Here is a 111,542-nt window from a genome sequence, read left to right on the forward strand (position 1 = left end):
CAGGTGCGACGTGACCATCACGGCTGCACCCGCATCAAGCGCGGCGCGGATCGCGGGAACCGAAGCGCGCACGCGCGTGTCTTCAGTGATGTTGCCGGCGTCATCCTGCGGCACGTTCAAATCGGCGCGAATAAAGACGCGCTTGCCCTGCAAAGCGCCTCCGTCGATCAGGTCTTGCAAGCGGGTGAAGTTAAAAACGGCCATGTCAGCTTCGATCCGTTGATGAATGAAAGAACGTTATTCTACCTTAGACGTTGTCATGCAAAACATGAAAAACGTGCTACGAGACACCCCCTATAGATGATTGCCGAGCCCAAAACCGTTAGAATCCTGACTTCGCACTATTTTTACTGACGGAGAAGTCAATGAACGAGAAGACCATCCCTGTGGTGGAACTGCAAGCCAAGGACCTGCCGGCCTATTGCCCGAACCCGGCGATGCCGCTGTGGTCGTCCCACCCGCGCGTCTTCCTGGATTTCGATCACGACGGCCACGCCAAGTGCCCGTACTGCGGCACCCAGTACAAACTGGCGCCGGGCGTCGGGCTGGGCCACCACTGATCGGTTGAGGTGCCTATGGCAGCCGCCAGCGCCGCGTGCCGCGACATCGTCGAGTACAAAGCGCCTCTGTGGCTGCCCGGCGGGCACCTGCAAACGATCTACCCGGCGACCTGCATCGCCAAGCCGCCGGTCGCGTTCCGGCGCGAGCGCTGGGACACGCCCTGCGGCTTCGATTTCATCGACGTCGATTTCGCCGATGCCGGCGTCCCTGCGTCCGTTTCCACATCCGAGGCGGCGCCGTTCGTGCTGCTGTTCCACGGCCTGGAAGGCTCGTCCGACAGCCATTACGCGCGTTCGCTGATGGCGGCGGTCCACGCGCGCGGCTGGCATGGCGCGATCCCGCACTTTCGCGGCTGTTCGGGCGAAGCGAACCGGGCGCCACGCTTCTATCATTCCGGCGACTCGGAAGAGCTCGACTGGATCATCCGCCGCTTGCGCACCAGATACACGGGTCCGTTCTACGTGGCCGGCGTGTCGCTGGGCGGCAATGCCTTGCTGCGCTGGCTCGGCGAGCAGCAGCACGGCGCGGACATCGTCGACGCCGCCGTGGCGGTTTCGGCCCCGCTCGACCTGGCGGCCAGCGGCGCCGCGCTGTCGAGCGGCCTCAACCGCGTCTATACGCGCATGTTCCTGCAGACGCTCAAACCCAAGGCGCTGGCCAAGCTGGAGCATTTTCCCGGCCTGTTCGACCGCGCCCGCCTGCTGGCGGCCAAGGATTTGTACGCCTTCGATAACGTCGTCACGGCGCCGCTGCATGGTTTCCGCGACACCGACGACTACTGGCACCGCGCCAGCGCCAAGCACGTCCTGAACGACATCACCGTACCGACGCTGGTGCTCAACGCGCGCAACGATCCCTTCCTGCCGGGGCGGCATCTGCCATCCAGCGCCGCGCCCGCCGTCACGCTCGAGTACCCGGCCAGCGGCGGCCACGTCGGCTTTCCGACCGCCCCCTTCCCGGGGCGCATCGACTGGCTGGCGCAGCGCATCCTGCATTTTTTCGATACCGCGGCGGGCAAGGCCCCGGACCCTGTGCCGACCTGCGCGCCGGTCGCGACGCAGGTATGCCAAGCTTGATGCTAGTTAATGGGGCCTCGAAAACCGTCGCGAGCGGCAGCAATGTTGGTCGAGACGCGCAGCTGTACGAGAAGTACAGCGAGCATCGCAGGCCGACAGTGCAACGCGCAGTAGGTTTTCGAGGTTCCGAATGGACGATATCGTTAAACAGGCAATGACCAAATGGCCGAACGTGCCGCACTGCTACGGCTGGCTGGCGCTCGATGCGCGCGGCGTCTGGCGCATGCGCGACGAGGCGGCCCAGCAGGCCGACGCGCCCGGCGACAAGCTGAACAACACGGCGCTGGTCGGCTTCATCAACCGCAACTACCTGGCGGACGAGCGCGGCTGCTGGTATTTCCAGAACGGGCCGCAGCGGGTATTCATGAACCTGGAAGCCACGCCCTTCATCGCGCGCACCGACCCGGCCCAGGGCTTGGTGCTGCACACCGGCGAAGCGCTCGGCAGCCTGGAACAGGCGTGGCTGCTCGACAGCGGCGCCCTGCTCGTGCGCGCGGGCGCGCGTGTGGCCCAGCTGGACGATCGCGACGTCGCCCAGCTGCTGCGCTTCATCGAACTGGATGACCAGCCGGTCAGGGACGAGGCCTTGATGGCCTGGCTCGGCGGCGGCGCCGGCCGCCTGGTGCTGCGCTGGCAAGAGCACGCGATCGAGATCGAGCGCCTGGTCGCGGATGAGGCGCCGCGGCGCTTCGGCTTCGTGCGCCGGCCGGATCGCCTGGCGCAGCCTCAGGCTGGGCAGTAAGGGCTTATTGCCCGCGCCATGGATCGAAGGGCTGGCCCGGCAGGCGGTGGTTGAAGCTGCCGGTCGGATCGAAGTCCTGGTCGAGCGAGCGCCGTTTGGAAGACCCCGTCGCGCCCGGCGCCGCCGCTCCATCGGACGGTCCCGAGCCGCCGCTGGCCTCGACCTTGAAACGCGTACCGCCGCCGTTGGCGAAGTCATCGCCGCGTTCCTTCTTCTCTTTCTTTTCGTCCTTCTGGCGCTGCTGCAGCTCGCGCTCGCGCGCATCGATGACGGCCTGGTCGTAGAACGACACGTCCTTGGCCTTGCGCGCCAGGTTCAGCTGATCCACCGCGGCCGGCAACGCACCGCTCAGCACATAGGATTCGGCCAGCGCCATGTGCTGCAAGGCGATCTTGCCCTGCGCGGAATAAGTCTTGGCCAATTGATCGTAGAGCTTGGGCTCGGCGCGGTACTGCTGCACCTGGTCGCGCAGGAACTGGGCGGCCTGGTCCAGCTTGCCGTCGGCGATCAGCGCGGTCGCGTACTGGCGCGCGGCCATCCGCGACAGCGGGAATTTCTGGCGGGTCTGCTCCGCTTCCGCGACCGCCTGGTGTACGACGTCAGGCGGCTGGCCGGGCGCCAGCTTGATTTCGATGTCGAGGCTGGCGAACATCGCGCTGCCGTCCGAGCCCGGACGCTCGGTCGAGAACACGCCGGGTTTCGGATGCGTCGACGCCCTCGCCTTGTCCAGCCAGCTCTGCGCCGCCTTCAGGTCGCCCTGCTTGAGCGCCAGGAACGACATGCCGTACATCGCGGCGGTCTGCTGCTGGGTGTTCTGGTCGTTCAATTGCGTCTTGAACGCGGCCCGGGTTTCCTCGAGGGCGGCCTGGCTGGTGTCCTGCAGCACGCGTGCGCGTGCGCGCACGAGCTGGAAGTCGATGCTGTCGGTGTGGATCCTGGTCGGCTTGGGCGCCTCGCGGATGCGCGCCTGGATATCGGCGATGCGCTCGCCGGTCAGCGGGTGGCTGGACAGCCAGGCCGGCGCTTCGCCGTAGATGCGCGTCGAGCTCTGCAGGCGCTTGAAGAAGGACACCATGCCGGAGGTGTCGAAGCCGGCGTTGCGCATGGTCTGGAAGCCGACGCGGTCGGCCTCGCGTTCGGCGTCGCGGCTGAAGTTCAGCTGGCGCTGGACGGCCAGGCCCTGCCCGCCCATCATCACGCCCATCGCCGCATCGGCGCCGCCGCCGGCCTTGCCGACCAGCGCCGCCAGGATCAGCGCCGCCAGCGGCAGCAGCGCATCCTGCTTCTGCTGGCCGATCATGCGCGCGATGTGGCGCTGCTGCACGTGGCCGATCTCGTGCGACAGCACCGAGGCCAGTTCGGACTCGTTCTGCGCCGCGATCAGCAGCGCCGAGTGCACCGCGACAAAGCCGCCGGGCAGCGCGAACGCATTGATCATCGGGTCGCGCACGGCGAAGAAGAAGAATTCGACGTTGTCTTCGCCGCGTGCACCCGGGGCATACTGGACCAGCGTGTCGCCGAAATTGTTCAGGTACTCGAGGATGGCCTCGTCGTCGAGGTAGTCATGATCGCGCCGGATGTCGTTCATGATTTCCTCGCCCAGCTTGCGCTCGAGCACGGGCGACAGGTCGGCGCGCGCCGAATCGCCGAGCGTCGGCAGGTTGCCGGTGTCGGAAAAGGTGTGCGGCACCGGGGTGGTCGGCGTGGCCAGGGCGACACCGGTCGCGAGGACGAGGCAGGCCGCCGTGCTCAGGCGGCGCCAGCGCGGCGACCTCGTTGGCGAGGACATGGGCGATTGCATGGGCGACTTGGCTGAAATCGGGTCTGGTTTCACGATGCTATGATACCCCCTTCCTTGGCCCGGCTGCTGCCGGGCCGATACTTTGTTACCTTCGCCCTACAAGAAAAACCCGAGAATAACCGATGAGCACGCCGACCGATCCGACCTCCGCTTCTCCACTCACCCATTTCGACGCCGGCGGCCAGGCGCACATGGTCGACGTCGGCGCCAAGAACGAGACGCACCGCGTCGCCGTTGCCGCCGGGACCATCCGCATGCAGCCGGCCACGCTCGAGCTGGTGAAAACCGGCAGCGCCAAGAAAGGCGACGTGCTCGGCGTGGCGCGCATCGCGGCGATCATGGCCGCCAAGCGCACCGGTGACCTGGTGCCGCTGTGCCATCCGCTGGCGCTGACGCGGGTGGCGGTCGAGTTCGAGATCGACTCGGTTAACAATAGCGTGCATTGCCGCGCCCAGGTCGAAACCTATGGCAAGACCGGGGTGGAGATGGAAGCGCTCACTTCGGTGCAGGTCGGACTGCTGACCGTGTACGACATGTGCAAGGCGGTGGACCGCGGCATGGTCATGACGAACATCCGCGTGCTGGAAAAGCACGGCGGCAAGAGCGGCGACTGGACCGCCACCGAACTCGACGCCTGAGCAGCCGCACCGGCCGGGTCAGCCCGGCCGCGCCATGCCGGCTTTGCTTCGCTGGCGTTGCTTCGCCGGCTTTACCTGGCCGGCTGCAAACCCCGCGTCCAGGCCCGCATCCATGCCTGCCCCATCATCTCGCCCGCCTTCAGGTTGGCGTCCATGAAGCGCCCCACCGCCTGCTGCTGAACCGAGATCGCATTCTTGGCCAGCGCCTGCGCGCACGCGCGCGCGGCCTCCGTGAACGCGCGCATCGTGTGCTCCTGGATGATGCTGGCTGAGCTCAGCATGAAATGGCGGCCGCTGCTTTCAGCGGCGTCCTGGTACAGGCGCGCGATGTCAGGCCAGAGTTCGATATGCGTCGAGTGGGTCATGGCAGTGTCCTCCGATGGGCTGCCATGAAGTGTACCCCTGAGCCGGCGCGCACGCGATGCGCTACGCATGAGCGCGCGCAATCTGCACATGTTTAGCTGTTCTATCGTTCAGTGTCGTCCTGCCGCACACCCTGCACGCGCTGGCGCGCGTACGCGCGAGCGTCGGCGCAGGCGCGCGCCCGGCTGCGCCTGCGCCGTCCACGCCATCCGCATCGTCCATCCCAGGCCGGGCCTTCGCCAAGCCGATGGCCGGCGCCGGCGGCGACTGGGAAGCGTTGTGAGCCTGCCGCCCGTCTTTTCCTCGTGGTAAATTGCTGCCCTTCAGCAGTTGACTCCACGAGGATAGGATGAAATTACGTACACTGGCGTTGGCCGCCTGCCTGGCCACCGGCGCCGCCGCGGCAATCGCCCCCGCCGCCGCCGCACCACGCGGCTTCACGGTCGAAGACCTGGTCACGATGGAACGGGTCAGCACGCCGTCGGTGTCGCCGGACGGCTCGCGCATCGTCTACACGGTGCGCAGCACCGACTTGGCCAAGAACAAGGGCCATACCGACCTCTACCTGGTCGACCTGCGCGCCAGCAACCCCACGCCACAGCGCCTGACGGCCGACGCCGCCAGCAGCACCGATCCGGAATGGTCGGCCGCCGGCGACGCCATCTATTTCCTGTCGGCCCGCTCGGGCTCATCGCAAGTCTGGCGCCTGCCGCTGGATAAGAATGGCGGCGCCGGCGCCCAGCCGCTGCAGGTGACCAACCTGCCGCTCGACGTCGACGCCTTCCGCGTTTCGCCGAAGGACGACCGTATCGCCTTCAGCGTGTCCGTGTTCCGCGACTGCGCCGACCTGGCCTGCACCACGCAGCGCCTGGACGCGCGCGCAAAGGACAAGGCGAGCGGCAAGCTGTACGACCACCTGTTCGTGCGTCACTGGGACACCTGGGCCGACGGCCGCAACGCCGTGCTGTTCTCGGCGCCGTTCGACGCCCAGGGCAAGGTCAGCGCCGCGCCGGTCAGCCTGTCCGGTTCGCTCGACGGCGACGTGCCCTCCAAACCCTTCGGCGACCGCGAGGAATTCCGCTTCAGCCCGGACGGCAAGAGCGTCGTGTTCTCGATCCGTATCGCCGGCAGGACCGAGGCCTGGTCGACCAACTTCGACCTGTACACGGTGGCAGCAAGCGGCGGCCAGGCGCCGCGCAACCTCACGGCCGACAACCCTGCCTGGGACACCAAGGGCGTGTTCTCGCCGGACGGCCGCACGATCGCCTATCTGGCCATGACGCGCCCGGGCTTCGAGGCGGACCGCTACCACATCGTCCTGCTCGACGTGGCCAGCGGCCGGAAGCGCCACGTGGCCGAGAGCTGGGACCGCTCGCCCGGCAATATCCAATGGAGCGCGGATGGCAAATCGCTGATCGCCGACGCCGAGGACATCGGCCAGCACAAGCTGTTCTCAATCGATGTCGCCAGCGGCAAGGTCACGCCGCTGACCGGCCAAGGCGCGATCGGCGGCTACGACCTGCGCGGCAACACCCTCGCCTACACGCAGACCAACCTGGCGTCCGGCGCCCAGCTGTTCGCCACCACGCTGGCCGACGGCAAGACCGTCCAGCTGACGCACCAGAATGCCCAGCAGCTCGCCGACGTGCGCTGGGGCGAGTACGAGCAGTTCTCGTTCAAGGGCGCGAACGGCGACACCGTGCATGGCTACGTGATGAAGCCGTGGAATTATGAGCAGGGCAAGACCTACCCGGTCGCCTTCCTGGTGCACGGCGGCCCGCAGGGCAGCTTCGGCAATGGCTGGAGCTACCGCTGGAATCCGCAGGTGTACGCCGGCGCCGGCTACGCCACCGTGTTCATCGACTTTCATGGTTCGACCGGCTACGGCCAGAAGTTCACCGATGCCATCAGCGGCGACTGGGGCGGCAAGCCGCTCGAGGACTTGAAAAAAGGCCTGGCCGCGGCCACCGCCAAGTACGGCTGGCTCGACCGCTCGCATGCCTGCGCACTCGGCGCGTCCTACGGCGGCTACATGATGAACTGGATCGAAGGCAACTGGTCGGACGGCTTCAAGTGCATCGTCAACCACGACGGCGTGTTCGATACCCGCGGCATGGCCTACTCGAGCGAAGAACAGTGGTTCACCGACTGGGAAAACGGCGGCGGCCCGTATTTCGCCATGCCGGACAAGCACGAGCAATTCAATCCGGTCCGCTTCGTGAACAACTGGAAGACGCCGATGCTGGTCGTACAGGGCGACATGGACTTCCGCATCCCGACCACGCAAGGCCTGTCGACCTTCACCGCGCTGCAACGCAAGGGCATCGAAAGCAAGCTGCTGGTGTTCCCGGACGAGAACCACTGGGTGCTCAAGCCGGCCAACTCGGTGCTGTGGCATCACACGGTGATGAACTGGCTGGATGCGCACCTGAAGCAGTGAGCCTGCCGATAGCGCATCACTATCGCACGATGAGAAAACGCCTGCTGCGGCAGGCGTTTTCTCTAGCGTGTTCGACTGCGTTAGCGAAGGCTTCAAATAAAACACCCGGTCGAAGCCGGGTGTTTTGGTAGTGCTTTCAGCAGCCCAGGATTACGGGGTAGTGATGTTGTTCTTCTCGAGCGTCTGTTGTGCAGTCGAGTTAGCCGACACTGCGCTGCCATCGACTTTCCAAGTCACGGTGGACTCATTTACGGTCGGGGTCACGGTAAAGGTCTTGCCGTTCACGTCGCTGTTGATCCCGCCTGCGAAAACAGCGCTGATGGTGCCGCCGGACACGGTTGCCGATGCCAGCTCTTTGGTGGGGGTGAATGCAGGGATGCTCACGCCTGCTGCGCCGGTAGTGCAACCGGTTTTGTCGCCGCCAGCTTCCTGGATGCAGTTCGCCACTGCGGTCTGCAGCGATGATACCGAGCTCAGCGCCGCGCCGACTTTGGCTTTGATGACATAGTTCGAGTACGCCGGGATCGCGACAGCGGCCAGGATGCCGATGATGGCGACGACGATCATCAGTTCGATCAGGGTAAAGCCGGCTTCGACTTTCTTAACGATTTTCGGTGCTTTCATGGTGTTTCTCCAGGTTTGGTACTACAAAAATTAAGAGGTGAACTGCGTATCTGGTACTGCCTTGCTTCTGCTCTTCTATATGCAAGCGCCGTGCCAGCTTATTTCCATACGGAATCACCCATTTTTTCGTGCCAAACGCGGTGCCATGACCGTTTTTGTCTTGCCGTGCGACAATTTTTGTCACTCGGCAGTGCCGACCTTTGTCATGACGACGCCAATTACATACTGTGGACGAAAATTGTCACTACTCGACCGTGCCAAGGGTGGCATCAAAAAAAACGGGACGCCGCAGCGTCCCGTTCTTGTCAGCAGGGTCTAGGACCGCTGGATTACAGCATCGCCTTCAGCAGACGCGCCATTTCCGACGGGTTCTTGGTGACCGTGATGCCGCAGGCTTCCATGATTTCCAGCTTGGCTTGCGCGGTGTCGGCGCCGCCCGAGATCAGCGCGCCGGCGTGGCCCATGCGCTTGCCCGGAGGCGCGGTGACGCCAGCGATGAAGCCGACGACCGGCTTCTTCATGTTGTCCTTGATCCAGTACGCAGCGTTCGCCTCGTCCGGGCCGCCGATCTCGCCGATCATGATGACGGCGTCGGTTTCCGGATCGTCGTTAAACATCTTCATCACGTCGATGTGCTTCAGACCGTTGATCGGGTCACCGCCGATGCCGACTGCCGACGATTGGCCCAGGCCCAGCGCGGTCAGCTGACCGACGGCTTCATAGGTCAGGGTGCCCGAACGCGACACGACGCCGATGCGGCCCTTGCGGTGGATGTGACCCGGCATGATGCCGATCTTGATTTCGTCAGGGGTGATCAGACCCGGGCAGTTCGGGCCCAGCAGCAGGGTCTTCGAACCGGCCTTGGCCATGCGATCCTTGACTTCCATCATGTCACGGACCGGGATGCCTTCGGTGATGCAGATTGCCAGGTCCAGCTCGGCTTCGACGGCTTCCCAGATCGCGGCGGCGGCGCCTGCCGGCGGCACGTAGATCACGGAGACGTTGGCGCCGGTTTCGGCCTTGGCTTCCTTGACGTTGGCAAAAATCGGGATGCCTTCGAAGTCTTCGCCGGCTTTCTTCGGGTTCACGCCGGCGACGAAGGCTTCACGGCCATTCGCGTAGTCGCGGCACATGCGGGTGTGGAACTGGCCGGTCTTGCCGGTAATACCCTGGGTGATGACTTTGGTGTCTTTGTTGATCAGAATCGACATTTTGTTTCCTTCGCGAATTAAGCTTGGCCAGCGGCAGCGGCAACCACTTGCTTCGCTGCGTCTTCCATGGTGTCAGCCGAGATGATCGGCAGGCCGGAGTCGGCCAGCATCTTCTTGCCCAGGTCTTCGTTGGTGCCCTTCATGCGCACGACCAGCGGCACTTGCAGCGACACGGCCTTCGATGCGGTGATGACGCCTTCGGCGATCACGTCGCAACGCATGATGCCGCCGAAGATGTTGACCAGGATCGCCTTCAGGCCCGGGTTCTTCAGCATGATCTTGAATGCTTCGGTGACTTTCTCAGCCGTCGCACCGCCGCCCACGTCCAGGAAGTTGGCCGGCTCGCCGCCGAACAGCTTGATGGTGTCCATGGTCGCCATGGCCAGGCCGGCGCCGTTCACCAGGCAGCCGATGTTGCCGTCCAGCGAGATGTAAGCCAGGTCGAATTTCGACGCTTCGACTTCGGCCGGATCTTCTTCGTCCAGGTCGCGGTAGGCGACGATTTCCGGGTGGCGGAACAGGGCGTTCGAGTCGAAGTTGAACTTGGCGTCCAGGGCGATGACTTTGCCGTCGCCGGTCAGGATCAGCGGGTTGATTTCGGCCAGCGATGCGTCGGTTTCCCAGTAGGCTTTGTACAGGCCTTGCAGGTTGGTGCGCGCTTGCTCGATCGAAGCGTCCGGCACGCCGATCTTGCGGGCGACGTCGTCGGCGTCAGCGTCGGTCAGGCCGACCGACGGATCGATCACGACGTTGTGGATCTTTTCCGGGTTGCTGTGCGCGACTTCTTCGATGTCCATGCCGCCTTCCGACGAGGCCATCAGCACGACGCGCTGGGTGACGCGGTCGGTGACCATCGACACGTACAGTTCTTTCTTGATGTCGGCGCCTTCTTCGATCAGCAGGCGACGCACTTTCTGGCCTTCCGGGCCGGTCTGGTGGGTAATCAGCTGCATGCCCAGGATCTGGTCCGCGTATTCGCGCACCTGGTCCAGCGATTTGGCGACTTTCACGCCGCCGCCCTTGCCGCGACCGCCAGCATGGATCTGGGCCTTGACCACCCAAACCGGTCCGCCCAGCTCTTCAGCTGCCTTGACAGCACCGTCGACCGAGTCGCACGGAATGCCGCGCGGAACAGTCACTCCGAATTTTCGGAGGATCTCTTTGCCCTGATACTCATGGATTTTCATGCTGGCTTCCCTTCTGTTACTGATTAGATGCGGTTAAATAAATGGAGCGGAAAAGACATCGTCGAATACTACCCCGGTACCGCCTTCAAGACCCATTGCGGATAATACTTTTCGACGGCAGGGCCGTCGAGGCGCAGGGCATGGCAGCGATCGAGTTCATAGGGCCGCTCGGCGGGATCGTTCGCCGAGCGGTGGTCCATGGCGTCATCGGCAAAGGCCTGGATTGCCGCGGTGGGCAGGACCTGGGCCAACTCCGTCAAATGGGTGCAGCCGAGGACGCCGGACAGGCGATCCTTGAGGTGCAGTCGGAAATGTTTGAGCAGCGACAAGCCGATCAGCTTCTTGTAGGCAGGAGCGACCGTGTCGCAGTAACCGGGATAGGGTACGGCATCGGACGCGGCTTCGGCGTCCACGATATTCATGTCGCGGTCGATGGTGACGCGCAGCTTGAGGTCGTGCACTGGCAATCCACCCGGCCGGGGACCCGACGGGAGGACGATGTCATGCGTCTTGATGTCGCGGATGCAAGCATCGAGGTCCCACAGACCATCGTCGCGCGCGAACGCTTCGACTGTGATGGCGCGCGTGTGCCTAAGCTTACGCGAAGCGGGTGAAGACAGGGGCATAAACACCAATGCCGGTATGCGGCAATAAAAAGTTGCAGCCGTTGTGCCTGATGCACGTTGCCGCAGCTTCTACGGCAACAACCGCTCTTGCGGCGCTGCTTAAACCATCAAAGTTTAGCACAGCACGCTGGCAAGTGCACCCAAGCCTTGGCCGACCCGGGTATTCGAGAAGAAAAGGAAAGACGTTCTTGCAACGTCAGCGCGCATATCACGACGGAAAATATCGGTGATATGACTGAGAAATATCAAACCGGATCAGAAGTCGTCGTCGTCATCGACGCCGCCTTGCAGCGCCGCGCGCACGGCGCTGCTCGAAAACCCGCGCGCCACCAGGAAACGCATCTGCTTGCTGCGCTCGGCCGCATCCTGCGGCGGCGTGCCGAATTTGCGGCGCCAGACGTCCTTCGCGCGCGCAGTTTCGCTTTCCTTCAGTCCGGATTTGAGTTCGGCGAGATCGTCGCCTTTGACACCGTGCTGTTGCAGCTCGGCGATGACACGGCTGTTGCCGTAGCGGCCGGCGCGGCGATGCACGAGGGACTCGGCAAAGCGTTCTTGCGACAGCCAGTTGTTTTTTTCTAAAAAATCAAGGAGGGCGTCGACATCGTCGCCCTCCTCCGCATACTTCGCGAGTTTGCGTCCCAGTTCGAGCCGGCTGTGCTCGCGCATCGAGAGATATCTCAATGCGCGCGCTTTCAGACTGAGAACCTGCTTGACCAAAACGCTGACGAACCGATTACTCGTCGTCGCCGACAGCCGACACCGCGGCGGCGCCGGCGCCACCATTGTCACCAGCAGCGACCGGAGCCAGTTCGCGCACGCCCAGGGCGGCACGGACCTTGTTCTCGATCTCGCGGGCCAGGGCCGGACGGTCCTTCAGGAACTGACGTGCATTGTCCTTGCCTTGACCGATACGCTCGCCGCCGTAGCTGTACCAGGAACCCGACTTCTCGACGATCTTGTTGTCCACGCCCAGGTCGATGATCTCGCCTTCGCGCGACGTGCCTTCGCCATACAGGATGTCGAAGTGCGCTTCCTTGAACGGCGGCGCGATCTTGTTCTTGACGACCTTGACCTTGGTCTCGTTACCGATCACCTCGTCGCCGGACTTGATCGAACCGGTACGGCGGATGTCCATGCGCACGGAGGCGTAGAACTTCAGCGCGTTACCGCCGGTCGTGGTTTCCGGGCTGCCGAACATGACGCCGATCTTCATACGGATCTGGTTGATGAAGATCACCAGGGTGTTCGTACGGTTGATCGAGCCGGTCAGCTTGCGCAGCGCTTGCGACATCAGGCGGGCTTGCAGGCCCGGCAGGGAGTCGCCCATGTCGCCTTCGATTTCGGCGCGCGGGGTCAGTGCCGCCACCGAGTCGATGACCACCAAGTCGACGCTGCCCGAGCGCACCAGCGCGTCGGTGATTTCCAGCGCCTGCTCACCGGTGTCCGGCTGCGAGATCAGCAGCTCGTCCAGCTTGATGCCCAGCTTTTGCGCATAGCCCACGTCGAGCGCATGCTCAGCGTCGATGAAGGCGCAGGTGCCACCCAGCTTTTGCATCTGGGCGATGGTTTGCAGGGTCAGCGTGGTTTTACCCGACGATTCCGGACCGTAGATCTCGACGATACGACCGCGCGGCAGGCCGCCGACGCCCAGCGCGATGTCCAGGCCCAGCGAGCCGGTGGACACGGTTTGCACTTCCTCGACCGGCGTATTGGCATCCATACGCATGACCGAGCCTTTGCCGAATTGCTTTTCGATCTGCGCGAGGGCGGCAGCCAGTGCCTTGCCCTTCTCAGCTGCATTTACTGCGGATTTTTTGTCGTCCATAACTTTCTTTCTGTCCTAGAGTGAACCAAGATGAGGGGCGCTCGCGCGTTTTCAATAGGGAGTACTGTATAAAATCCCAGTGGTTTTGGCAAGCGATATTTACCGTTCCTGCGACCAAACCGCCTTGTCGGAACTACCACCGAGCTGACGCGTCAGACGCTCTGTCCGGGCGCTCGCACTATATAGAGACTGCGGCCGCGTTTTAAAGGTTTCCTTGTTGCGGATTATCAAACACAATATGCGCAAAACGGCCTGCAACGACAAACCCTGGGAGCCATGAGCGATGCGTATTCTACTTGCCGAAGATGACAGCGTGTTGGCCGACGGCCTGACCCGTTCGCTGCGCCAGTCCGGCTATGCGATCGACTGCGTCAAGAACGGCCAGGATGCCGATACCGCCCTCTCCACCCAGGAGTTCGATCTCCTGATCCTCGACCTCGGCCTGCCCAAGCTGCCCGGCCTGGATGTGCTCAAGCGCCTGCGCGCGCGCGGCTCGCTGCTGCCGGTGCTGATCCTGACCGCCGCCGACTCCATCGAACAGCGCGTCGGCGGCCTGGACGCTGGCGCCGACGACTACATGGCCAAGCCGTTCGCGCTGTCCGAGCTGGAAGCGCGCGTGCGTGCCCTGACCAGGCGCGGCCAGGGCGGCGGCTCGAGCGTGATCCGCCACGGCCCGCTGGTGTACGACCAGGTCGGGCGCAGCGCCCACATCAACGACGAGATGGTCGACCTGTCGGCGCGCGAACTCGGCCTGCTCGAGATCCTGCTGGCGCGCACCGGCCGCCTGGTGTCCAAGGAGCAGCTGGTCGACCACCTGTGCGAATGGGGCGAGGAAGTCTCGAACAACGCGATCGAAGTCTACGTGCACCGCCTGCGCAAGAAAATCGAGACCGGCGGCATCCGCATCGCCACAGTGCGCGGACTCGGCTACTGCCTCGAGCGCTACACCGACGGGACGCGCAAAGGCATCGACGCGCTCCCGGGCAGCGCCCACGGCGGCAAGTGAAGCGCAGCGCGGGCGCCAAGCTCGAGCGACGGTCCTGGCAACAGCAGGAACGGCCGCCGGCGCCATCGTACGTGCCGCCCCTGCCCGAACCCGAGGAAAGCATCCAGCATTCGCTGTTCGGCGAAATCCTCGACTGGATGCTGGCCCCGCTGCTGCTGCTGTGGCCGATGAGCATTGCGATCACCTACCTGGTCGCCAAGTCGATCGCCAACCAGCCTTTCGATCACGCCCTGGAAGACAGCGTCACCGTGCTGGCCCAGCAGGTCAAGCAGGTCGACGGCCGCGTGGTGACGCGCCTGCCCGGCAGCGCGCGCGACTTCCTGCGCGCCGACGACGTCGACAGCGTCTATTTCCAGGTCAGCGCGCCCGACGGCGCCATCGTCGACGGCGACCGCGACCTGCCGCTGCCCTCCAGCGACGACGCCGAGCGCAGCGGCCGCGTGCACTTTCGCAACGAGAACCTGCACGGCGCCCCGGTGCGCGTGGCCTATGCCTGGGTCAACCTGGCGCCGCTGCTCGACCCGAAAATCGAGCCGCCGCTGGCGCTGGTCCAGGTGGCCGAGACGCTGGACAAGCGCGCTCAATTGGCCAACGAGATCATCAAGGGCGTGATCCTGCCCCAGTTCATCATCCTGCCGGTGATCCTGGCGCTGGTCTGGTTCGCCCTCTCGCGCGGGCTGTCGCCGCTGGCCCAGCTGCAGGAGCGCATCCGCGCGCGCCCGCCCGACGACCTGTCGCCGATCGATTCGCGCCAGGTGCCGGAAGAGATCTCGCCGCTGGTCGGCTCGCTCAACGACATGCTGGCGCGCCTGACGCATACGATCGACGCCCAGAAGCGCTTCATCGCCGATGCCGCGCACCAGATGAAGACGCCGCTGGCCGGCATGCGCATGCAGTCCGAACTCGCGCTGCGCCAGGTCGACCCCGACGAGATCCACCGCTCGCTCGAGCAGCTGGCCAAAAGCTCGGAATCGGCCACGCGCCTGGTCAACCAGCTGCTGGCGCTGGCGCGCGCGGAAAACACGCCGCATGCCGGGCTGGCGCTCGAACCGCTCGACCTGTCGCTGCTGGCGCGCGCCGTGGTGCAGGACTGGGTGCAGGCGTCGTTCGCGCACGAGATCGACCTCGGCTACGAGGCCCCCGACGACGGCGCCCCGGACGGGTATCTGGCCATCGCCGGCAACCCGATGATGCTGCGCGAACTGCTGTCGAACCTGATCGACAACGCGCTGCGCTACACGCCGCCCGGTGGCAGCGTGACGGTACGCGTGCGCAGCGACGCCGGCCAGGCGCTGCTCGAAGTCGAGGACACCGGTCCCGGCATCGCGCCCAGCGAGCGCCCACGCGTGTTCGAGCGCTTCTACCGCATCCTCGGCTCGAGCGCGCCGGGTTCCGGCCTGGGTCTCGCCATCGTGCGCGAGATCGCCCAGCAGCACGGCGCCGAGATCCAGATCTTCAACAACCCGCGCAGCACGAACAAGAAATTCCCCGGCAGCCTGTTCCGGCTGACCTTCCCGCCACCCGACACGCACGCCCCCGATGCCGACTGAATCGCCGACCGCGCCCGCTTCCCACGACCACGACCGCGACCCGGACCGGCAGCGCGCACGCCTGCTCGCCGCCCGTACGGCGCACTGGGCGCGCACGCGGCGCCTGACCGCCCTGCTGCTGGCGCTGTGGCTGGCGACCGGCTTCTGTACCGTGTTCTTCGCCCGCGATCTGGCCCACCTGTCGGTGTTCGGCTGGCCGCTGTCGTTTTATCTCGCGGCCCAGGGCGCGTCCCTGATCTACCTGGCGATCATCGGCGTGTACGCCTGGCGCATGCGCCTGCTCGACCGCGCCTTTGCGCGCCAGCTCGGGGAGATCGCGTGAACGCCGGCGCGCCCAAGCCGGCCGCGCCGACGCCGGAAAAGACGCGCAGCTATTTCCGCCGCCTGTCGCGCTACTACCTGTGGTACACGGCCTGCTTCGGCATGTTCCTGGCCTCGCTCGCGATCCTGGAAAACGAAGGCATGCCGCGCCAGTGGATCGGCTACCTGTACATGTTCGCGACGATCTTCCTGTACGCGGCGATCGGCGTGGTCAGCCGCACCTCGAACGTGTCCGAATATTACGTGGCCGGGCGGCGCGTGCCGGCGCTGTTCAACGGCATGGCGACCGCCGCCGACTGGATCTCGGCGGCCAGCTTCATCAGCCTGGCCGGCACGCTGTACCTGCACGGCTTCGACGCGCTGGCCTACGTGATGGGCTGGACCGGCGGCTACTGCCTGGTAGCGCTCCTGATCGCCCCCTACCTGCGCAAATTCGCCCAATACACGGTGCCGGACTTCCTGGCGGCGCGCTACGGCGGCGGCGCCGGGAACCGCGGCAACACGGTGCGCGCGCTGGCCGTGAGCGCCACCATCGTCGTCTCGTTCACCTACGTGGTGGCGCAGATCTACGCGGTCGGGCTGATCGCCTCGCGCTTCACCGGGGTCGACTTCTCGGTCGGGATCTTCCTCGGCCTGGCGTCGATCCTGGTGTGCTCGTTCCTGGGCGGGATGCGCGCCATCACCTGGACGCAGGTCGCGCAGTACATCATCATCCTGGTCGCCTTTTTGATTCCGACGGTCTGGCTGTCGATGAAGTTCGCCGGCAACCCGGTGCCGCAGGTCGCCTACGGCTCGGTACTGCCCAAGCTGGCCAAGCGCGAAGCCCAATTGGCGCAGGACCCGCGCGAGCTGGACGTCCGGGCGCGCTTCCAGGCGCGCGCCGACGCCTATGCCGACCGGCTGGCGCACCTGCCGCGCTCCTGGCAGGAGGGCAAGGTCGAGGCCCAGCGCACGCTGGACGCCGCGCGCGCCCGCAGTGCGCCGCTGGGCGAGGTGCGGGCCGCCGAACGCGCCCTGGCCGCCTATCCGCGCAACGCCGACGAAGCCGCGCACGTGTGGCTCGAGGACCGCGCCGCCGCCCTCGCGCGCGCGCAGGCGCCGGAGCCGCACGCCGAACCCTTCCCCGGCAAGACGCGGCAAGAGTCCGATATCCGCCGCAACAATTTTCTCGCTCTGGTGTTCTGCCTGATGTTCGGCACCGCCGCGCTGCCGCACATCCTGATGCGCGCCTACACGACGCCTTCGGTGCACGAGACGCGCGTGTCGGTGTTCTGGACGCTGTTCTTCATCCTGCTTATCTACCTGACCATGCCGGCGCTGGCCGTGCTGGCCAAGTACGACATCTACACGGCGCTGGTCGGCACCCGCTTCGACGCGCTGCCGACCTGGGTCTCGTACTGGGCCAGCGTCGACAAGGCGAACCCGCTCATCAGCATCGTCGACATCAACGGCGACGGCATCGTGCAGCTGGCCGAGATCGCGATCGACGGCGACGTGCTGACCCTGGCCACGCCCGAAATCGGCGGCCTGCCCTACGTGATCTCCGGCCTGGTCGCGGCCGGCGGCCTGGCGGCGGCGCTGTCGACCGCCGACGGCCTGCTGCTGGCGATCTCGAACGCGCTGTCGCACGACATCTACTACAAGATCGTCGATCCGCACGCCTCGACCCAGAAGCGCGTGACGATCTCCAAGCTGCTGCTGCTGGCGGTGGCCTTCATTGCCGCCTACGTCGCCTCGCAAAAGCCGGCCGACATCCTGTCGCTGGTCGGCGCGGCGTTTTCGCTGGCCGGTTCGACCCTGTTCCCGGCGCTGGTCGCGGGGGTGTTCTGGAAGCGCGCGAATCATTACGGCGCGGTGTCCGGCATGGTCGGCGGCTTCCTGGTCTGCCTGTACTACATGCTGCACACCAATCCGATCCTGGGCGGCGACGCGGACGCCACCTGGTTCCACATCGCGCCCATTTCGGCCGGCGTGTACGGTGTGCCGGCCGGGCTGGCGATCCTGGTGGCGGTGAGCCTGCTCACGCCCGCGCCCGCGCGCGCGGCCGAGGGGCTGGTCGAGCACATCCGCGCACCGGAAGGGCCATGAATCCGGCCGCGCATGCGATGATGCGGTTTTGACCTCGACCACACCCATGCAGGACCCGACTTCCACCCCGCGCCAGCGCCTGCGCCGGCTGACCGGCATGCACGCGATGCTGCTGTGGGCCGCACTGGCCGGACTGGCCGGCGCCCTGGCCACGATCGCTTTCCGCGACGGCCTGGCCACGCTGCAGCGCCTGCTGGTCGGGCACGACGGCTCCTTCGTCGACATGGCCGCCGCGCTGCCCTGGCCGGTACGCATCGCCATGCCCTGCCTGGGCGGCGTGGTGGCCGGCGCCGTGCTGGTGTGGGCGCGGCGCCTGCCGGGGACCAAACCGCCCGACTACATGGAAGCGATCACGGTCGGCGACGGCCGCGTGCCGATCCGCCAGACCCTGCTGCGCAGCGTGTCGTCGATGTGCACGATCGCCTCGGGCGGCTCGATCGGCCGCGAAGGGCCGATGGTGCAGCTGGCCGCGCTGTGCGCCTCGCTGGTCGGACGCGCCGCGCGCTTCGACGCGGCCCGGCTGCGCCTGCTGGCCGCCTGCGGCGCCGCGGCCGGCATCGCCTCGGCCTACAACGCGCCCATCGCCAGCGCCTTCTTCATCACCGAGATCGTGCTCGGCACCATCGCCATCGACACGCTCGGCCCGATGATGATCGCGGCGGTGGTCGCCAACGTCACCATGCGCCGCTTCCCGGGCTACAAGCCGGTGTACGAAATGCCGCCGTTCCCGGACGTGGCGCTGCTCGATGTCGCCTGGTTCGCGCTGCTGGGCATCCTGGCGGGCCTGCTGGCGCCGCAATTCCTGCGCCTGCTGCGCCTGGCCTCCCAGGGATTCCAACAAACCCGTTTGCCGGCGCCGCTGCGCCTGGGGCTGGGCGGGCTCGGGGTCGGCGTGATCTCGGTGTGGGCGCCGCAGGTGTGGGGCAACGGCTACGAGGTGGTCAACGCCCTGTTGCACCAGCACTGGCTGTGGAGCGCGGTGCTGGCGATCCTGCTGCTGAAGGTCGCGGCGACACTGTGCACGGTCGGCTCGGGCGCGGTGGGCGGCATCTTCACGCCGACGCTGTTCGTCGGCGCGGCGCTCGGCCAGGTGTTCGGCCAGGCCGTGCATGCGCTGTGGCCGGCGGCGGCGGCAAGCGCGGCGGCCGGCACGGCCTACACCATCGTCGGGATGGGCGCGTTCCTGGCCGCGGCCACCGGGGCGCCGCTGATGGCGATCCTGCTGATCTTCGAGATGACGCTCAGCTACCAGGTGATGCTGCCGCTGATGCTGGCCTGCGTGATCGCCTACTTCCTGGCGCGCAGTCTGAACGGGCCGTCGATGTACGAGATCACCGCGCGCCACCGGCGCGACGAGGAGGCGAGATCGCGCCTGCGCGCGACCCAGATGCACGAGCTGATCCGCCCGGCCGAGACCGTGCTGCCGCTGGACGCCGGCATGGACGAGATGCTGGCGATGTTCGGCAGCCACCCGGTCAAGTACCTGTACGTGGTCGACGCCGACGAGCGCTACCAGGGCGTGGTGGCGCTGCGCGACCTGGCCGCGCAGCCGCCCGGCTCGGAAACGCGCCTGGCGCGCGACTTCGTGCGGCGCGACACCCTGCCGCTGGTCACGCCCGGCATGAGCCTGGCCGAGGCGTCGCGCCAGTTCCAGCTGCACCACGGCGAGCGCCTGCCGGCCGTCAAAAGCGAGGCCGATCCGCTGCTGCTGGGCGTGGTCTACAAGACGGCGCTGCTGGATGCGTTTGCGCGCCTGCAGCCGGCGGAGCTGCCGGGGCTGCGGTCCTGATCCGGTCCGATCAATGAAAAACGGGCGCTGCTGCGCCCGTTTCCTCATGCGTTGATCAAGCGGGATGCAGGCGGTCAGACCACGATGGTCTGGTGCTCGCCCTCCGCGCGCGCGCGGATCTCGCCGATGCGGTACACGGTCTCGCCGGCCGCCTGCAGCTGGGCCATGGCTGCCTCCGCGTTCTCCTTGGCGACGATCACGGTCATGCCGATGCCGCAGTTGAACACGCGGTGCATCTCGGCGTCGGCCACGCCGCCGTGCTGCTGCAGCCACTGGAACAGCGGCGGCAGGGTCCAGGTCTCGCTGTCGAGCACCGCGGTCAGGCCGTCCTGCAGCACGCGCGGGATGTTCTCGACCAGGCCGCCGCCGGTGATGTGCACCAGGCCCTTGACTTCCATCGACTGCATCAGCGCCAGCAGCGGCTTGACGTAGATGCGGGTCGGCTCCATCAGCGCGTCGGCCAGCTTGCGGCCGTGGAAGTCGGCTTCCAGGTCGGGCTTGGAGACTTCGATGATCTTGCGCACCAGCGAGTAGCCGTTCGAGTGGATGCCCGACGACGCCAGGCCCAGCACCACGTCGCCCGGGGCGATCTTGGTGCCGTCGATGATCTGCGATTTCTCCACCGCGCCGACCGCGAAGCCGGCCAGGTCGTATTCGCCGTCCGGGTACATGCTCGGCATCTCGGCGGTTTCGCCGCCGATCAGCGCCGCGCCGGCCTGCTCGCAGCCCAGGGCGATGCCTTTCACGACGCTGGTCGCGGTCGCCACGTCCAGCTTGCCGCAGGCAAAGTAGTCGAGGAAGAACAGCGGCTCGGCGCCCTGGACCAGGATGTCGTTGACGCTCATCGCGACCAGGTCGATGCCGACCGTGTCGTGGCGGTTCAGCTCGAACGCCAGCTTGAGCTTGGTGCCGACGCCGTCGGTACCCGAGACCAGGACCGGCTCCTTGTATTTCTTGCTGATTTCAAACAGCGCACCGAAACCGCCGATGCCGCCGAGGACACCTTCGCGCATGGTGCGCTTGGCGAACGGCTTGATCGCTTCGACCAGGGCATCGCCGGCATCGATATCGACACCGGCGTCGCGGTAGGAGAGAGAAACATTAGATGGTTGGCTCATGGTATTTGGCAGCGGAGGCGGTAAAATAGGTGGCGATCCGTCAAGGGAACACGCCCAATCCGCTATTTTAGCAAATGGCTGCGGCAACGACGCTCAAGCTGCCGGTGAACTATAACAAGAACGTCACATAACAATAACGAATGCCCTTCCATTTAGCCCCAGAGCACACGCAGCCCCCGTCCTCGCTGCGCTCTGGCCGGCGTGCGTCCATCCAAAACGCCACACCCAGCGCAGCAGCTTTTATAATGCGCCGTGTGGAAATGACATTTTTAGCATGAGACCGACGCCATGAAACAGCTGGTGCTCGATTTGGGCGCCGAGCCGGCGCAGAGCCTCGATACCTTCCAGGTAGGGGAAAACGCCGAGCTGGCGCACCTGATGCACCAGTTCGCGCAGCGTGCTTCGCGCGAGCATTTCTGCTACCTGTGGGCCGAGACCGGCGCCGGCAAGACGCACCTGCTGCATGGCCTGGCCGCCACGCCGGCGGCGCGCTACATCCCGTCCGATGCCGGGCCGGGCGAGTTCGTCCATGCGCCGGATGTCACCCTGTACCTGATCGACGACATCGACCGCCTCTCGCCCGAGCGCCAGATCGACGCCTTCGCCCTGTTCAACCAGGTGCGCGAGCACGGCGCCTACATGGTCTGCACCGGCCCGGTGCCGCCGGCCGTGCTGCCGGTGCGCGAAGACCTGCGCACGCGCATGGGCTGGGGCTTGATCTACCAGATCCACGGCCTGTCCGACGACCAGAAGATCGAAGCGCTTACACAGGCCGCCGAGGCGCGCGGTTTGACGCTGTCGGCGAGCGTGTTACCCTACCTGCTGTCCCATTTCAAACGGGACATGCGTTCCCTGGCCACCATGCTGGATGCGCTCGACCAGTATTCGCTCGAGACCCAGCGCCCGGTCACGCTGCCGCTGCTGCGCGATCTCTTGCTGCAAAACGAACCAAAACATGACTAACCTCGCGCTGTTTGACCTCGACCACACCCTGCTGCCGATCGATTCGGATTTCGAATGGGGCCAGTTCCTGGTGCGCCAAGGGGTCGTCGACGCCGACGCCTACCAGCGCCGCAACGAAGCCTTCTTCGCCCAGTACCAGGCCGGCACGCTCGACCCGGTCGAGTATCTCGAGTTCGCGCTCGGCACCCTGGCCGGCTTCGCCCCCGACCAGCTGCGCGCGCTGCAGGACAAATACATGCGTGAAGTGATCGAGCCGGCGATCCGCCCGCAGGCGCGCGCGCTGCTGCAGCGGCACGTGGATGCCGGCGACCTGGTGGCGATCATCACCGCCACCAACGCCTTCGTCACCGCGCCGATCGCGCGCGCCTTCCAGGTCGAGCACCTGATCGCGGCGCGGCCGGAACTGGACGAGCGCGGCCACCCGACCGGCAAGCTGGCCGGCGCCCCGACCCAGGGCCAGGGCAAGGTCACCCACATGCACGCCTGGCTGGACGGCCTCGGGCGCCCGTTCGACGGCTTCGAGCGCAGCTATTTCTACAGCGATTCGCACAACGACATTCCGCTGCTGTCCGTGGTTTCGCACCCGGTGGCGACCAACCCCAGCGCCCGGCTCACCGAGCATGCAAGCGCCCAAGGCTGGCCTTTACTCCATCTGTTCAATGATTAAAAAATTCATCCGTAAAATCCTTGGCGTGAAAGACCAGCGCGACCCTACCGAACCGGTGATCTATGGCCCGGACCAGCACGGCATCGACCCCAAGCTCGTGTCGCCCAACGCCGTGCGCGTCACCCAGACGCTGCAGGAAGCCGGCTTCAAGGCCTTCGTGGTCGGCGGCGCGGTACGCGACCTGCTGCTCGGCGTGAAGCCGAAGGACTTCGACATCGCCACCGACGCCACCCCGGAAGAGGTGAAAAGACTGTTCCGGCGCGCCTTCATCATCGGGCGCCGCTTCCAGATCGTGCACGTGATGTTCGGCCAGGAGCAGCTGGAAGTGACCACCTTCCGCGGCAATGCCGACGCCAATGCGCCCAAGGACGAGCATGGCCGCGTCCTGCGCGACAACAGCTTCGGCCCGCAGCACGAAGACGCGGCGCGGCGCGACTTCACCGTCAACGCCATGTACTACGACCCGGCCACGCAGTCGGTGCTCGACTACCACGAGGGCGTCGAGGACATCCGCGCCAAGGTCATGCGCATCATCGGCCATCCGGAAGCGCGCTACCGCGAAGACCCGGTGCGCATGCTGCGCGTGGTGCGCTTCGCGGCCAAGCTGCAGTTCACGATCGAAGCGACCACGCGCGCGCCGATCCCCGTCATGGCGCCGCTGATCAACAACGTGCCGGCCGCGCGCGTGTTCGACGAGATGCTCAAGCTCCTGAAGTCCGGCCACGCGCTGGCCTGCCTGAAGGAGCTGCGCTCGTCCGGCCTGCACCACGGCCTGCTGCCGCTGCTCGACGTCGTGATGGAGCAGCCGATCGGCATGAAGTTCGTCACGCTGGCGCTGGAGTCGACCGACAACCGCATCCGCGCCGGCAAGACCGTCTCGGACGGCTTCCTGTTCGCCTCGCTGCTGTGGCACCAGGTGCTGGAAAAGTGGAACGCCTACCGCGCCGCCGGCGAATCGCCGATCCCGGCGCTGCACCTGGCCGCCGACGACGTGCTCGACAACCAGACCGATTCGCTGGCCCTGCAGCGCCGCATCGCCACCGACATGCGCGACATCTGGGCGATGCAGCCGCGCTTCGAGCGCCGCAACGGCAAGAACCCGTACAAGCTGCTCGAGCACCCGCGCTTCCGCGCCGGCTTCGACTTCCTGCTGCTGCGTTGCGAATCGGGCGAGCTGGACGCGGAACTGGGCAGCTGGTGGGCCGGCTTCTACGGCGGCGACATCGCCGAGCGCGAACGCCTGGTCAATTCGCTCGGCCGCGAGTCGCAGGGCGGCGGCCAGAAGAAGCGCCCGCGCCGCCGCAGCCCGCGCCGTGGCGAGGGCGAAGCCGGCGGCGAGAACGTCGGCGGCGCCGGCGCGCCGGACGCCGGCCCGGCTTCGGGCTCGACCGAGCAATGATCGCCTGGATCGGCATCGGCGCCAACCTGGGCGACGCGCGCGCACACGTGACGGACGCGCTCGCGCGCCTGGAGCGCCTGCCCGACACCACGCTGCTGCGCGCTTCCTCGCTGTACCGCACCGCCCCGATCGACTCATCCGGCGACGACTACGTCAACGCCGTCGCCTGCCTCGACACCACGCTCGACGCGCACGTGCTGCTGGCCGCCCTGCTCGGCATCGAACAGGAACACGGGCGCGAGCGCCCCTACCGCAATGCCCCGCGCACGCTCGACCTCGACCTGCTGCTGTACGGCGACCAGGTCATCGACGACGCGCCCACGCTGATCGTCCCGCATCCGCGCATGCATGAGCGCGCCTTCGTGCTGGCGCCGCTGGCCGAACTGGCGCCCGAGCTGCACATTCCTGGACGCGGGCGCATCGCCAGGCTGCTGCCGGCGGTGGCGGAGCAGGCCATCGACCGCATCGCCTGATACCGCCGCGGGAGCAGCCGATCGACATGAAGTGGCGCCCGCTGCAGCCGACCGACCTCGACGCCGTCGTCGCGATCGCGGCGCAAGTCCATCCCCGTTTTCCGGAAGAGCGCGCGGTGTTCGCGGACAAGCTGCGCCTGCACCCGGCCGGCGCGCTGTTGCTGGAAAGCGGCGGCGGCCCGGCCGGCTACTGTTTCGCGCATCCCTGGCACGGCACGCAAGCGCCGGCGCTCGATACGGTGCTCGGCGTTCTCCCTCGTGACGCCGACGCCTTGTACCTGCATGACCTGGCCTTGCTGCCGCCAGCACGCAGCACGGGCGCCGGCACCGCCGCCGTCGACATCCTGCTGGCCCAGGCCGCGTCGCTGGGGCTGGAGCGCGTCTGCCTGGTCGCCGTGAACGGTTCCGTATCGTATTGGTCGCGTCATGGTTTCGTGGCGCAGGAGAGCGCGGCGCTCGCAGCCGGGCTGGCCTCGTACGGCGCCGATGCGCGCTGGATGGTGCGGGCCGTGCGTCGGGCGCGCTGAGTCAGCGCTACACCAGCGCCAGCGCGCCCAGGCACAGCAGCAGCGCCACCGGCATCGCCACCAGCCCGACCTTCAGGAACTGGATGAAGCTCACTTCGACGCCTTCGCGCCGCAGCGCGGTCAGCCACAGCACGGTGGCCAGCGAGCCGGTGACCGACAGGTTCGGGCCCAGGTCGATGCCGATCAGCGTCGCCGCGGCCACCTTGGCCGGCGCATGGCTGGCCGCGACGGTGGCGCCCGCCATCAGGCCGGCCGGCAGGTTGTTGGCGATGTTCGACACCAGCGCGGTGGCGATGCCGGCCGCCCACACGCTCCACTGCGGCGCGGTCGCCTGCAGGTGCTTCAGCAGGCGCGCCAGCTCGGCCGCGACGCCGATCTTCGACAGGGCCGCCACCAGCACGAACAGGCCGGCCACCAGCGGCAGCACGGCCCAGGACATCTCGCGCGCCGCCCGGGTCGCCAACGCGCGCGCGCGCAGCAGCACGAGCGCGAAAGTGGCGGCGCCGGCCACGCAGGTCGGCCAGCCCAGGTCCGCGCCCAGCGCCGAGGCGGCGAGCAAGGCCACGCCCATCACGACAATGCCGAACGCGACGATCCTGGCTTCGACCGACAAGGGCGGCACCGGCACGTCCGACTGCATGTGCTGGCGCAGGTCGTCGCGCTGCGACCAGTACAAGGCCGCGAAGGTGACGGCGACGGCGATGCCAGAGGGCGCCAGGAACAGGCGGAACCACGCGCCCAGGCTCGGCATCTGTCCTGCAAAGACCACCAGGTTGGCCGGATTCGATACCGGCAAAATGAAACTGGCGGCATTCGCGATCAGCGCGCAGGCGAACAGGTGCGGCAGCGGCCGCTCCAGCTTCGCCGCCTTGGCCGCGGCCAGCACGGCCGGCGTCAGCACGACGGCGGTGGCGTCGTTCGACATGAAGGTGGTGACCACGATGCCGACCCCGTACACGAGGTAGAACAGGCGGCTGGCCGAGCCCTTGGCATGGCGCACCGCCCAGGCCGCGATCCAGTCGAACAGGCCGGTGGTGCGCGCCATCTCGGCGATCAGCATCATCCCGACCAGGAACAGGTAGACGTCGGTGCCCTGCCCGACCGCGTGGCCGACCTCGCCGAGCGTGAGCTGGCCGGTCACCAGCAGCAGCAGCGCACCCAGCACCGCCCACCAGGCCTCGCCGATGCGAAAAGGGCGCGCCAGCACGCCGGCCGTGGAGAATGCCGCGATCGGCCAGACGATCATGGGGGAAAGTGCCAGTTGCAGCATAGAAGCAATGTCGAATGAGAATTTCGCATTGTACCCAGAGGCATGCCGGGCACACGCCGTCGCCGAGCCACATTGCCGCATCCGTAATCTTCGACCGATATGTTCGGACCGACATTCGGCAAAATATCGGTCTTGGCATTACACTACGCCGTCGGTGCTTGGCCGACGGCTTTTTTGATCTACAAAGGAACTACGATGAGCGGATATTTGGGTGGCAAGGAGATGGTGGCGGCAGGGACTTCGAACGAGGCGAGCGCGCCCGTTCCGCCGGCGCCGCCCGTCAAGGCCGTGACCATTCCGTCGCTGCTGGCGCTGCGCGCGGCCGGCACCAGGATCAGCATGCTCACCTGCTACGACGCCAGCTTCGCGGCGCTGATGGACCGCTGCGGCGTCGAGATCCTGCTGGTCGGCGATTCGCTCGGCATGGTCTGCGCCGGCTACGATTCGACGCTGCCGGTGACGGTCGCCGACATCGCCTACCACACCGCCTCGGTCGTACGCGGCCGCAAGCAGGCGCTGGTCGTCGCCGACATGCCCTTCGGCAGCTATCCGACCAAGGAAGCCGCCTACGACAACGCCGTGACGCTGATGCGCGCCGGCGCCCAGATGGTCAAGATCGAAGGCGGCGCCTGGCTGGCCGAGACCGTGCGCTTCCTGGTCGAGCGCGGCATCCCGGTATGCGCCCACATCGGCCTGACGCCGCAATTCGTGCACCAGCTGGGCGGCTACAAGGTGCAGGGCAAGACCGACACCGGCGCGGCCCAGCTCAAATCCGACGCGCTGGCGCTGCAGGCGGCCGGCGCCGCGCTGGTCGTGCTGGAAGCGATTCCGGCGGCGCTGGGCAAGGAAGTGACGGAACGCCTGCACATCCCGACCATCGGCATCGGCGCGGGTCCGGACTGCTCGGGCCAGGTGCTGGTGATGCACGACCTGCTCGGCGTGTTCCCGGGCCGCAAGGCGCGCTTCGTGAAGAACTTCATGGAAGGCCAGACCAGCATCGACGGCGCCATCAAGGCGTATGTCAGCGCGGTCAAGGACGGCAGCTTCCCGGGGCCGGAACACTGCTTCTGAAGCCTGACGAACCTGATGGGGGAACGCACGATGGACACGCCGACCGATAACGTCTCCCCCGCCCAAGCTGCGGATAAGCCCGAGTCTGCGCGCCTGTTCCTGGCGCTCTGGCCCGACCCGGCCATGCGCGACGCCCTGCGCGCCTGGCGCGACGCCTGGACCTGGCCGCGCGGCGCCTCGCCGGTCCACACCGACAAACTGCACCTGACCCTGCACTTCCTCGGCGACCAGCCGCGCGCGCGCCTGCCCGAGCTGCTGGACGGCTTCACGGTGCCGTTCACGCCTTTTGATCTGCATATCGACAGCGCCGCGCTGTGGCACAACGGCATCGCCGTGCTCGCGCCGACCCAGCCACCGCCGGCGCTGCTCGACCTGCATGCGCAGCTGACGCAGGCGCTGGTCAAACTGGGCCTGCAACCCGAGAAACGCAGCTACCGCCCGCACGTGACGATGGCGCGGCGCGCCGCCGGCGCCGGCCTGCCGCCGCCCGGCCAGGCGCTCGACTGGCGCGCCGACCGTTATGCGCTGGTGGAATCGCGTCCCGGTCACGGCGGCGGCTACACGGTGCTGCGCGAGTATCGGTAACGGCTTTTCCAGTCGGCTTCGCGCCGGACACGCACTGCAATCTCGCAGTTCGTTGCATGAATCCCTCACTTGGCGTCACGGCGATATCCAAGGCAAGCCATCCGCGCGATACTTGCCATTATGGAACAGATAACCAAGGACGCGATCTCGACCCGCCGCATGTGGCGCAATTATGCGCTGGGGTGGGCTGTCTATATGCTGGTGCTGACGATGGCCCAGCAGGTCGACAACATCGGCCTGCATCGCTTCAACTGGCACGTCCTCACGATAACGGTTTCGTCGGTGGCGCCGCAGGCACTGATCCTGGCGCTGCACTGGCCGCTGAGCGGCTGGTTCGAGCGCAAGCGTGTACCGGTGCCGCTGATCTGCCTCATCCACGTGGCCGGTGCGCTGGCCTTCACCGCGCTGTGCTACGGCCCCGTGATGATGAGCATGCCGAACAAGTCGATGGCCTATAACATCTGGCCGCTGTTTTACTTCATCATGGGCTATGGCGTGGTCGCGGCGCTGTTCTACATGGTCCGCGCCAACGCCGCCCGCCAGCGCCAGGCCGCCGCCATCCAGCAGGCGCACAGCCTCCTGATCACCACCGAACTGAACGCCCTGCGCAACAAGCTCAATCCGCACTTCTTCCCGCTCGCGCTGAACGAGATCGCCTATCTGAAAGCCGACTCCAAGTACACGGCGATCGCCGCGCGCGACCAGACCTTCCTGGTCCGCATCGGCATCTCGGAGCTGGAAGCGCGGCTGGACCCGACGCGCTTCATCCGCGTGCACCGATCGGCGCTGGTCAACCTCGACTTCGTCGATTCGATGAAGGCCGATGACCAGTCCCAGCTGATCATCCAGATGCGCGATGGGGCCACGCTGACGGCCAGCCGCGAGGCGTCGAAAATCCTGCGCGAGATGGCGATCTGAAGGCGATCCAAGGGCGATCCAAGGGCGATGTGAATACGGGTGCTGTTGTCAGGGCGATACCGGCAAATAAAATCGATCTCCATGCCGATTTATGCCGCTATAATCGCGAATTTTTCCACCCCGAAATTAGGAGACCTCGACAAACCTGCTGCGCGTTGCACATGCGGCTCGCGACGGTTTTTCGAGGTCTCCTTAGCCTGCGCCGGAGCACGCTCAATGAACACCATTCTGATTTCGTCTGTCGTGCTCTATCTGCTGGGCACACTCGGCCTGGGCGTCTGGGCCGGGTCGCGGATCAAGAACACCGCCGACTTCGCCGTGGCCGGCCGCAGCCTGCCGCTGATCATGGTGGTGACCACGACCTTCGCCACCTGGTTCGGCGCCGAGACCGTGATGGGCATTCCGGCGCGCTTCGTGCAGGGCGGCCTGGGCGCGCTGATCGAAGACCCGTTCGGCGCCGGCAGCTGCCTGATCCTGGTCGGCCTGTTCTTCGCCACGCGCCTGTACAAGCTCAACCTCCTGACCATCGGCGACTACTATCGCGCGCGCTTCGGCAAGGGCATCGAGATCTTCTGCTCGGCCGCCATCATCCTGTCCTACCTGGGCTGGGTCGCGGCCCAGATCACTGCGCTCGGCCTGGTGTTCTCCGTGCTGACCGGCGGCGCGATGTCGGAGACGGCGGGCATGATCGTCGGCACGCTGGCCGTGCTGATCTATGTCGTGATCGGCGGCTTCCTGGCCGTGGCCATCACCGACTTCATCCAGATGATCGTGCTGGTGGTCGGCCTGTCGATCATCGCCATCTTTTCGAGCAAGCTGACCGGCGGCGCCGCCCCGGTGTTTGCGATGGCCTCCAACGCGCACCTGTGGAACGCCGCGCCCGAGCACAGCTTCCACGGCATCGCCGCCTTCATCGGCTCGGCCGTGACGATGATGCTGGGCTCGATCCCGCAGCAGGACGTGTACCAGCGCGTGATGTCGGCCAACAGCGCGCCGACCGCACGCACCGGCGCCGTGATCGGCGGCGCCAGCTACATCCTGTTCGCCTTCGTGCCGATGTTCGTGGTGGCCTGCGCGGTGGTCGTGATGGGCGACAGCGCGATGGAGATCGCCAAGAACGACTACCAGAAGCTGCTGCCGACCTTCGTGCTGACCAAGATGCCGCTGGTGATGCAGATCCTGTTCTTCGGCGCCCTGCTGTCGGCGATCAAGAGCACCTCGTCGGCGACCCTGCTGGCGCCGGCCACCAGCTTCACCGAGAACATTTTGAAGAATATCCGCCCGGGCATGAACGACCGCCAGCAGCTGCTGGCGATGCGCATCACCATCGTCGTGTTCGCGGCGCTGGTGCTGGCCTACGCGATCGGCATGCGCGGCACCTCGATCTACGACCTGGTCGGCGAAGCCTACAAGGTGACGCTGGTCGGCGCCTTCGTGCCGCTGGTGATGGGCCTGTACTGGAAGCGCGCCAGCACCCAGGGCGCGATCCTGTCGCTGGCGCTGGGCATCGGCACCTGGATCGGCCTGTCGGTCAGCCCGCTCGCCGATGCCTTCCCGACCCAGCTGGCCGGCCTGCTCGCGGCCTTCGTCGGCATGATCGCCGGCTCGCTGGCGCCGCAGGTGCTCAAGAACCGGCATGAGGCGCACAAGACGGTGGTGAGTGCATAAGTGGGTGCGTAAGCGTTTGCACCGTGCATGAAAAAGCCCCGCCAGTAAGGGGCTTTTTGTTTTTGACGCAGCCTCGTACAGGAATGAACAAACAGCTGCATCAAGTCGGGGCAACCTACGGCGTCATCAAATATAACCGCTCAGGTCGTGATGAGCCGCATTGGTCGGATAACGGAGCGTGACATGAAAAAAATCCTGATTTGCCTGGCGTTGCTGACCTCGGCGCTGTCCGCTCTGGCCGACAGCCCGCTTCCACCGGACGTACGAAAGTTCGTCGATCGCCGTGAGGGGTGCGATCACATGCGCGGAGAATTACCCGACTCGAGCGAGAAACGACGCATGAAAGAAGTCAACCGCGAGATCGAAAAGCTGTGCAAAGGCACCGATAAGCAACTCGCGCAATTGAAGAAGAAGTACGCATCGAATGCCACGGTAATGCAGCGCCTGAATGCATTCGAAGACGGTATCGAAGCTCAATCGCCGGCAGCGCCGGCTGCCAAACAAAAACCGAAACGACAAACAGGTTGACGAGATATCGCGAACGTCAAAAGCCGGCTCTCGTGAACTGAGTTCCAAAAGTTGGTGCCCGACTTATGGAAACCGAGGCATGCGCATCAACGCTGCAGGCGAGCTCAAAGTCGCGCCGACTATCAGGTACTGATCGCAGTGGTAAAGGTCAGGCGATTGCCGAACGGGTCTGTCACCGACATGTCGCGCGTTCCCCATGGCGTATCGTCCAAGGTGGGGCGCGCATACGGGTACTGCTTTACGGTCAGCTCCGCATGCAGCTCGTCGATCCCGTCCACCTCGATCCGCATGGCCGATCCGGGGCAGCAATCGCCGTGATGTTCGGACAGGTTAAGGATGCAGCCATCGCGCGAGACTTGCAGGTAGAGCGGCAGGCCTGGCTCGAAGCGGTGATCCCAGTCGACCTTGAATCCCAGGAAATCCACATAGAATTCTCTGGCTTTGGCTTCATCGAAGATGCGCAGGATGGGAGTGGTACGATGGATTTTCATGCGTCGGCCCTTTGCAGTTGATCGATTGTATAACGGTTCAATCTCAGAAAAGCCAACCGCGCCCCGCCACATCCTCCAGCGTCAAATCCAGGCAAATCCGGATCCGCTCCACCATTTCGTCGATCTGCGCGCAGGTCATCACCAGCGGCGGCGCCACGATCATGCGGTCGCCGACCGCGCGCATGATGACGCCGTTGTCGAACATGTGCTGGCGGCACAGCATGCCGACGCCCAGCGCGCGCGCGAACGGTTCGCCGTCGTGCAGCGCCGCGCCCTTGCGCCGCACCAGGTTCAGCGCGGCCGCCATGCCGATGCTTTCCGCATGCCCGACCAGCGGGTGCGCCGCCAGGGAGGCAAATGCCGTCTTGAGGTGCGGTCCGGTCTCCTGCGCCACGCGCTCGACCAGGCCCTCGTCGGCCAGGATGCGTAGGTTCTCGAGCGCCGCCGCGCACGCGACCGGGTGGCCGGAATACGTGAAGCCGTGGTTGAAGTCGCCGCCCTGCTCCACCAGCGCGTGCGCGACCCGCCCCGCCACCAGCACGCCGCCCAGCGGCATGTAGCCCGAAGTGACGCCCTTGGCGAACGAGATCAGGTCGGGGCGCATGCCGAACTGCTCGCAGCCGAACCAGCTGCCCAGCTGCCCGAAGCCGCAGATCACTTCGTCGGCGACCAGCAGGATCCCGTATTTGTCGCAGATGCGCTGGATCTGCGGCCAATAGGTGCGCGGCGGGATGATGACGCCGCCCGCGCCCTGCACCGGCTCGCCGATGAAGGCGGCGACGCGGTCCGGGCCGAGGTCGAGGATGGCCTGCTCGAGCCAGTCGGCGGCCAGCAGCCCGAACTGGGCTTCGCTCATGCCGCGCCCGTGGTCGGCGAAGTTCGGCTGCTCGATGTGATGGATGTCCGGGATCGGCATCGATCCCTGCACGTGCATCGCCGCCATCCCGCCCAGCGAGGCCCCGGCGACGGTACTGCCGTGGTAGGCGTTGCGCCGGCTGATGACGATGCGGCGCTGTGGCTGGTCCATGATTTGCCAGTAGCGCCACACCATGCGCAGCGCGGTGTCGTTGGCTTCCGAGCCGGAGCTGGTAAAGAACACGTGCTCGAAGCCGGGCGGCGCCAGCTCGGCCAGGCGCGCCGCCAGTTGCAGCGCCGGCACGTTGGTGGTGTTGAAGAAGCTGTTATAGAAAGGCAGCGTCGCCATCTGGCGCGCCGCCGCTTCGACGATGCTGGCGCGGCCGTAGCCGGCGTTGACGCACCACAGGCCGGACATGCCGTCGAGGATGCGTTGCCCGTCCGAGTCCCATAGGTAGATCCCGTCCGCGCGCACGATCACGCGCGCCCCGCGCGCGCGCAAGGCGGCATGGTCGGTGAAGGGATGCAGGTAGTGCGCGCTGTCGAGCTGCTGCAGCGCGCGGGTGTCGAATTTCGCGTCGGCCGACAAACCGTTTTCGATCGCCATGTCCTTAGCCATGACCATCCCCAATTGCTAGAACACTTCCAGCCTATCGAGGCCTCGAGAAACCGTAGCGAGCGGCGGCAATGTTGGCCGAGACGCGCAGCTGGTTTATCGAGGCCCCCACCTCAAACGTGCAACAGCAGGTGCTCGCGCTCCCACGGGCTGATCACCGTCATGAACTCTTGATGTTCCAGGTCCTTGACCGCCGCATACACGTCGATGAAGCGCTCGCCCAGCACGTCGCGCAGGCGGTCTTCGGCGCGCAGCAGGTTCAGCGCTTCGGGCAGGCCTTGCGGCAGCTCGACCTTCATCTTGTAGGCGCTGCCCTCGACCATCGGGGTCGGCTCGAGCCGTTCGGTGATGCCGAGGTAGCCGCAGGCCAGCGTCACGGCCAGCGCCAGGTAGGGGTTGGCGTCGGCGCCGATCACGCGGTTCTCGACGCGGCGGTCCTGCGCGCCCGACACCGGCACGCGGAAGCCCACCGTACGGTTGTCCATGCCCCATTGCAGGTTGATCGGCGCGGCCGTGTGGCGCACGATGCGGCGGTAGGAATTGACGTAGGGCGCGACGATCGCCATGGCCGAGGGCATGTACTTCTGCAGGCCGCCGATGTAGTAGCGGAACAGGTCCGACGGGCCGCCGCCTTCGTCGCTGAAGATGTTGCGGCCGCTTTCGGCGTCGACCACGCTCTGGTGCACGTGCATTGCCGAGCCGGGCTCGCCAGCCATCGGCTTGGCCATGAAGGTCGCATACATCTCGTGCTTGAGCGCCGCTTCGCGCAGCGTGCGCTTGAAATAAAACACTTTATCGGCCAGGCCGAGCGGCTCGCCGTGCTGGAAGTTGATCTCCATCTGGCCGGCGCCGATCTCGTGGATCAGCGTGTCGACGTCCAGGCCCATCATGTCGCAGTAATCGTAGATGTCCTCGAACAGCGGGTCGAACTCGTTGACCGCGTCGATGCTGTAGACCTGGCGGCTGGTCTCGGAACGGCCGCTGCGCCCGACCGGCGCCGACAGCGGCAAATCCGGGTCGACGTTCTTGGCGGTAAGATAAAACTCGAGCTCGGGCGCGACCACCGGCTTCCAGCCCTTCTGCTCGTACAACTTCAGCACACGGCGCAGCACGCTGCGCGGGGCGAAGTCGACCAGGCGGCCGTCCGAGAAATAACAGTCGTGGATGACCTGCGCGGTCGGGTCGACGGCCCACGGCACCATCGTGATGGTGCCCGGGTCGGCCTTCAGGATCATGTCGCGGTCGGTGGTCGAGATCGCGCGGTCGAAGGCGTCGTCGTTTTCCGGCGAGTTGCCGGTCACGGTCATGCCCAGCACGATTTCCGGCAAGCGCATGCCGCGGTCTTCGGTGAATTTAACGCGCGGAAGGATCTTTCCACGCGCCACACCGGTCAAGTCGGGGACGAGGCACTCGATTTCAGTGACGCGCTTGGCATTGAGCCACTCGTCCATGTCGTTATAAGAAAAATTGTCGCGAATAGCCATGTTTTACTCCTGTTTCGATGGGGTGAACGCTGGCGCGCAAGCGCGCAGCCTGCGGTTGCGGTCCGGAGAAGGTCGAACAGGGTCGCTATGGGACGGGGCGAACCGCCCATTTGCCATCGGCGGTCATGATGAATTCCGTTTGCTGGCCTGGCGCTGGCGGCAGGCTTCGCCGAAAGCACCGAACATTTTCATCGAATAGGGGTTCTGGGCGATGCGCCATTCCGGGTGCCACTGGACGGCCAGCGTGAACCCTGGCGACGTCGACACCGAAAATGCCTCGACCAACCCGTCCTCGGCAACTGCTTCGACCGTCAAGCCGGGCGCGAGTTCATTGACGCCTTGTCCATGCAGCGAATTGACGGGGATCTGGTCCGCGCCAAGGATGCCGTGCAGCATCCCGCCTTCGATCAGCCTGACCTTGTGGGCGTCGCCGTATTGTTCGTCCATGCCGAGCTCCGGATTTTCGCGGTGGTCGAAATGCCCCGGTACGGTCTGCACCGCCTGGTGCAGGCTGCCGCCGAGCGCCACGTTCATTTCCTGGAAGCCGCGGCAGATGGCGATGATCGGGATGCCGCGTTTGACGGCGGCGCGGATCAGCGGCAACGTGGTCTGGTCGCGCGCCGGGTCCTGCGGCAGCGACGGGTCCAGTACTTCTTCGCAGTAATAGCTCGGATGCACGTTGGAGGCCGATCCGGTCAGCATGATGCCGTCGCACAGCGCAAGCATGGTTTCGAGATCGAGCGATTCGCCGAGCGAAGGCAGGATCATCGGTGCACAGTCGGCGCCGATCACGACGGCGTCGACGTACTTGTGCTGGGCGGCGTGGTACGGATGTTCTCCAAAATCACGAGTGCAGGCTGGAACGATGACGATCGGGCGCATGATTTGACCTTTATTCGGACGCGCACGAGGGATGATACTGCAACCTCATCCTGCCGCCCATGATTGTATTTACAAGACGTATATGAGTATCAAAATTTTAATAGCAACCGTAATCCCATGCCAACACGGCTGGGACTCGGTTGGAATTCGTGAGCGGCGCCGGCAGCGGTTTGGGACCATGGCCTGCCCGATTTTGTACAAAGTGGTATCGTTGAATTCTGACTCGAAGCGAGGATACCCATGCTGAACCTGAAAGACCCCTCCCTGCTGCGCCAGCAAGCGTATGTCGACGGCGAATGGTGCGATGCTCAAGAAGGCCGCACGGTCGACGTGATCAACCCGGCCACTGGCGAAAAACTCGGCACCGTGCCGCACATGGGCGGCAACGAGACCCGCCGCGCGATCGAAGCCGCGAATGCCGCCTGGCCGGCATGGCGCGCCAAGACCGCGCACGAGCGCGCGCGCATCCTGCGCAAGTGGAACGACCTGATGCTGGAAAACGTCGACGACCTGGCCGTGATCATGACCGCCGAACAAGGCAAGCCGCTGGCCGAGGCCAAGGGCGAAGTCGGCTACGCCGCGTCGTTCTTCGAATGGTTCGGCGAGCAGGCCAAGCGCATCGAAGGCGACGTGCTGCAATCGCCGGCGCGTGATCGCCGGATCATCGTCAACAAGGAACCGATCGGCGTGTGCGCCGCGATCACCCCGTGGAATTTCCCGGCTGCGATGATCACCCGCAAAGTCGCGCCGGCGCTGGCCGCCGGTTGCCCGATCGTGGTCAAGCCGGCCGAACTCACGCCCTACTCGGCGCTGGCCCTGGCCGTGCTGGCCGAACGCGCCGGCGTGCCGAAAGGCGTGTTTTCGATCGTCATCGGCGATGCCAAGGCGATCGGCGCCGAAATGTGCGCCAACCCGACCGTGCGCAAGCTCAGCTTCACGGGTTCGACCGAAGTCGGCCGCGTGCTGATGCAGCAATGCGCGCCGACCGTGAAAAAGCTGTCGCTGGAACTGGGCGGCAACGCTTCCTTCATCGTATTCGACGATGCCGACCTGGACGCGGCGGTCGAAGGCGCGATCGCCTCGAAGTACCGCAACATGGGCCAGACCTGCGTGTGCGCCAATCGCCTGTACGTGCAGGACAGTGTCTACGATGAGTTCGCGCAAAAGCTGGCCGCCAAGGTCGCCGAACTCAAAGTCGGCAACGGCGCCGAGCAGGGCGTGCTGCAAGGTCCGCTGATCAACGAAAAGGCCGTCGAAAAAGTCGAGTCGCACATCGCCGATGCCTTAGCCAAAGGGGCGCAACTGCTGACCGGGGGCAAGCGCCATCCACTTGGCCACAGCTTCTTCGAGCCGACCATCCTGACCGGCGTCACGGCCGAAATGAAAGTGGCGGAAGAAGAAAGCTTCGGTCCCGTGGCGCCGCTGTTCCGCTTCCACACCGAAGACGAAGTCGTCGCGGCGGCCAACAATACGGAATACGGCCTGGCATCGTACTTCTTCGCGCGCGACGTCGGCCGCGTGTGGCGCGTCGCCGAACGCCTGGAAACCGGCATGGTCGGCGTGAACACCGGCCTGATCTCGAACGAAGTCGCGCCGTTCGGCGGGGTGAAGCAGTCCGGCCTGGGGCGCGAAGGCTCTAAATACGGAATGGACGACTACCTGGTCATCAAGTACATCTGCCTGGGCGGACTGTAAATGGCCGCCGATCCCTTCGAACAAGTCGCGGACGCGCCGCTGTTCGTGGTGCCGCGCATGCTCGACGCATTGCGCGGCTACCGCGCCGGTCCGAAACTGGCCGATCTGCCGGGTCCGAGTCCGTCGCCGGAACGCGAGCGGCTGGCCAGCCAGCTCGACCATCTGACCGGTACGCTGATCGAGGGGATCGAAGCGCATCCGACCAAGTTCTGGGTGCTCCAGCAGTTCCAGCAAGCATTGATCGCCGTCCAGCAGGAAGACGCCGAAGCGCGCGAGCATTTCGTCACGGAGCTGGAACGGCTGCTGCAGATCGTCGGGATCGGCAGTTCGGATGGGGTGGTGGAGTACTACCTGAGCCGGCCATGAAGCGCGAGCTTCGAAGGCTCAGGACTTGGACCCGTAACCCTTGTACTCGTAGTACTTGCGCGCATCGCCACGCACGCGCTCGGCCGGATACTTGGCGCGATTGAGCACCATCTTGTCCTGCACCGCCCCCACCAGGTCGACGTCGAGCTTGTCGGCCAGGCGCACCAGGTAGACCAGCACGTCGGCCATTTCGTGGCGCACCTCGACCAGCTTCTCCGGGCCGAGTTCATCGACGCGGCCATCCTGCAGCCACTGGAAATGCTCCAGCAGCTCGGCCGCTTCCACCGTCAAGGCTGAGGCCAGGTTCTTCGGCGTATGGAACTGGTCCCAGTCGCGCTCGTCGACGAACTGGCGCACCAGGTCGCGCAGCTGGCGTAAATCGCTCACGCCGGGGTCCAGCCGTCCGCGTAGCGCGCCAGCAGCGCCTCGTATCGCTGCGTCAGTTCCTCGGCGCTGGACACGGTCATGCCGAGGTCGCGCAGCAGGCCGTCCTTCAAGCCGTACACCCAGCTGTGCAGCGTCAGTTCCTGGCCGCGCTCCCAGGCGTCCTGCACCACGGTGGTCTGCGCGCAATTGATCACCTGCTCGGCCACGTTCAGCTCGACCAGGCGGTCGTGAGCGGCGGTCGGCTGCACGATCTCGCCCAGGTAGCGGCCGTGCCTGTGCTTGACGTCCTGCACGTGGCGCAGCCAGTTATCGGTCAGCCCTACGCGGCGCCCGGTCAGGGCCGCATGCACGCCGCCGCAGCCGTAATGGCCGCAGACGATCACGTGCTTGACCTTGAGCACGTCGATGGCGAACTGCAGCACCGACAGGCAGTTCAGGTCCGAGTGCACCACCACGTTCGCCACGTTGCGATGGACGAACATCTCGCCCGGCATCATGCCCAGCAGTTCGTTGGCGGGCACGCGGCTGTCCGAGCAGCCGATCCACATGTATTCCGGGGCCTGCTGCGCAGCCAGCGACTTGAAGAAATCGGGCTGCTTGGCGACGACCGATTCTGCCCATGCGCGGTTTTTGGCGAACAGCTCCCGGGTGATGGGTTTTGAATTAGGCATCTGATTCCTTTCTTACTACGTTATGCTTGCGTCAACTACCAGTGCAAAAAAAACCGCTGAAGGCTCGCACCGTTCAGCGGTCGGTGGACTTCTTACTCGAAGAAGTCCTTCACTTTATCCATCCAGCCCTTGCTTTGCGGGCTGTGCTTCGAACCCCCGTCCACCGTCAGGCGTTCGAGCTCGCGCAGCAGGTCCTTCTGCTTGTCGGTCAGCTTCACCGGGGTCTCGACCAGCACGTGGCAGAACAGGTCGCCGGAGTAACCCGAGCGCACGCCCTTGATGCCCTTGCCCTTCAGGCGGAAGGTCTTGCCGGTCTGGGTGCCTTCAGGAATCGTGAAGGACACTTTGCCCGACAGGGTCGGCACTTCGATCTCGCCGCCCAACGCCGCCTTGGCGAAAGAGATCGGCATTTCGCAATGCAGGTCGTCGCCTTCGCGCTGGAACACCTGGTGCGGCTTGATGTGGATCTCGACGTACAGGTCGCCCGGCGGCCCGCCGTTCGTGCCCGGCTCGCCGTTGCCCGAGGAGCGGATGCGCATGCCGTTGTCGATACCCGCCGGGATCTTGACTTCGAGCGTCTTGTTGCGCTTAATGCGTCCGGCCCCGCCGCAGGCTGCGCACGGTTCCGGGATGATCTTGCCGCTGCCGTGGCACTTCGGGCAAGTCTGCTGGATCGAGAAGAAGCCCTGCTGCATGCGCACCTGGCCGTGGCCGTGGCAGGTCGAGCAGGTGACGGGCTGCGTGCCCGGCTTGGCGCCGCTGCCGTGGCAGGTGTCGCACTTGTCCCAGCTCGGCACACGGATGGTGGTGTCGTAGCCGCTCGCTGCCTGTTCCAGCGTAATTTCCAGGTTGTAGCGCAGGTCGGCGCCGCGGTAGACCTGCGGACCGGCATTGCGACCGCCGCGCGCGCCCCCGCCAAAGATGTCGCCGAAGATGTCGCCGAACGCATCGCCGAAGCCGCCGGCGCCGAAGCCGCCGCCGCCCATGCCGCCGTTCGGATCGACGCCAGCATGACCGTAACGGTCATAAGCTTCGCGCTTTTCCGGATTGGTCAGCATCTCGTAGGCTTCCTTGACCTCCTTGAACTTCTCTTCCGCTTCCTTGTTGTCTGGGTTGCGGTCAGGATGGTACTTCATCGCAAGCTTGCGATAAGCCTTCTTGATCTCGTCTTCCGACGCGGTCTTGGCGACCCCGAGGATCTCGTAAAAATCACGCTTTGCCATTTGTCGGCACCTTGCTATTTATCTGTACAAAAGGCTGAGTATACAGTGGGCATCCCGAGCTTGCGCGGGCTCGGCCAGAAAAATACAACGCGCAATGGGTGAATTCGTTCCCGATGTTTCTTGCTATGCAAAAAAACCGAGCCGGCGCCAGGGAGGTCGCTGCGGCTCGGCGGGAGCTCGAGGTCTTGCGACCTCAGTGATTACTTGGCGTCCTTGACTTCCTTGAAGTCGGCGTCGACGACGTCATCGTCCTGCTTCGGTGCTTCGCCGCCCGGCTGGCCGCCGGCCGCTTGCGCGCCCGCTGCACCACCTTGCTGGCCCTGCATGTCGGCATACATCTTCTCGCCCAGCTTCTGGGCGGCGGTCGACAGTGCAGCCACCTTGGCGTCGATGTCGGCCTTGTCGCCCGACTTCAGCGAACCTTCCAGGTCGGCGATCGCAGCTTCGATCTTCGACTTCTCGTCGGCTTCCAGCTTGTCGCCGTACTCGGTCAGGGATTTCCTGGTCGAGTGGACCAGCGCGTCGCCCTGGTTGCGGGCTTCGGCCAGTTCCTTGACCTTCTTGTCCTCTTCCGCGTTCAGCTCGGCGTCCTTCACCATCTTCTGGATCTCGTCTTCCGACAGACCCGAATTGGCCTTGATGGTGATCTTGTTTTCTTTACCGGTGGCCTTGTCTTTCGCGCCCACGTGCAGGATGCCGTTGGCGTCGATGTCGAAGGTCACTTCGACCTGCGGCGTGCCGCGCGGCGCCGGCGGAATGCCTTCGAGGTTGAACTCGCCCAGCGCCTTGTTGCCGGCAGCGATTTCACGCTCGCCCTGATAGACCTTGATGGTCACGGCCGGCTGGTTGTCGTCGGCGGTCGAGAACACCTGCGAGAACTTGGTCGGGATCGTGGTGTTCTTCTGGATCATCTTGGTCATCACGCCGCCCAGGGTTTCGATACCCAGCGACAGCGGCGTCACGTCCAGCAGCAGCAGGTCCTTGCGCTCGCCCGACAGGACCGAGCCCTGGATCGCGGCGCCGACGGCGACGGCTTCGTCCGGGTTCACGTCCTTGCGCGGATCCTTGCCGAAGAACTCCTTAACTTTTTCCTGGACCTTCGGCATACGGGTCATGCCGCCGACCAGGATGATGTCGTCGATGTCCGAAACCTTCACGCCGGCATCCTTGATGGCGATGCGGCACGGCTCGATGGTCTTGTTGATCAGTTCCTCGACCAGCGCTTCCAGCTTGGCGCGGGTGATCTTCAGGTTCAGGTGGACCGGGGCGCCGTTCGCCATGGCGATGTACGGCTCGTTGATCTCGGTCTGCTGCGAGGACGACAGCTCGATCTTCGCGCGCTCGGCCGAAGCCTTGATGCGCTGCAGGGCGATCGGGTCCTTCGACAGGTCCAGGCCGTTGATCTTCTTGAACTCGTCGATGATGTAGTCGATCACGCGCTGGTCGAAGTCTTCGCCGCCCAGGAAGGTGTCGCCGTTGGTCGACAGCACTTCGAACTGCTTCTCGCCTTCGACGTCGGCGATCTCGATGATCGACACGTCGAACGTGCCGCCGCCGAGGTCATACACGGCGATCTTGCGGTCGCCCTTGTCGGTCTTGTCCAGGCCGAATGCCAGCGCAGCCGCGGTCGGCTCGTTGATGATGCGCTTGACGTCCAGGCCGGCGATGCGGCCGGCGTCCTTGGTCGCCTGGCGCTGCGAGTCGTTGAAGTAGGCCGGCACGGTGATCACGGCTTCGGTGACTTCTTCGCCGAGGTAGTCTTCGGCGGTCTTCTTCATCTTGCGCAGCACTTCGGCCGACACCTGCTGTGCCGCCAGTTTCTTGTCGCGCACACCGATCCAGGCGTCGCCGTTGTCGGCCTTGACGATCGCGTACGGCATCAGGCCGATGTCCTTCTGGACTTCTTTTTCGTCGAATTTACGGCCGATCAGGCGCTTGACTGCGAACAGGGTGTTCTTCGGGTTGGTGACGGCCTGACGCTTTGCAGGCGCGCCGACCAGGATCTCGCCATCTTCCTGATAAGCGATGATCGAAGGCGTAGTACGAGCGCCTTCGGCATTCTCGATGACCTTGGGCTGACCATTTTCCATGATCGCGACGCACGAGTTGGTGGTGCCAAGGTCGATACCGATGATTCTGCCCATAATATATTTTCCTTTTTTGGTACTAAGTTTTCAGATGTGTCGAATATTGGGAAACACTCGTTGCTTTCAAGAGCTTATTCAGCCTTCGAGCAACAATATTTGTAGGCTTACTTGGGCGCAGCGGCGGTGACGATGGCCGGGCGCAGCAGGCGATCGGCCATCATGTACCCTTTTTGCAGGACGGCCACCACGGTGTTGGCTTCGTGCTCCGACGGCACCACGGCCACGGCCTGATGCTTGTTCGGGTCGAGCTTGTCGCCCGGCTGCGGCATCACTTCGACCAGGCGGTTCTTCTCGAACGCGGCGGTGAGCTGCTTGAGAGTCATCTCGACGCCTTCCTTGATCGATTCGACCGTCGGGGCTTCGACTTTCAGCGCCATCTCGAGGCTGTCGCGTACCGGCACCATGGCCTCGGCAAAGCTTTCGATCGCGAATTTATGGGCCTTGCTTACGTCTTCCTGGGCGCGGCGACGGATATTTTCAGCGTCGGCTTTGGCGCGCATGAAGGCGTCGTGCATCTCGGCCAGCTTGGCTTCGGTGGCGCTCAGCTGTTCTTCGAGGCTGGGCTCGGCGGTTCCGGCGGCCGGCGCGGCGTTGGCCGCTGCTTCGGCTTCAGGCTGGTTGCCCATCTCTTGGTTTTCTTGGTCTTGCATCGAAAAAACTCCTGGAATCAAAGGCTTGGCTGATTGGTTGGACGATTGCTACGTTCACACAGCGCCCCATATTGGTCTTGCGCCTATATTTTCAAGGGGAATTGCGTGACCGTTATGGCAAAAAACCAAACTGCATACGTGTCCACAGATGGCTTGGTTTTGCTTTTAAGCAACAAATTCGTGATCTCGCAGCGCTCGATGTATTGTTTTGTTACAAGATTTACTGCAGAGCAGAACCCGGCATCAGCCCGGCGCTTTACCATCTTTCCACTGGGACATTCGCACAGCGAAGCACGGAACGATGGGAACGATCATGAAACTGCACTTGATTAGCGGCGCCGTATTGCTCTACACCCTGCTCACGCTGGTAGCGATCTGCCTTGCGGAACTGGGATCGACGCCACAAAACGTGCCATTTTAGCAGCTCGGCGGCGAAGCACCACCGAACATGCCAAAAGGCAAACTATTGGGGTCTGGCTGATCAGGCCTGTGCGCCGAGTTGCGCCGCATGCACGCGTGCGACCTCGGCGTCGGCGCGTTGCGCATCCTGCTGGGCCTGGCTGAGCTGGGTCGGCCAGCCGTGCAAATGCTGGCCAGCGATCTCGACCATGGCAGAGACCCAGGCCGGATTGTCGTTCAGGCAGGGAATGTAGTGATAGTCCTGGCCGCCATTGACCTCGAAGTCATGGCGCACTTCCATATTGATCTCTTCCAGCGTTTCCAGGCAATCGCTGGTGAAACCCGGGCACATCACGTCGATGCGGCGCACACCTTGCCTGGCCAGCTCTTGCACGGTCGGGGCCGTGTAGGGCTGGAGCCACTCGGCGCGGCCGAAGCGCGACTGGAAGGTCACCAAATATTGATCGCGGCTCAAACCCAGGCGCGTGGCCAGCAGGCGTCCGGTCTTCTGGCATTCGCAATGGTAGGGATCGCCAAGCTGGAGCGTACGCTTGGGCACGCCGTGAAAACTCATCACCAGCTTGTCGCCGCGCCCGTGCTCGGCCCAATAGGTTTCGACCGATTGCGCCAGCGCCTCGATGTAGGCTGGATGGTCGTGATAGTGCTTGATCAGGCGCAGCTCGGGGATGTTGCGCACCTTGCGATAGTGCTCGAACACGGCGTCCCAGATCGAGGCCGTGGTCGTGCCCGAGTACTGGGGATAGGCCGGCAGCAGCAGGATGCGCTCGCAGCCGCGCGCTTTCAAGCCGTCCAGCACGTCGGGCAGCGCCGGCGACCCGTAGCGCATCGCCATCGCCACTTCCAGGTTCTGGTGGCCGCGCGCCGCCAGCAGCGCCTGCAGCGCGGCCGCCTGGCGCTCGGTGTAGAGGCGCAGCGGCGAGCCTTCGCGCGTCCAGATGGTGCGGTACTTGTCGGCCGACTGGCCCGAGCGGAACGGCAGGATCATGAGGTTCAGGATCACGCTCCAGACGGCGCGCGGGATCTCGACCACGCGCGGGTCGGACAGGAATTCTTTCAGGTAGCGCCGCACGGCCGGGCGGGTCGGCGCATCGGGCGTGCCGAGGTTGACCAGCACGATCGCGCTTTTCGGGATCGTGCCGTGCTGATGAGTCGGTTCTTTTTTGAAGGCCATGGGCTTAGAGGATACGATTTGGACGAGCCATTATAGATTGGCACTGCCGAGCGCCCGATTTGAACTGATTGATCGTACCGATAGTGAATCGGTCGGGCCAGGAAAAAAGCCCGGCGGATCATGGTGGATCGGCCGGGCTTGACGGTCGATGGTGCGCGTTCAGGACGCCAGCAGCTCGCGCGCGTGCTTGCGCGTGGTTTCGGTGATCTCGATACCGCCCAGCATACGCGCGACTTCCTCCACGCGCGCCTTGGTGTCGAGCACATCGATGCGCGAGACGGTCTTGCCGGCATCGGTCGTGCCCTTGGCTACCTGGAAGTGCTGGTTGGCCTGGCTCGCGACCTGCGGCAGGTGGGTCACGCACAGCACCTGGCGGCTCTGGCCGAGGCGCTTGAGCAGGCGCCCCACCACCTCGGCGACGCCGCCGCCGATGCCGGTGTCGACCTCGTCGAAGATCAGCGTCGGCACCGTGGTCGCATTGGCCGTGATCACGGAAATCGCCAGCGAGATGCGCGCCAGCTCGCCGCCCGAGGCGACCTTCGCCAGCGGACGCGCCGCCACGCCGGCGTGACCGGCAACCAGGAACTCGACCTGCTCCAGGCCATACACGGCCGGCTCGCACGGATTGAGCGCGACCACGAAGCGTCCGCCGCTCATCGACAGTTCCTGCATCGCTTCCGACACCTGGCTCGACAGGCGCTGGGCCGCCGCGTTGCGGGTCGCGCTCAGCTTTTTGGCCGCGTCCATGTACACCGACCTGGCTTTTTCCTCCTGGCGGCGCAAGCCTTCGACGTCGCTGGCGTCGGCCAGCTGGCGCAGCTTGGCCTTCAGGGTGGCGTGCTCGTCCGGCAGCTCCTCGGGCGTGACGCGGAACTTGCGGGCCGTGCTGTGGATCGCATCCATGCGCGCGTCGACTTGCGCCAGGCGCTCGGGATCGAGCTCGACCTTGTCGATGTAGTCGTTCAGGGCATACACGGCCTCCTGCAGCTGGATGCGCGCCGGCTCCATGCAGTCGAGCACGTTCTGCAGGCCGGCATCGACGTCGGCCAGCTTGGCCAGCTTCTGGTTCATCGAGGACAGCTGCGACAGGATCGGCTGTTCGGATTCCGAGATCGCGTTGAGGGCTTCCTGCGCGCCTTCGAGCAGGCTGGCGGCGTGCGACAGGCGGCTGTGCTCGTTGCTGATCTCCACCCATTCGCCGGGCTTCGCGGCCAGTTTGTCGAGTTCGCCGACCTGCCATTCGAGGCGCTCGCGTTCCAGCAGCACGTTCTTGGCGTTGGTCTCGAATTCCTCGCGCTGGCGCGCCAGCGCGCGCCAGGCTTTGTAGGTGCCGGCCACTTCCTGCACCTGCAGCACGGCCGCGGCGTCGCGCACCGCGACCTGGTTGTCGAGCAGCGCGCGCTGGGCGTCCTGCTTGAGCAGCGACTGGTGCGCATGCTGGCCGTGGATGTCGACCAGCAGCTCGCCCAGCTCGCGCAGCTGGCCGGCGGTGGCGGCGCTGCCGTTGATGTAAGCCTTGGAACGACCGGCGTTGTCGATCACGCGGCGCAGCAGCGCGCCGCCATCCTCGAGCTCGAACTCGTGCTGCTGGAGCCAGCGCGAGGCCGCGGGCGTGAGGGCGAAATCGGCGCTGATGTCGGCCTTGGCCGCGCCTTCGCGCACCATGCTCGCCTCCCCGCGCCCCCCGAGCGCCAGCTGCAGCGCATCGATCAGGATCGACTTGCCGGCGCCGGTCTCGCCGGTGAATACCGTGAAGCCATTCGAGAACTCGAGCTCGATCGTATCGACGATGACGAAGTCGCGGATGGTCAATGTGCGCAACATGAAGGAACAGGTCTCCCGATTGGATTCTTGAAGCGTTGTGGGTATTGGCGCGCGGATTACTTGAGCTTGCCTTCGCTGGACGGGTATTCGTTCCAGTGCAGCTTCTCGCGCAGCGTGTTGTAGTAGCTCCAGCCTTCCGGATGCAGGAAGGTGATGGTGTTGGGCGAACGCGAGATCACGATCTGGTCGCCGTGCTGCAGGCTCGTGAACGTCTGCATGTCGAAGTTCACGCTGATATCGCGCCCGTTGATGATCTCGACCACGATCTCGCTGCTGTCGGGCACGACGATCGGACGGTTCGACAACGCATGCGGCGCGATCGGCACCAGCACGATGCCGGCCAGTGTCGGGTGCAGCAGCGGCCCCCCTGCCGACAGCGCGTACGCGGTCGAACCGGTGGGCGTGGAGATGATCAGGCCGTCCGAACGCTGGTTATACATGAAGGCGCCGTCGACTGTCACCTTGAGCTCGGCCATGCCGGCCCCGCTGCCACGCGCCACCACGACATCATTGACCGCAACCGAACAATGGATCTGCTCGCCACCGCGCACCACCCGCGCTTCGAGCAGCACGCGCTCCTCGGCCTTGGACTTGCCGCTGAGGATCTCGGCCAGCGCCGGCAGCACGCGGTCCATCGGGATGTCGGTGATGAAGCCCAGCCGCCCCTGGTTGATGCCGATCAGCGGCACTTTGTAGCGGGCCAGCTGGCGCGCCACGCCCAGCATCGTGCCGTCGCCGCCGAGCACGATGGCGAGCTTGGCCAGGCGGCCGATATCGTCGACCGGCATCGCGTCCACGCCCGCCACCTGCACATGCTCCGCCGTGTCTGCTTCCAGCACCACGCGATAGCCGCCGACGCGCAAAAAGTCGACGATGGCTTGCACCGGCTGTTCGATGCCGGCGGTGTTGTGCCGCACGACCAGCGCGATGGTTTGTTGCGGTTCAGGCGTAGCGGGCATACGGATCTCGACGGTGGGAAAACAGGGACACGGGAAGATTAACCGATTCGACCGGCTTCTGCACTATCGCAACTCAGCAATGACTGTACAAAAGCACAGTATAATTTGCGCGCGTCCGATCCGGCAAGAGACTTGATGAACGCTTTGCCGAATGCTCAGTGCATGATCCCGAACAATACGGCCGCCGCCACCGCCAGCGAAATGGTGATCAAGTGGAACATCATCAAGACGATCCAGCGCAGCCCGGTCAGGATCCGCCCGCCGCCATACACGTGGCGCATTGCGATCGGCGTGTAGATCAGCAGCCAGACTTGCAGCACGAAAGTGAGCAGGCCCAGGTGCATGCCGTCCGGTATCGACATCGCGAGGGTCATGGCCAGGAACGCGAAGCCATTCGTATGCAGGGCGAACAGGAGGTGCTCGCCGTAACGCTTGCCGGAACCCAGGTACAGCACTTTCAGGTACAGCGCGAAAAACGGCATCATGAAGAAGATCGCATAAGGCGCGTAGCTGAAGAATGCCGCCTTTCCTGTATCCCATTTTTCCTGCGACGGCATGTCGAAGAAGGCATCGGCCTTGTGCGCGGCGTGGCTGTTGATGGGGGCAAGTTGTTCGTGCACCCAGGTCTTGACGTCATTGGTCTCGCCGGGCTTGTCCTCATGGATCAGCTCGGCGATTTCGCCCCGCCGGTCTTCGTGGACCATGCCCGCGACATCGGCCGATTTCGGCTTTGCGGCGCCTGGCGCATGCGTTGCCGTTGCCGCCGGCTTCCCGGCAACGCCCGCCTTCGGCAGCTTGGTCTCGTCCAGCTGCACGTTATCGTGCCCGCCGTATTTCATCACCGCGAAAAAGATCAGGCTGAAGGTCAGGTACAAACGCAAGGGCTGCACGTAACGTACGCGCCGGCCTTTGATGTATTCGAGGGTCAGGCGACCTGGCCGGAACAAAAGCAGGCCCAGCGACTTCCAAAGCTTGCCTTCGAGTGCAACGTAATGGCCGATGAATTCGTGCATGAACTCGCGCGTGCTGGCGACGTGCACGACGGTCTCCTGGCCGCATTCATGGCAAAAATGCCCGGACACCGCGGCGCCGCAGTTCAAGCAGTTGGCGGGGGCAACATGGTGATCCAGGGCTTCAGTGTTCACGACTTGTTCCGGCAAGCGTCAGCAATACGCACATGCTAACCATTTAATTGCAAAAAATCATCATCCAATTGCGCGACCGCCTTCGAAGCGACCGTTTAGGATTCAAGCAATTGCATACAAGGAGGCCGTCATGGATGAGGAAAAAGATCGCGTCGTAAATACCGACCGCAAGATCGAGGAACAAAGCTATAAACGCGAGCCGCACGAGCGCGACGAGTCGCCCGACGGGCAGAGCATCAAGCCGCGCGGGATCATGGCCCAGGCTGCGGAAGACCTGGAGCAGGGCCTGGTCGACACCGAAAACTACGAAGGCCGCGGCACCCCCGGCCTGGAGCAGGTGATCACGCCGCGCCCGGATGCCACCGGCCAGGCCAATCCGCAGCCCGGCCGCAACCGCGACATGCGCGACCACGATTCCGTCAACACCGACACCACCGAAAACCGCTAACAGGAGAATCCGATGATCAAACGTAAGGGCAGCGCCGTCTGGAGCGGCGGTCTGAAAGATGGCAAAGGTACGGTCTCGACCCAGAGCGGCGTCCTGAACCAGTCGCAATACGGCTTCAACACCCGTTTCGAAGACGGCCCCGGCACCAACCCCGAGGAATTGCTGGGCGCGGCGCACGCCGGCTGCTTCACGATGGCGCTGTCGGCCCAGCTGGGCGAAGCCGGCATGACCGCCGAAAAGCTCGAGACCACGGCCACGGTCTCGCTCGACAAGGTCGAGGGCGGCTTCGCCATCAACGCCGTCCACCTGGACCTGGTCGCCACCATCCCGGGCGCCAGCGAAGAGGCATTCCAGGAAGCGGCGCACAAGGCCAAGGAAGGCTGCCCGGTGTCCAAGCTGTTCAACGCCAACATCACGCTGGACGCGAAACTGCAGGCCTGACCTTGCAAGGTTCTCCTGGCCCGCGCGCGCGCGTATGCACACGCGTACGCGCGCGCAAAGGCCGGGCACGCGTCAGCAAAGTTCATGGCGAGCGCATACAATTCCTGTTTTCCTGCCACTTCTCCAAGGACCACAATGCGCCTCCTGCACACCATGTTACGCGTCGGCGACCTGCAACGCTCCATCGACTTCTACACCAAGGTGCTTGGCATGAAACTGCTGCGCACCAGCGAAAACCCGGAATACAAGTACACCCTGGCCTTCGTCGGCTACGGCAACAATCCGGATCACGCCGAACTCGAGCTGACCTACAACTGGGGTACCGACAAGTACGAGATGGGCACCGCCTACGGCCACATCGCGATCTCGGCCGAAGACATCTACAAGACCTGCGAGCAGGTGCGCGCCGCCGGCGGCAACATCACGCGCGAACCGGGTCCGGTCAAGGGCGGCAGCACCGTGATCGCCTTCATCACCGACCCGGATGGCTACAAGGTCGAGCTGATCGAGCGCGCCGACAACGAGGGCGGCGGCGGCCTGAGCAACTAAGCCGGTCAACCTAACGGGCCCAGCGGCAAACCGGCCGGCGCCAGCAGGCTCGGACGGACGCTGCTACAATGCCCCGGCCCGCTTGCTGTCCTGCAGCCGGCGGCCAACCAATACGTCTTCGGGGCGGGGTGCGATTCCCCACCGGCGGTATGGCCATGCGTGATGCACGGCCGAGCCCGCGAGCGCCTGCGGTCACGATCGCAGGGTCAGCAGACCTGGTGAGATGCCAGGGCCGACGGTATAGTCCGGATGAAAGAAGATGTGCGTTATCACGCGCTGCCGCATGCCGTTTGGCATGGGTGGCGCGGCGTTTCGCTTTGCCCTGATGCGTTTTTCGCTTAACCTTGCACGCCTCGCGTGCATGACACCAACTGCGAGGAGCGTCTCAATGACCACCCCATCCTTTACCATTCTCAGCGACGACCTGGAAGGCCGCATGGCCGCCGCCATCGAAGCCACGCGCAACGGTACGCCAGTCATCCTGCTCGACGATTTCGATCGCGAGAACGAAGCCGACCTGATCGTCGCCGCCGAAAAACTCACCGTCGAGAGCATGGCCCTGATGATTCGCGAGTGCAGCGGCATCGTCTGCCTGTGCCTGTCCGACGAGAAAGTGCGCGCGCTCGAACTGCCGCCGATGGCGCCGGAGAACGGCAGCCGCTACGGCACGCCGTTCACCGTCTCGATCGAGGCGCGCGAAGGCGTCACCACCGGCGTCTCGGCCCAGGACCGCGTCACCACCATCCGCACCGCGATCGCCGCCGACGCCAAGCCGCACGACCTGGTGCGTCCGGGCCACGTGTTCCCGCTGCGCGCCAACCCGGCCGGCGTGCTGGCCAGAGCCGGCCACACCGAGGGTTCGGTCGATATGGCGATCATGGCCGGGCTGGCGCCGGCAGCCGTGCTGTGCGAACTGATGAACGAAGACGGCACCATGATGCGCGGCGAAGCCATCGAAGCCTTCGCGCGCGCGCGCGGGTTCACGATCCTGACCATCGCCGAGATGATCGAGTGGCGCACCCGCCATGAGCAGAAGGCTGCCTGAGCCTCGGCTCAGTGGCGTAGCTCAGTGACGTAACTCAGTGACGTAACTTCAGCAGCGCCAGTCCATGGTTGGTGCGGACGGCGATGTTGCCGTCGTCCGCCACCGCCAGTGCCTGCACCACCACCAGGTCGGCCGGCGCGTCGTGCAGGCGCGTGTTCAGGTCGACGATGCCCTCCTTCGCGGTCCACGAAATCGCGTGCTCGCTGCCCGCGCCAATCGACGAGCCGACCACCAGGCCGCTCGCGTTGATCGCCACCGCATCCGAAAAATTGCTGCCGGCCAGGGCGCCGATGCTGGTCATCGTCTTGCCGTCGTAGACGAAGCCGCGCTGGCTGCCGTCCGCCACGTTCGAATGGCCGATCGCGATGCCGGCCGCGTTGAGCGCGACCGCCTCGGCCGAATCGCCGCCCAGCGTGCCGATGATGCGCAGCACCCCCTTCTCGTAATAAAAAGCACTCAGCGGGCCGTCGCCGGTCCGGGTGTTAGCCGACGACCTGGCCGGCGTCGTTGACGTCTTGCGCCAGCGAATTGGCGCTGCGTGAGCCCAGGTCCTGCAGCGGACCGCCAGTGCCGCTGTCGTAGACGAAGGCGTGATACCAGCCGTTGGCCGGGCCATAGGAATACCCCACCACCAGCCCGGCCGTGTTGCTGTCCAGCGCGAAGGAATCGCCGCCGAAGCTGCCGAGGTCGCGCATCGTCTTGCCGTCGTAATAGAAGGCGTGCGTCTGGCCGGCCGGGGTCGTGGCCCAGCCGGCGATCTTGCCGCAGGAATTGATCGCGTTGCCGAAGGAATAGCCTCCGCCCAGCGTCCCCAGGTCATGCATGGCGCCATCGTAGAAAAAAGCATGCGCCGTGCCGTCCGCCCTGCCCGACCAGCCGGTGACGTGGCCGCAGTAGTTGACCGCCAGGGCGCGCGCGTATGCGCCTCCGAGCGTGCCCAGGTCGACCGAAGTGCTGCCGTTGTACAGGAAGGCGCGTGGGTTGCCGTCGGCGCCGCCAAACGAGGTGCCGGCGACGATGCCGCCATTGGCGATGCCCTTGCGCGTGATGTCGCCGTAGACGTCGGGGATCCCGAGCGGGATGACGTCATAGGTCGGGCCGCGGTAGCCATCCGATACCGGCAAGGCAGGCGTTGGATGGGCGTCGTCCCCACCGCCGCCACCACAGGCGGCCAGCAGGACGGTCAGGGTCAGCGCAGCGATGCGCGGCGCGGCAACAGTGGATTGCGTGTAAGACGTGAACATGGCGACCTCGCTTTAAAAACAAAGGGTTCACGCCTGAGTGTAGGAGCGTAGTCGCAGCCGGTTCGCATAAAGTAGAGTTTGCTTGGCACTGCTCAAGCTGCTATCTACGGAGCAATGTAGAGCGGAAATTTTTAGCTGCAGACGAAAAAAAAGGCTGTGTTCGCGTTAGTTAAGTGAACCAAACGGCGTTGCCGAAGTCTTACGCATTGTCGAGTTAGCCCATCGGGAGTGACGATGCAACGGCCCACCTTCAGCGAATTTTTCACCCTGCTTTCTGGCGCAACATTGTCCAGCAGCGAGCTGGCGCAATTGCGCGCCTGGATTGCCGGCATCCGCGACCCGTCCGAGTGCCTGGCACTGGTCGAAGCGGCCGCGGCAGGCCGGCCCTGTCCGCATTGCAGCGGTGTGCGGCTGCACCGCTGCGGCCGCGCCAGCGGCTTGCAACGGTTTCGCTGCCTCGGCTGTGACCGCTCTTTCAATGCCCTGACCGGCACGCCGCTGGCGCGGCTGCGCAAGCGCGAACGCTGGCTGCCTTATCTTCAGTGCATGCTCGAGTCGCGTACCGTACGCCAGGCCGCGCGCGACACCGGCGTGCACCGAACCACGAGTTTTCGCTGGCGCCACCGGTTCGGACCGGGGGCCGCGCACCATCGGCCGTCGACGTTGTCGGCGATCGTCGAAGCCGACGAGACCTATCGCCTCGAATCGCAAAAGGGCGCGCGCCAGTTGACGCGTCCGCCCAGGCGACGCGGCGGCCTGGCCAGCCGGCGCGGCATCAACCGCGAGCACGACTGCCTGCTGGTGGTGCGCGATCGCAACGGCCTGACGCTGGATTTTCATACCGGCCGCGGTCCCGTGACGGCAGCACAATTGCGCTCGCGCCTGACACCCGTGCTTTCTCCCGACGTGCTCTTGATCAGCGACAGCGCAGCGGCGTATGCCTGCTTCGCCGCCGAGACCGGGATCACGCACGCGCCCGTCAACCTGCGTGCGGGCCGGCGTGCACGCGGCGCGATCCATCTCCAGAACGTCAATGGCTGGCACAGCCGTTTCAAAAGCTGGCTAATGCGCTTCAAGGGTGTCGCCAGTCGCTACCTGGCGAACTATTCCGGCTGGCAGCGGTTACTCGATGCACATGAGTTGAAGACACCTGCGCAATGGCTGTGTGCTGCGGTACGTCAAGCTCAGTCGAGGCAGGTGCAAACGTCGACTTAACGCGAACACAGCCAAAAAAAACGGCGCCGCAGCGCCGTCGTTTGCAAGCCCGGATGACTTACCGCTGCTGCAGCAACGCATTGATCGGCTGCAGGTCTTCTTCGCGCAGCGAACCCGCCGCGGCCTTCAGCTTGAGGCCAGCCAGGATCGTGTTGTAGCGCGCCCTGGCCAGGTCGGTGCGCGTTTGATACAGCTGGCGCTGGGCATTGAGCACGTCGATGTTGATGCGCACGCCGACTTGGTAGCCCAGCCTGTTCGATTGCAGCGCCGAATTGCTCGACACCTCGGCCGCTTCCAGCGCCTTGACCTGGGCCAGGCCCGAATTCACGCCGAGGAAGGACTGGCGCGCGTTCAGGGCGGCGTTGCGGCGGTTGGCTTCGAGGTCGTTGCGCGCCTTGTCTTCCAGCGCGATCGACTGGCGCACGCGGCTGGTCACGGCAAAGCCGCTGAAGATCGGGATGCTGGCCTGGATGCCGATGCCCTTGTTCGAGCTGGCCCCCGAGACATAGGTCTGGCCGTCGGTGCGGCTGTGCGTCGAGGACGCGACCAGGTCCAGGGTCGGATAGTGGCCGGCGCGGTTCTTCGAGATGTCGCGCTTGGCCGATTCCAGGCTCAGCTCGGCCACGCTCACGGCGTAATTCTGGTTCTCGGCGGCCGATACCCACTGGTCGACGTTGCCCGGCTGCGGCGCGGCCAGCGTCACGCCCTGGCGCAGCGTGGCGAGGGCCGCCGGCGGCGCGCCGATGATCGCTTGCAGCGCCGTCTTCTTGTTTTCCAGGTCGTTGACGGCGGCAATTTCCTGCGACACCACCAGGTCATAGGCGGCCTGAGCTTCATGGGTGTCGGTGATGGTCTGGGTGCCGACCTCGAAGTTGCGCTTGGCCGAGGCCAGCTGCTCGGTCGTCGCTTCCTTCTGGGCGCGGGTCGAGTCCAGCGTGTCCTGGGCGGCCAGCACGTCGAAATAGGCCTGGGCCACGCGCGTGATCAGGTCTTGCTGCGCCTGGGCGAACTGGGCTTCGGCGATCGATTGCTGCAGCTTGCTCTGCTGGTAGGTTTCCCAGCGGTCCCAGCGGAACAGCGGCTGCTGCAGCGAGACCGTGTATTGGTGGCTGTTGGCGGTACCGCCGTAGCTCGGAATGGTCTGGGACGGATTGTTCGGATCGATGATCGAACCGGAATTCCAGGATGCCTGCGAGCTGTTGCTGCGCTGGTAGGCCCCGGTGACACCGATGGTCGGCAGCAGCCCCGCCCGGCCCTGGGCGATACTTTCCTGGCCCGCCGTCAAGGACGCGCGCGCGCTGGCGTAGGTGGCGTCGTTCGCCAATGCCTGCTGGTACACCTGGATCAGATCGGCCGCATGGGCCTGCAGCGAAAAGGTGCTGGCCAACAGTACGGCGATGAGGGGCTTCTGCATTACTCTCTCCATCGGAGTGTTCTTCTAGTTAAGGACGCAGGCGCGAGGCTTCGGGCTCAGTACTTCGGCATCGAAGGATCGACCTGCACGGCCCAGGCGTGTATTCCGCCCGTTAAATTGGTGATGTTGGAAAATCCGTTACGCTCCAGGAAGGCGGCGACTTGCATGCTGCGCGCACCGTGATGGCAGACGCAGACGATTTCCCGATCGTCGTCGATTTCAGTGACGCGGATCGGGATCAGGTTCATGGGAATCTGGGTCGAGCCTGCGATATGGCAGGTCTCGTATTCCCAGTTTTCGCGCACGTCCAGTAACAGCGGCTGTTCGCGCGACTCGTCGGCCAGGCGGGCAGCCAGTTCAGGGGCGGTGATGTGCTGCATGGTGGCTGCGCCTCAGAACGTGAAGTGCGACGGCACCGGGGCGCCGACCAGGTACTGCATGTTGGTCTCGAACACCTTGACCGTGTTGTAGCTGTTCTCGCCGGTGCGGGTGATGATGCAGGCTTCCATCACCGGCGGCTGGCCGACGATGGCGGCGATGCGGCCGCGGACCTTGACCTGCTTGAGGATTTCGTCCGGCAGCACTTCCAGCGCGCCCGAGATCACGATTACGTCGAACGGCGCGCCCTTGGCCCAGCCTTCGGCGCCGTTGCCCAGCTCAACCGTGACGTTGCCGATGCCGGCGCGGGTCAGGTTCTTCTGCGCGAAGGTCTTGTTCTCTTCGTTGATTTCCACGCTCGTCACCTTGGCGCCGCGGTGCGCCAGCAGGGCGGCCATGTAGCCCGAACCGGTGCCGATTTCCAGCACGGTCTCATGTTTCTTCAGGCCCAGTTCCTGCAGGATGCGCGCTTCGAACTTCGGCGCGAACATGGCCTGGCCGCCTGGCAGCGGGATTTCGATGTCGGCGAACGCCAGGTTCTGGTAGGCGGCCGGCACGAACTGTTCGCGCTTGACCACGAACAGCAGGTCGAGGATATCCTGGTCGAGCACATTCCATGGGCGAATCTGCTGTTCGATCATGTTGAAGCGGGCTTGTTCGATATTCATGTTAATACTCGGTGGAAAATAAATAATCCGATATTTTATCGTTGAACGGCCTCGGGAACACATCTTAACGAGACGTGACGTGAGACCACGGGAAATTGCGACAGTCTGCAGTTTAAAGGGGATGAACCCCCGAAAATGACGTGTTGACGTGGAGAAAGGATCACGCGCGTGTCAGGTTGCCGCGGATTGTGCAGGCGCCGACGGCAGCAAACCGTTCAGCGCCATGTCGAGGAAGGTGTCGAGGAAGGCCATCGGCTCGAGCTCGGCGCGCGGGCACGGGCCGACCGAATGCTTCCAGGTGATCAGCATCAGCATCGGTGCGACCAGCACTTGCGTCGTCATGTTGACGTCGACCGGGCGGAATTCGCCGCGCGCGATGCCGCGCTCGAGCATGCCGGCCATGGTGCGCGTGCCACGGGCGATGACTTCTTCCTGGTAGAAACAGGCCAGCTCGGGGAAATTGTCGGCCTCGGCCATGACCAGCTTGATGATGCCGGAGGCCTTGGTGGCGCCCAGGCGCTGCCACCACGAGTGGATCAGGTGGCGCAGCAGGTCGGCGCTGTGGCCGTCGAACTCGGCCACCGAGGCTTCGGCGTCGCCGATCACCGGCACGATGTTGTTGCGCACAACCGCCTTGAACAGCTCTTCCTTGTTTTCGTAATACAAGTAGAGCGTGCCCTTGGAAACGCCGGCGCGGCGCGCCACGTCTTCCAGGCGTGTGGCGGCATAGCCACGCTCGACGAACAGGTCGAGCGCCGCCGACAGCAACTCCTGGGGACGCGCGTCCTTACGTCGTTCCCAGCGCGGCTTGGTGTCTAAGGGGCATGGCATGCTTCTGTCCGTCAACTGACTGTTGAGTCAGCGAATATAGACCTGCATATAAGGGCAGTCAAGGACGGCCCATCGGGTACCGGCCGATAGTATACTAGTTGGTCCATGACCGTTCCCCAACAACCCATCCAGTGCCGGCCCGGCTGTGGCGCCTGCTGCATTGCCCCGTCCATCAGCTCGCCGATTCCTGGCATGCCCAACGGCAAGCCTGCAGGCGTACGCTGCGTGCAGCTCGACGAGCGCGACGGCTGCAAGATCTTCGGCCGTCCGGAGCGCCCGGCGGTGTGCGGCGGCCTGCAGCCCGCCAGCGACATGTGCGGCGAGTCGCGCGCGCATGCGATGTTTTTTCTCAGCGAACTGGAGCGCTTGACCGCCTGACGCTTGCCCTGACTCTTGCCGATCGTAAAAAAGCCACTATCTATTGAGGGTACTCGACGGCAGCCCCCTGGCTCATGGTAAGCTTGCGCCCTGCCGGCGGCGAGGGTCACTTGTCGCGCGGCGTTCTTTCCCTCCCGCATCGGCTTCCCCAACCCTACCAATCACGATCCGACCAAAACAATGGACATCATTCTCGCCCTGAAAGCGCTGATCATGGGCCTCGTCGAAGGCTTTACCGAATTCCTGCCGATCTCGTCCACGGGTCACTTGATCCTGGCCGGCAGCCTGCTGAAATTCACGGGCGGCGCGTTTACCGAAGACAAGGCCAAGGTGTTCGAGATCGTGATCCAGGCCGGCGCGATCCTGGCGGTAATGTGGGAATTCCGCGCACGCATCGTTGCGGTGCTGACCGGTTTGAACGATCCGCGCCAGCAGAAATTCGCGATCAACGTGATCGTGGCCTTCCTGCCGGCCGCGGTGCTGGGCGTGCTGTTCAACAAGGCGATCAAGGCGCACCTGTTCGCGCCGCTGCCGGTGGCGCTGGCCTTCATCGTCGGCGCACTGGTGATCCTGTGGGTCGAGCGCACCCACAAGCACAGCAACGCCACCGCGCGCATCCAGAGCGTGGACGACATGACCGTCGCCGATGCCCTGAAAATCGGCTGCGCCCAGGCGTTTGCGCTGATCCCGGGCACCAGCCGTTCCGGCGCGACCATCATGGGCGCGATGCTGTTCGGGATGTCGCGCCAGGCGGCCACCGAATTCTCCTTCTTCCTGGCGATCCCGACCCTGATCGGCGCGACCGTTTACTCGCTGTACAAGGAACGTGCGCTGCTGTCGGCGGCCGACCTGCCGCTGTTCGGCATCGGCTCGGTTGCCGCCTTCGTCTCGGCCTTCCTGTGCGTGCGCTGGCTGCTGCGCTTCATCAGCAGCCACGACTTCACCGGCTTCGCCTGGTACCGCATCCTGTTCGGCCTGGTCGTGCTGGGCACCGCCTACGCCGGCCTGGTGGTCTGGGCCGACTGAAGGGAATCATCATCGAACGCTTGGACAGCCAGATAAGCGGCAACATCATGACGAGCGAGCTCCAGGACCGTGCCCTGCACGTGCTGCAGACGGTATTCGGCTACCCCGCCTTCCGCGGGCAGCAGGCCGAGATCGTCGAGCAGGTCGCCAGCGGCGGCGACGCGCTGGTGCTGATGCCGACCGGCGGCGGCAAGTCGCTGTGCTACCAGATCCCGGCGCTGCTGCGCGACGGCGTCGGCGTGGTGGTGTCGCCGCTGATCGCGCTGATGCAGGACCAGGTCGACGCGCTGGCCGAGGTCGGCGTGCGCGCCGCCTTCCTGAACTCCACGCAAAGCTTCGACGAAACCCTGCGCATCGAGCGCCTGGTGCGCACCGGCGAGATCGACCTGGTCTACGTCGCGCCGGAGCGCCTGATGACGCCGCGCTGCCTGGAACTGTTCGAGGCCGCCAACATCGCGCTGTTCGCGATCGACGAGGCGCACTGCGTCTCGCAATGGGGCCACGACTTCCGCCCCGAATACATCCGCCTGTCGATCCTGCACGAGCGCTTCCCGCACGTGCCGCGCATCGCGCTGACCGCTACCGCCGACCAGCTGACGCGCGCCGAGATCGCCCAGCGCCTGCAGCTGGAAGACGCGCGCCAGTTCGTCTCGTCGTTCGACCGCCCGAACATCCGTTATTCGATCGTCGAGAAGACCACCGGCCGCAAGCAGCTGATCGATTTCATCGGCACCGAACACGCGGGCGATTCCGGCATCGTGTACTGCCTGTCGCGCAAAAAGGTCGAGGAGACCGCGGCCTTCCTGAACGAGCACGGCATCCGCGCCCTGGCCTACCACGCCGGCATGGACCACGAGCTGCGCGCCTCCAACCAGTCGCGCTTCCTGCGCGAAGACAACATCGTGATGGTCGCGACCATCGCCTTCGGCATGGGCATCGACAAGCCGGACGTGCGCTTCGTGTGCCACCTCGACCTGCCGAAGTCGCTTGAAGGCTACTACCAGGAAACCGGCCGCGCCGGCCGCGACGGCCTGCCCTCGAACGCCTGGATGGCCTACGGGCTGCAGGACGTGGTGCTGCAGCGCCGGATGATCGACGAATCGGAAGCCGACGAGAATTTCAAGCGCGTGCTGTCGTCCAAGCTCGACGCCATGCTCGGCCTGTGCGAAACGCTGTCGTGCCGCCGGATGCGCCTGCTCGAATACTTCGGCGAGCGCTCCGGCCCCTGCGGCAACTGCGATACCTGCCTGATCCCGCCGGTCTCGTTCGACGCCACCGTGCCGGTGCAAAAGCTGCTGTCGGCCATCTATCGCTGCGACCAGCGCTTCGCGGCCGGCCACATCATCGACGTGCTGCGCGGGGTGGAATCGGAGCGCATCACCCAGTGGCACCACGACAAATTGTCGGTGTACGGCGTGGGGTCCGAGCGCAGCGAGCAGGAATGGCGCGCCATCGTGCGCCAGGTGATCGCGCTCGGCCTGGTCACGGTCGACCACGACGCCTACAGCTCACTCAAGCTGACGGAAGCGGCGCGCGCCGTGCTCAAGGGCGAGCAGAAGGTCTCGCTGCGCCAGTACCAGAAGCCGGTCAAGCCGAAGCGCACCTCGACCCCGCGCGGCAGCTACGAACAGCTGGAACTGTCCAAGTCCGAGCAGGCGATTTTCGAAAAGCTGCGCTGGTGGCGCGTCGAGACCGCGCGCACCCACGGCGTGCCCGCGTACGTGGTGTTCCAGGATGCGACCTTGCGCGAGATCGCCAAGAACAAGCCGACTTCGCTCGACCAATTGCGCGGCGTGTCGGGCGTGGGCGAGAAAAAGCTGGCTTCCTACGGCGACGAGATCGTCGGCCTGATCAGCGAAATGCTGTAACTCGCTCGCGTAACAGGCGGGCGAACGTTCTGCCCGCTGCTAGCTTCCCGCTGCCGCCTTTCACAACCACCTGCATGCATGCGCGTCGATGCGCGCGTGGCTTACTTTTTCTTGAAAACCAGGTCCCAGACACCGTGGCCGAGCTTCAGGCCGCGGTTCTCGAACTTGGTCAGCGGGCGGTACGACGGCTTCTCCGCATAGGCTTCAGCCGTGTTCTGCAGGGCCGGCTCGGCGCCGAGCACGTCCAGCATCTGGACCGCGTAGTCTTCCCAGTCGGTCGCGCAGTGGATATAGCCGCCCGGCTGCAGCTTCTGGCACAGCAGCTGCACGAACGCCGGCTGGATCAGGCGGCGCTTGTTGTGGCGCGCCTTGTGCCACGGGTCGGGGAAGAAGATGTGCACGCCGGCCAGGGTGCCGTCGGCGATCATGTTGTTCAGCACTTCCACGGCATCGTGCTGGATCAGGCGCAGGTTCGCGATGCCCTGCTCGCCGATCTGCTTGAGCAGGCTGCCCACGCCCGGCGTGTGCACCTCGACGCCGACGAAGTCGACATCCGGCATGGCTTCGGCGATGTGGGCGGTGGTGTCGCCCATGCCGAAGCCGATCTCCAGCACCAGCGGGGCCTGGCGCCCGAACGGCGCGTGGAAGTCGAACGGCTCTTTGCGGTACTCGACCAGGAACCGCGGCCCGAACTCTTCCAGCGCACGCGCCTGCCCGGTCGACAGGCGGCCGGCCCGCGTGACGAAACTGCGGATACGGTGCTCGGTCGGGTCGTAGAGCATCGGCCGGCCCTGGCTATTGGTAGGCGTATCGGAAGACATGATCGATCTGGAGGAAGAGAAAAGGGTCGACATTATAGCCTAGCTTGGCTGTCGAAAATTCTTACATCGCCAGCCTGGCGCGCCAACAGATGCCTGTTCCATAAAGTAATTTCCTTAAGGCATGAAAATTGCTCATGTAAAAGGTTGCGTTAAGTAATTTGCAAAGTCCTAAGGAGTGAACGATGTTGAATATCCGTAGATGGGTGCCGGCAGCAGTCCTCGCCGCATGCGCGCTGCCCGCCTGTGCAGACCCGGTCCAGGCGGCCGCCCGGATCGGGCACGAGCAAGTGTATGTCGCCATGATCGATACGGCCGGCGACGACATGCCGGAGCCGGCCTCGCTGGCGCTGATCGGCCTGGGCGTACTGGGCCTGATCGCCTTCCGCCGCAAGTTCTGAAGCGGCCGCATGCGGCCGATCCTGAACCCGGTTACGCCGAGCTGAGCGTGCGCAGCCGCGGTTCTCGGACATAATGGACGCTTCGCAGACTGGAGAATCGTCCATGCAACGCCAGAATCACCCGATCGCGACCGAAGACAACGTCGCCAGCTTCCAGCTCACCTCGTTCCACTTCGGGACGCCGGTCGACGGCAGCGCCGGCGACGCCGCTACAAAGGCCAAGAAGGTCTACCTGCAGGCCTCGCTGCACGCCGACGAGGTGCCGGCGATGCTGGTCGCGCACGCGCTCAAGCGCGAACTGGAAAAGCTGGACGCCGCGGGCCGCGTCAAGGGCGAAATCATCCTGGTCCCCGCCGCCAATCCGATCGGGCTGTCCCAGGTCATCCACGGCGCCCCCTTCGGCCGCTTCGACCTGGCCAGCGGCGTCAACTTCAACCGCAACTACAAGCACGTCGCCGAGTCGCTCAAGACCTCGCTGGCCGGCGAGCTCGGGCCCGACGCCCACGCCAACGCGGCCCTCGTGCGCGCGCACGCGCGGCGCGCGGTGGCCGAGTGGCAGCCGAAGTCGGCGACGCAGGAACTCAAGAAGCGGCTGCTGTCGATGGCCATCGACGCCGACATCATGCTCGACCTGCACTGCGATAACGAAGCGGTGCTGCACCTGTACACCGGCACCCCGCTGGCCGAACGCGTGCAGCCGCTGGCCGACCTGCTCGGCGCGCATGCGGTGCTGCTGGCCACCGAGTCCGGCGGCGAACCCTTCGACGAGGCCTGCAGCCGCGTGTGGTGGGAGCTGGCCGAGCACTTCGGCGACGCCACGCCGATCCCGCTCGGCTGCGTCGGCGTGACGGTCGAGCTGCGCGGCGAGAACGACGTGCGCTACGACCTGGCCGACCGCGACGCGCGCGCGATCCTGCAATACCTTGCGCGCGAAGGCGTGCTGGCGCTCGACGGCCTCGACCCGCTGCCCGCGCCGCTGTGCGCACCGACCCCGCTGGCGGGCGTGGAATCGCTGGAGGCGCCGCATTCGGGCGTGCTGGTGTTCCTCAAGACGCTGGGCGAGCAGGTCGCCGCCGGCGACGCCGTGGCCGACATCGTCAACCCGGTCAGCGGCCGGACCACGACGCTGCATGCCGGCCGCGCCGGTGTCCTGTTCGCCAGCACGGCGCACCGCCACCTGCTGCGCGGAATGCATGTGTGTAAGATCGCGGGCAGCGAGGCCCACCGCAGCGGCAGCCTGCTGTCCGCCTGATACGTCATCAAGGAGGCTGCTACAACCGTAGCGAGCTGCAGCAGTGTTGGTTGAGAAGCGCAGCTGTACAAGCGTACAGCGAGCATCGCAGACCGACAATGCCACGCGCAGTAGGTCGTGGAAGCCTCACGCCGCCAGTGGCTGGTCCAGCAGGTAGCGCTTGACCAGCAGCGGCGCCATCGCCTCCGCCGGCATCGGCCGCGCGATCAGGTAGCCCTGCACCTCGTTGCAGCCGAGCGCGCGCAGCAGCGCCAGCTGTTCGTGGTTCTCGACACCCTCGGCCACCACCTCCATCCCGAGCGCGTGCGCCATCGACACGATCGCCTGGAAGAACACGGTGCCCTCCTTCGAGCGTCCCAGCTCGGCGGTGAACGAGCGGTCGACCTTCAGCACGTCCATCTTCATGCGCTGCAGCTGCGACAGCGACGAGTAGCCGGTGCCGAAATCGTCGACGTGCAGCTTGACCCCGAGCGCGCGGATCGCCGCCAGCTCGGCCAGGATCGCGTCCTGGTCGCCCATCATCGCCGATTCGGTGATCTCGACTTCGAGCAGGCCGGCGTCGACGCCATGACGGCGCAACCCGTCGGCCAGCTCGTGCTGCACGCCGCCGCGTGAAAACTGCTTGGGCGAGACGTTGATCGAGACCGGGACCAGCGGCAGGCCTTGCGCGCGCCAGGCGGCCAGCTGGGCGCAGGCCTGGTCGATCACGATCGCCCCGACCTGCACGATCAGGCCGCTCGACTCGGCCAGCGGGATGAATTCGTCGGGGCGGATCATGCCGAGCTGCGGATGCTCCCAGCGGATCAGCGCCTCCATGCTGAGCAGCGCACCCGTGCGGGTGTCGACGCGCGGCTGATAATGCAGGCGGAACTGGCGCTGCTCGATGGCGACCAGCAGGCGCTGGCGCAGCTGGGCGCGCGTCCTGAGCGTCGACGACTGGGCCGGATCGAAGAATCGGTACTGGCCCTTGCCCTCGTTCTTGCCGGCATACATGGCGATGTCGCCGTGGCGGATCAGGGTCGCCGCATCGAGGCCGTCGCGCGGATACACGCTGATGCCGACCGAGGCGCCGATGCGGTGCTGCTCGCCGCCGATGCCGAACGGCTTGCCGAAGGCGTCGATGATGCGCGCGGCGACGTTGGCCGCCTGCTGGTCGCTGTCGAAGGGCGAGAGCAGCACGATGAATTCGTCGCCGCCGAAGCGCGCCACGCGGTCGCCCGGGCGCAGCTGCGACATCAGGCGCTCGGCGGCGGCGCGCAGCAGGCGGTCGCCGATCGCATGGCCGTGCGAGTCGTTGACCTGCTTGAATTCGTCGAGGTCGACGAACAGCAGCGCCGCGCCCTGGCCCAGGCCCTGTGCTTGCGCCAGCGCCTGCGGCACGAAGTTGAGGAACCAGTGGCGGTTCGGCAGGCCGGTCAGGCTGTCTTCGTTGGCCAGGCGCGCCAGCTCGGCTTCGTGCGCCTTGCGTTCGCTGATGTCCTGCAGCGTCACGGCCAGCACGCCGCCGACGCGCACGATGCGCCGGTGGCCCCAGCGGATGTTCAGGCGGTTATCCTCGGGCATGCGCCGGTCTTCCTGGTGAAAGCCGACCGCCATGGCCTGGCGGTAGTTGTCGATCAGCGCCATGCCGTCGACGCCGCCGATCTGCGAGACCAGCGTGCCGACCAGCGCCTCGCGCGTCAGGCCATAGAAAAAGGCGCCGCGCTCGTTGCAGTCGACGATGCGGAAGTCGACCACCTCGCCCTTGCGGTCGCGCAGCGGGGCGACCATGTAGAAGCCGTCGTTGGCGCTCTCGGTGGCGGTGCGGTAGGCGCGCTGCACGGTGTCGCGCTCGCGCGCGCGCCGCGCCGCGCGCAGGGACAGCATGCTGGCCGCGCCGGCCAGCGCCAGCAGGCCGAGCGTGGCCAGCACCATGCGGTTGCGGGCGTCGATCCAGTAGGCGTCGGCGCCGGCCAGCGCGGCGGTCTGCGACAGCGCCACCAGCGCCACCACCGGATACACGCTCGAGCGGCGCCAGCCGAGCACGCGCGCACGCCCGTCGGCGAAACCGCCGCCATGCGCACCCGCACCGGCATCGCCCTGGACCAGCTGCACCCCGCGCGGCACCGGCCAGCGCTCGGCATTGGCCGGCAGCAGCGAGCCGGCCGTGCCCAGGCGCACGGCGCCGCCGGCATCCTGCTCGACGCGCAGCGGGTGCTCGGTGCCGACCAGCGCCAGCAGGCTGTCCGCGCCCAGCGTCGCGGCGCTCACAAAAGAGGTGAAATAGCCGGCGTCGACCGCCATCACCAGCACGCCGTCGAATTCGTCGTCGCGCGTGTCGAGACGGCGCGTGAACAGGATCGCGCCGCGCGCGCCAAGCTCGGGCGGCGCCGCGCCGATGCGCAACGCGGTCGAGATGTTGTCGCGGTGTTCGATGAAGAAGCGCGTGCCGGCCAGGTTGGGCGCGCCGCCGTGCGGCCGGCTGGACGAGCGCACCGCGCCGTCGCGGCCGATCACGCTGACGTTCAGGATCGCGCTGTCGGTGAACATGCCGTCGCGCCGCATGTCCTCGATCAGCGTGCGCTGGTCGGCGCGCTGATACTCATGCTCCCAGCTGTGCTTGAGCTGCATGGTGATCTGGTCGACCTGCGCCACCGAGCGCGTGACGTACTGCTCGTAGGCTTCGGCGTAGGCGTCGGCTTCCTTGACGGCCAGTTCGGCGGCGCGGCGGTGTTCGGCGTTCGAGCGCAGCACGGCGCCGCTCCACAGGACGGCGCAGGCGAGCAGGGCCAGCGCGGGCCACAGCAGCGCCAGGAATCGATGGGTGCGCGGAGCGGTATGGGCGCTGAGCTTGTTCATGCGGCAAGTGTAAGCAACCCGCATGACACCCCGATGACACTAGGCCGGCGCGCCCCCTGCCAGCACGTCCATCAGCGCCATGACGTCGGCCGGCTTGACGAAGTGGTGATGGAAACCCGCGGCGCGCGACGCCTGGCGGTCCTGTTCCTGGCCGTAGCCGGTCAGGGCGACGAACAGCGCACCGTTCGTGGCCGGCAGCGCATGCAGCTGGCGCGCCAGTTCATGGCCGTCCATGCCGGGCAGGCCGATGTCGAGGATGAAGGTGTCGAAGCGCCGTTCGCGCACGCACGCGAGCGCCTGGAGCGGGTCGTACTCGACCGCGACGTCGTGGCCGAGCGCTTGCAGCAGCAGGGCCACGGTTTCGGCGGCATCGACGTTGTCGTCGACCACGAGGATGTGCCGTGCGGCCGGTTCGCAGGTTGGAGTGAGCTCATTCATTGCGCTGGGAAAACAGGAAGTGTTTCCTGAATGTTAGATCAAGCGCGGCAATCGTTACAAAAATTTTTCTTCAAAGAATGCGTATTCGTGCAAAACGTATCGCGAAAGCCTCACTGAGGCGGCCTCAGCGCGCCGCCTTGGCGCGCGCCAGCACCTCGCTCACCTCACCCAGGTCGGCGGGCTTGACCAGGTAGTGGTCGAAACCGGCCTGCTGCGCTTCCTCGCGGTCCTGGCGCTGGCCGTAGCCGGTCAACGCGACCAGCGTCGCGTGCGCGTTTTCCGGCTGGGCGCGCAGGCGCCGCGCCAGCTCGTAGCCGTCCATGTCGGGCAAGCCGATGTCTAGCAGCAGCACGTCCGGCCGCTCGCGCCGCGCCCGCTCGAGCGCACCCTGGCCGTCGTACTCGACGCTGAGCGCATGGCCCTGCACCTCGAGCAGCGCGGCCAGCATCTGGGCGGCGTCGACGTTGTCGTCCACGACCATCACGCGCAGGTGGCCGGCATCCTGGGCGGCGGCGCGCCGTCCGCCGGGGCTGTTATCAGGCGCGGGCGCCGCCACGCGCGGCAGGCACAGCGAAAACTCGCTGCCCTGCCCCAGCCCGGCGCTCCCGGCGTGCACGCTGCCGCTGTGCAGGGCGATCAGGCTTTTCACCAGCGCCAGGCCGATCCCCAGCCCGCCCTGGGAGCGGTCCGGGGTGCGCTCGGCCTGGGTGAACAGGTCGAAGATGTAGGGGAGCACCTCTGGCGCGATGCCGACCCCGTTGTCGCGCACGGTGATGAACACGCGCGTTTCGTCGACCGTGACTGCCAGCAGGATGCTGCCGCCCGGCGCGGTGTACTTGGCGGCGTTGTTGAGGATGTTCGAGATCACCTGGATCAGGCGCGTACGGTCGCCGATCACGTGGGCCGGCTGGCCGGACAGCTGCAGCGTCAGCGCATGACGGCGCGCGTCGACCAGCGGGCGCACCTGCTCGACCGCGGCGGAGACGATCACGTTCAGGTCGAGTTCTTCCTTTTCCAGCGCCACCAGCCCGCGCGTGACGCGCGAGACATCCAGCAGGTCGTTGACCAGGTCGGTCATGTGCGACGCCTGGCGCACGATGATCTCGCTGGCGTTGGCCACGCTCTTGGCATCCTGGCGGCCCAGGCGCAGGAGCTGGGCTGCGGTCATGATCGGCGCCAGCGGGTTGCGCAGCTCGTGCGCCAGCATCGCCAGGAACTGGTCCTTCTGGCGGTTGGCGGCGCGCAGCTCGTCCTCGATCTGCTTGCGCGCGGTGACGTCGCTGCCCTCGACGAAGATGCCGGAGACGGCGCCGCCCGCGTCGCGGATCGGCTGGTAGACGAAGTCGATGAAGCGTTCCTCGAGCGGGCCGCCGGACTCGCGCTGCAGGCGCAGCGGCAGCGCATGGCCGACGAACGGCTCGCCGCTTTGGTAGACGCGGTCGAGCAGTTCGAAAAAGCCCTGGCCGGTCACCTCCGGCAGCGCGTCGCGCGCACGCTTGCCGACCAGCTGGCGGCCGCCGATCAGCTGCAGGTAGGACTGGTTGGTCAGCTCGAACACGTGGTCGGGCCCGCGCAGCACCGCCATGATGCCCGGCGCCTGCTCGAACAGGGCGCGGAAGCGCTCGAGCTCCTCGTTGCGGTAGCGCTCGGCCAGCACCTGTTCGGTGACCTCGACGCAGGCGCAGTAGACACCGGCGATGGCGCCGGTTTCGTCGCGCACCGGCGAATACGAGAACGTGAACCAGGTCGACTCGTCGTAGCCGTGGCGGTTCATCAGGAGGTGCAGGCGGTCGGCGTAGGTGGCTTCGCCGCGCAGCGCGCGCTCGGCCAGCGGGCTGAGGTCATGCCAGATCTCGGCCCAGACGTCGCAAAAGCGCGCGCCCAGGGCATGCGGATGCTTGTCGCCGAGGACGTCGCGGTAGGAATCGTTGTACAGGAAGCCGAGCGCCGGGCCCCAGGCCACGAACATCGGGAATTTCGAGTTGAGCATCAGCTCGACCACGGTACGCAGCGCCTGCGGCCAGGCGCGCGGATGGCCCAGCGGCGAGGTCGACCAGTCGTGCGCACGCATCAGGGCGCCCATCTCGCCGCCGCCGCTCATGAACATCAGCGCGGTGTCGGACTGGTCGATCGGATCGACGGACTGCGTGGGCCGGTACGGGTCTTGTTGCATGCTCGCCAAGAGAAAAGAGTCGTGCCAAGTTTGCCATAATTACCTGGGCAGACGCGCACGGGCGGAGCGGGCGGGATCGAGTATGCTGAGGGGAACAGTCGCGCGGACACGCGAAGCATGGAGCGGGTGAAGGGAATCGAACCCTCGTCTTAAGCTTGGGAAGCTCCTGCTCTACCATTGAGCTACACCCGCGTTGCCTGCATTCTACGCGGATTCCGGCGGGTTTGACAAACAAGCACGGCGCGTATGCAGCATGGCTGTGCTGGCGCAAACCGGCCTGTCTGGCGTACGCCGTACGCGGACTGTATAGTGGTGTTTCACTTTGAAAGCGACCGATGGCAGACTTCGACATCCCCTCCATCGTGCAATCCCTGCACGACGCGCGCCAGCAATGGCGTCATGCGCACCGGCCCGCCGGCGAAGCGCGCGGCTTCGAGTTCCCCTCGCGCGAGGCGGTGGCCGCCGTCATCGAGCAGCTCAAGGGCGTGCTGTTCCCGCTGCGCCTGGGTCCGCCCGGCCTGCGTCCGGAAAGCGAAAACTTCCATGTCGCCCATGCGCTCGATTCGGCGCTGCATTCGCTGCTGTGCCAGGTGCAGATCGAGCTCGGCTACAGCGCGTCGCTGCGCCAGCTGAGCGGCACCGACATCGGCGGCCAGGCCCTGGCCGCCACGCGCGCCTTTGCCGCCGCCCTGCCCGACATCCGCGTGCTGCTCGACAGCGACGTGCTGGCCGCCTTCCAGGGCGACCCGGCCGCGCGCAGCGTCGACGAAGTGCTGCTGTGCTATCCGGGCATCCTGGCCATGATCCACCACCGGCTGGCGCACTGCCTGTACGGCCTCGGGCTGCCGCTGCTGGCGCGCATTACGGCCGAACTGGCGCACGCGCAAACCGGCATCGACATCCACCCGGGCGCCCGGATCGGCGCCGGCTTCTTCATCGACCACGGCACCGGCGTGGTGATTGGTGAAACCGCCGTGATCGGCCAGCGCGTGCGCCTGTACCAGGCCGTCACGCTGGGCGCCAAGCGCTTCCCGACGCATGCCGACGGCACGCTGCAGAAAGGCTTGCCGCGCCACCCGATCCTCGAGGACGACGTCGTCATCTACGCCGGCGCCACCCTGCTCGGACGGATCACGGTCGGCAAGGGCGCGGTCATCGGCGGCAACGTCTGGCTGACGCACGACGTCCCTGCGGGCGCGCGCGTGGCCCAGGCGGCGTCGCGCGAGGATGCGGCCAGCGTGCAGAACGACGCGGCCTGACGCCGCTTACTTCGGGCTCTCGACCGTATAGCCCTTGGCCTGCAGGTCGGCCAGGTAGCCTTTGGGGTCGATGATGTCGCGTATCTGCAGGATCGCGAAGGTCGACGCATTGTCGGCCAGCGATTTCTCGGCCGTCTTGAGCCAGGCTTCGCGCAGGCGCTCGGGCGTCTGCCGGAAGTCGGCGTTGTTCTTGATGACGGCACTGTTCAGGATGGCGTTGTCGCACGCATCCTCGCGTTCGCGGTAGTTGACCTTACGGATCTCGGCAATGTTGCCGTTGGCCCAGGCGTTGGCGCGCGCGCGCATCGTGTCGATGTCGGCATCCAGACTGTCGAGCGTCTTGGTGAAGCAGGCAACGTCGTCGACCTGCGCTGCCTTGAAATCCTTGATCAGCTTGCGCGGATCCTCGAGGTCCATTTCATAGCCGCTCCGGCTCAACTTGACCTTGTTCTTCTTGGCGATCTCCTCGATCTTGCCAAGCACGATGCCGCCACCGACCAGGCCGTTTTTCTTCCAGCCTGCACGCATCAACGCCTCGCTCGCGAACATGGGCCGCTCGCGTTCGATGCCGCCGTCCTCGCCGATGTACTTGGCTTTGAGCGTACTCCAGCGAGCGTACACGTCAGCCGGCAGCACGTCGTGCAGCGTGGCGCCATCCGGATTCTTCTTGATGCCGATGAGGTTCGGCAACAGGGTCAGGCCGCGAAAGAAGCCGACGTGAGCGTTGGCGGACGGCGGCATCAGCACTTCCTGCGAATGCGCGACCAGGCGTTCGATGCGCGACGAATCCCACTCCATCTTTTGCGGCAGCGGCGAATACGTGCCGAACACATACAGCACGTGATCGCCCTTCGTGACTTTCCACACACCGGGGCCGGGCCGGCGGCCTTCGACCACGACCGTGACGGGCGGCGCCTCCTCGGCGGCGGCCGCCGGGGCAGTCACGGCGGCGTCAGGCGCAGCCTGTCCAGGCGGCGCCACGGCAGGCGCAGCGGGCGCGCTCGCCGGCGCCGCGCTCTGCGCCAGCGCCGGCAATGCCAGGAAACTCAGGGTCAACGCGCATACGGTGTGTCGGTCCATCGGCCATCCCTCGGTTGTTATTGTCTGTCGGTACAGCTTAACCCAGCAGAAAACAACGGCGGAAGCCGGCAACACATTGTTACTCTGACATGCATACGCACGCGTGGTTGTTAGAGCAGGCCCGGCTCGGACGATTCTTCGGGTGGACGGTCGAGCAGCTCGCGCGCCAGCTTCAAGCCCTGCACCATGATCGAGAAAGCTTCGTGCTTGGCGTCTTCGCCCGGCACGCGCAGCACGTACGAGGGGTGGTAAGTGGTGACGACCCACCGGCCATCGTGGCGCATCGGCTTGCCGAGCGAGTCCCTGAGGGTGACGGTGGCCGTGCCCAGTACAGACTTGAGCGCGGTCGCGCCCAGCGCCACGATGACGGTCGGCTTGACGCTGGCCAGCTCCTTCTCGTACCAATAGTGGCAGGCCTCGATCTCGCGCTGCCCCGGCGTCTTGTGCAGGCGGCGCTTGCCGCGCGGCTCCCACTTGAAATGCTTGACGGCGTTGGTCACGTAGACCGTGCTGCGATCCAGCCCCGCCGCCTCGCAGACCTGGTCGAGGAGTTGACCGGCCGGTCCGACGAAGGGGTGGCCGGCCAGGTCTTCCTGGTCGCCCGGCTGCTCGCCGACCAGCATGATCTGCGCGTGCTTCGGGCCTTCGCCGGGCACGGCCTGGGTGGCGAACTGGTACAGCTCGCAGCGCCGGCATTCGTCCAGCTTGGAGGGGTGCTGGTGGCGCTCCGGCTGGGCGTCCTCGGGCGCGATCGGGATCGTCGTGCCCTTGCGCTGGCCGACCGCCTCGTACTGGCCGACCTTGCGCGCGCCGCGCGAGGCTTCGCCGATCATGTGCGGGACGATCTTCGCTTCCGGCAGGTGCTTCCAGCGATCGGACGTGATGTGCTGGTGCATGATGCCGGCGTTCAGGCGCGCCGGGTTGAAGATGCTGCGGTAATAGGTCAGCCACAGCGCCTCGCCGTCGTCTTCCAGCTCCTGGGCATTGTGCGCCAGCGGCCCGGTCTCGTGCAGCGTCTGGCCGTCCCACAGCACGCTGGCCTCGGGCGTGGCGATCATCCAGCTGACCTTGCCCATGCGCCTGGCGAAATGTTCGGCGACCTGCGGCAGCACGTCGTGGCGCGGCTCGTACCAGGCGACGAAGCGCGGCGCGCCGGCCTCGATGGGACGTTCGCGGAATCGGATGTAGGCATGCATGTCGTGCTCCTCGCGACGCACCGCCTTGACCATGCCGTTCAGGCGCGCGCCGTCTTCGTCGGCCGGCGATTGCACGTCGTGCTCGCCCTGGGTCCAGCGCCAGATCACGCGGTACAGGAAGGCCCAGCGGTCGGGCACGCGGCAGCAGGCGGCCGATTGCAGCATCTCCATGAACGAACGCGGGATGTGCGGCGCGGGCCTGGTCGGCGCGTCTTGCGCCGAGGCCGGCGGTGTGGGCACATTATGCGAGGGCGCGGCAGGCGGCGGCGCACTCGAGAACAGGTCGCCGGCCAGCAGGTCATCGCGCTGCGGCGCCCCCCAGGTGACCTGCTCGGGCGCGACGCCGTGCATCAGCAGGTCGCGCGCGGCGTCGCGCCACTGCGCGAAGTTCTCGACCGGCAGCGCCTGGCCCTGAAGTACCCGTTGCGCTGCCGACCCGCCGCTCATGCCGCCTGCAGTTCCGGCCACAGGTTCATCTGCTGCGGCGCGTCGGCCATGTTGCGGCGCAGGTGTTCGGACGAGGCCATGCCTTGCGCCGGCTTGTAGTCGGCGGTGACGACGAAGGGCGCCAGCTTTTTCAGGCTGCAGCGCAGGCGCGACAGATCTTCCCAGCGGATGCGGCGCAGCCGGCGCAGGTCGATCAGGCGCTTGGCCGAGCGCAGGCCGATGCCCGGCACGCGCGCGATCATGGCTTCGTCCGCGCGGTTCAGGTCGAGCGGGAAGTGCGCGCGGTTGGCCAGCGCCCAGGCCAGCTTGGGGTCGATGTCGAGCGCCAGGTTGCCCGCTTCCGGCATGATTTCGCCGGCGGTGAAGCCGTAGCCGCGCATCAGGAAGTCGGCCTGGTACAGGCGGTGCTCGCGCAGCAGCGGCGGCGGCGCCGAGGGCACGCTCGACGGACTCTGCGGGATCGGGCTGAACGCCGAGTAATACACGCGCTTGAGCTTGTAGCTGCCGTACAGCGTCTGGGACGTACTCAGGATGGTGTGGTCGTCGCTGGCGTCGGCGCCAACGATCATCTGCGTGCTCTGGCCGGCCGGCGCAAACACCGGCGCCTTCGGGTGATCGTCCTTTTCGTCGAGCTTGGTGCGGATCGAACCCATCGCCAGCTTGATCGTGTGCACGTTCTTTTCCGGCGCCAGGCGCGTCACGCTGTCCTGGGTCGGCAGCTCGATGTTCACGGACAGGCGGTCGGCGTATTTGCCGGCCAGCTCGATCAGGCGCGGATCGGCGTCGGGAATCGTCTTGAGGTGGATGTAGCCGCGGAACTGGTGCTCCTCGCGCAGGCGGCGCGCGACCTCGACCAGCTGCTCCATCGTGTAGTCGCTCGACTGGATGATGCCCGAGCTCAGGAACAGGCCGTCGATGTAGTTGCGCAGGTAAAAATCCTGGGTCAGCTTGACCACCTCGTCGACCGAAAAACGCGCGCGCGGCACGTTCGAGCTACGCCGGTTGACGCAGTACTGGCAGTCGTACACGCAGAAATTGGTGAGCAGGATCTTGAGCAGCGAGACGCAGCGGCCGTCCGGCGTGTAGCTGTGGCAGATGCCCATGCCGGTGGTCGCGCCCAGGCCGTCCTTGTCGACCGAGTCGCGCTTGGGCGCACCGCTGCTGGCACAGGAGGCGTCGTACTTGGCGGCATCGGCCAGGATCTCGAGCTTGTCTTTGAGTTCCATCGAACAGTCAGCAACCGCATACTGTATAAAACAACAGTATATCGCAGCCGCCTCGCCGTCGACCGTGCGCGTACGCACAGCGCCGGGTCAAAGGGCGGACAGGCCGAACATTCGCCACAAAAATGCGGTTAACATGTATGCTACGGGCAACAAAACCTTGAAAGGATCGGGCGTTACGGCGATCATTGCATCTGCTGTAACATTGGCAGCGAATCCTGCCGGAGAGTTGATGTCCATTCAAATCCGCAACAACGTCCACATTGCCGGCGCCGGCGCCGGTCCCGCCACCGTGATCTTCACGCATGGCTTCGGTTGCGACCAGACCATGTGGCATTCGCTTGCACAGGTTTTCGCATCACGTTACCGGATCATCACCTACGACCTGGTCGGCAGCGGCGAATCCGACCGCCTCGCCTACGACCGCAGCAAATACGCCAGCCTGCACGGCTATGCCCAGGACCTGATCGAGATCGCCGACGTCTACGCGGACGGCCCGGTGGTGCTGGTCGGGCATTCGGTCGGCGCCATGATCGGCCTGCTGGCGACGATCGACGCGCCCGGCAGATTCGCGGCCCAGGTCATGGTCGGCCCCTCGCCGTCCTTCATCAACGACGGCGACTACACCGGCGGCTTCACGCGCGACGAGCTCGACGAGCTGCTGTCGCTGATGGACTCGAACTTCGTCGACTGGGCCAATTACCTGGCGCCGGCCATCATGGGCGCGCCCGACCGCCCCGAGCTGGGCCGCGAACTGGCGCGCAGCTTCCGCAACAACGACCCGGCCATCGCGCGCCAGTTCGCTCGCGCGACCTTCTATGCCGACCACCGCGCCGACCTGCCCAAGTCGACCGTGCCGGCACTGATCCTGCAATCGAGCGACGACTTGATCGCACCGCGCGCAGTCGGCGATTACATGCTGCGCCACCTGCCCAACGCCACCCTGGAAATCGTCGACAACGTCGGCCACTGCCCGCACGTCAGCGCCCCCAGCACCATCGGCCAGGCGATCGGCGGCTTCACCAACCGGATGCTGGCCTAGCCGGCAAAGGTGGTGGCAAGCAGGCGGTGGATGCCGCGCAGCGCCACGTACGGGCCGGTGACGAGCACGCCGGCCATCGTCGGCCGCAGCTCCCCCAACTCGATCATGCCGCTCCCACATGGCGGTGCGCCTGCGCCAGCAGCGCCGGCTCCATGCGCGCGGCGACGCGCTGGATGTAGCTGTTGGCCGCCGCCAGCCCGGCCGCGCCGGCGCGGTGCAGCCACGCATAGGCTTCGACCAGGTCGCGCACCACACCCTGGCCCGAGGCGTACATCACCCCGATGTTGAACTGGGCGCGCGCATGGCCCTGGCGCGCTGCGCACAGGTACCAGAAATGGGCGGCTTCGTAGTCGCGCCCGATGCCGTGGCCGCTGTCGTAGCGCAGCCCGAGCGCGAACTGGGCCAGCGCATGGCCCTGGTCGGAGGCGCGCCGATACCAGTCGTAGGCCTGGCGCGGGTCGACCGTGCCGCTGTCGTCGCGGTCGAGCAGCTGGCCCAGCGCGTACTGGGCCGGCGCGTAATCCTGGTCGGCGGCCTGGCGGTACCAGTAGCGCGCCTGCACCAGGTCCTGCTTGACGCCGGCCCGACCTGTCTGCCCGCCCGTCTGGCCGCTCATCTGCCCGTTCTCGTAGCGCAGCGCCAGGTCGAACTGGGCGCGCAGGTGGCCCTGCTCGGCGGCCTTGCGGTACCAGTCGAGCGCGGCCGCCGGATCCTGCGCCACGCCGTGGCCGCTGTCCAGCAGCTGGGCCAGGTGGTATTGCGCGCCCGCGAACCCCTGCTTGGCGGCTTGGCCGTACCAGTGCGCGGCCGCCGCGTAATCCTGCTCGACGCCCTGGCCGTGCTCGTAACGCAGCCCGAGGTTGTCCTGGGCGCCGGCGTGGCCCTGCTCAGCCGCCTTGCGGAACCACTGCAGCGCCAGGCCGGGATTGTGCGCGACGCCATGGCCGGCATCGTAGATCAGGCCCAGGTTGAACTGCGAGCTCGCGTGCCCCTGCTCGCCCGCGCGCGCGTACCACAGGATCGCCTTTTCGCTGTCCTGCGGCAGGCCCTGCCCCTTGTCGTAGCGCAGGCCGAGGTTGAACTGGGCCGGCGCGTAACCCTGCTCGGCGGCCTTGCGGAACCACTGCAGCGCCTGCTGCACGTCGCGCTCGCCCCCTTGCCCACCCGGTTTCCCGCTCAGTTGGCCGCTATCGTAACGCAGCGCCAGGTTGAACTGCGAACGCGCGTAATTCTGCTCGGCGGCCTTGCGGTACCACTCGACCGCCTTACCGATGTCCTGGGCCACGCCCTTGCCGCCCTCGTAGATCATCGCCAGATTGTGCTGGGCGCCGGGGTCGCCCTGCTCGGCCGCCAGGCTGAACCAGTGCATCGCCTGCTGCACGTCGGTGGGCACGCCCTGGCCTTTCGCGTACAGCCAGCCGAGGTTGTACTGGGCCTGGGCGTAGCCCTGCTGCGCGGCCAGGGTGTACCAGTGGCGCGCCTGCCCGAGGTCCTGGGCCACGCCCTGGCCCTTCTGATACATCACGCCGAGGTTGTACTGCGCCTGCGCCAGGCCGCTGCTGGCCGCCATGCGGTACCAGGCCACCGCCAGCTCGTCATTGCGCGGCACGCCCTGGCCGTTGACGTACATGAAGCCCAGGCTGTGCTGGGCGCTGGCCACGCCGCGCTCGGCGAGTCCCTTCACGCGCAGGAATTCCGCCGTGTGGCGTGCGTTCACGTCGCTGGGGCTGGAGTCGGGCATGGCGCGCGCGAGGAAGTCGTCAGGCCTGGAAGGCGATCACGTTGTGGTCGCCCGACTGCACGCCGTGCTCCTGCAGCACGTCCATGAAGCGCGGCAGCGGCATCGGGCGGTAGTAGAGGTAGCCCTGCATCGTGAGACAACCGTTTGCGCGCAGATAACGCGCCTGGATCTCGGTTTCGACGCCTTCGGCGATCAGGTTCAGGCCCAGCCCGCGCGCAATCGAGATAATCGCCAGCACCACCGGATAGTGGTCATGCTCGTCGTGGATCTCCTTGACGAAGGACTGGTCGATCTTGATCGTGTGGACCGGGAAGCGGTGCAGGTAGGCCAGCGACGAGTAGCCGGTGCCGAAGTCGTCGATCGCCACCGACACGCCGAGCTGCCCCAGCTTATTGAGCTGCTCGATTGCGTACTGCGGATTGCGGATGCAGATGTTCTCGGTGATCTCGACCTCGATCTGGCCGGGGGCGATCCCGTAGCGCAGCAGCGCGCCGCGCATCTTCTCGAAAAAGTCGCCGCGGTCCAGGTATTGCGGCGACAGGTTGAGCGACAGGCGCACCTGGCTGCCGCACAGGCCCTTCCATTGCAGCATGTCGCGGCACAGCGCGCCGATCATCCAGTCCGAGATCGGCAGCATCAGGCCATTCTCTTCGGCGAACGGCAGGAACTCGCCCGGCGAGACGACGCCGCGGGCCGGGTGGTTCCAGCGCATCAGCGCCTCGGCGCCGACGATCTTGCCGCTGGCGGCGTCGACCTGCGGCTGGTAGTACATCTCCAGCTCGTCGTTCTCCAGCGCGCGCCGCAGCGCCTGGCCGAGCGCGATCTTCTGGTGCGACACTTCCTGCATCGACGGGTCGTAGAAGGCGTGGCCGTTCTTGCCCTGGCCCTTGACCTGGTACATGGCGATGTCGGCGTGGCGCAGCAGCTCGTCGATCGACTCGCCGTGGCCCGGATAGATAGCGATACCAATCGAGGCCGAAATATGCACTTCGTGGCCGTCCAGGTCGAACGGGCGATGCAGCGATTCGAGGAAATTGTCGGCGATCGCGCGTGCATCGTCGCGTTCGCGCAGCTCGGGCAGCACGATGGTGAACTCGTCGCCGCCCTGGCGCGCCAGCGTGTCGCCCTTGCGCAGGCACTCCTTCAGGCGGCCCGCGACCTGCTGCAGCAGCTCGTCGCCCTTGACGTGGCCGAGGGTGTCGTTGACCAGCTTGAAGCGGTCCAGGTCGATGAACATCACCGCCAGTTCGGTCTGCTTGCGCTTGGCCTGGATGACGGCCAGGCCGAGCCGGTCCTTGAACAGGATGCGGTTGGGCAGGTCGGTCAGGATGTCGTGGTAGGCCTGGTACGAGATCACCTCTTCCGCGCGCTTGCGGTCGGTGATGTCGCGCGCCACGCCGTAGGTGCCGAAGAACTCCAGCTTCCTGACCTCCTGGTCGGGCACGTGCATGCCGATCGCGTTCAGCGAGATCGTCATCAGGGTCGTGTTGAAGGTGCGGTCGTGCGCGTTCCCGGCATGGCACTTCAGGCGCAGCTCGACGTTGCGCGAGGCGCGCTCGTCGACGCGGCGCTCGTTGAACACGTAGCGTGCACGCTCCAGGTCTTCCTCGTGCACCAGGATCGAGTAATGCTGGCCGATCAGCTCGTCGCGCTTGTAGCCGAGCAGCTGGTGGGCGCGCTCGTTGATGAAGGTGAAGCGCCCCTCGTGGTTCAGCGTGTAGATGATGTCCGGCGACGAGTCGACCAGGTAGCGGTACATCTTTTCCGAGTTTTCCAGCTGCGCGGCGATGCGCTCGTTGGCCTGCTCCAGGCGGCGCGCCTTGAGGGCGTTGCCGACCGTCTTGAGCAGCTCTTCGCGGCTGTAGGGCTTGCGCAGGTAATCGTAGGCGCCGCGCTTGAGCGCGCCGATCGCGGCGTCGATGCCGACTTCGCCGCTGACCACGATCACGTCGGCGTCGATGCCCTTCTGGTTGATGAAGTCCATCACCTCGTGGCCGCCGATGTCGGGCAGGCCGAGGTCGAGCAGCACCAGGTCGAAGCGCAGCTTGGACAGGTGCGCCAGCGCCTCGGCGCCGTTGGTGGCGGTGATCAGCTGGTAGCCGCGGCCCTGCAGCAGCTCGTACAGCGACAGCAGCAGGCGCGGTTCGTCGTCGACCAGCAACAGGCGCGGCTGGTCGTGGCCGACGCCGAGCGAGGCCGGATCGAAAGGTGTGGGGGTGGGGGCGCTGGGGGGAAACGGAATCATTGTTGCCTTATACGGATCCGAGCGCGCGTGCCGGCAACGCTGCCGGTGCGCCGGCGCCGGCATGCGCCGGCAGCAGGATTTCAAAACTGGTGCCGGTGCTGGCGCTGCGGCAGGCGATGTGCCCGCCCAGCTTTTTCACCAGGCTGTGCACGATCGACAGGCCGAGGCCGTGGTGCGGGCCTTCCTTGGTGCTCTGCACGGCCGAGAACAGGTTGGCCAGCACCTCGCGCGACAAGCCCGGGCCGGTGTCGGAGACCACCAGTTCCAGGTACAGCCGGCGCTCGCGGTTGACGTGGCCGCGGTTGGCGATCTCGATCCGGCCGCCGTTCGCGGCCAGGGCCTCGATCGCGTTCTTGACGAGGTTCACCAGGATCTGCTTGAGGATGTCGGGGTCGCCCTCGATGCGGTTGGCGCCGTCCGGCATGCTGACCACGATCTCGACGTTGGCCGGGACGAAGTTCGTGGTGCGGAACAGGCGCAGCACGTCGTCCACCACGCGCGCCACGTCGGCGGTCAACCCGGCGCCGTCGAACCCCGCCGGGTTGACCGCCGGGGCCTCGGCCAGGCCGCCGATCAGCTGGCTGACGCGGTCGATCTCTTCGTTCAGGATCGACAGCTCGCCGCTGACCGGCTCGCGCCGCTCCAGCTTGCTGTCCAGGACCGACAGGTAGTTCTTGATGATCGAGAGCGGGTTGTTCACCTCGTGCACCACGCGCCGCGACGCTTCGCGGTACTCCTCGGCCATGTGGGCCAGCTGGCGGCGCGCGTGGCCGCGTTCGGCCATCGCGTTTTCGAGCGCGCTCGCGGCCTGGTTGCCGAACGATTGCAGGAAGCGCTCGCGCTTCTGGCAGGCCGGCACCTGCCAGCTGGCGATCACGCCGACCAGCACGCCCAGGCAGCGCGCGCCCGCGACCATCGGCACGCACACCAGCGACTCGGCGCCGAGGATGCGCAGCAGCTGCTCTTCGGGCAGGCCGAGCGGGCGGCCATCGCGGCGCACGAACGCCAGGCGCCGCTCCAGCGCGGCCTTGGCCAGCGCGCCGCCCTTGGCCAGCGGGACCGTGAATTGCGCGATGCGCTGCTGTTGCTGCAGATGCGCGGTCGGCGCGCCGACCAGGGCCTGGCCGGTCGGGTTCTCGAGCAGCACGACCGCATTCTCGAAGTCGAACAGGATGCGCGCCGAACGCGTCATCGATTCGAGCAGGCCGACTTCGCCGCCCTGCCCCTGCTGGCGTGCGAACACCTGGCCGACTTCCGACACCAGCACCAGGTTGCGCATTTCTTCCTTGAGGCGCTCCTGCACCGGATCGCTCGGCGGCGCCGGCGCGAAGGCCTGCGGCGCGGGGATGTCGTCGGCGCCGTCCAGGTCGATGCCGAGATGGATCGCGGCCTGGTCGACCTGGCGCGCCGCCAGCGCGAGCAGCGCGTCCGGCTCGTCCGGCCCCAGGCCGCACAGCGCGCGCGCCTCGTCGACCTGGGCATCGTCGTCGGCGTGGGTCGACAGCACGTGCGCCAGGCGCACCACGCGGATCAGCGGGTGCGCATCTTCCAGGCGCGCGCTCGGCTCGTGATGGTACAGCACCGCGTCGGCCAGGAAGGAATCGAGCTGCCAGCGCTCGATCAGCCAGGCGCCGGCTTCGGCGTGGGTGATCTGCAGCGTGCGCTGCTCGACCGCGCACAGGTCTTCGTCGTCGTGCGCGTGGAAGTTGAAACCGTATTCCTTGGGCGCGGCCGCCAGCAGGGCCAGGCGGCCGACGTTGTACAGCAGGCCGGCCAGGTAGGCTTCCTCGGGCTGCGCGTACTCGATGCGGCGCGCCAGCTCGCGCGCGATCACGGCGGTGGTCAGGGAATTCTTCCAGAAGGCGCGCAGGTCGGTGGCGCCGGAATTCGGGAAGCTGTTGAAGGTCTGGAACACCGAGTCGCTGATCACCAGCGTCTTGATCATGTCGGTGCCGAGCGACGCCATCGATTGCTCGAGACTGACCTGGCGTCCGCTGCGGTGGTACGCCGAGCTGTTGGCGACAGCCAGGATCTTGCCCGTCATGCCGGCATCCTTCGATACCAGGGTCGCCAGTTCGCCCATGCCCAGGTCGTCCGCCTGCAGGTGCGCGAGCAGCTTGATGAGGATCTGCGGCATGGCCGGCAGCCGTGCGATCAGCAAACGGTTGCGGATATCCTGGTCTGTTTCTAAGGTCTCAAGCACGGCCGCCACTAGGTATTGGATGATGGCCGCCCTCCCCTTGCGCGGACTGCCATGGATTGTTTTCTTTTGGTCGAAGAAACAAAGGAATAATCACATCGTTCTTCCGGCCATGAAAAAGTTATCTTAGCATATAGACATTTCTAGCCAGGAACAACATTTTCAGCCAAAAGTGAGGCGTTTTGGAGTCACATTACAGCGTCGGTAATGTTGATCTAGCGCATATTATATGTGCAAAAGCATGACATTGTATGACAGCCCTCATGCCATTGCCCGCCTGCGCTTGTATTGGCGCGAGATCAGCCAGCAGGTCAGCGAGGCCAGCGCGAAGGCCGCCTGGCCGAGCGCCATCGCCAGCACCGAGTGCGTCAGCGCGGGCGCGATGATACCGGCCACCAGGGCGCCCATCAGCGTGGTAAGGAAGGTCTGGCACGACGCCACCGTGCCGCGGATGTGCGGGAACAGGTCGAGCGCCAGCAGCGTCGCGCAGGGGTTGATGATCGAGCTGCCGAAGTTATAGAAGAACATCGGCAGCACGGTCCACGGCAGCGCCGGCGGGAACAGCGAGTGGTAGGTGACCGTGAACGTCACCGCGGCCAGCATGAAGGCGTAGCCGATGCCGATCTGGCGCGAGAAGGTCATCTTGCCGGCCAGGCGGTTGGCCGCCAGCGCGCCCAGGAAAATGCCGCTCACGGCGGGCACGAACAGCCAGGCGAACTGCGACGGTCCCAGGTGCAGGTGCACCGGCAGCAGCACCGGTGCGCCGGCGATGAACAGGAACATGCCGCCGAAGTTGAACGCAACCACGCCCGACTTCATCTGGAACAGCACCGAGCTGAAGATGTCCCAGTAGTTGCGCGCGAGGTAGCGCGGATTGAAGGGCTGGCGCCGCTCGACCGGCATGGTCTCGGGCAGGTGCTGCCAGCAGATCCACCACAGCACCAGCGTGAAGCCGAGCAGTCCCAGGAAGATGGCGCGCCAGTCGAACGCGGTGACCACCAGCCCGCCCAGCACCGGCGCCACCGCCGGCGCGATTGAGAAGATCATCGTCACCATCGACAGCAGGCGCGCCGCCGGCGCATCCGAGTACAGGTCGCGGATGATGGCCCGCCCGACCACCACGCCCGCTCCCGCCGACACGCCCTGCATGATGCGGAAGATCCACAGGTAGTGCACCGAATGCGCCGACGCGCACCCCAGCGTGCCGACCGCGAACACGATCAGCCCGACCAGCACCACGTTGCGGCGCCCGAAGGAATCCGACAGCGCCCCGTGCCACAGCGACATGATGGCGAAGGCCAGCATGTACACGGTCAGCGTCTGCTGGACCTCGATCGGGCCGGCATGCAGGCTGGCCTGGATGTTCGGGAAGGCCGGCAGATAGGCGTCGACCGAGAACGGGCCGAGCATCGACATCGCGGCCAGCAAGGACGCCAGCCCGCCGGCCGACAGCATCTTGACCTTGTGCGGCGTGGGCAGCGGGACCGGCGTGACCGGGTCTTTCGGGAGGTTGTCGGGTTCGGGTTCGGGCAGCATGGTTCAGGGTTGTTGGGGTCGGGCGGCGTCGGGTTTGGCGGCTTCCCTGCGGTTGAAGCCGGCCACCATGTCGAAGCGGAACAGGCGGCATTCGAGCGCGCCGTTGAAGAACGGGGTCTTGCGCGACTCCTTCAGGCGCAGCAGCTTGGGCAGGCCGAGGTCGGCGGTGAACAGGAACACGGTCCAGCCGGCGAAGCGCTGCTTCAAGGTGCCGCTGAACTGTTGATAAAAGCCGGCCGCCATCTCGTCCTGCGGGATGGTCGAGTCGCCGCGCACGCCGATGCGCTCGCCGTACGGCGGGTTGGTCAGCATGATGCCGGGCGTCGCGCTGGGCGGCTGCACCTGCTGGGCTTCGATCTGCTTGAGCGGCACCTCGAACAGGACGCCGGCCGTGCGCAGGTTGTTGCGCGCCATCGCCACCATGTCGCCCGAGATGTCCGAGCCGAAGAGGGTCGGCTCGCTCGGCAGCGTATTGGGCTTGATCGCCGCTTTCAGCTCGTCCCAGGCGCGGCGCTCGAAGTTACGGAATTTCTCGAACGCGAAGCGGCGCCGTGCGCCGGGTGGGATGCCCTGCACCATCTGCGCGGCCTCGACCAGGATGGTGCCGGAGCCGCACATCGGGTCGAACAGCGGCATGCCCGGCTTCCAGCCCGACACGCGCAGCAGGCCGGCGGCCAGGTTCTCGCGCAACGGCGCGTCGCCGGTTTCCTGGCGCCAGCCGCGCTTGAACAGCGCTTCGCCGGACGTGTCGAGGTAGATCGTGAAGTTGCGCTGGTCGAGGAAGCCGACGATGCGCATGTCCGGCTCGCGCGTGTCGACCGACGGGCGCTTGCCGAACTGGTCGCGGAAGCGGTCGCACACGGCGTCCTTGATCTTGAGCGTGGTGAATTCGAGGCTGGTCAGCGGCGACTTGATCGCGGTGATGTCGACGCGGATCGTGTTGTCCCAGCCGAACCAGTCTTCCCAGGGCTGCTCGAGCACCAGGTCGTAGATGTCGTTTTCGTTGCTGTAGGTGCGGTTGGCGATGCGCAGCAGCACGCGCGAGGCGATGCGCGAGTGCAGGTTGACGCGGTAGGCGTCGACCATCGTACCCGAGCAGTGCACGCCGCCCGGCACCTGGTTGTGCACCTTGAGCGTGGCGCTGGCGGTCGTTTGTGCGATCTCGGCCAGTTCGTCGGCGAGGGCTTGTTCCATGCCGCGCGGGCATGGGCAAAAGTAAGAAGCCATGATCAGGAGTACCCTTTATCCGTTGTGGTGGGGGCCTTCGCAAGCCTACTGCGCGTTGCAGATCCGGCCTGCGATGCTCGCCGTACCGTAAGTACGGCTGCGCTTCTCGGTCAGATCTGCCGCCGCTCGCGACGGTTTTCGAAGGCCCCGTGAATTACAAAATTAAAAACAAAAACAAAAAGCCGGGATCTCGCCCGGCCGTGAATGCATCGCTCACGCGTTCATCGGGCCTGCAGCAGGCGTTCGATGAAATCGAGGCGGTCCTGCCCCCAGAAGGGCTGGCCGTCGATCACGTACCACGGCGCGCCGAACACGCCGCCCTGGATCGCTTCCTGCGTGAAGGCCTGGTAAATATGCTGCGTGTCCGTTGTCGCCGCCGCCACCAGCAGGGCCGCGCCGTCGAAGCCGCAATCCTCGGCCAGGCTGCGCAGGGTGCCCATGTCGGCGATGTCCTGCTCTTCCACCCAGACCGCGCGCATGATGGCGCCGGCCAGCTCGAGCGCCTGGTCGGCGCCGGCCAGCTCGCGCGCCGCCACCAGCAGCAGCGATGCCGCCGTCTGGTCGACCGGCATGAACTTCGGCTGCAGGTTGAGCGGCAGGCCGAGATGATCCGACCAGCGGCGCAACTCCTGCAGACGATAGGCCTGGCGCTGCGGCGCACGCTTGGCCAGCGGCAGCCCACCCGACTGCGCGAACACCTGCCCAAGGTCGAAGGGTTTGGGTTCGATCATCGCGCCGTACTGGACCGCCAGACGCAACAGGCGCTGGTGGCCGAGATAGGCGTACGGCGATTGCGGCGCAAAGAAGTACTGGATGGTTTTGCTCATCGGGACGACCTCAGAACGGCTTCACGACCACCAGGATGACGATCGCGATCAGCAGCAGCACCGGCACCTCGTTGAACACGCGGAACCATTTGTGGCTGCGCGTGTTGGCGCCGCGCTCGAATTTTTTCAACAGCGAGCCGCAGGCGTGATGGTAGCCGATCGCGAGGATCACGAGCGCCAGTTTTGCGTGCAGCCAGCCGCCGCGGATGCCGAAGCCCAGCCATAGCCAGAGGCCGAGCAGCAGCGCCGGAATCATCAGCATCGTGGTGAAGCGGTACAGGCGCCGGCCCATGCCGAGCAGGCGCTCGAGCGCGGCCGGATTGGTTTCCTGGGCCAGGTTGACGAAGATGCGCGGCAGGTAGAACAGCCCGGCGAACCAGGACGCGACGAAGACGATGTGGAAGGCTTTGATCCAGAGGTACATGCAGTTCCTTGTTGTTGGCTTCTTATGTGCGCACTTCGCCGTGGCCGAACACCACGTACTTCAGCGAGGTCAAACCTTCCAGCCCGACCGGCCCGCGCGCGTGCAGCTTGTCGTTCGAGATGCCGATCTCGGCGCCCAGGCCGTATTCGAAACCGTCGGCGAAACGGGTCGAGGCGTTGACCATCACCGAGGCCGAGTCGACTTCGCGCAGGAAGCGCATGGCGTCGGTGTAGTCTTCGGTGACGATGGCGTCGGTGTGCCTGGACGACCAGGTGTTGATGTGCTCGATGGCGGCGTCGATGCCGTCGACGATCCTGACGGCCAGGATCGGCGCCAGGTACTCGGTGCGCCAGTCTTCTTCGGTTGCGGCCGCCAGGTGCGGATAGCCCTGCAGGATCGCATGCGCTTCGGGATCGGCGCGCAGCTCGACTTCCCTGGTCGCATACAGCTCGGCCACGCGCGGCAGGAAGGTCGGCGCGATCGCGCGCGCGACCAGCAGCGTCTCCATCGTGTTGCAGGTGCCGTAGCGATGGGTCTTGGCGTTCATGGCGATGGGCAGCGCCTTGTCCAGGTCCGCCTTGGCGTCGACGTAGACGTGGCAGATGCCGTCCAGGTGCTTGATCATCGGGACCGTCGCCTCCTCCATCAGGCGTGCGATCAGGCCCTTGCCGCCGCGCGGCACGATCACGTCGACGAATTCCGGCATGGTGATCAGCGCGCCGACGGCGGCGCGGTCGACCGTCTCGACGACCTGCACGCCGTGCTCGGGCAGGCCGGCGCCGCGCAGGCCCTCGGCCACCAGCAGCGCCAGCGCGCGGTTGCAGTGGATCGCTTCCGAACCGCCGCGCAGGATGGCCGCGTTGCCGCTCTTGATGCACAGGCCGGCCGCATCGACGGTGACGTTCGGACGCGCTTCGTAGATGATGCCGATCACGCCCAGCGGCACGCGCATCTGGCCGACCTGGATGCCGCTCGGGCGGAATTTCATGCCGCTGATTTCGCCGATCGGATCGGGCAGCGCGACGATCTGGCGCAGGCCCTCGACCATGGTGGCGATGGCTTTATCGGACAGCGCCAGCCGGTCCAGCAGCGCCGGCTCCAGGCCGGCCGCGCTGGCCGCTTGCATGTCGCGCGCGTTGGCGGCGCGCAGGCTGTCGGCGTCGCGCTCGATCGCGTCGGCGATCAGCAGCAGGGCGCGGTTGCGGGTGGCGCTGCTTGCCCGCGCCATCGCGCGCGAGGCCGCGCGCGCCTGGCGGCCGACGGTGTGCATGTATTCGGTGATGTCCATATGCCTATCCACTGCCCTATCCCACGTTACGAAGCGACCCGCAGCGCCAGCTGCAGCATCGCATCCCAGGCGTCGCCCGCAAATTGCCTGGCGCGCAGGCCCTTGACCATCTTGTCGACCTGGGCCGCCTCTTGCAGCGCGGCTTGGAGCACCGGCAGCGAAATGCGGCGCAACGCCGGCTCCATCATGCGCTCGCGCGGCCCCCAGATGCGGTATTCCTTGAGCAGCGCACCGAGCGGGCGTCCCTGCGCCATCCCGGATTTCAATTTTAGCAGCGTGCGGATTTCTTCCGACACCGCCCACAGCACCAGCGGCAGCGCCTCGCCCTCGCCTTTCAAGCCCTCGAGCATGCGCACCAGGCGCGCCGGATCGCCGGCCAGCATCGCCTCGGACAGCTTGAACACGTCGTAGCGCGCCACGTTCAGCACGGCGTCGATCACCTGGTCGTGGGTCAGCTTGCCCGGCGGGTAGAGCAGGCCGAGCTTCTGGATCTCCTGGTGCGCGGCCAGCAGGTTGCCTTCCACGCGGTCGGCGATGAAGTCCAGGCTCTGGCGCTCCGCGCTCTGGTTCTGGCTCGACAAGCGCGCGCCGATCCAGCCGGGCAGCTGGTTGCGCTCGACGTTCGGGATCTCGACGTAGACCGCCGACTGCTGCAACCCCGTCACCCAGGCCGACTTGGCGGTCTGCCAGTCCAGCTTGGGCAACGTGATCAGCGTCAGGTTGTCGGGGTTGAGGTCCTTGGCATAGTTCTGCAGCGCGGCGCTGCCGTCCTTGCCCGGCTTGCCGCCGGGGATGCGCAGCTCGATCAGCTTCTTGTCGCCGAACAGCGACAAGGCCTGGTTCGCCGCCAGCAACTCGCCCCATTTGAAGTTGCGCTCGACCGTGAGCACGTCGCGCTCGGAGTAGCCTTGCGCGCGCGCGCTGCGGCGGATCTTGTCCGCCGCTTCCAGCGCCAGCAGGTGCTCGTCGCTGGTGATCACGTACAGGGGCGCGAGCCCCTTGGCGAGGTGCCCGTCGAGCGCCTCAGGCCGCAGTTGCATGCTTCGCTTCCTTCTTATGCCGCAGGCTTCATGGTCGCCATGCGGCGCAGGATCTGCTGGACGATGTCGGATTGCATGTCGTTGTACAGCAGCGCTTCCTCGGATTGCTTGGCCAGCACCTGGGTCTCGTCGAACGACATGTTCCGGTGCAGCGTGATCTCGGTCGGCGCCAGCAGCACGTTGCCCTTGGCGTCGCGCACCGTGAACGACAGCGTGTAGCTGAGCAGGTACTCGCGCACCCGCCCCAGCGCGTTCAGCGACAGGATCGACTTGTTGCGCGCCTCGGTCAGCACGATGAACTGCGCATCCGCGTCGGCGGCCTTCTCGACGACGGTCACGCCGTCGGTGGCGCGCAGGTTGCGCTTGAGCGCGACGCCCAGCGGCGAATTGTCCGAGAAGCTCAGGTACAGGCTGTGGAACGGCAGGCTGTAGCTGCCGTTCGAACCGCGCAGCTGGAAGCCGCAGGCCGACAGCGTTGCCGCGACGAGCAATGCCGCCGCCGCTTTTTTGTAATGGATGCGCATCGGTTACACCACGATGTTGATCAACTTGCCGGGGACGACCACGACCTTCTTCGGCGTGCCTTCGACGAACTTCTGGACGGCTTCGGATGCCAGCGCGGCGGCTTCGATCGTGGCCTTGTCGGCGTCCTTGGCCACCTTGACCGAGCCGCGCAGCTTGCCGTTCACCTGGATCATCAGTTCGATCTCGGCCTGCTCCAGCGCCGACGGGTCGACTTGCGGCCACTGCACGTCGAGGATGTCGCCATACGTATCGGCGTAGCCGAGCGCTTGCCACAGCGCGTGCGTGATGTGCGGCGCGACCGGGTTCAGCATGCGCAGGAAGATCGACAGGCCTTCGGTTGCCACGGCGTTGCCGGCGACCGAGTCGTCCAGCTTGGCCGACTCCAGCGTGTTGAGCATCTTCATGCAGGCCGAGACGACCGTGTTGTACTGGATGCGCTTGAGGTCGTAGTCGGCCTGCTGCAGCACCTTGTGCACTTCGCGGCGCAGGGTCTTCTGGTCTTCGTTCAAGGTGCCTTGCTGCTGGCCGGCCAATGCCGCGCTCACGCGCTCGCGCTGCGCGTACGCGTACGCCCACACGCGGCGCAGGAAGCGGCTCGCGCCTTCCACGCCCGACTCCGACCACTCCAGCGTCTGCTCCGGCGGGGCGGCGAACATCGTGAACAGGCGCGCGGTGTCGGCGCCGTATTTTTCGATCTGGGCCTGCGGGTCGATGCCGTTGTTCTTCGACTTCGACATCTTCTCGGTGCCGCCGATGATCACCGGCGCGCCGTCCAGCTTCGAGGCCGCGGCCTGCGGGCGGCCGCGGTCGTCGAACACGAGATCCACGTCGGCCGGATTGAACCAGGTCTTCTTGCCCGACTCGTCTTCACGATAGTAGGTTTCGTTCAGCACCATGCCCTGGGTCAGCAGGTTGACGAACGGCTCGTCAAACTTCACCAGGCCGAAGTCGCGCATGACCTTGGTCCAGAAGCGCGCGTACAGCAGGTGCAGCACGGCGTGCTCGATGCCGCCGATGTACTGGTCCATCGGCATCCAGTAGTCGTTGCGGGCCGGGTCGACCATCGCGTCGTTCGAACCCGGCGAGGTATAGCGCATGTAGTACCAGGACGAGTCGATGAAGGTGTCCATGGTGTCGGTCTCGCGCTGGGCGGGGCCGCCGCAGCACGGGCAATCGACCTTCAGGAACGCTTCGTGTTTTTTCAAAGGATTGCCGCTGCCGTCCGGGACGCAGTCTTCCGGCAGCACGACCGGCAGGTCCTTTTCCGGGACCGGCACCGTGCCGCACTTTTCGCAGTGGATCATCGGGATCGGCGTGCCCCAGTAGCGCTGGCGCGAGATGCCCCAGTCGCGCAGGCGGAAGGTCACCTTCTTGTCGCCCAGGCCTTGCGCCGCGAGGTCGCCCGCGACCGCGTGCACGGCGGCGATGTAGTCCAGGCCGTCGTACTTGCCCGAGTTGATGATCTCGATGCCGTCCTTGGCGCCGTACCACTCCTGCCAGGCGTCCAGCGAGAAGGTCTCGCCCTTGGTGTCGTCACCGAGTTTCACGACCTGCTTGATCGGCAGGTCGTATTTTTTCGCGAACGCGAAGTCGCGCTCGTCGTGGCCCGGCACGCCCATCACGGCGCCGTCGCCGTAGGTCATCAGCACGTAGTTGCCCACCCAGACCGGGACCTGCTCGCCGGTGACCGGGTGCGTGACGCTCAGGCCGGTCGGCATGCCCTTCTTCTCCATCGTCGCCATGTCGGCTTCGATCACGGAGCCCTGCTTGCACTCGGCGATGAAGGCCTGCAGTTCCGGGTTGTTCCTGGCTGCCTGGGCCGCCAGCGGGTGCTCGGCGGCGACCGCGCAGAAGGTCACGCCCATGATGGTGTCGGCGCGCGTGGTGAACACGTACAGCTTGCCTTCGTTGATCAGCTCACCGGCGTCGTCCATGATCACGTGCGGGAAAGCGAAGCGCACGCCGGTCGACTTGCCGATCCAGTTGGCCTGCATGATGCGCACGCGCTCCGGCCAGCCCGGCAGCTTGTTGTCGACGTAGTCCAGCAATTCCTCGGCGTAGTCCGTGATGCGCACGTAGTACATCGGGATCTCGCGCTTTTCGACCAGCGCGCCCGAGCGCCAGCCGCGGCCGTCGACCACCTGTTCGTTGGCCAGCACGGTCTGGTCGACCGGGTCCCAGTTCACGGTGCCGGTCTTCTGGTAGATGATGCCCTTCTCCAGCATCTTGAGGAACATCCACTGGTTCCACTTGTAGTAGTCCGGCTTGCAGGCGGTCATCTCGCGCGACCAGTCGATCGCCAGGCCCATCGACTCCATCTGGCCGCGCATGTGGGCGATGTTCGAATACGTCCACTCGGCGGGCGGCACGTTGTTGGCCATCGCCGCGTTTTCCGCCGGCATGCCGAACGCGTCCCAGCCCATCGGCATCAGCACGTTGTAGCCGTTCATCCGCAGATAGCGGTACATCACGTCATTGATCGTATAGTTGCGGACGTGACCCATGTGCAGCTTACCGGACGGGTAAGGCAGCATCGAGCAGGCGTAATACTTGCCTTTCGGGAAACGCGGATCGTTTTCGACCGCTTTATAGGCGTCGATCGACTTCCAATAGGCCTGGGCGGCCTGTTCGACTTCGGCTGGACTATATTTATCTTGCATGATGTTCTGCGGACTGATGAGAGATGAGCAGAACATTATACCGGGTGATATGCGGTGCAGCGTCGGCGCAATTACCGCAATTCGAGCTCCAGCGCCGGCTTTTCGCCATAGTCCTCGTAGCGCTCGTTGATGCCGATGATGCAGAACGCCATCTCCTCGAGCACGTCGGGGGCGCGCTCGCGCAGGCTTTCGGAATGCGTCACGACGATGTGCAGGGTTTCGTCCTTCTTCAGGCGCACGCTGCTCATGCCGTCTTCGTCGCGCAGGTAGCTCAGGCAATCGACCCAGGAATCCATCGTGTGCGGATAGGAATCGGGGAAGCCGAAGGCGCGCTGGCTCTCGACGTGGAAGCTTTCCGCATCCTTGATCGCGGCGCCGTTCAATTCGACGGTGGCCATATGAATTCTCCTCTGTGGTGCGGGCCATGAAAAACGCCCGCCGTCCCGGTCAGTATGCCAGCAGATCGCAGGCAAAGCCGTCCAGTTCGGCGGGCGTACGCGCGCGGGCGCGCGAGGTTCAGGTTTTTAGTTGGACGCCTTGAGCCCCAGCACGTCCTGCATGTCGTACAGGCCGGTCGGCTTGTCGGCCAGGAAGCGCGCGGCGCGCAGCGAACCCTGGGCGTAGCTGACCCGGCTGCTCGACTTGTGGCTGATCTCGATGCGCTCGCCGATGCCGGCGAACAGCACGGTGTGGTCGCCGACGATGTCGCCGCCGCGCACGGTGGCGAAACCGATCGTCGACGGGTCGCGCTCGCCGGTCACGCCTTCGCGGCCGTAGACGGCGCAGTCCTTCAGGTCGCGGCCCAGCGCGTCGGCGATGACTTCGCCCATCTTGAGCGCGGTGCCGGACGGGGCATCGACCTTGTGGCGATGGTGGGCTTCGATGATCTCGATGTCATAGCCTTCCGAGAAATTCTTGGCCGCCATTTCCAGAAGCTTGAGCGTGACGTTCACGCCGATGCTCATGTTGGGGGCGAACACGATCGCGGTCTTCTCGGCGGCGGCGCGGATCGCCGCCTTGCCGGCATCGTCGAAGCCGGTGGTGCCGATGATCATCTTGATGCCGTGGGCGGCGCAGTATTCCAGGTGGCGCAGCGTACCCTCGGGGCGCGTGAAATCGATCAGGAATTCAGCGCCGGCCAGGCCCTGCTCGAACCCGGACTGGATCGCCACGCCGGCCAGCTGGCCGGAGAAGGCGCCGGCATCGCTGCCGATGAAGGGGCTGCCCTCGCGGTCGAGCGCGCCGGACAACTGCGCATCGGGCGCGGCGGCGATGGTTTCGATCAGCATGCGGCCCATGCGGCCGCTGGCGCCTGCGACGGCGATATTCAACTTACTCATTGCCCGCCACCACCATCGCGCTGCTTGTCCTTGTTGCGCTTCATGTCGGCGATGTCTTCCTCGGCCGACTTGGTTTCGTATTTCGAGATGCCGATCAGGCGCGCGATGTATTCGCGTTCGGTCGGCAGGTTGCCGCCGTCGATGCGGTCGACCTTGTCATCCTTGAAGAACACGCTGACGCGGCTGGTGGTCAGCTCGCCGTTGCCGCGCGCCAGGTAGAACGGGAAGTCCCAGCGATTCGCATGGAAGGGATCGGTCAGCAGCGGGGTGCCGAGGATGAACTTGACCTGATCGCGCGTCTGGCCGGGCTTGAGCTGCTTGAGCATTTCTTCGGTAACGAAGTTACCTTGCTGGATGTCCGGACGATACGGCGAGATGAACCACAGGAACTTCTGGAATTGAGTGACGGTAGTGGTTTGCGCACCCGCGTTCGCGATGGCGGCCGATTTGTCGGCATCGGCGGCGACCGCGCTCGGGGCGGTGCTCACCGGCGCCGCCGGCTTGGTCTGGTTGCGCCAGGACGCGCAGCCCGAGACCGCCAGCGCCGTGCAGGCGAGGCCGGCCACGAGCGCTGCCCGCGCGTGGGAACGATGGAGAACGGCTTTCTTGGTGCGCATATCTGACCTTAAATCGATGAGAACCCCGCCCAATCCGCACTGCTTTTGTGGCGGTATGGCGAGGAGCCTGAATGAGCGTTGGCTCCGAAAACGCTATATCATAAAGCACTCCGCCCATCTACGAGTAACAAAACATGAGCAACAACCCAACCGACCTGAAGGCCAGCGGCCTCAAAGCGACACTGCCGCGGCTTAAAATTCTGGAGATCTTCCAGAACAGCACGGTGCGGCACCTGACGGCGGAAGACGTCTACAAAACCCTCCTGAACGAGAACATGGACGTCGGCCTGGCGACCGTGTACCGGGTGCTGACCCAGTTCGAACAGGCTGGCCTGCTGAACCGCAATCACTTTGAAACCGGCAAGGCGATCTACGAGCTCAACGCCGGCTCGCACCACGACCACCTGGTCTGCCTGGACTGCGGCCACGTCGAAGAGTTCTACGACGAGGAAATCGAAAGCCGCCAGCAAAAGATCGCCCTCGAACGCGGCTTCAAGATCGCCGAGCATGCGCTGGCGATCTACGGCAATTGCCAAACTCCCAACTGCCCGCACCGCCACTGAAGGGGCGCCCCGCAAACCCGCTGCCCGTTGCAGCTTCGGCGGGAGCGCCGAGCCCTGCGACGCGCGCCATGCCGCAAGTACGGCTGCGCTTCTCGGCCAGATCTGCTGCCGTTCGCGAAGGTTTTCGAGGCCCCCCGAAACGTTAGCCGGAAATCATTAACCCTGTCAGGAGTGGCTGAGCGCGTTCGAGAGCAGCTTGGCCGTGATGTCGACGATCGGGATCACGCGCTCGTACGCCATGCGGGTCGGGCCGATCACGCCCAGCGTGCCGACGATCTTGCCGTTGACTTCGTACGACGCGGTGACGACGCTCATCTCGTCCATCGGCACCAGCTTGGACTCCCCGCCGATGAAGATCTGCACGCCGCCGGCCTTGCTGGAGACGTCCAATAGCTGCATCAGCCCGGTTTTCTGCTCGAACATCTCGAACATCTGGCGCAGCGAGCTCATGTTGGAAGACAGGTCCGACACCGACAGCAGGTTGCGTTCGCCGGCGATGACCATGTCGTCGCCCTCCTGCATCGCTTCGCTGCCCGCCTCCACCGCGCTGTGCATCAGGCGGCCCATGTCGTCGCGCAGCTGGCGCAGCTCGCCGGTCAGGCGCGCGCGCACGTCGTCGAAGCCGAGGCCGGCGAAATTCTGGTTCAGGTAGTTGGCCGACTGCGTCAGCTGCGCCGGCGAATAGTCGACGTCGGTCAGCAGCAGGCGATTCTGCACGTTGCCGCGCGGATCGACGATGACTAACAAGATGCGCTTTTCCGACAGGCGCAGGAATTCGATCTGCTGGAACACCGACTCGCGCCGCGGACTCTGTACCACACCGGCGAATTGCGACAGCGAGGACAGCATCTGCGCCGCGTTGGCGATGACCTTTTGCGGCTGATGGGCCGGCAAGCGCATTCCGGCCTCGACCGCGTGCTCGTCGATCTGCCGCACGGTGAGCAGCGTATCGACGAACAGGCGGTAGCCGCGCGGCGTCGGGATGCGGCCGGACGAGGTGTGCGGGCTGGCGACGTAGCCCATTTCCTCGAGGTCGGCCATGATGTTGCGGATGGTGGCCGGCGAGAGGTCGAGCCCGGACAGCTTGGACAGCGCGCGCGATCCCACCGGCTGGCCGTCGGCGATGTAGCGCTCGACCAGGGCCTTCAATAGGGTTTGTGCACGGTTATCGAGTTGCATATTCTTTATTATGCCCGTTTATGCCCAGTAGATGGGCGCGCGTGCAGGCAATTTACGGCGATCCGTGCTCGCGCTTGAGCCAGTCGAGCAGTTCGTCGAAGTCACGCACGGTCGCGTCCGGCACTACGTCGTGCTCCAGGTGCTTCGTGGAACCGGTGCGGTTCATCCAGACCGCGCGCAAGCCGGCGCGCTGGGCGCCCTGCACGTCGAGCAGCACGTCGTCGCCGACGTACACCGCGTCTGCCGGATCGACGCCCAGTTCGCGGCAGGCGGCCAGGAAGATCGCGGCGTCCGGCTTGGCCACGCCCAGCTCGTGCGCCGCCACCGACACCTTGAAATGATGCGACAGGCCGATCGTGCGCAGGTCGGCGTTGCCGTTCGAGATCGAGCCGACCAGCACGCGGTCGCGCAGGCGGATCAGGCCGGGCACCACGTCGTCGAAGGGGATCACGGCGTTACGCGCGGCAAAGAATTGCGTCATCGCGTGCTCGACCTTGGCCGGATCTTCGCCGGCCTGTTCGAAGGCGGCCAGCAGGCCGGCGCGGCGCAGCTTGCCGAGGTCGAGGTTCAACTCCGGCTTTTGCGCCAGCATCTCGAGGCGCGCCTGGCGCAGCGTGTCGATCGTGAAGCGCTCGGCCACGCGCGGCGCATGCTCGCGCAGCCACGCGAACAGCGTTTCCTCGGCCTGCAGGATGGTCGGGGCGATCGGCCACAAGGTATCGTCCAGGTCGAACAGGATGGCCTTGGGCCAGGCGCGGCGGGGTGTCGTCATGCGACCCAAGGATAGCGAGGGCGACGAGGAAAATCAATGCGCGGCGTTGCCGTTACACCGTGATACAAAGGTGAATGAGTCCGCAACTCGGCAAATGCACTAAAATGATGGGTATTTTTCTATTCGATAGTGGCAGCCGGCGGCGTGTGGCGTGCACTATCCTGTCCCTTTCGGAGATTCTATGAAGCGTTCGACCCTGCGTGCTGGCCTTGCGCTCGCATGCGCGCTCGGCCTGTCTGCCTGCGGCGGCGGCAGCGGCGACCTGTATTTGACCGGCCAGATTTACGGCGGCGTGACCGCCGATGGCCTGATCCTTCAAAACAATGGCGGCGACGACCTGGCCGTGCCGGCCGGGGCCACGACCTTCCAGTTCGGCAACCGCATCTCCACCGACGACGAGTTCAGTATCACCGTCAAGCAGGCCCCGGCGAATTCCAGCGTCGACAAATGCGTCGTGTCGAACGGCCACGCGCGCGCGAATTACTACACGATTGGCCAGATTTCCGTGAGTTGCGCCATCAACCAGATTGCGATGACGGTGACCGTGAACGGCTTGACCGGCGCAGGCCTGACCCTGGTCAATGGCTCGGACAAGAAAGACGTTGCCGCCGGCACGCCCAGCGTGGTCATGGCTCCCGTTTTCCAGGATGGTCCTTATGCAGTCAAGGTGCTGAACCAGCCGGTCGGGCAGACCTGCAACGTCAGCGGCGGCGACACCGGCACCGGCGCCGGCACGGTCGGCGCGACGCCGGTCACCAGCGTCGTGGTCACCTGCACTAATAACGCGGCCAGCACTTAATCTATCTGGAGAATGCCATGAAGTTTTCCTTCGCGCGTAACGCGCTGGCCCTGGCCGCGTCGCTGTCGCTGGCGTCGTGCGGCGGCGGTGGCAAGGCCACCTATCCGATCAACGTCACCGTCACCGGCCAGACCGAAGCGGGCCTGGTGCTGAGCACCAACGGCACCGACTACAGCGTCCCGCTGCCGGCGGCCGGACAGAACTCGGTGACCTTCGTGTTCCCGAAACAGGTCGAATACGGCGAAGCCTACTCGGTGGTCCCGAAAGGCGCGACGCTGAGCGGCAATACCCTGACCACGCTCGGTACGCAGCCGGCGCACCAGACCTGCCAGCCGTCGACCGTCTATCCGCACAACCTGCTGGTCTACGGCACCGGCGGCCAGCTGGCCAGCGTCAACATCTATTATGACTGTGCGATCAATACCTATCCGCTTGGCGGCAGCATCACCGGCTTGACGGCCGATGGCCTGGTGCTGGCCAACGGCAACAACGACATCCTGACGGTGGCGTCCGGCGCGACCAGCTTCATCATGAACGCTCAGGTCCCGTACAACACGACCTTCGGCGTCTCGGTACTGACCCAGCCGACCGGCCTGACCTGCTCGGTGAGCGGCGGCAATGGTTCAGCCAATAACGGTACCGGCATCATGGACGACGCGGCGTCGAAGAACAATGCCGGCGTGACCAACCTGGTCGTGAGCTGCGTGCCCAACACCTGAGGCATTACATAGGAGATATGGTAGTTTCTTATATCAAATATTCCAATTAAAAATTGGACTGATATGTGCTAGTGCAGCATACTTCTACCTGTCTCCTCCAACTCTCCTCAGAAGAATTGGATTTAAGCCCGCCTCAACAGCGGGCTTTTTTTTGCCCTCTTTTCGCCAGGGAGGCGCTGCCGATCAGATGCGCTCCTTGTCGGCTGCGCTCAGGCGTTTGGCAGTCACCGTGATCACTTGCATCGGCTGGCCGTCGATTGCCTTCTGCTCGACGCTCACACGGGCAGCTTGGACACTTTGGGCGCCGTGGATCGCAGGGATGGCGGCGCTGGCGTAGGTGGTGATGCCGGCCAAGGCCACGGCTGCCAGGAATATCGCTTCCATGTTCTTCATGACGTTCATGATTTTTCCCCTCAATTAAGTAAATTTCGTTCAGTTTTGCTACGTTTTGGCCTGTCGATCGGCCTTCCATGCTTGTACTGTAGGCCGCTGCCGGCGGCATCTCCATCGGCCTGCGACGAACTGCGAAAAACGCGGGATGAAAGCCCCAAAACGCGGGATCGTGCGTTGCGCCGGCACGATCCGGGGCCTGAGCAGGCTCAACCGCTATCCCGCCGCCGCTGGCGATACTCCTGTGCGGACAATACGGAGGCAAAATGAGACGGCGGAATTTCTTGAGGCTGGGTTCGGGCGAAGCGATCGGCGGCGCGCTCGCGCCTTGTGGCAACACGATGGCGCCGGCGCGCGTTCATACCGTGCTCGGCTGGAATCGCCTGGCGCTGCAGGCGCTCCGGACGCAATCCGGCGTGCCAGGCTCCACCGCGACCGCGGCGCGTACGCTGGCGATGCTGCATACCTCGATGTACAACGCGTGGGCCGCCTACGACGACGATGCGCGCCAGACCATGCATGGCGTCGCGGTGCGCCTGCCGCGCGCCGAACGCAACGCGGCCAGCAAGGCCGGCGCGATGAGCCACGCGGCCTGCACGGTGTTGAACAGGCTGTTTCCAGCTCATGCGGCGGCGTTCGACGCCAGCCTGGGCGCCCTGGGCTTGGCGCGGGGCCTGGAAGCCGGCCAGTTCAGCCCGGCCGGCATCGGCCGCGCCCAAGCCATCAACATGCTCGACACCTCTTGCGAAGATGAGGTCCGGCCCTTCGCACCGACCGCGCCGGGCTGGGCCGCCGCCCCGGCCTATCCCGGCCTCGGCAGCGACACCGGTGCCGAAGCGCCACCGCTGCGCTGGTGCCGGCTTGCGCACGGCGTGTCCATGCGTGACGGCCACGACGACGACCGCGACGTGCTGCTGTATTTCGTTTTAAGCAATGCGCTCGCCGATGCCGCGCTGGCCGGTGCGGATGGCGGCGCTGCCGCCGCCGAGGTGCTGCGCAGCTTCACCGGCAGCGACCGGCCCGGCGCCGGCGCAATGCGCGAGGGCGCCGCGGCCAGCTTCAGCGGGATCGCTGCGCTGGATGGGCGCACGCGCGCGCGCGCGCGGCTGGCAGAAGGACGGGAAGTCGGCGCGCAGGTGTTCGACAAGGCGCGCCGCTATTGGCAGGGGAAACTCTGAAGCGGATGAATCAGGCCGCCGGCTTGAGCAGGTTGGCCAGCGCCACGTACTGCTCCAGGCCGACCGCTTCCGGGCGCACGCCCGGATCGACGCCGGCGTCGACCAGCTGCTGCTCGGTGAACATGCCGGCGACACAATTGCGAATCACCTTGCGCCGCTGCGAGAACGCCTTGGCCACGACGGCCTCCAGCGTGCCGGCATCGGCCGCGAGCTGGCGCCGGGTCGGCGCCATGCGCACGATCGCGGAATCGACCTGCGGCGGCGGATCGAAGGCGGTCGGTGGCACCACGAACAGCATCGCCATGTCGTAGCGCCATTGCAGCATGACCGACAGGCGGCCGTAGGCCTTGGTGCCCGGCTCGGCCACCATGCGCTCGACCACTTCCTTTTGCAGCATGAAGTGCTGGTCCTCGACCAGGTGGGCATAGTCGGCCAGGTGGAACAGCAGCGGGCTCGAGATGTTGTACGGGAGGTTGCCGACCACGCGCAGCTTCTTGCCCTCGGGGACCGGGATCGAACCGAAGTCGAACTTCAGCGCGTCGCCGGCGTGGATCGTCAGGCGTTCGCGCGGATAGGCTTTTTCAAGGCGCGCCACCAGGTCGCGGTCCAGCTCGACCACGTGCATGTGCTCGAGCTCCTTGAGCAGCAGCGCGGTCATCGCCGCCAGGCCGGGGCCGATCTCGACCATGGTGTCGCCGGGGCGCGGGCCGATGGCGTCGATGATGTTGTGGAGGACGTGGTCGTCGGTCAGGAAGTTCTGGCCGAAGCGCTTGCGGGCTACGTGTTTCATTGCTCTTATGTCGGTTGGAGGTGCTCAGGTCTGGAACTGAGCCGAATCTAAGCCCGGACCCGGGCCCGCGCCATGGCCAGGGCGACGCGGATCGCCTCTTCCATGCTGCCGCAGTCGGCCTGGCCGAGGCCGCGCGCCGCCAGGTCGAGCGCCGTGCCGTGGTCGACCGAGGTGCGGATCAAAGGCAGGCCGAGCGTGATATTGACGCCGCGCCCGAAGGTGGCGTGCTTGAGCACCGGCAGGCCCTGATCGTGGTACATCGCCAGCACGGCGTCGGCGTCCTGCAGGTACTTGGGCTGGAACAGGGTGTCGGCCGGATACGGGCCGCGCGCATCGATCCCGCGCGCGCGCGCGTCCTCGAGGGTCGGCGTGATCACGTCGATTTCTTCGCGGCCCAGATAGCCGTTCTCGCCGGCATGGGGATTCAGGCCGGTGACCAGGATACGCGGCACGGCGATGCCGAATTTGTCGCGCAGGTCGGCATGCAGGATGTCCAGCACCTGCGTCAGCGACTCTCGCGTGATCGCCGCGGGAACGTCCTTGAGCGGCAAATGGGTGGTGGCCAGGGCCACGCGCAGATAGGGTTGCCCCGCACCTGGCGAGCCCGCCAGCATCATGACGACCTTGGGCGTGCCGGTCTTTTCGGCCAGGTATTCGGTGTGGCCCGAAAACGCCACGCCGGCGTCGTTGATCGTGCTCTTTTGCAGCGGCGCGGTGACGATGGCGTCGAACCAGCCGCGGCCGCCGGCACGCGCGCCTTCGATCGCGAGATCGAGCGTGGCCAGCACCGACAGGCCATTGGCGGCGTCGAGCTGCCCCGGCGTCACGTGCGCGGCGAGCGGCACGTCGATGACCGGGATCACGTCGGCGCCGAAGTGCGGCAAGCCGCTGTGGCGCAGCGCCAGCGTCGAGATCGCGGACAGCCGGATGTCGGGGTCGATCAGGCTGGCGGTCAGCGCGAGGAAGGCGGCGTCGCCGAGCAGCACGCAACGCGCCTCGCGGCGCAGCGCCCAGGCCGCGCGGATCGAGATCTCCGGGCCGATGCCGGCCGGTTCGCCGACCGTGAGCGCCAGCGTGGGACGCGCGCCTGCGGTGGACATGGCTTACTTGTCCTCGCGGAACTCGACGTAGGCGCGGTCGCGCACCTGGCGGCGCCAATCCTGCAGCGCTTCGTCGCGTTTGCGGTCGGTCAGGGCCTGGCGCGCTTCGCCGCGCTCCTTGTCCTTCGACGCGTCCTGGCTCTTGCGCTCGACCACTTCGATCAGGTGCAGGCCGAACGGCGACTTGACGATGCCCGACACTTCGCCCGGCTTGAGCGTGGCCATGGCCTTCTCGAATTCCTCAGGGACGTCGCCGGCTTCCAGCCAGCCCAGGTCACCGCCCTTGGACGCCGAACCGTCGTTCGAGTTCTGGCGCGCCATGTCTTCGAAGGTGGCCTGCTTGCTGTCGATCTTGGCCTTGATCTCGGCCAGCTTCTTGCGTGCGTCGTCCTCGCTCTGGGTCGGGGTGATCTTGAGCAGGATGTGGCGCGCATGGGTCTGGTTAACCACGGCCGCGTCAGCCTGCTGCGCAGCCGCCAGCTGGCGCTGGTCGTTCAGGCGCAGGATGTGGAAGCCGACGTTGGTGCGGATGACCGGCGTGACCTGGCCCGGTTTCAGCTTGTGCAGCTCGGCGGCGAACATCGGCGGCAGGCGGTCCGGGTCGCGCCAGCCGACCGCGCCGCCCTTGAGCGCGTCGGGCGCGTCCGAATAAGTGGCGGCCATCTTGGTGAAGTCGGCGCCGGTGCGCAGCTGGCGCGAGACTTCGTCGGCACGCGCCTTGCGCGCGGCGATCTGCTCGGGCGAGGCATTTTCCGGCAGGCCGACCAGGATTTGCGAGATGTCCATCTCGACGCGGTCGGCGGCGGCGGCCTTCTCGGCGGCCAGGTAGGTGTCGATCTCGGCGTCGGTCACCTGGATCTTGCTGTCGACTTCGTGCTCGACCAGGCGCTGCAGCATGATCTCGTTGCGGATCTGTTCGCGGAACTGGCCGAACGGCATGCCCTCTTTCTCGATCGCGTTGCGGTAGTCCTGCACGCTCATCTTCTGGCTTTCGGCGATGCGGCCGATCGCGCGGTCGACCATGGTGTCGTCGACGCGCACACCCATGTCCTTGGCCATCTGGATCTGGGCGCGCTCGGTGATCATGAATTCGACCACCTGGCGGCGCAGCGTTTCTTCGTCCGGCAACGCGGCTTTCTGGGTGCGCGCATTCTGGATCGCTTCGTTGACGCGCTGGTCGACTTCGCGCTTGGTGATGACTTCGTCGTTGACGATCACGTACACGGAGTCGATCACGTGGGCATTGCTCGCGGCCGGCGGCAGGAAACCGGTGCTCTTGGGTGCCGCGGGCTTGGCGGCCGCAGCAGGAGCGGCAGCGGAGGCGGCCGGCTTGGCCTGGGCCAGCGCTTCGCCGGCGGCGAGGGCGCACAGCAGCAGCGCTGCCAGCTTCATCGGGGTGGTACGCATATTCGGAAAAGCACTCATTTCAGGTATCTAGTTATCCATGGCCCGGTCAAAGGTGGCCGACGTTGCTGTTCAGCCGGGTATAGCCGGGAATGCTCTTGTTAAAGGTCTCCAGCGGATTGCCGAAGCCGAGACGCGACAGCCCGTTGAGCTCGAGCTGGAAGAAACTCGACGACGTCGTCGTTTGCGAAGCGGTCACGAAACGCTGGGCGCCGACGCGGAATACCCAGCAATCCGCCTTGTACTCGAGACCGATCAGGCTCTCGAGCAGCTTGCGGTCCTGCGTCGAATAGCTCGCGCGCGCCACGCCGTACCAGCGCTGTGTCAGCGGCCACTGGCCCGACACGTCGGTATTGCGGAAGCCGGTATTGGGACCGGTGGTGTCGCGTTGATAACGGTACTCGACGTTCAGCACTTTCATCGGCGCCGGCTGCCACTGCAAACCGGCGGTCGAACTGTACAGGCTTCCGCTTTGCGCATCATATTCTACGCCGCTATCGAAGGTCCAGGACTCGGAAATGTGACCAGATGCTGCAAGCAGGGCGTCCGAGCGCTTGCGGTCTTTCTGCAGGCTGTTGTCGATGGTGACCAGCGGATCGCTGAAATAATAGCGGGCGCCGACCGCCACGCGCAGGCGCTCGGCGCCGTTGCTGTCGATCAGGCGCGAGACCAGCGCGGCGCTGAGCTGGTTGGCGTCCGAAATCCTGTCGGCGCCGACGAAGCGGTTCTCGGTAAACAGCTGGGCGTAGTTGAAGCCCGAGATGCCGGTGTCGAAAATCGGGATGTCGCTCTGGTTGCGGTACGGCGTGCGCACGTAGAACAGGCGCGGCTCCAGCGTTTGCGTGCTGCCCTCGCCCAGCAGCGAGGTGGGACGCTCGAAAATCAGTCCGCTGTCCAGCGACACGGTGGGCACCGTGCGCGAGATGTTGTTGTCGGCGACGCGCGCCCCGGCGGCGTTGACCGTATAGTTGTTGGTCAGGTCGTACTGGGTCGCGTGCATCATCAGCTTGGGCGTGATGAACCAGCCCGGATGCACGATCGGGAAACTGATCTGGCCGACCACGTTGGCGCGGTTGCCCTGCACCATGTTGTCGTCCGGATGCGCGAAGCGCACCGCCTCGGCGTCGAGCGACCAGTCGAAGCCGCCCAGCACGTCGTAGCGGCCGGCGTGGAAGGTGATGTCCGGCAGGCGGTCGTAAGGACGCGAGATGTACAGTGACGGATTCTGCGCGGCGCCGGGGTCCTGCAGCACCTGCCAGCTCTGGACGTCGACGTTCAGGTTCCAGTACTGGGTGCCGTAGTTGGTATGCAGGTCGCGCACCAGCTGGCGTTCGGCGCTGGCGGCAACGGTGCGCGAGAAATCGGACGGGTACTGGTCGTCGGATGCCGCGTGCACGTTCCAGCCGAAGCTCCAACCCGGCGCCAGCACCTGGTTGTGCAGCGTATCGATCCACCAGCGGTCGCGGTTGCCGTCCTTGTTGTCCGGCTTGTACAGCCGGTCGTTCGGCAGGAACTCGATATGGGTCTCGCCGCTGTAGGGGCCCTGGCTGGTCTGGCCGAGATAGCGTCCGGTGGCGCCGAGCTGGAAGCCGCGCGCGAAGATCTCGCGCGGGAACACCGTCAGGTCGCGGTTGGGGGCGATGTTGAAGTAGTACGGCACCATCACTTCGCCCGAACCCTTCGAGCCGAAACCGACGGTCGGCGGCAGCCAGCCGGAACGGCGCGCGCCGGACAGCGAGAACGACATCGCCGGCGTACCGAGGATCGGCATGCCCTTGAAGTAGATGATGGTCTTGCCGGCCTGGCCGACGTCGCGCCCCTGGTCCAGGCGCAGCGTGCTCGATTTCAGGTACCAGTCCGGGTCCGGCGCCTCGCAGGTGCTGTAGGTACCGTTCGAGACCAGAGCCTGGTCGTCGCCCAGGAAGTCGATGCGCTGGGCGTGGCCCTGGCCGTTGTTGGCGGCCAGGTGGTAGACCGGGTTCTGCACCCAGCCCTTGCCGGTTTCCAGGTTCAGCTCCAGGGCGTCGCCCTTGTAGCGGTCGCCGAAGCGCCACATGTTGATGTTGCCCTGGGCCGTGACCTCGTCCTCGACGCGCCGGTAGCAGGCGGTGTCGGCGGTGACGCCGGTGGCGCCGCGCGTGACCTCGGCGTCGCGGTACAGGTTCAGCTCGCGGTCCGGGCGGCCGACGAATTCCTCGGCGCGCAACGTGACCGGCAGGTCGCTTTCATTGACGCGCGCAGGGGGAGGCGCAGGCCGGGCGGCGGGCACAGGCTGGATATCCATCTGCACCGACGAGCCGATCCCGTTCAGGGATGGACTCTGGGTCGCCGACAGCGGCGGATTCTGCGCGTCGGTTTGTAAGGTTTGTGCGTATAGCTGCCCGGTGTAGGCGGCCATCAGGGCGGCCAGGGCGGCGGTCCGCCGCGGCGGGAAAGGTAGGGCCGTAATCCAGCTCATGGAAGATCGCGTTGCACCATAAAGGGCGATTTTTTGGATTGAATCCCTTATTATATGGGAATATTCATCACCAACCGGATTCACCGGCACGCTTCATGTCTTCTCTGCATCAACCCTCCCCCACCGCCATCGACAAGGATGCCCGCCTGGCCAAGCTGACCGCATGGCTGGGCACGCTGGACCTGGTCGAGGCCGGGAGTTTGCGCCCTGCTTCGTCCGATGCCAGCTTCCGCCGCTACTTCCGGCTCGATGTTGTGCCGGCGCTACGCGCCAAGCTCGGCGACACCCTGATCGCCATGGACGCCCCGCCGGAACGCGAAAACGTGCCCGCATTTATCCACGTCGACGGCTTGCTGCAGGACGCCGGCGTGACCGTACCCGCCATCGTCGCACGCCATGTCGAAGACGGCTTCTTGCTGCTGTCCGACCTCGGCGCCACGACCTACCTGCAGCGCCTGGACGTCGACAACGCCTCGTTCATGTACTCGGACGCGGTCGATGCGCTGATCAAGTTCCAGCTCGCCAGCCAGAGCGGCGTGCTGCCCGAGTTCGACCGCGCCTTCGTGCTGCGCGAGCTGAACCTGTTCCCGGAATGGTTCATCGGGCGCCACCTGGGCGTCGAGATGGACGACAAGCAGCGCGCCCAGCTCGACAAGGTATTCGAGGCCATCACCGTCAACGTGCTGTCCCAGCAGCAGGTGTTCATGCACCGCGATTTCCACTCCCGCAACCTGATGTTCCTCGACCAGGGCAACCCGGGCGTGCTGGACTTCCAGGACGCCGTGTACGGCCCGGTCACCTACGACCTCGCGTCGCTGCTGCGCGACGCCTACATCCAGTGGGACGAGGAGTTCGTGCTGGACTGGGTGGTGCGCTACTGGCAAAGCGCCAAAGGAGTCGGCCTGCCGGTCAACCCGGACATCGACGCTTTCTACCGCGACTTCGAATACATGGCCCTGCAGCGCCACCTGAAGATCCTCGGCATCTTCTGCCGCCTGAACTACCGCGACGGCAAGACGCACTACATGGGCGACCTGCCGACGGTGATGGACTACGTGCGCAAGACCGCCAACCGCTACATCGAACTCAAGCCGCTGGCGCGCCTGCTCGATTCCTTCGAGGACAAGGCGCCGCAAGTCGGCTACACCTTCTGACGAGACGAAGCCCATGAAAGCCATGATCTTCGCCGCCGGCCGCGGCGAGCGCATGCGTCCCTTGACGGACACCTGCCCCAAGCCGCTGCTCAAGGTGCGCGGCCGCCCCCTGATCACCTACCACGTGCTCAACCTGGTACGTGCCGGCATCCGCGACATCGTCATCAACCACGCCTTCCTCGGCCACATGATCGAGGAAGAACTCGGCGACGGCAGCCGCTACGGCGCGCGCATCGTGTATTCGCGCGAGGAGAGGGCGCTGGAAACCGCCGGCGGCATCGCCAACGCGCTGCACCTGCTGGGGGACGAACCCTTCCTGGCCGTATCGGGCGACATCTACGCGCCCTACTTCGATTTTTCGCAGGTGACCGACGTCCTGAAAGATACCGATGCCGTCGGCCAGCCGATTCCGCCGGAAAAGCGCGACATCGCCTGGCTGTACCTGACACCCAATCCCTGGCACAACCCGGAGGGCGATTTCGGCCTGACGATGTACACGCTGTCGAACGAGGGGTCGCCGAAGTGGAACTTCGCGAACATCGGCGTCTACCGTCCTGAAATGTTTGACGGGATCAAGCCGGGAGAAGTTGCACGCCTGGGCCCGCTGATGCGCAGCTTCATTGACCAGGGTCGAGTGGGCGGCGAAATCTACGATGGGCAATGGGTCAACGTCGGTACAGTACGCCAGCTGGAAGAACTCAACGCGCCCCTCAAAGCCCAATCGTCCAAGACTTCGCCATGATGGACTTCGCAGACCGCCGCGCGCGCCTGGCCGCACAGCTGCCGCCGGGTGCGGTGGCGGTGCTGCCGACCGCGCCCGAAGCCGTGCGCAACGGCGACGCCGAATACCCGTACCGCCACGACAGCTATTTTTATTACCTGACCGGCTTTACCGAGCCGGAAAGCGTGCTGGTGCTGGCCGCCGCACAGGGCGACAAGCCTGCGCGCGCGATCCTGTTCTGCCGTGAAAAGCACCCCGAGCGCGAGACCTGGGACGGCTACCGCCATGGCCCCGAGGCCGCGCGCGAGGCCCTCGGGCTCGACGAGGCGTATCCGATCGGCGAACTCGATGCGCGCATGCCGGACCTGCTGGCCAACGCGCCGGCGCTGTTCTATGCGACCGCCGCCAACGCCGCGCTGGACGCCCAGGTCGCCGCCTGGATCAAGGCAGTGCGCGCCAGGTCGCGCAGCGGCGTGACCGCCCCGGCCAGCTTGCACAACCTGCTGCCGCTGCTCGACGAGATGCGCCTGGTGAAGGACGCCGATGAACAGGCGCTGATGCTGCGCGCCGGCGTCATCTCGGGCCAGGCGCATGCGCGCGCGATGCGCGCCGCCCGGCCCGGCGTGTTCGAGTACGAGCTGGAAGCCGAGCTGCTGTACGAATTCCGCAGGAACGGCGCCCAGTTCCCGGCCTATACCTCGATCGTCGCCTCGGGCGCGAACGCCTGCGTGCTGCACTACAACGCCAACAACCGTCGGACCCGGGACGGCGACCTGGTGCTGATCGACGCAGGCTGCGAGCTCGATGGCTACGCCTCCGACATCACCCGCACCTTTCCCGTCAACGGCCGCTTCAGCGGGCCGCAGCGCGCGCTGTACGAGCTGGTGCTGGCGGCCCAGGACGCGGCCTTTGCCGCAATCGAGCCGGGCCGGCCCTACAGCGCCTTCCACGAGGCGGCCGTGCGCGTGCTGACGCAAGGGATGCTGGACCTCGGCCTGATCGCGCCCGGCAAGTACGGCAGCGTAGAGGACGCCATCGCCGACAAGGCTCATGTACCCTTCTACATGCACGGCACCGGCCACTGGCTGGGCATGGACGTGCACGACGTCGGCGCCTACCGCGACCTGGCGCAGGCCGACAAGCCGTCGCGCGCGCTGGCGCCCGGCATGGCGCTGACGGTGGAGCCGGGCATCTACGTGCGTCCGGACCCGAGCGTGCCGGAACGGTTCTGGCACATCGGCATCCGCATCGAGGACGACGTGGTGGTGACGGCAGATGGCCACCGCATCCTGACCGGGACGGCGCCGAAGTCGGTGGCGGAAATCGAAGCACTGGTAGGAAATGCTTAAATGACGGAGCGGGACAAGAACATCGATGTGGACGTGGCGATCTGCGGCGCCGGTCCGGTGGGCATGGCGCTGGCGGCGCTGCTGGCGCGGCGCGGCGTGCCGGGCGAGCGCATCGCGCTGATCGACGCGCGCTCGCTCGGGCAGGCGATCTCGGACCCGCGCTCGATCGCGCTGTCCTGGGGCAGCCGCACGCTGCTGGAAGACGTCGGCGCCTGGGGCGCCATCCAGGGCGCGGCCACCGCCATCCACCAGATCCACGTCTCGCGCCGCGGTCACCTGGGGCGCAGCCTGATGGAACGCGAAGAGCACGGCCTGGAAGCGCTCGGCTACGTAGCGCGCTACGGCGACGTGGTCGACGCCCTCGCGCGCGCCTGCGAGCGCGAGGGCGTGCGCGTGCTGCGTCCCGCGCGCGCGGCCTCGCTCGACGAACATCGCACCCAGCTCACGCTGCACCTGGACGACGGCCGCAGCGTGCTGGCCAGGGCCGCGGTGCAGGCCGAGGGCGGCGTGTTCGGCGAACAGCTCGAAAAAGCCCAGCGGCGCGACTACGACCAGACCGCGGTCATCGCGCGCGTCACGGCCAGCCAGCCGGCGCCGCACCGCGCCTTCGAGCGTTTTACCGATGAAGGCCCGCTGGCGCTGCTGCCGCAGGACGGGCCGGACCGCCACCAGTACGCTTTGGTGTGGTGCGTGCGGCCCGAGCGCGCGCAGCAGCTGTTGACGCTGGGCGAAGCCGAATTCCTGCGCCAGCTGGGCGACGCCTTCGGCGAGCGCCTCGGCGAATTCACGCGCGTCTCGGAGCGCGCCGCCTTCCCGCTCGGCCTGAACGTCGAGCCAAGAACCACCACGCGCACGGTCGCCATCGGCAACGCGGCGCAAACCCTGCACCCGGTCGCCGGCCAGGGCCTGAACCTGGGCCTGCGCGACGCCGCCGTGCTGGCGCGCTTGCTGGCGCGCGGCCTCGACCCGGATGCCGAGGGTCATGACGGGGTCGCGCAGGCGATCGAACGCTTCGGCATTGATCGTGCGCGCGACCGCGGCGCCATCATCCGCGTGACCGATGCGATGGCGCGCGTGTTCGCCAATACCGGTCCGCTGCAGCCGCTGTTCGGCCTCGGCCTGGCCGCGCTCGACACGGTCAAGCCGGCGCGCACGATGCTGGCCGAGCTGATGATGTTCGGGCGGCGCTGAGCACCGCTCGATCGTCGTCATCAGGCGCCCATGCCCGGTTACTCGACCGCCTTCACCATCGCCTCGATCACCTTCTTGGCGTCGCCGAACACCATCATCGTGTTCGGCTGATAGAACAGGTCGTTGTCCAGCCCTGCGTAGCCGGAGGCCATCGAGCGCTTGTTGACGATGACGCTCCTGGCTTTGTAGGCCTCCAGGATCGGCATGCCGGCGATTGGCGACGCCGGGTCCTTGGCGGCCGGATTGACCACGTCGTTCGCGCCCAGCACCAGCACCACGTCGGTCTGGCCGAATTCGCCGTTGATGTCTTCCATTTCCGCCACCTGGTCGTAGGGCACTTCGGCTTCGGCCAGCAGCACGTTCATGTGGCCGGGCATGCGTCCGGCCACCGGGTGGATCGCGTAGCGCACCTGTACGCCGTGGTGGGTCAGCTTCTCGGCCAGCTCCTTGACCGAGTGCTGGGCGCGCGCCACCGCCAGGCCGTAGCCGGGCACGATGATCACGGATTCCGCGTTCTGCAAAATGAACGCCGCGTCTTCGGCCGAACCGGATTTCACGGGCCGCTGCTCCCTGGCCGCGCCCGCGCCGGCATCCACCGCCTCGCCGCCGAAGCCGCCCAGGATCACGTTGAAGAACGAGCGGTTCATCGCCTTGCACATGATGTACGAGAGGATCGCGCCGCTCGATCCCACCAGCGAGCCGGCGATGATCAGCATCGAGTTGTTCAGCGAAAAACCGATCCCGGCCGCCGCCCAGCCGGAATACGAGTTCAGCATCGACACCACCACCGGCATGTCGGCGCCGCCGATCGGGATGATGATCAAGACGCCCAGCGCGAAGGCCAGCACCGTCATCGCGATGTAGGGCGTCCAGGCCGGCGTCGCTGTACTCGAAAAACAGAACACCAGTCCGAGCGCGACGATGGCGATCGCCACCGCCAGGTTGATCGGGTGCTGGCCCGGATAGCGCACCGGCGTGCCCTGGAACAGCCGGAACTTGTACTTGCCGGCCAGCTTGCCGAAGGCGATGACGGAGCCGGAAAAGGTCACGGCGCCGACAAAGGTGCCGATGAACAGTTCCAACCGATTCCCGAACGGCAGCGCCCCACCGCGCGCGGCGATGTTGAAGGCCCAGGGCTCGGACACGGCGGCGATCGCGATGCACACCGCCGCCAGGCCGATCAGCGAGTGCATCGCCGCCACCAGCTCGGGCATCTTGGTCATCTCGACGCGCCGCGCCGCCACCGCGCCGATCGCGCCGCCGACCACCACGCCCAGCAGCACCAGGCCGAAGCCCGTGCCGCCCGCGTTGCCTGCCGCTTGCATTTGCACCTGGAGCTTCGCCATCAGCGCGATCGTGGTCAGCACGGCGATCGCCATGCCGGTCATGCCGAAGGCATTGCCCATGCGCGCCGAAGATGGCGACGACAGCCCTTTCAAGGCCTGGATGAAGCAGACCGAGGCCACCAGGTACAGCAGCGTCACCAGGTCCATGCTGATCACATTCATGCCGTCTCCCCGGCCTTGGCGGCGGCCGCCTGCTCACCGGCGCCGCCGGCGCCCGTGGCTGATTTGGCCTTCGCTTCCTTCTTCTTGAACATCTCCAGCATCCGCTGCGTGACCAGGAAGCCGCCGAACACGTTGACGGCGGCCAGCGCCACCGCCAGGGTGCCCGCCACCCGCCCGGTCCAGCCTTCGGTCAGGCCGGCGGCCAGCATCGCGCCGACGATGATGATGGCGGAGATGGCATTGGTGACCGCCATCAGCGGCGTGTGCAGCGCCGGCGTGACGGTCCACACCACGTGGTAGCCGACGTAGATCGCCAGCACGAAGATGATCAGGTCGATGATCGTGTGATTGATTTCCATGCCGGTCTCCCTTACTGATTTACGAAGCACTTTTACGCAGCACTTCGCCGTCCGCGCACACCATGGTCGCGCGCACGATCTCGTCCGCGCGGTCGATCGCCAGCCGGCCTTCCTTGTCGATGATCAGCTTGAGGAAGTCGAGCACGTTGCGCGCGTACAGGCTGGAGGCGTCGGCCGCGACCAGCGCCGCCAGGTTCGGCTCGCCGATGAGGGTCACGCCGTGCTTGACCACGGTCCGGCCCAATTCCGTCAGCGGGCAATTGCCGCCCTGCCCGATCGCCATGTCGACGATGACCGAGCCCGGTTTCATGGCGCGCACGGTGTCTTCCGAGATGAGCGTCGGCGCCTTGCGCCCCGGGATCAGCGCGGTGGTGACGATGATGTCGGCCAGTTTTGCGCGCTCATGCACGAGTTCGGCCTGGCGCCGCATCCAGTCGGGCGGCATCGGGCGCGCGTAGCCGCCGCTGCCCTGCGCGATTTCCTTTTCTTCGTCGGTGAGGGAGGGCACGTCGATGAACCTGGCGCCCAGCGATTCGACCTGCTCCTTGACCGGCGGGCGCACGTCGGACGCCTCGATCACGGCGCCCAGGCGCTTGGCGGTGGCGATCGCCTGCAGGCCGGCCACGCCGACGCCCATGACCAGCACGCGCGCCGCCTTGACGGTACCGGCCGCCGTCATCAGCATCGGCATGAAGCGCCCGTAGGCGTTGGCGGCCATGATCACGGCCTTGTAACCGGCGATGTTGGCCTGCGACGACAATACGTCCATCGATTGCGCGCGCGTGATGCGCGGCGCGGCCTCCAGCGCGAACGCGGTGAGGCGGCGGTCGGCCATGGCGGCGAGGTTGGCCGTATCGAACGGGTCGAGCATGCCGACCAGGGCGGCGCCAGGGCGCATCAGGCTGCGCTCGAGCGCGTCCGGCGCGCGCACTTTCAGCACCAGGTCGGCGCCAAACGCGTCTTCGGTACTGCCGATGCGGGCGCCGGCGGCGAGGTAGGCATCATCGGTCACGGCGGCATGCAGGCCGGCGCCGGCCTGCACGATCACGTCATGCGCGGCGGCCAGCTTCTTGACGGTTTCGGGGGTCGCTGCGACACGTGTCTCGCCCGGCCGCGTTTCGGCCGTCACACCAATTTTCATGATGCCTCCACAAAATTGATAAAATGTCTAGCCTTTTCAATCTAGCATGTAAACACGGGAATAAAAGGACTATTCGTCTTCCGTAAACAGATTGGCAATTTTCCCGTTCAATCCGTAGACCACCTAGGCTTATCCCACTATCTTTTGTAAAAAATCAATAATTCATCTTGTCCGAAACTGTTGCGTCGCAGCGTGCGCGCGAGCAATGCCTGTTCCAGCAAGGTAGAATGTCGGCTCACTTTCAAGGACGCGCATGACCCACACCTTCAGACCGTCAGTCACCGTCGCCGCCATCATCGAACGCGACGGCCGTTTCCTGCTGATCGAAGAAGAGACCAGCGACGGCATCAGGCTGAACCAGCCGGCCGGCCACCTCGACCCGGGCGAATCGCTGGAGCAGGCCGTGATCCGCGAAGCGATGGAGGAAACCGCGCACGAGTTCATCCCGGAAGCGCTGGTCGGCATGTACCTGTCGCGCTACCACTCGAAGTCGCGCGGCCACGACGTGACCTATCTGCGCTTCACGTTCTGCGGCAAGGCCGGCAAGCAGTACGACCAGCCCCTCGACGACGGCATCCTGCGCACCATGTGGATGACGCGCGACGAGCTGGCGGCCTGCCCCGAGCGCCACCGCAGTCCGACCGTGCTCAAGTGCGTGGACGATTATTTGGCAGGCAAGCGCACCGCGCTCGACCTGCTGTACACCGATCATTCCGTGTTCGACGGCAGCCTTGCCCTCAAACCGGACGTAACGTAACAAACCGAATCAAAAGTAGAGCCATGACCAAGAAAAAAGTCGTGATCGGGATGTCGGGCGGCGTCGACTCCTCGGTCGCGGCCTGGATGCTGAAAGAACAAGGGTACGAAGTCATCGGCCTGTTCATGAAGAACTGGGAAGACGACGACGATTCCGAGTATTGCTCGACGCGCCAGGACTGGATCGACGCGGCCAGCGTGGCCGACGTGGTCGGCGTCGACATCGAGGCGGTCAATTTCGCGGCCGAATACAAGGACCGCGTGTTCGCCGAGTTCCTGCGCGAGTACCAGGCCGGCCGCACGCCCAATCCGGACGTGCTGTGCAACGCCGAGATCAAATTCAAGGCCTTCCTCGACCATGCGATGAAGCTGGGCGCCGACCTGATCGCGACCGGCCATTACGCGCGCGTGCGCCGGAACGAACCCAGCGGCAAGTTCGAGCTGCTCAAAGCCCTGGATTCGACCAAGGACCAGAGCTACTTCCTGCATCGCCTGAACCAGGCGCAGCTGTCGAAATCGCTGTTCCCGCTGGGCGAAACGCCTAAGACCGAAGTGCGCAAGATCGCCGAACGGATCGGCCTGCCGAATGCCGCGAAAAAGGATTCGACCGGCATCTGCTTCATCGGCGAGCGCCCGTTCCGCGAGTTC

At 65.8% G+C, this 111,542-nt stretch carries 105 protein-coding genes, 1 tRNA gene and 1 riboswitch (2 of these 107 only partly in view); of the genes, 44 read left to right on the forward strand and 62 right to left on the reverse strand.

What is annotated here, in order from left to right; translation table 11 throughout:
- Positions 1-204: the 5' end (the start) of a phosphoglycerate kinase gene (locus tag FA90_RS16480; RefSeq protein ID WP_051971867.1), read on the reverse strand. The gene continues 999 nt to the left of window position 1, outside the view; 204 of the gene's 1,203 nt are visible here — the first part of the coding sequence; the start codon lies at positions 202-204; the stop codon falls past the left edge of the window.
- A gap of 161 nt (positions 205-365) precedes the next feature.
- Here FA90_RS16480 and FA90_RS16485 point away from each other — a divergent pair, with 161 nt between their 5' ends.
- The 3 genes from FA90_RS16485 (at position 366) to FA90_RS16495 (ending at position 2,379) form a co-directional block, all read left to right on the forward strand.
- Positions 366-560, forward strand: coding sequence for a zinc-finger domain-containing protein (locus FA90_RS16485; RefSeq protein ID WP_036170472.1), 195 nt, complete (start codon positions 366-368; stop codon positions 558-560).
- 15 nt (positions 561-575) lie between these two features.
- Positions 576-1,637 carry a YheT family hydrolase gene (locus FA90_RS16490; RefSeq protein WP_051971868.1) on the forward strand — a complete coding sequence of 354 codons (1,062 nt, stop codon included), beginning with the start codon at positions 576-578 and terminating at the stop codon, positions 1,635-1,637.
- A 130-nt stretch (positions 1,638-1,767) separates the two neighbouring features.
- Positions 1,768-2,379: a DUF2946 family protein gene (locus FA90_RS16495; RefSeq protein WP_036170473.1), complete on the forward strand. Its 612-nt coding sequence runs from the start codon at positions 1,768-1,770 to the stop codon at positions 2,377-2,379.
- Between the two features lie 4 nt (positions 2,380-2,383).
- Here FA90_RS16495 and FA90_RS16500 read toward each other — a convergent pair whose 3' ends face one another.
- Complete coding sequence (locus FA90_RS16500; RefSeq protein ID WP_239700776.1) at positions 2,384-4,168, reverse strand: M48 family metalloprotease; 1,785 nt, start codon at positions 4,166-4,168, stop codon at positions 2,384-2,386.
- A gap of 134 nt (positions 4,169-4,302) precedes the next feature.
- On the opposite strand from FA90_RS16500, the gene moaC reads away from it, so the two are divergent.
- Positions 4,303-4,818, forward strand: coding sequence for a cyclic pyranopterin monophosphate synthase MoaC (gene moaC, locus FA90_RS16505; RefSeq protein WP_036170474.1), 516 nt, complete (start codon positions 4,303-4,305; stop codon positions 4,816-4,818).
- Positions 4,819-4,889: 71 nt separating this feature from the next.
- On the opposite strand, the gene FA90_RS16510 is transcribed toward moaC, so the two are convergent.
- Positions 4,890-5,183 (reverse strand): hypothetical protein, encoded by a 294-nt coding sequence (locus tag FA90_RS16510; RefSeq protein WP_051971869.1) that lies wholly within the window; start codon positions 5,181-5,183, stop codon positions 4,890-4,892.
- 347 nt (positions 5,184-5,530) lie between these two features.
- Here FA90_RS16510 and FA90_RS16515 point away from each other — a divergent pair, with 347 nt between their 5' ends.
- Complete coding sequence (locus FA90_RS16515) at positions 5,531-7,621, forward strand: S9 family peptidase (RefSeq protein ID WP_036170476.1); 2,091 nt, start codon at positions 5,531-5,533, stop codon at positions 7,619-7,621.
- Positions 7,622-7,771: 150 nt separating this feature from the next.
- On the opposite strand, the gene FA90_RS16520 is transcribed toward FA90_RS16515, so the two are convergent.
- The 6 genes from FA90_RS16520 to recA form a co-directional block, all read right to left on the reverse strand.
- Positions 7,772-8,245, reverse strand: a complete 474-nt coding sequence (locus FA90_RS16520; protein WP_036170477.1) for a pilin — start codon at positions 8,243-8,245, stop codon at positions 7,772-7,774.
- Positions 8,246-8,574: 329 nt separating this feature from the next.
- Positions 8,575-9,456 carry a succinate--CoA ligase subunit alpha gene (sucD, locus tag FA90_RS16525; RefSeq protein WP_036170479.1) on the reverse strand — a complete coding sequence of 294 codons (882 nt, stop codon included), beginning with the start codon at positions 9,454-9,456 and terminating at the stop codon, positions 8,575-8,577.
- A gap of 17 nt (positions 9,457-9,473) precedes the next feature.
- Positions 9,474-10,643, reverse strand: a complete 1,170-nt coding sequence (gene sucC, locus FA90_RS16530) for an ADP-forming succinate--CoA ligase subunit beta (protein WP_036170481.1) — start codon at positions 10,641-10,643, stop codon at positions 9,474-9,476.
- Positions 10,644-10,711: 68 nt separating this feature from the next.
- Complete coding sequence (locus FA90_RS16535; RefSeq protein ID WP_036170483.1) at positions 10,712-11,269, reverse strand: DUF2889 domain-containing protein; 558 nt, start codon at positions 11,267-11,269, stop codon at positions 10,712-10,714.
- A gap of 255 nt (positions 11,270-11,524) precedes the next feature.
- The gene (gene recX / locus FA90_RS16540; protein ID WP_036170485.1) at positions 11,525-11,986 is read right to left on the reverse strand and encodes a recombination regulator RecX; all 462 of its coding nucleotides are present in this window, start codon (positions 11,984-11,986) and stop codon (positions 11,525-11,527) included.
- Between the two features lie 16 nt (positions 11,987-12,002).
- Positions 12,003-13,094, reverse strand: a complete 1,092-nt coding sequence (recA, locus tag FA90_RS16545) for a recombinase RecA (RefSeq protein ID WP_036170487.1) — start codon at positions 13,092-13,094, stop codon at positions 12,003-12,005.
- Positions 13,095-13,377: 283 nt separating this feature from the next.
- On the opposite strand from recA, the gene FA90_RS27340 reads away from it, so the two are divergent.
- From FA90_RS27340 to FA90_RS16570, 5 genes are read left to right on the forward strand one after another with little or no spacing between them, the layout of a single operon-like run.
- Entirely contained in the window at positions 13,378-14,100 is a 723-nt protein-coding gene (locus FA90_RS27340) for a response regulator transcription factor (protein WP_051971871.1), read from the forward strand.
- Complete coding sequence (locus FA90_RS16555; protein WP_239700778.1) at positions 14,097-15,650, forward strand: sensor histidine kinase; 1,554 nt, start codon at positions 14,097-14,099, stop codon at positions 15,648-15,650. The genes FA90_RS27340 and FA90_RS16555 overlap by 4 nt, the downstream gene beginning before the upstream one ends.
- On the forward strand, positions 15,640-15,972 hold the full coding sequence (locus tag FA90_RS16560) for a sodium/substrate symporter small subunit (protein ID WP_081933897.1): 333 nt from the start codon (positions 15,640-15,642) through the stop codon (positions 15,970-15,972). The genes FA90_RS16555 and FA90_RS16560 overlap by 11 nt, the downstream gene beginning before the upstream one ends.
- Entirely contained in the window at positions 15,969-18,059 is a 2,091-nt protein-coding gene (locus FA90_RS16565; RefSeq protein ID WP_051971872.1) for a sodium:solute symporter family protein, read from the forward strand. Before FA90_RS16560 ends, FA90_RS16565 begins: the two co-directional genes overlap by 4 nt.
- 46 nt (positions 18,060-18,105) lie before the next feature.
- On the forward strand, positions 18,106-19,848 hold the full coding sequence (locus FA90_RS16570) for a ClcB-like voltage-gated chloride channel protein (RefSeq protein ID WP_036170489.1): 1,743 nt from the start codon (positions 18,106-18,108) through the stop codon (positions 19,846-19,848).
- 74 nt (positions 19,849-19,922) lie between these two features.
- Here FA90_RS16570 and purM read toward each other — a convergent pair whose 3' ends face one another.
- The gene (gene purM, locus FA90_RS16575) at positions 19,923-20,966 is read right to left on the reverse strand and encodes a phosphoribosylformylglycinamidine cyclo-ligase (RefSeq protein WP_036170491.1); all 1,044 of its coding nucleotides are present in this window, start codon (positions 20,964-20,966) and stop codon (positions 19,923-19,925) included.
- 288 nt (positions 20,967-21,254) lie between these two features.
- Between purM and hda the strand changes: the two genes are divergently transcribed.
- Genes hda through FA90_RS16600 form a run of 5 tightly spaced genes read left to right on the forward strand, consistent with a single transcriptional unit; the run spans position 21,255 to position 24,995 of the window.
- Positions 21,255-21,929: a DnaA regulatory inactivator Hda gene (hda, locus tag FA90_RS16580; protein WP_036170493.1), complete on the forward strand. Its 675-nt coding sequence runs from the start codon at positions 21,255-21,257 to the stop codon at positions 21,927-21,929.
- On the forward strand, positions 21,922-22,596 hold the full coding sequence (locus FA90_RS16585) for an HAD family phosphatase (protein WP_036170496.1): 675 nt from the start codon (positions 21,922-21,924) through the stop codon (positions 22,594-22,596). Before hda ends, FA90_RS16585 begins: the two co-directional genes overlap by 8 nt.
- Complete coding sequence (gene pcnB, locus FA90_RS16590) at positions 22,589-23,995, forward strand: polynucleotide adenylyltransferase PcnB (RefSeq protein WP_036170498.1); 1,407 nt, start codon at positions 22,589-22,591, stop codon at positions 23,993-23,995. Before FA90_RS16585 ends, pcnB begins: the two co-directional genes overlap by 8 nt.
- Positions 23,992-24,468, forward strand: a complete 477-nt coding sequence (gene folK / locus FA90_RS16595) for a 2-amino-4-hydroxy-6-hydroxymethyldihydropteridine diphosphokinase (RefSeq protein ID WP_036170500.1) — start codon at positions 23,992-23,994, stop codon at positions 24,466-24,468. The genes pcnB and folK overlap by 4 nt, the downstream gene beginning before the upstream one ends.
- A gap of 26 nt (positions 24,469-24,494) precedes the next feature.
- Positions 24,495-24,995 carry a GNAT family N-acetyltransferase gene (locus FA90_RS16600; protein ID WP_036170502.1) on the forward strand — a complete coding sequence of 167 codons (501 nt, stop codon included), beginning with the start codon at positions 24,495-24,497 and terminating at the stop codon, positions 24,993-24,995.
- 7 nt (positions 24,996-25,002) lie between these two features.
- Here the strand turns inward: FA90_RS16600 and FA90_RS16605 are convergent, their stop codons facing one another.
- Positions 25,003-26,241, reverse strand: coding sequence for an SLC13 family permease (locus tag FA90_RS16605; protein ID WP_239700780.1), 1,239 nt, complete (start codon positions 26,239-26,241; stop codon positions 25,003-25,005).
- A gap of 246 nt (positions 26,242-26,487) precedes the next feature.
- Between FA90_RS16605 and panB the strand changes: the two genes are divergently transcribed.
- From panB to FA90_RS26585, 5 genes are all read left to right on the forward strand, one after another.
- A complete protein-coding gene (panB, locus tag FA90_RS16610) occupies positions 26,488-27,336 on the forward strand; it encodes a 3-methyl-2-oxobutanoate hydroxymethyltransferase (protein ID WP_036176081.1) in 849 nt (282 codons plus the stop codon).
- Positions 27,337-27,366: 30 nt separating this feature from the next.
- The gene (gene thpR, locus FA90_RS16615; RefSeq protein ID WP_051972202.1) at positions 27,367-27,921 is read left to right on the forward strand and encodes an RNA 2',3'-cyclic phosphodiesterase; all 555 of its coding nucleotides are present in this window, start codon (positions 27,367-27,369) and stop codon (positions 27,919-27,921) included.
- Positions 27,922-28,041: 120 nt separating this feature from the next.
- A complete protein-coding gene (locus tag FA90_RS25820) occupies positions 28,042-28,839 on the forward strand; it encodes a LytTR family DNA-binding domain-containing protein (RefSeq protein ID WP_239700782.1) in 798 nt (265 codons plus the stop codon).
- Between the two features lie 216 nt (positions 28,840-29,055).
- The gene (locus FA90_RS16630) at positions 29,056-30,507 is read left to right on the forward strand and encodes a sodium:solute symporter family protein (RefSeq protein ID WP_197065319.1); all 1,452 of its coding nucleotides are present in this window, start codon (positions 29,056-29,058) and stop codon (positions 30,505-30,507) included.
- A 183-nt stretch (positions 30,508-30,690) separates the two neighbouring features.
- Positions 30,691-31,035 (forward strand): hypothetical protein, encoded by a 345-nt coding sequence (locus FA90_RS26585; RefSeq protein WP_156116756.1) that lies wholly within the window; start codon positions 30,691-30,693, stop codon positions 31,033-31,035.
- Between the two features lie 122 nt (positions 31,036-31,157).
- Here FA90_RS26585 and FA90_RS16640 read toward each other — a convergent pair whose 3' ends face one another.
- The 4 genes from FA90_RS16640 to FA90_RS16655 form a co-directional block, all read right to left on the reverse strand.
- Positions 31,158-31,526 carry a glyoxalase superfamily protein gene (locus FA90_RS16640; RefSeq protein WP_036170507.1) on the reverse strand — a complete coding sequence of 123 codons (369 nt, stop codon included), beginning with the start codon at positions 31,524-31,526 and terminating at the stop codon, positions 31,158-31,160.
- Between the two features lie 43 nt (positions 31,527-31,569).
- Entirely contained in the window at positions 31,570-33,000 is a 1,431-nt protein-coding gene (locus tag FA90_RS16645) for an aspartate aminotransferase family protein (protein ID WP_197065320.1), read from the reverse strand.
- Between the two features lie 110 nt (positions 33,001-33,110).
- Positions 33,111-34,481: a glutamine synthetase family protein gene (locus FA90_RS16650; protein WP_036170511.1), complete on the reverse strand. Its 1,371-nt coding sequence runs from the start codon at positions 34,479-34,481 to the stop codon at positions 33,111-33,113.
- 123 nt (positions 34,482-34,604) lie between these two features.
- Positions 34,605-35,363 (reverse strand): gamma-glutamyl-gamma-aminobutyrate hydrolase family protein, encoded by a 759-nt coding sequence (locus FA90_RS16655; RefSeq protein WP_081933898.1) that lies wholly within the window; start codon positions 35,361-35,363, stop codon positions 34,605-34,607.
- 240 nt (positions 35,364-35,603) lie between these two features.
- Between FA90_RS16655 and FA90_RS16660 the strand changes: the two genes are divergently transcribed.
- Both FA90_RS16660 and FA90_RS16665 read left to right on the forward strand, forming a co-directional pair.
- Complete coding sequence (locus tag FA90_RS16660) at positions 35,604-37,058, forward strand: NAD-dependent succinate-semialdehyde dehydrogenase (protein WP_036170516.1); 1,455 nt, start codon at positions 35,604-35,606, stop codon at positions 37,056-37,058.
- Positions 37,059-37,424, forward strand: coding sequence for a DUF4844 domain-containing protein (locus tag FA90_RS16665; RefSeq protein ID WP_036170517.1), 366 nt, complete (start codon positions 37,059-37,061; stop codon positions 37,422-37,424).
- An 18-nt stretch (positions 37,425-37,442) separates the two neighbouring features.
- Here the strand turns inward: FA90_RS16665 and FA90_RS16670 are convergent, their stop codons facing one another.
- From FA90_RS16670 to FA90_RS16710, 9 genes are all read right to left on the reverse strand, one after another.
- Entirely contained in the window at positions 37,443-37,811 is a 369-nt protein-coding gene (locus FA90_RS16670; RefSeq protein ID WP_239700784.1) for a nucleotide pyrophosphohydrolase, read from the reverse strand.
- Complete coding sequence (can, locus tag FA90_RS16675) at positions 37,808-38,482, reverse strand: carbonate dehydratase (RefSeq protein WP_036170520.1); 675 nt, start codon at positions 38,480-38,482, stop codon at positions 37,808-37,810. Before can ends, FA90_RS16670 begins: the two co-directional genes overlap by 4 nt.
- A 92-nt stretch (positions 38,483-38,574) precedes the next feature.
- Positions 38,575-39,705, reverse strand: coding sequence for a molecular chaperone DnaJ (gene dnaJ, locus FA90_RS16680; protein WP_036170522.1), 1,131 nt, complete (start codon positions 39,703-39,705; stop codon positions 38,575-38,577).
- Positions 39,706-39,905: 200 nt separating this feature from the next.
- Positions 39,906-41,849, reverse strand: coding sequence for a molecular chaperone DnaK (gene dnaK / locus FA90_RS16685; RefSeq protein WP_036170524.1), 1,944 nt, complete (start codon positions 41,847-41,849; stop codon positions 39,906-39,908).
- Positions 41,850-41,956: 107 nt separating this feature from the next.
- The gene (gene grpE, locus FA90_RS16690) at positions 41,957-42,502 is read right to left on the reverse strand and encodes a nucleotide exchange factor GrpE (protein WP_036170526.1); all 546 of its coding nucleotides are present in this window, start codon (positions 42,500-42,502) and stop codon (positions 41,957-41,959) included.
- A gap of 481 nt (positions 42,503-42,983) precedes the next feature.
- A complete protein-coding gene (hemH, locus tag FA90_RS16695; protein ID WP_036170536.1) occupies positions 42,984-44,093 on the reverse strand; it encodes a ferrochelatase in 1,110 nt (369 codons plus the stop codon).
- 159 nt (positions 44,094-44,252) lie between these two features.
- On the reverse strand, positions 44,253-45,917 hold the full coding sequence (gene recN, locus FA90_RS16700; RefSeq protein WP_036170538.1) for a DNA repair protein RecN: 1,665 nt from the start codon (positions 45,915-45,917) through the stop codon (positions 44,253-44,255).
- Between the two features lie 56 nt (positions 45,918-45,973).
- Entirely contained in the window at positions 45,974-46,876 is a 903-nt protein-coding gene (locus tag FA90_RS16705; RefSeq protein WP_036170540.1) for an NAD kinase, read from the reverse strand.
- A 155-nt stretch (positions 46,877-47,031) separates the two neighbouring features.
- The gene (locus tag FA90_RS16710) at positions 47,032-48,021 is read right to left on the reverse strand and encodes a DUF3667 domain-containing protein (protein WP_156116757.1); all 990 of its coding nucleotides are present in this window, start codon (positions 48,019-48,021) and stop codon (positions 47,032-47,034) included.
- A gap of 130 nt (positions 48,022-48,151) precedes the next feature.
- On the opposite strand from FA90_RS16710, the gene FA90_RS16715 reads away from it, so the two are divergent.
- The 4 genes from FA90_RS16715 to ribB all read left to right on the forward strand — a co-directional run bounded on the left by FA90_RS16715 (position 48,152) and on the right by ribB (position 50,504).
- Positions 48,152-48,469: a hypothetical protein gene (locus FA90_RS16715; RefSeq protein ID WP_036170542.1), complete on the forward strand. Its 318-nt coding sequence runs from the start codon at positions 48,152-48,154 to the stop codon at positions 48,467-48,469.
- A gap of 12 nt (positions 48,470-48,481) precedes the next feature.
- A complete protein-coding gene (locus FA90_RS16720; protein ID WP_197065321.1) occupies positions 48,482-48,910 on the forward strand; it encodes an OsmC family protein in 429 nt (142 codons plus the stop codon).
- Positions 48,911-49,045: 135 nt separating this feature from the next.
- On the forward strand, positions 49,046-49,459 hold the full coding sequence (gloA, locus tag FA90_RS16725) for a lactoylglutathione lyase (RefSeq protein WP_036170544.1): 414 nt from the start codon (positions 49,046-49,048) through the stop codon (positions 49,457-49,459).
- Positions 49,460-49,569: 110 nt separating this feature from the next.
- Positions 49,570-49,724: riboswitch (FMN riboswitch) on the forward strand.
- A 123-nt stretch (positions 49,725-49,847) separates the two neighbouring features.
- Positions 49,848-50,504, forward strand: a complete 657-nt coding sequence (ribB, locus tag FA90_RS16730; protein ID WP_036170545.1) for a 3,4-dihydroxy-2-butanone-4-phosphate synthase — start codon at positions 49,848-49,850, stop codon at positions 50,502-50,504.
- A gap of 34 nt (positions 50,505-50,538) precedes the next feature.
- Here ribB and FA90_RS16735 read toward each other — a convergent pair whose 3' ends face one another.
- Together FA90_RS16735 and FA90_RS25140 are read right to left on the reverse strand one after the other, a co-directional pair.
- On the reverse strand, positions 50,539-50,937 hold the full coding sequence (locus FA90_RS16735) for a hypothetical protein (RefSeq protein WP_036170546.1): 399 nt from the start codon (positions 50,935-50,937) through the stop codon (positions 50,539-50,541).
- A 49-nt stretch (positions 50,938-50,986) separates the two neighbouring features.
- Positions 50,987-51,748 (reverse strand): hypothetical protein, encoded by a 762-nt coding sequence (locus FA90_RS25140; protein WP_051971875.1) that lies wholly within the window; start codon positions 51,746-51,748, stop codon positions 50,987-50,989.
- A gap of 234 nt (positions 51,749-51,982) precedes the next feature.
- On the opposite strand from FA90_RS25140, the gene FA90_RS16745 reads away from it, so the two are divergent.
- Entirely contained in the window at positions 51,983-52,963 is a 981-nt protein-coding gene (locus FA90_RS16745; protein WP_081933900.1) for an IS1595 family transposase, read from the forward strand.
- A gap of 58 nt (positions 52,964-53,021) precedes the next feature.
- On the opposite strand, the gene FA90_RS16750 is transcribed toward FA90_RS16745, so the two are convergent.
- The 4 genes from FA90_RS16750 to FA90_RS16765 form a co-directional block, all read right to left on the reverse strand.
- On the reverse strand, positions 53,022-54,377 hold the full coding sequence (locus tag FA90_RS16750; protein WP_036170548.1) for a TolC family outer membrane protein: 1,356 nt from the start codon (positions 54,375-54,377) through the stop codon (positions 53,022-53,024).
- 56 nt (positions 54,378-54,433) lie between these two features.
- Positions 54,434-54,757: a rhodanese-like domain-containing protein gene (locus FA90_RS16755; protein WP_036170550.1), complete on the reverse strand. Its 324-nt coding sequence runs from the start codon at positions 54,755-54,757 to the stop codon at positions 54,434-54,436.
- 12 nt (positions 54,758-54,769) lie between these two features.
- Positions 54,770-55,423, reverse strand: coding sequence for a protein-L-isoaspartate O-methyltransferase (locus FA90_RS16760; protein WP_036170552.1), 654 nt, complete (start codon positions 55,421-55,423; stop codon positions 54,770-54,772).
- 171 nt (positions 55,424-55,594) lie between these two features.
- Positions 55,595-56,254, reverse strand: coding sequence for a TetR/AcrR family transcriptional regulator (locus FA90_RS16765; RefSeq protein WP_036170554.1), 660 nt, complete (start codon positions 56,252-56,254; stop codon positions 55,595-55,597).
- 105 nt (positions 56,255-56,359) lie between these two features.
- Here FA90_RS16765 and FA90_RS16770 point away from each other — a divergent pair, with 105 nt between their 5' ends.
- From FA90_RS16770 to recQ, 3 genes are all read left to right on the forward strand, one after another.
- On the forward strand, positions 56,360-56,632 hold the full coding sequence (locus FA90_RS16770) for a YkgJ family cysteine cluster protein (RefSeq protein ID WP_081933901.1): 273 nt from the start codon (positions 56,360-56,362) through the stop codon (positions 56,630-56,632).
- A gap of 180 nt (positions 56,633-56,812) precedes the next feature.
- Positions 56,813-57,658 (forward strand): undecaprenyl-diphosphate phosphatase, encoded by an 846-nt coding sequence (locus FA90_RS16775; RefSeq protein ID WP_036170556.1) that lies wholly within the window; start codon positions 56,813-56,815, stop codon positions 57,656-57,658.
- A 47-nt stretch (positions 57,659-57,705) separates the two neighbouring features.
- Complete coding sequence (recQ, locus tag FA90_RS16780; protein WP_036176108.1) at positions 57,706-59,526, forward strand: DNA helicase RecQ; 1,821 nt, start codon at positions 57,706-57,708, stop codon at positions 59,524-59,526.
- Positions 59,527-59,627: 101 nt separating this feature from the next.
- Here the strand turns inward: recQ and trmB are convergent, their stop codons facing one another.
- Positions 59,628-60,308 carry a tRNA (guanosine(46)-N7)-methyltransferase TrmB gene (trmB, locus tag FA90_RS16785; RefSeq protein WP_036170557.1) on the reverse strand — a complete coding sequence of 227 codons (681 nt, stop codon included), beginning with the start codon at positions 60,306-60,308 and terminating at the stop codon, positions 59,628-59,630.
- 221 nt (positions 60,309-60,529) lie between these two features.
- Here trmB and FA90_RS25825 point away from each other — a divergent pair, with 221 nt between their 5' ends.
- Both FA90_RS25825 and FA90_RS16790 read left to right on the forward strand, forming a co-directional pair.
- On the forward strand, positions 60,530-60,745 hold the full coding sequence (locus FA90_RS25825) for a PEP-CTERM sorting domain-containing protein (protein ID WP_081933902.1): 216 nt from the start codon (positions 60,530-60,532) through the stop codon (positions 60,743-60,745).
- A gap of 103 nt (positions 60,746-60,848) precedes the next feature.
- Complete coding sequence (locus tag FA90_RS16790) at positions 60,849-61,997, forward strand: succinylglutamate desuccinylase/aspartoacylase family protein (protein ID WP_036170558.1); 1,149 nt, start codon at positions 60,849-60,851, stop codon at positions 61,995-61,997.
- 126 nt (positions 61,998-62,123) lie between these two features.
- Here FA90_RS16790 and FA90_RS16795 read toward each other — a convergent pair whose 3' ends face one another.
- The 4 genes from FA90_RS16795 to FA90_RS16810 form a co-directional block, all read right to left on the reverse strand.
- Positions 62,124-64,835, reverse strand: coding sequence for an EAL domain-containing protein (locus FA90_RS16795; protein ID WP_036170559.1), 2,712 nt, complete (start codon positions 64,833-64,835; stop codon positions 62,124-62,126).
- Between the two features lie 39 nt (positions 64,836-64,874).
- The gene (locus tag FA90_RS16800; protein WP_036170560.1) at positions 64,875-65,273 is read right to left on the reverse strand and encodes a response regulator; all 399 of its coding nucleotides are present in this window, start codon (positions 65,271-65,273) and stop codon (positions 64,875-64,877) included.
- A gap of 124 nt (positions 65,274-65,397) precedes the next feature.
- Positions 65,398-67,446: an ATP-binding protein gene (locus tag FA90_RS16805; RefSeq protein ID WP_051971876.1), complete on the reverse strand. Its 2,049-nt coding sequence runs from the start codon at positions 67,444-67,446 to the stop codon at positions 65,398-65,400.
- Between the two features lie 118 nt (positions 67,447-67,564).
- A tRNA-Gly gene (locus FA90_RS16810) sits at positions 67,565-67,638 on the reverse strand.
- Between the two features lie 143 nt (positions 67,639-67,781).
- On the opposite strand from FA90_RS16810, the gene epsC reads away from it, so the two are divergent.
- Positions 67,782-68,705, forward strand: coding sequence for a serine O-acetyltransferase EpsC (epsC, locus tag FA90_RS16815; RefSeq protein ID WP_036170561.1), 924 nt, complete (start codon positions 67,782-67,784; stop codon positions 68,703-68,705).
- A gap of 6 nt (positions 68,706-68,711) precedes the next feature.
- Here the strand turns inward: epsC and FA90_RS16820 are convergent, their stop codons facing one another.
- The 3 genes from FA90_RS16820 to FA90_RS16830 all read right to left on the reverse strand — a co-directional run bounded on the left by FA90_RS16820 (position 68,712) and on the right by FA90_RS16830 (position 72,654).
- Positions 68,712-69,785: a TraB/GumN family protein gene (locus FA90_RS16820; RefSeq protein WP_036170562.1), complete on the reverse strand. Its 1,074-nt coding sequence runs from the start codon at positions 69,783-69,785 to the stop codon at positions 68,712-68,714.
- Between the two features lie 110 nt (positions 69,786-69,895).
- The gene (locus FA90_RS16825; protein WP_036170564.1) at positions 69,896-71,428 is read right to left on the reverse strand and encodes a UdgX family uracil-DNA binding protein; all 1,533 of its coding nucleotides are present in this window, start codon (positions 71,426-71,428) and stop codon (positions 69,896-69,898) included.
- Entirely contained in the window at positions 71,425-72,654 is a 1,230-nt protein-coding gene (locus tag FA90_RS16830; protein ID WP_036170566.1) for a putative DNA modification/repair radical SAM protein, read from the reverse strand. Before FA90_RS16830 ends, FA90_RS16825 begins: the two co-directional genes overlap by 4 nt.
- A gap of 229 nt (positions 72,655-72,883) precedes the next feature.
- Here FA90_RS16830 and FA90_RS16835 point away from each other — a divergent pair, with 229 nt between their 5' ends.
- Positions 72,884-73,693: an alpha/beta fold hydrolase gene (locus tag FA90_RS16835; protein ID WP_036170568.1), complete on the forward strand. Its 810-nt coding sequence runs from the start codon at positions 72,884-72,886 to the stop codon at positions 73,691-73,693.
- Positions 73,694-73,796: 103 nt separating this feature from the next.
- On the opposite strand, the gene FA90_RS16840 is transcribed toward FA90_RS16835, so the two are convergent.
- The 14 genes from FA90_RS16840 to FA90_RS16905 all read right to left on the reverse strand — a co-directional run bounded on the left by FA90_RS16840 (position 73,797) and on the right by FA90_RS16905 (position 91,363).
- Positions 73,797-75,434 (reverse strand): tetratricopeptide repeat protein, encoded by a 1,638-nt coding sequence (locus FA90_RS16840; RefSeq protein WP_036170570.1) that lies wholly within the window; start codon positions 75,432-75,434, stop codon positions 73,797-73,799.
- A 19-nt stretch (positions 75,435-75,453) separates the two neighbouring features.
- On the reverse strand, positions 75,454-77,679 hold the full coding sequence (locus FA90_RS16845; protein ID WP_051972204.1) for an EAL domain-containing protein: 2,226 nt from the start codon (positions 77,677-77,679) through the stop codon (positions 75,454-75,456).
- A gap of 7 nt (positions 77,680-77,686) precedes the next feature.
- Positions 77,687-79,816 (reverse strand): HDOD domain-containing protein, encoded by a 2,130-nt coding sequence (locus FA90_RS16850; protein WP_036176116.1) that lies wholly within the window; start codon positions 79,814-79,816, stop codon positions 77,687-77,689.
- Between the two features lie 324 nt (positions 79,817-80,140).
- Entirely contained in the window at positions 80,141-81,415 is a 1,275-nt protein-coding gene (locus FA90_RS16855; RefSeq protein ID WP_081933903.1) for a multidrug effflux MFS transporter, read from the reverse strand.
- Positions 81,416-81,418: 3 nt separating this feature from the next.
- On the reverse strand, positions 81,419-82,642 hold the full coding sequence (locus FA90_RS16860; RefSeq protein WP_373994615.1) for a class I SAM-dependent RNA methyltransferase: 1,224 nt from the start codon (positions 82,640-82,642) through the stop codon (positions 81,419-81,421).
- A gap of 221 nt (positions 82,643-82,863) precedes the next feature.
- Complete coding sequence (locus tag FA90_RS16865; RefSeq protein ID WP_036170572.1) at positions 82,864-83,469, reverse strand: 2-hydroxychromene-2-carboxylate isomerase; 606 nt, start codon at positions 83,467-83,469, stop codon at positions 82,864-82,866.
- A 10-nt stretch (positions 83,470-83,479) separates the two neighbouring features.
- Complete coding sequence (locus FA90_RS16870; RefSeq protein WP_036170573.1) at positions 83,480-83,893, reverse strand: CopD family protein; 414 nt, start codon at positions 83,891-83,893, stop codon at positions 83,480-83,482.
- 22 nt (positions 83,894-83,915) lie between these two features.
- Positions 83,916-85,181 carry a glutamate-5-semialdehyde dehydrogenase gene (locus FA90_RS16875; RefSeq protein ID WP_036170574.1) on the reverse strand — a complete coding sequence of 422 codons (1,266 nt, stop codon included), beginning with the start codon at positions 85,179-85,181 and terminating at the stop codon, positions 83,916-83,918.
- 26 nt (positions 85,182-85,207) lie between these two features.
- Entirely contained in the window at positions 85,208-86,221 is a 1,014-nt protein-coding gene (holA, locus tag FA90_RS16880; RefSeq protein WP_036170575.1) for a DNA polymerase III subunit delta, read from the reverse strand.
- Between the two features lie 14 nt (positions 86,222-86,235).
- The gene (gene lptE / locus FA90_RS16885) at positions 86,236-86,745 is read right to left on the reverse strand and encodes an LPS assembly lipoprotein LptE (protein ID WP_036170576.1); all 510 of its coding nucleotides are present in this window, start codon (positions 86,743-86,745) and stop codon (positions 86,236-86,238) included.
- 3 nt (positions 86,746-86,748) lie between these two features.
- The gene (gene leuS, locus FA90_RS16890) at positions 86,749-89,406 is read right to left on the reverse strand and encodes a leucine--tRNA ligase (protein WP_036170577.1); all 2,658 of its coding nucleotides are present in this window, start codon (positions 89,404-89,406) and stop codon (positions 86,749-86,751) included.
- A gap of 71 nt (positions 89,407-89,477) precedes the next feature.
- On the reverse strand, positions 89,478-89,804 hold the full coding sequence (locus tag FA90_RS16895; RefSeq protein WP_036170579.1) for a barstar family protein: 327 nt from the start codon (positions 89,802-89,804) through the stop codon (positions 89,478-89,480).
- Between the two features lie 126 nt (positions 89,805-89,930).
- Complete coding sequence (dapB, locus tag FA90_RS16900; RefSeq protein WP_036170581.1) at positions 89,931-90,746, reverse strand: 4-hydroxy-tetrahydrodipicolinate reductase; 816 nt, start codon at positions 90,744-90,746, stop codon at positions 89,931-89,933.
- A complete protein-coding gene (locus FA90_RS16905; protein ID WP_051971878.1) occupies positions 90,743-91,363 on the reverse strand; it encodes an outer membrane protein assembly factor BamE in 621 nt (206 codons plus the stop codon). Before FA90_RS16905 ends, dapB begins: the two co-directional genes overlap by 4 nt.
- A 134-nt stretch (positions 91,364-91,497) precedes the next feature.
- Here FA90_RS16905 and fur point away from each other — a divergent pair, with 134 nt between their 5' ends.
- Entirely contained in the window at positions 91,498-91,926 is a 429-nt protein-coding gene (fur, locus tag FA90_RS16910) for a ferric iron uptake transcriptional regulator (protein ID WP_036170583.1), read from the forward strand.
- A 165-nt stretch (positions 91,927-92,091) separates the two neighbouring features.
- On the opposite strand, the gene hrcA is transcribed toward fur, so the two are convergent.
- Complete coding sequence (gene hrcA, locus FA90_RS16915) at positions 92,092-93,105, reverse strand: heat-inducible transcriptional repressor HrcA (protein ID WP_036170585.1); 1,014 nt, start codon at positions 93,103-93,105, stop codon at positions 92,092-92,094.
- 52 nt (positions 93,106-93,157) lie between these two features.
- The gene (locus FA90_RS16920; RefSeq protein ID WP_036170587.1) at positions 93,158-93,877 is read right to left on the reverse strand and encodes an HAD family hydrolase; all 720 of its coding nucleotides are present in this window, start codon (positions 93,875-93,877) and stop codon (positions 93,158-93,160) included.
- A 181-nt stretch (positions 93,878-94,058) separates the two neighbouring features.
- Here FA90_RS16920 and FA90_RS16925 point away from each other — a divergent pair, with 181 nt between their 5' ends.
- Both FA90_RS16925 and FA90_RS16930 read left to right on the forward strand, forming a co-directional pair.
- Complete coding sequence (locus FA90_RS16925) at positions 94,059-94,676, forward strand: hypothetical protein (protein WP_036170588.1); 618 nt, start codon at positions 94,059-94,061, stop codon at positions 94,674-94,676.
- 17 nt (positions 94,677-94,693) lie between these two features.
- Entirely contained in the window at positions 94,694-95,395 is a 702-nt protein-coding gene (locus FA90_RS16930; RefSeq protein ID WP_036170589.1) for a hypothetical protein, read from the forward strand.
- A gap of 183 nt (positions 95,396-95,578) precedes the next feature.
- Here FA90_RS16930 and FA90_RS16935 read toward each other — a convergent pair whose 3' ends face one another.
- Positions 95,579-95,797 (reverse strand): hypothetical protein, encoded by a 219-nt coding sequence (locus FA90_RS16935; RefSeq protein WP_036170590.1) that lies wholly within the window; start codon positions 95,795-95,797, stop codon positions 95,579-95,581.
- A 254-nt stretch (positions 95,798-96,051) separates the two neighbouring features.
- Between FA90_RS16935 and FA90_RS16940 the strand changes: the two genes are divergently transcribed.
- The gene (locus FA90_RS16940) at positions 96,052-96,963 is read left to right on the forward strand and encodes a DUF6851 domain-containing protein (RefSeq protein ID WP_156116758.1); all 912 of its coding nucleotides are present in this window, start codon (positions 96,052-96,054) and stop codon (positions 96,961-96,963) included.
- A 10-nt stretch (positions 96,964-96,973) separates the two neighbouring features.
- Here the strand turns inward: FA90_RS16940 and rsmA are convergent, their stop codons facing one another.
- The 4 genes from rsmA to FA90_RS16960 are packed head-to-tail and all read right to left on the reverse strand — an operon-like array spanning position 96,974 to position 102,715.
- A complete protein-coding gene (rsmA, locus tag FA90_RS16945) occupies positions 96,974-97,753 on the reverse strand; it encodes a 16S rRNA (adenine(1518)-N(6)/adenine(1519)-N(6))-dimethyltransferase RsmA (protein ID WP_036170592.1) in 780 nt (259 codons plus the stop codon).
- A 47-nt stretch (positions 97,754-97,800) separates the two neighbouring features.
- On the reverse strand, positions 97,801-98,853 hold the full coding sequence (pdxA, locus tag FA90_RS16950) for a 4-hydroxythreonine-4-phosphate dehydrogenase PdxA (RefSeq protein WP_036170593.1): 1,053 nt from the start codon (positions 98,851-98,853) through the stop codon (positions 97,801-97,803).
- A 3-nt stretch (positions 98,854-98,856) separates the two neighbouring features.
- Positions 98,857-100,260: a peptidylprolyl isomerase gene (locus FA90_RS16955; RefSeq protein ID WP_239700786.1), complete on the reverse strand. Its 1,404-nt coding sequence runs from the start codon at positions 100,258-100,260 to the stop codon at positions 98,857-98,859.
- A 46-nt stretch (positions 100,261-100,306) separates the two neighbouring features.
- Positions 100,307-102,715, reverse strand: a complete 2,409-nt coding sequence (locus tag FA90_RS16960) for an LPS-assembly protein LptD (protein WP_036170596.1) — start codon at positions 102,713-102,715, stop codon at positions 100,307-100,309.
- Positions 102,716-102,810: 95 nt separating this feature from the next.
- Here FA90_RS16960 and FA90_RS16965 point away from each other — a divergent pair, with 95 nt between their 5' ends.
- The 4 genes from FA90_RS16965 to FA90_RS16980 are packed head-to-tail and all read left to right on the forward strand — an operon-like array spanning position 102,811 to position 107,130.
- Complete coding sequence (locus FA90_RS16965; RefSeq protein ID WP_036170598.1) at positions 102,811-103,869, forward strand: aminoglycoside phosphotransferase family protein; 1,059 nt, start codon at positions 102,811-102,813, stop codon at positions 103,867-103,869.
- A 13-nt stretch (positions 103,870-103,882) separates the two neighbouring features.
- The gene (murU, locus tag FA90_RS16970) at positions 103,883-104,611 is read left to right on the forward strand and encodes an N-acetylmuramate alpha-1-phosphate uridylyltransferase MurU (RefSeq protein ID WP_036170600.1); all 729 of its coding nucleotides are present in this window, start codon (positions 103,883-103,885) and stop codon (positions 104,609-104,611) included.
- On the forward strand, positions 104,608-105,939 hold the full coding sequence (gene pepP, locus FA90_RS16975; protein ID WP_036170602.1) for a Xaa-Pro aminopeptidase: 1,332 nt from the start codon (positions 104,608-104,610) through the stop codon (positions 105,937-105,939). The genes murU and pepP overlap by 4 nt, the downstream gene beginning before the upstream one ends.
- Complete coding sequence (locus FA90_RS16980; RefSeq protein ID WP_036170605.1) at positions 105,940-107,130, forward strand: FAD-dependent monooxygenase; 1,191 nt, start codon at positions 105,940-105,942, stop codon at positions 107,128-107,130. It begins immediately after the preceding gene.
- Between the two features lie 38 nt (positions 107,131-107,168).
- Here the strand turns inward: FA90_RS16980 and FA90_RS16985 are convergent, their stop codons facing one another.
- From FA90_RS16985 to FA90_RS16995, 3 genes are read right to left on the reverse strand one after another with little or no spacing between them, the layout of a single operon-like run.
- On the reverse strand, positions 107,169-108,638 hold the full coding sequence (locus tag FA90_RS16985; RefSeq protein WP_036170608.1) for an NAD(P)(+) transhydrogenase (Re/Si-specific) subunit beta: 1,470 nt from the start codon (positions 108,636-108,638) through the stop codon (positions 107,169-107,171).
- Positions 108,635-108,997: an NAD(P) transhydrogenase subunit alpha gene (locus FA90_RS16990; RefSeq protein ID WP_036170610.1), complete on the reverse strand. Its 363-nt coding sequence runs from the start codon at positions 108,995-108,997 to the stop codon at positions 108,635-108,637. The genes FA90_RS16985 and FA90_RS16990 overlap by 4 nt, the downstream gene beginning before the upstream one ends.
- 19 nt (positions 108,998-109,016) lie before the next feature.
- Complete coding sequence (locus tag FA90_RS16995) at positions 109,017-110,138, reverse strand: Re/Si-specific NAD(P)(+) transhydrogenase subunit alpha (protein ID WP_036170612.1); 1,122 nt, start codon at positions 110,136-110,138, stop codon at positions 109,017-109,019.
- A 253-nt stretch (positions 110,139-110,391) separates the two neighbouring features.
- Here FA90_RS16995 and FA90_RS17000 point away from each other — a divergent pair, with 253 nt between their 5' ends.
- Together FA90_RS17000 and mnmA are read left to right on the forward strand one after the other, a co-directional pair.
- A complete protein-coding gene (locus FA90_RS17000; RefSeq protein ID WP_036170614.1) occupies positions 110,392-110,895 on the forward strand; it encodes an NUDIX hydrolase in 504 nt (167 codons plus the stop codon).
- A gap of 23 nt (positions 110,896-110,918) precedes the next feature.
- Positions 110,919-111,542, forward strand: partial view of a tRNA 2-thiouridine(34) synthase MnmA gene (mnmA, locus tag FA90_RS17005; RefSeq protein WP_036170616.1) — the 5' portion only. 486 nt of this gene lie beyond the right edge of the window; the window shows 624 of its 1,110 coding nt (coding positions 1-624); it begins with the start codon at positions 110,919-110,921; its stop codon lies beyond the right edge, outside the window.

Origin of the sequence: Massilia sp. 9096, from assembly GCF_000745265.1 — a bacterium.
In the GTDB taxonomy this organism is placed as follows: Bacteria; Pseudomonadota; Gammaproteobacteria; order Burkholderiales; family Burkholderiaceae_D; genus Telluria.

Bases quoted from the DNA above. Each gene is read 5' to 3' on its own strand.
- fur (WP_036170583.1), top strand. From the start codon at position 91,498: ATGAGCAACAACCCAACCGACCTGAAGGCCAGCGGCCTCAAAGCGACA.
- FA90_RS16830 (WP_036170566.1), bottom strand. From the start codon at position 72,654: ATGGAACTCAAAGACAAGCTCGAGATCCTGGCCGATGCCGCCAAGTAC.
- sucC (WP_036170481.1), bottom strand. From the start codon at position 10,643: ATGAAAATCCATGAGTATCAGGGCAAAGAGATCCTCCGAAAATTCGGA.
- FA90_RS16995 (WP_036170612.1), bottom strand. From the start codon at position 110,138: ATGAAAATTGGTGTGACGGCCGAAACGCGGCCGGGCGAGACACGTGTC.
- hda (WP_036170493.1), top strand. From the start codon at position 21,255: ATGAAACAGCTGGTGCTCGATTTGGGCGCCGAGCCGGCGCAGAGCCTC.
- FA90_RS16770 (WP_081933901.1), top strand. From the start codon at position 56,360: ATGACCGTTCCCCAACAACCCATCCAGTGCCGGCCCGGCTGTGGCGCC.
- FA90_RS16655 (WP_081933898.1), bottom strand. From the start codon at position 35,363: ATGCGCCCGATCGTCATCGTTCCAGCCTGCACTCGTGATTTTGGAGAA.
- gloA (WP_036170544.1), top strand. From the start codon at position 49,046: ATGCGCCTCCTGCACACCATGTTACGCGTCGGCGACCTGCAACGCTCC.
- FA90_RS16850 (WP_036176116.1), bottom strand. From the start codon at position 79,816: ATGCCGCAGATCCTCATCAAGCTGCTCGCGCACCTGCAGGCGGACGAC.
- FA90_RS16940 (WP_156116758.1), top strand. From the start codon at position 96,052: ATGAGACGGCGGAATTTCTTGAGGCTGGGTTCGGGCGAAGCGATCGGC.
- FA90_RS16720 (WP_197065321.1), top strand. From the start codon at position 48,482: ATGATCAAACGTAAGGGCAGCGCCGTCTGGAGCGGCGGTCTGAAAGAT.
- grpE (WP_036170526.1), bottom strand. From the start codon at position 42,502: ATGCAAGACCAAGAAAACCAAGAGATGGGCAACCAGCCTGAAGCCGAA.
- FA90_RS16790 (WP_036170558.1), top strand. From the start codon at position 60,849: ATGCAACGCCAGAATCACCCGATCGCGACCGAAGACAACGTCGCCAGC.
- FA90_RS16980 (WP_036170605.1), top strand. From the start codon at position 105,940: ATGACGGAGCGGGACAAGAACATCGATGTGGACGTGGCGATCTGCGGC.
- FA90_RS16865 (WP_036170572.1), bottom strand. From the start codon at position 83,469: ATGAGCAAAACCATCCAGTACTTCTTTGCGCCGCAATCGCCGTACGCC.
- FA90_RS16645 (WP_197065320.1), bottom strand. From the start codon at position 33,000: ATGGCTAAGGACATGGCGATCGAAAACGGTTTGTCGGCCGACGCGAAA.
- FA90_RS16870 (WP_036170573.1), bottom strand. From the start codon at position 83,893: ATGTACCTCTGGATCAAAGCCTTCCACATCGTCTTCGTCGCGTCCTGG.
- lptE (WP_036170576.1), bottom strand. From the start codon at position 86,745: ATGCGCATCCATTACAAAAAAGCGGCGGCGGCATTGCTCGTCGCGGCA.
- FA90_RS16795 (WP_036170559.1), bottom strand. From the start codon at position 64,835: ATGAACAAGCTCAGCGCCCATACCGCTCCGCGCACCCATCGATTCCTG.
- FA90_RS16495 (WP_036170473.1), top strand. From the start codon at position 1,768: ATGGACGATATCGTTAAACAGGCAATGACCAAATGGCCGAACGTGCCG.
- FA90_RS26585 (WP_156116756.1), top strand. From the start codon at position 30,691: ATGAAAAAAATCCTGATTTGCCTGGCGTTGCTGACCTCGGCGCTGTCC.
- FA90_RS16965 (WP_036170598.1), top strand. From the start codon at position 102,811: ATGTCTTCTCTGCATCAACCCTCCCCCACCGCCATCGACAAGGATGCC.
- FA90_RS16935 (WP_036170590.1), bottom strand. From the start codon at position 95,797: ATGAACGTCATGAAGAACATGGAAGCGATATTCCTGGCAGCCGTGGCC.
- pcnB (WP_036170498.1), top strand. From the start codon at position 22,589: ATGATTAAAAAATTCATCCGTAAAATCCTTGGCGTGAAAGACCAGCGC.
- FA90_RS16960 (WP_036170596.1), bottom strand. From the start codon at position 102,715: ATGAGCTGGATTACGGCCCTACCTTTCCCGCCGCGGCGGACCGCCGCC.
- pepP (WP_036170602.1), top strand. From the start codon at position 104,608: ATGATGGACTTCGCAGACCGCCGCGCGCGCCTGGCCGCACAGCTGCCG.
- FA90_RS16835 (WP_036170568.1), top strand. From the start codon at position 72,884: ATGTCCATTCAAATCCGCAACAACGTCCACATTGCCGGCGCCGGCGCC.
- FA90_RS16500 (WP_239700776.1), bottom strand. From the start codon at position 4,168: ATGTCCTCGCCAACGAGGTCGCCGCGCTGGCGCCGCCTGAGCACGGCG.
- FA90_RS16875 (WP_036170574.1), bottom strand. From the start codon at position 85,181: ATGGACATCACCGAATACATGCACACCGTCGGCCGCCAGGCGCGCGCG.
- FA90_RS16510 (WP_051971869.1), bottom strand. From the start codon at position 5,183: ATGACCCACTCGACGCATATCGAACTCTGGCCTGACATCGCGCGCCTG.
- FA90_RS16750 (WP_036170548.1), bottom strand. From the start codon at position 54,377: ATGCAGAAGCCCCTCATCGCCGTACTGTTGGCCAGCACCTTTTCGCTG.
- dapB (WP_036170581.1), bottom strand. From the start codon at position 90,746: ATGAGTAAGTTGAATATCGCCGTCGCAGGCGCCAGCGGCCGCATGGGC.
- FA90_RS16895 (WP_036170579.1), bottom strand. From the start codon at position 89,804: ATGGCCACCGTCGAATTGAACGGCGCCGCGATCAAGGATGCGGAAAGC.
- FA90_RS16755 (WP_036170550.1), bottom strand. From the start codon at position 54,757: ATGCAGCACATCACCGCCCCTGAACTGGCTGCCCGCCTGGCCGACGAG.
- murU (WP_036170600.1), top strand. From the start codon at position 103,883: ATGAAAGCCATGATCTTCGCCGCCGGCCGCGGCGAGCGCATGCGTCCC.
- FA90_RS16845 (WP_051972204.1), bottom strand. From the start codon at position 77,679: ATGATTCCGTTTCCCCCCAGCGCCCCCACCCCCACACCTTTCGATCCG.
- FA90_RS16760 (WP_036170552.1), bottom strand. From the start codon at position 55,423: ATGAATATCGAACAAGCCCGCTTCAACATGATCGAACAGCAGATTCGC.
- FA90_RS16585 (WP_036170496.1), top strand. From the start codon at position 21,922: ATGACTAACCTCGCGCTGTTTGACCTCGACCACACCCTGCTGCCGATC.
- FA90_RS16825 (WP_036170564.1), bottom strand. From the start codon at position 71,428: ATGAGCGGCGGGTCGGCAGCGCAACGGGTACTTCAGGGCCAGGCGCTG.
- trmB (WP_036170557.1), bottom strand. From the start codon at position 60,308: ATGCTCTACGACCCGACCGAGCACCGTATCCGCAGTTTCGTCACGCGG.
- FA90_RS16570 (WP_036170489.1), top strand. From the start codon at position 18,106: ATGCAGGACCCGACTTCCACCCCGCGCCAGCGCCTGCGCCGGCTGACC.
- FA90_RS25140 (WP_051971875.1), bottom strand. From the start codon at position 51,748: ATGTTCACGTCTTACACGCAATCCACTGTTGCCGCGCCGCGCATCGCT.
- recQ (WP_036176108.1), top strand. From the start codon at position 57,706: ATGACGAGCGAGCTCCAGGACCGTGCCCTGCACGTGCTGCAGACGGTA.
- can (WP_036170520.1), bottom strand. From the start codon at position 38,482: ATGCCTAATTCAAAACCCATCACCCGGGAGCTGTTCGCCAAAAACCGC.
- FA90_RS16930 (WP_036170589.1), top strand. From the start codon at position 94,694: ATGAAGTTTTCCTTCGCGCGTAACGCGCTGGCCCTGGCCGCGTCGCTG.
- FA90_RS16860 (WP_373994615.1), bottom strand. From the start codon at position 82,642: ATGGCTTCTTACTTTTGCCCATGCCCGCGCGGCATGGAACAAGCCCTC.
- FA90_RS16665 (WP_036170517.1), top strand. From the start codon at position 37,059: ATGGCCGCCGATCCCTTCGAACAAGTCGCGGACGCGCCGCTGTTCGTG.
- FA90_RS16630 (WP_197065319.1), top strand. From the start codon at position 29,056: ATGAACACCATTCTGATTTCGTCTGTCGTGCTCTATCTGCTGGGCACA.
- FA90_RS16840 (WP_036170570.1), bottom strand. From the start codon at position 75,434: ATGCCCGACTCCAGCCCCAGCGACGTGAACGCACGCCACACGGCGGAA.
- FA90_RS16765 (WP_036170554.1), bottom strand. From the start codon at position 56,254: ATGCCATGCCCCTTAGACACCAAGCCGCGCTGGGAACGACGTAAGGAC.
- FA90_RS16800 (WP_036170560.1), bottom strand. From the start codon at position 65,273: ATGAATGAGCTCACTCCAACCTGCGAACCGGCCGCACGGCACATCCTC.
- FA90_RS16745 (WP_081933900.1), top strand. From the start codon at position 51,983: ATGCAACGGCCCACCTTCAGCGAATTTTTCACCCTGCTTTCTGGCGCA.
- recN (WP_036170538.1), bottom strand. From the start codon at position 45,917: ATGTTGCGCACATTGACCATCCGCGACTTCGTCATCGTCGATACGATC.
- FA90_RS17000 (WP_036170614.1), top strand. From the start codon at position 110,392: ATGACCCACACCTTCAGACCGTCAGTCACCGTCGCCGCCATCATCGAA.
- FA90_RS16855 (WP_081933903.1), bottom strand. From the start codon at position 81,415: ATGCTGCCCGAACCCGAACCCGACAACCTCCCGAAAGACCCGGTCACG.
- recA (WP_036170487.1), bottom strand. From the start codon at position 13,094: ATGGACGACAAAAAATCCGCAGTAAATGCAGCTGAGAAGGGCAAGGCA.
- hrcA (WP_036170585.1), bottom strand. From the start codon at position 93,105: ATGCAACTCGATAACCGTGCACAAACCCTATTGAAGGCCCTGGTCGAG.
- FA90_RS16805 (WP_051971876.1), bottom strand. From the start codon at position 67,446: ATGCAACAAGACCCGTACCGGCCCACGCAGTCCGTCGATCCGATCGAC.
- pdxA (WP_036170593.1), bottom strand. From the start codon at position 98,853: ATGTCCACCGCAGGCGCGCGTCCCACGCTGGCGCTCACGGTCGGCGAA.
- FA90_RS16775 (WP_036170556.1), top strand. From the start codon at position 56,813: ATGGACATCATTCTCGCCCTGAAAGCGCTGATCATGGGCCTCGTCGAA.
- rsmA (WP_036170592.1), bottom strand. From the start codon at position 97,753: ATGAAACACGTAGCCCGCAAGCGCTTCGGCCAGAACTTCCTGACCGAC.
- dnaJ (WP_036170522.1), bottom strand. From the start codon at position 39,705: ATGGCAAAGCGTGATTTTTACGAGATCCTCGGGGTCGCCAAGACCGCG.
- FA90_RS16490 (WP_051971868.1), top strand. From the start codon at position 576: ATGGCAGCCGCCAGCGCCGCGTGCCGCGACATCGTCGAGTACAAAGCG.
- FA90_RS16920 (WP_036170587.1), bottom strand. From the start codon at position 93,877: ATGACGACACCCCGCCGCGCCTGGCCCAAGGCCATCCTGTTCGACCTG.
- FA90_RS16520 (WP_036170477.1), bottom strand. From the start codon at position 8,245: ATGAAAGCACCGAAAATCGTTAAGAAAGTCGAAGCCGGCTTTACCCTG.
- sucD (WP_036170479.1), bottom strand. From the start codon at position 9,456: ATGTCGATTCTGATCAACAAAGACACCAAAGTCATCACCCAGGGTATT.
- FA90_RS16535 (WP_036170483.1), bottom strand. From the start codon at position 11,269: ATGCCCCTGTCTTCACCCGCTTCGCGTAAGCTTAGGCACACGCGCGCC.
- FA90_RS27340 (WP_051971871.1), top strand. From the start codon at position 13,378: ATGCGTATTCTACTTGCCGAAGATGACAGCGTGTTGGCCGACGGCCTG.
- dnaK (WP_036170524.1), bottom strand. From the start codon at position 41,849: ATGGGCAGAATCATCGGTATCGACCTTGGCACCACCAACTCGTGCGTC.
- FA90_RS16925 (WP_036170588.1), top strand. From the start codon at position 94,059: ATGAAGCGTTCGACCCTGCGTGCTGGCCTTGCGCTCGCATGCGCGCTC.
- holA (WP_036170575.1), bottom strand. From the start codon at position 86,221: ATGCAACTGCGGCCTGAGGCGCTCGACGGGCACCTCGCCAAGGGGCTC.
- FA90_RS16640 (WP_036170507.1), bottom strand. From the start codon at position 31,526: ATGAAAATCCATCGTACCACTCCCATCCTGCGCATCTTCGATGAAGCC.
- FA90_RS16985 (WP_036170608.1), bottom strand. From the start codon at position 108,638: ATGAATGTGATCAGCATGGACCTGGTGACGCTGCTGTACCTGGTGGCC.
- purM (WP_036170491.1), bottom strand. From the start codon at position 20,966: ATGAGCCAACCATCTAATGTTTCTCTCTCCTACCGCGACGCCGGTGTC.
- epsC (WP_036170561.1), top strand. From the start codon at position 67,782: ATGGCAGACTTCGACATCCCCTCCATCGTGCAATCCCTGCACGACGCG.
- FA90_RS16600 (WP_036170502.1), top strand. From the start codon at position 24,495: ATGAAGTGGCGCCCGCTGCAGCCGACCGACCTCGACGCCGTCGTCGCG.
- FA90_RS16905 (WP_051971878.1), bottom strand. From the start codon at position 91,363: ATGCGCACCAAGAAAGCCGTTCTCCATCGTTCCCACGCGCGGGCAGCG.
- FA90_RS25820 (WP_239700782.1), top strand. From the start codon at position 28,042: ATGGAACAGATAACCAAGGACGCGATCTCGACCCGCCGCATGTGGCGC.
- folK (WP_036170500.1), top strand. From the start codon at position 23,992: ATGATCGCCTGGATCGGCATCGGCGCCAACCTGGGCGACGCGCGCGCA.
- FA90_RS16705 (WP_036170540.1), bottom strand. From the start codon at position 46,876: ATGCCCGCTACGCCTGAACCGCAACAAACCATCGCGCTGGTCGTGCGG.
- thpR (WP_051972202.1), top strand. From the start codon at position 27,367: ATGGACACGCCGACCGATAACGTCTCCCCCGCCCAAGCTGCGGATAAG.
- FA90_RS25825 (WP_081933902.1), top strand. From the start codon at position 60,530: ATGTTGAATATCCGTAGATGGGTGCCGGCAGCAGTCCTCGCCGCATGC.
- FA90_RS16650 (WP_036170511.1), bottom strand. From the start codon at position 34,481: ATGGCTATTCGCGACAATTTTTCTTATAACGACATGGACGAGTGGCTC.
- hemH (WP_036170536.1), bottom strand. From the start codon at position 44,093: ATGGCCTTCAAAAAAGAACCGACTCATCAGCACGGCACGATCCCGAAA.
- FA90_RS16660 (WP_036170516.1), top strand. From the start codon at position 35,604: ATGCTGAACCTGAAAGACCCCTCCCTGCTGCGCCAGCAAGCGTATGTC.
- FA90_RS16515 (WP_036170476.1), top strand. From the start codon at position 5,531: ATGAAATTACGTACACTGGCGTTGGCCGCCTGCCTGGCCACCGGCGCC.
- FA90_RS16605 (WP_239700780.1), bottom strand. From the start codon at position 26,241: ATGATCGTCTGGCCGATCGCGGCATTCTCCACGGCCGGCGTGCTGGCG.
- FA90_RS16990 (WP_036170610.1), bottom strand. From the start codon at position 108,997: ATGGAAATCAATCACACGATCATCGACCTGATCATCTTCGTGCTGGCG.
- FA90_RS16560 (WP_081933897.1), top strand. From the start codon at position 15,640: ATGCCGACTGAATCGCCGACCGCGCCCGCTTCCCACGACCACGACCGC.
- FA90_RS16485 (WP_036170472.1), top strand. From the start codon at position 366: ATGAACGAGAAGACCATCCCTGTGGTGGAACTGCAAGCCAAGGACCTG.
- FA90_RS16820 (WP_036170562.1), bottom strand. From the start codon at position 69,785: ATGGACCGACACACCGTATGCGCGTTGACCCTGAGTTTCCTGGCATTG.
- FA90_RS16715 (WP_036170542.1), top strand. From the start codon at position 48,152: ATGGATGAGGAAAAAGATCGCGTCGTAAATACCGACCGCAAGATCGAG.
- panB (WP_036176081.1), top strand. From the start codon at position 26,488: ATGGTGGCGGCAGGGACTTCGAACGAGGCGAGCGCGCCCGTTCCGCCG.
- ribB (WP_036170545.1), top strand. From the start codon at position 49,848: ATGACCACCCCATCCTTTACCATTCTCAGCGACGACCTGGAAGGCCGC.
- leuS (WP_036170577.1), bottom strand. From the start codon at position 89,406: ATGCAAGATAAATATAGTCCAGCCGAAGTCGAACAGGCCGCCCAGGCC.
- FA90_RS16955 (WP_239700786.1), bottom strand. From the start codon at position 100,260: ATGCGTACCACCCCGATGAAGCTGGCAGCGCTGCTGCTGTGCGCCCTC.
- moaC (WP_036170474.1), top strand. From the start codon at position 4,303: ATGAGCACGCCGACCGATCCGACCTCCGCTTCTCCACTCACCCATTTC.